The sequence below is a fragment of the Streptacidiphilus jeojiensis genome (assembly GCF_042510965.1).
GTDB classification, from domain to species: Bacteria; Actinomycetota; Actinomycetes; order Streptomycetales; family Streptomycetaceae; genus Streptacidiphilus; species Streptacidiphilus jeojiensis.
This window is the reverse complement of record NZ_JBEUKS010000011.1, coordinates 115,344-230,686: the sequence shown is the minus strand read 5'-3', so window position 1 is coordinate 230,686 and position 115,343 is coordinate 115,344. Positions and strand designations below refer to the sequence as shown.

The 115,343-nt window shown below is 71.3% G+C and carries 97 protein-coding genes and 2 pseudogenes (2 of these 99 cut by a window edge); 35 read left to right on the top strand and 64 right to left on the bottom strand.

What is annotated here, in order from left to right:
- The 7 genes from ABUW04_RS28490 to ABUW04_RS28460 form a co-directional block, all read left to right on the top strand.
- On the top strand, positions 1–361 hold the final stretch of the coding sequence (locus ABUW04_RS28490) for a LuxR C-terminal-related transcriptional regulator (protein ID WP_380567208.1). Its footprint begins 365 nt before the window's first position; 361 of the gene's 726 nt are visible here — the last part of the coding sequence; its start codon lies beyond the left edge, outside the window; the stop codon is at positions 359–361.
- Between the two features lie 119 nt (positions 362–480).
- Complete coding sequence (locus ABUW04_RS28485) at positions 481–1,815, top strand: ribonuclease D (protein ID WP_380567207.1); 1,335 nt, start codon at positions 481–483, stop codon at positions 1,813–1,815.
- A 224-nt stretch (positions 1,816–2,039) separates the two neighbouring features.
- Positions 2,040–3,260, top strand: a complete 1,221-nt coding sequence (locus ABUW04_RS28480) for a thiolase family protein (protein ID WP_380567206.1) — start codon at positions 2,040–2,042, stop codon at positions 3,258–3,260.
- Positions 3,260–5,404 (top strand): 3-hydroxyacyl-CoA dehydrogenase NAD-binding domain-containing protein, encoded by a 2,145-nt coding sequence (locus ABUW04_RS28475; protein WP_380567205.1) that lies wholly within the window; start codon positions 3,260–3,262, stop codon positions 5,402–5,404. Before ABUW04_RS28480 ends, ABUW04_RS28475 begins: the two co-directional genes overlap by 1 nt.
- Positions 5,405–5,557: 153 nt before the next feature.
- Positions 5,558–7,111, top strand: coding sequence for a phenylacetate--CoA ligase family protein (locus tag ABUW04_RS28470; protein WP_380567204.1), 1,554 nt, complete (start codon positions 5,558–5,560; stop codon positions 7,109–7,111).
- Positions 7,112–7,116: 5 nt separating this feature from the next.
- Positions 7,117–7,587 (top strand): DUF4188 domain-containing protein, encoded by a 471-nt coding sequence (locus ABUW04_RS28465; protein ID WP_380567203.1) that lies wholly within the window; start codon positions 7,117–7,119, stop codon positions 7,585–7,587.
- Positions 7,584–8,540 (top strand): hypothetical protein, encoded by a 957-nt coding sequence (locus ABUW04_RS28460; RefSeq protein ID WP_380567202.1) that lies wholly within the window; start codon positions 7,584–7,586, stop codon positions 8,538–8,540. Before ABUW04_RS28465 ends, ABUW04_RS28460 begins: the two co-directional genes overlap by 4 nt.
- On the opposite strand, the gene ABUW04_RS28455 is transcribed toward ABUW04_RS28460, so the two are convergent.
- The gene (locus ABUW04_RS28455) at positions 8,485–9,804 is read right to left on the bottom strand and encodes an alpha-amylase family glycosyl hydrolase (RefSeq protein ID WP_380567201.1); all 1,320 of its coding nucleotides are present in this window, start codon (positions 9,802–9,804) and stop codon (positions 8,485–8,487) included. The genes ABUW04_RS28460 and ABUW04_RS28455 overlap by 56 nt on opposite strands.
- A gap of 13 nt (positions 9,805–9,817) precedes the next feature.
- Positions 9,818–10,297 carry a MarR family winged helix-turn-helix transcriptional regulator gene (locus ABUW04_RS28450; protein ID WP_380567199.1) on the bottom strand — a complete coding sequence of 160 codons (480 nt, stop codon included), beginning with the start codon at positions 10,295–10,297 and terminating at the stop codon, positions 9,818–9,820.
- 88 nt (positions 10,298–10,385) lie between these two features.
- Here ABUW04_RS28450 and ABUW04_RS28445 point away from each other — a divergent pair, with 88 nt between their 5' ends.
- On the top strand, positions 10,386–11,840 hold the full coding sequence (locus tag ABUW04_RS28445) for an FUSC family protein (RefSeq protein WP_380567197.1): 1,455 nt from the start codon (positions 10,386–10,388) through the stop codon (positions 11,838–11,840).
- A gap of 46 nt (positions 11,841–11,886) precedes the next feature.
- Here the strand turns inward: ABUW04_RS28445 and ABUW04_RS28440 are convergent, their stop codons facing one another.
- From ABUW04_RS28440 to ABUW04_RS28400, 9 genes are all read right to left on the bottom strand, one after another.
- Positions 11,887–12,816: a thioredoxin domain-containing protein gene (locus tag ABUW04_RS28440; protein WP_051725880.1), complete on the bottom strand. Its 930-nt coding sequence runs from the start codon at positions 12,814–12,816 to the stop codon at positions 11,887–11,889.
- Positions 12,817–12,975: 159 nt separating this feature from the next.
- A complete protein-coding gene (locus ABUW04_RS28435) occupies positions 12,976–14,535 on the bottom strand; it encodes an ArnT family glycosyltransferase (RefSeq protein WP_380567194.1) in 1,560 nt (519 codons plus the stop codon).
- 63 nt (positions 14,536–14,598) lie between these two features.
- The gene (gene dxs / locus ABUW04_RS28430) at positions 14,599–16,503 is read right to left on the bottom strand and encodes a 1-deoxy-D-xylulose-5-phosphate synthase (RefSeq protein ID WP_380567192.1); all 1,905 of its coding nucleotides are present in this window, start codon (positions 16,501–16,503) and stop codon (positions 14,599–14,601) included.
- 289 nt (positions 16,504–16,792) lie between these two features.
- Entirely contained in the window at positions 16,793–18,058 is a 1,266-nt protein-coding gene (locus ABUW04_RS28425) for a sugar ABC transporter permease (RefSeq protein WP_380567190.1), read from the bottom strand.
- Positions 18,055–18,834: an ATP-binding cassette domain-containing protein gene (locus ABUW04_RS28420; RefSeq protein WP_380567188.1), complete on the bottom strand. Its 780-nt coding sequence runs from the start codon at positions 18,832–18,834 to the stop codon at positions 18,055–18,057. Before ABUW04_RS28420 ends, ABUW04_RS28425 begins: the two co-directional genes overlap by 4 nt.
- A 259-nt stretch (positions 18,835–19,093) precedes the next feature.
- Positions 19,094–20,215, bottom strand: a complete 1,122-nt coding sequence (locus ABUW04_RS28415) for a sugar ABC transporter substrate-binding protein (RefSeq protein WP_380567186.1) — start codon at positions 20,213–20,215, stop codon at positions 19,094–19,096.
- Between the two features lie 121 nt (positions 20,216–20,336).
- Complete coding sequence (locus ABUW04_RS28410) at positions 20,337–21,557, bottom strand: ROK family transcriptional regulator (protein WP_030258891.1); 1,221 nt, start codon at positions 21,555–21,557, stop codon at positions 20,337–20,339.
- A gap of 215 nt (positions 21,558–21,772) precedes the next feature.
- Positions 21,773–23,053 (bottom strand): MFS transporter, encoded by a 1,281-nt coding sequence (locus tag ABUW04_RS28405; protein WP_380567185.1) that lies wholly within the window; start codon positions 23,051–23,053, stop codon positions 21,773–21,775.
- A gap of 86 nt (positions 23,054–23,139) precedes the next feature.
- A complete protein-coding gene (locus ABUW04_RS28400; RefSeq protein WP_380567183.1) occupies positions 23,140–24,519 on the bottom strand; it encodes a GH1 family beta-glucosidase in 1,380 nt (459 codons plus the stop codon).
- Positions 24,520–24,626: 107 nt separating this feature from the next.
- Between ABUW04_RS28400 and ABUW04_RS28395 the strand changes: the two genes are divergently transcribed.
- Positions 24,627–25,244, top strand: a complete 618-nt coding sequence (locus ABUW04_RS28395; protein WP_380567181.1) for a TetR family transcriptional regulator — start codon at positions 24,627–24,629, stop codon at positions 25,242–25,244.
- A 66-nt stretch (positions 25,245–25,310) separates the two neighbouring features.
- Here ABUW04_RS28395 and ABUW04_RS28390 read toward each other — a convergent pair whose 3' ends face one another.
- Both ABUW04_RS28390 and acnA read right to left on the bottom strand, forming a co-directional pair.
- Positions 25,311–26,651, bottom strand: a complete 1,341-nt coding sequence (locus ABUW04_RS28390; protein ID WP_380567179.1) for a glycoside hydrolase family 18 protein — start codon at positions 26,649–26,651, stop codon at positions 25,311–25,313.
- Positions 26,652–26,803: 152 nt separating this feature from the next.
- The gene (acnA, locus tag ABUW04_RS28385) at positions 26,804–29,527 is read right to left on the bottom strand and encodes an aconitate hydratase AcnA (RefSeq protein ID WP_030258897.1); all 2,724 of its coding nucleotides are present in this window, start codon (positions 29,525–29,527) and stop codon (positions 26,804–26,806) included.
- 223 nt (positions 29,528–29,750) lie between these two features.
- Between acnA and ABUW04_RS28380 the strand changes: the two genes are divergently transcribed.
- Positions 29,751–29,921, top strand: coding sequence for a hypothetical protein (locus ABUW04_RS28380; RefSeq protein ID WP_157623912.1), 171 nt, complete (start codon positions 29,751–29,753; stop codon positions 29,919–29,921).
- 47 nt (positions 29,922–29,968) lie between these two features.
- On the opposite strand, the gene argF is transcribed toward ABUW04_RS28380, so the two are convergent.
- The 7 genes and pseudogenes from argF to ABUW04_RS28345 form a co-directional block, all read right to left on the bottom strand.
- A complete protein-coding gene (argF, locus tag ABUW04_RS28375; RefSeq protein ID WP_380567177.1) occupies positions 29,969–30,970 on the bottom strand; it encodes an ornithine carbamoyltransferase in 1,002 nt (333 codons plus the stop codon).
- A gap of 96 nt (positions 30,971–31,066) precedes the next feature.
- Complete coding sequence (locus tag ABUW04_RS28370; RefSeq protein ID WP_380567175.1) at positions 31,067–31,597, bottom strand: GNAT family N-acetyltransferase; 531 nt, start codon at positions 31,595–31,597, stop codon at positions 31,067–31,069.
- 38 nt (positions 31,598–31,635) lie between these two features.
- Complete coding sequence (locus tag ABUW04_RS28365; protein ID WP_380567173.1) at positions 31,636–34,209, bottom strand: polynucleotide kinase-phosphatase; 2,574 nt, start codon at positions 34,207–34,209, stop codon at positions 31,636–31,638.
- Positions 34,206–35,699, bottom strand: a complete 1,494-nt coding sequence (locus ABUW04_RS28360; RefSeq protein ID WP_380567172.1) for a 3' terminal RNA ribose 2'-O-methyltransferase Hen1 — start codon at positions 35,697–35,699, stop codon at positions 34,206–34,208. The genes ABUW04_RS28365 and ABUW04_RS28360 overlap by 4 nt, the downstream gene beginning before the upstream one ends.
- 336 nt (positions 35,700–36,035) lie before the next feature.
- Positions 36,036–37,016 (bottom strand): hypothetical protein, encoded by a 981-nt coding sequence (locus ABUW04_RS28355; RefSeq protein ID WP_380567170.1) that lies wholly within the window; start codon positions 37,014–37,016, stop codon positions 36,036–36,038.
- Positions 37,017–37,626: 610 nt separating this feature from the next.
- A pseudogene (locus ABUW04_RS28350) lies at positions 37,627–37,755 on the bottom strand (hypothetical protein); the annotation flags it as partial.
- Between the two features lie 92 nt (positions 37,756–37,847).
- The gene (locus ABUW04_RS28345) at positions 37,848–38,561 is read right to left on the bottom strand and encodes an NUDIX hydrolase (RefSeq protein WP_380567168.1); all 714 of its coding nucleotides are present in this window, start codon (positions 38,559–38,561) and stop codon (positions 37,848–37,850) included.
- An 85-nt stretch (positions 38,562–38,646) separates the two neighbouring features.
- Between ABUW04_RS28345 and ABUW04_RS28340 the strand changes: the two genes are divergently transcribed.
- From ABUW04_RS28340 to ABUW04_RS28330, 3 genes are read left to right on the top strand one after another with little or no spacing between them, the layout of a single operon-like run.
- Positions 38,647–40,398 carry a hypothetical protein gene (locus tag ABUW04_RS28340; protein ID WP_380567167.1) on the top strand — a complete coding sequence of 584 codons (1,752 nt, stop codon included), beginning with the start codon at positions 38,647–38,649 and terminating at the stop codon, positions 40,396–40,398.
- The gene (locus ABUW04_RS28335; RefSeq protein WP_380567165.1) at positions 40,395–41,309 is read left to right on the top strand and encodes a 5'-methylthioadenosine/S-adenosylhomocysteine nucleosidase family protein; all 915 of its coding nucleotides are present in this window, start codon (positions 40,395–40,397) and stop codon (positions 41,307–41,309) included. Before ABUW04_RS28340 ends, ABUW04_RS28335 begins: the two co-directional genes overlap by 4 nt.
- Positions 41,310–41,357: 48 nt before the next feature.
- Entirely contained in the window at positions 41,358–42,017 is a 660-nt protein-coding gene (locus ABUW04_RS28330) for a hypothetical protein (RefSeq protein WP_380567163.1), read from the top strand.
- A 20-nt stretch (positions 42,018–42,037) separates the two neighbouring features.
- Here the strand turns inward: ABUW04_RS28330 and ABUW04_RS28325 are convergent.
- Positions 42,038–42,160: pseudogene (locus ABUW04_RS28325) on the bottom strand (hypothetical protein); the annotation flags it as partial.
- 114 nt (positions 42,161–42,274) lie between these two features.
- Between ABUW04_RS28325 and ABUW04_RS28320 the strand changes: the two are divergent.
- Complete coding sequence (locus ABUW04_RS28320; protein ID WP_380567161.1) at positions 42,275–43,318, top strand: NAD(P)-dependent oxidoreductase; 1,044 nt, start codon at positions 42,275–42,277, stop codon at positions 43,316–43,318.
- A gap of 37 nt (positions 43,319–43,355) precedes the next feature.
- Here ABUW04_RS28320 and ABUW04_RS28315 read toward each other — a convergent pair whose 3' ends face one another.
- Together ABUW04_RS28315 and ABUW04_RS28310 are read right to left on the bottom strand one after the other, a co-directional pair.
- Positions 43,356–44,261, bottom strand: a complete 906-nt coding sequence (locus ABUW04_RS28315) for a GlxA family transcriptional regulator (RefSeq protein WP_030258907.1) — start codon at positions 44,259–44,261, stop codon at positions 43,356–43,358.
- A 6-nt stretch (positions 44,262–44,267) separates the two neighbouring features.
- Positions 44,268–44,828 (bottom strand): cysteine hydrolase family protein, encoded by a 561-nt coding sequence (locus ABUW04_RS28310; protein ID WP_030258909.1) that lies wholly within the window; start codon positions 44,826–44,828, stop codon positions 44,268–44,270.
- A 140-nt stretch (positions 44,829–44,968) separates the two neighbouring features.
- On the opposite strand from ABUW04_RS28310, the gene dapD reads away from it, so the two are divergent.
- Together dapD and ABUW04_RS28300 are read left to right on the top strand one after the other, a co-directional pair.
- Entirely contained in the window at positions 44,969–45,961 is a 993-nt protein-coding gene (gene dapD / locus ABUW04_RS28305) for a 2,3,4,5-tetrahydropyridine-2,6-dicarboxylate N-succinyltransferase (RefSeq protein ID WP_030258912.1), read from the top strand.
- Between the two features lie 295 nt (positions 45,962–46,256).
- Positions 46,257–46,442: a hypothetical protein gene (locus ABUW04_RS28300; RefSeq protein WP_037596459.1), complete on the top strand. Its 186-nt coding sequence runs from the start codon at positions 46,257–46,259 to the stop codon at positions 46,440–46,442.
- A gap of 26 nt (positions 46,443–46,468) precedes the next feature.
- Here the strand turns inward: ABUW04_RS28300 and ABUW04_RS28295 are convergent, their stop codons facing one another.
- The 8 genes from ABUW04_RS28295 to ABUW04_RS28260 form a co-directional block, all read right to left on the bottom strand.
- Positions 46,469–47,002: a DUF6099 family protein gene (locus tag ABUW04_RS28295; RefSeq protein ID WP_030258914.1), complete on the bottom strand. Its 534-nt coding sequence runs from the start codon at positions 47,000–47,002 to the stop codon at positions 46,469–46,471.
- 149 nt (positions 47,003–47,151) lie between these two features.
- The gene (locus tag ABUW04_RS28290) at positions 47,152–47,505 is read right to left on the bottom strand and encodes a nucleotide pyrophosphohydrolase (RefSeq protein ID WP_030258916.1); all 354 of its coding nucleotides are present in this window, start codon (positions 47,503–47,505) and stop codon (positions 47,152–47,154) included.
- A complete protein-coding gene (locus tag ABUW04_RS28285; RefSeq protein ID WP_380567159.1) occupies positions 47,498–48,778 on the bottom strand; it encodes an AAA family ATPase in 1,281 nt (426 codons plus the stop codon). Before ABUW04_RS28285 ends, ABUW04_RS28290 begins: the two co-directional genes overlap by 8 nt.
- Positions 48,779–48,785: 7 nt before the next feature.
- Positions 48,786–49,631, bottom strand: coding sequence for a putative RNA methyltransferase (locus tag ABUW04_RS28280; protein WP_380567157.1), 846 nt, complete (start codon positions 49,629–49,631; stop codon positions 48,786–48,788).
- A 65-nt stretch (positions 49,632–49,696) separates the two neighbouring features.
- Complete coding sequence (locus ABUW04_RS28275) at positions 49,697–50,128, bottom strand: hypothetical protein (RefSeq protein WP_030258924.1); 432 nt, start codon at positions 50,126–50,128, stop codon at positions 49,697–49,699.
- The gene (locus ABUW04_RS28270; protein WP_030258927.1) at positions 50,125–50,358 is read right to left on the bottom strand and encodes a toxin-antitoxin system HicB family antitoxin; all 234 of its coding nucleotides are present in this window, start codon (positions 50,356–50,358) and stop codon (positions 50,125–50,127) included. The genes ABUW04_RS28275 and ABUW04_RS28270 overlap by 4 nt, the downstream gene beginning before the upstream one ends.
- 97 nt (positions 50,359–50,455) lie before the next feature.
- The gene (locus ABUW04_RS28265) at positions 50,456–51,817 is read right to left on the bottom strand and encodes a class I SAM-dependent RNA methyltransferase (protein ID WP_380567155.1); all 1,362 of its coding nucleotides are present in this window, start codon (positions 51,815–51,817) and stop codon (positions 50,456–50,458) included.
- On the bottom strand, positions 51,814–53,907 hold the full coding sequence (locus ABUW04_RS28260) for an APC family permease (RefSeq protein ID WP_030258932.1): 2,094 nt from the start codon (positions 53,905–53,907) through the stop codon (positions 51,814–51,816). The genes ABUW04_RS28265 and ABUW04_RS28260 overlap by 4 nt, the downstream gene beginning before the upstream one ends.
- A 321-nt stretch (positions 53,908–54,228) precedes the next feature.
- On the opposite strand from ABUW04_RS28260, the gene ABUW04_RS28255 reads away from it, so the two are divergent.
- Both ABUW04_RS28255 and ABUW04_RS28250 read left to right on the top strand, forming a co-directional pair.
- Positions 54,229–54,891 (top strand): potassium channel family protein, encoded by a 663-nt coding sequence (locus ABUW04_RS28255; protein ID WP_030258935.1) that lies wholly within the window; start codon positions 54,229–54,231, stop codon positions 54,889–54,891.
- A complete protein-coding gene (locus ABUW04_RS28250) occupies positions 54,891–55,553 on the top strand; it encodes a potassium channel family protein (protein WP_030258937.1) in 663 nt (220 codons plus the stop codon). The genes ABUW04_RS28255 and ABUW04_RS28250 overlap by 1 nt, the downstream gene beginning before the upstream one ends.
- 86 nt (positions 55,554–55,639) lie before the next feature.
- On the opposite strand, the gene ABUW04_RS28245 is transcribed toward ABUW04_RS28250, so the two are convergent.
- The 4 genes from ABUW04_RS28245 to ABUW04_RS28230 are packed head-to-tail and all read right to left on the bottom strand — an operon-like array spanning position 55,640 to position 60,011.
- Positions 55,640–56,329: a DUF3159 domain-containing protein gene (locus ABUW04_RS28245; RefSeq protein ID WP_030258939.1), complete on the bottom strand. Its 690-nt coding sequence runs from the start codon at positions 56,327–56,329 to the stop codon at positions 55,640–55,642.
- Between the two features lie 6 nt (positions 56,330–56,335).
- The gene (locus tag ABUW04_RS28240) at positions 56,336–56,734 is read right to left on the bottom strand and encodes an OB-fold nucleic acid binding domain-containing protein (RefSeq protein WP_030258941.1); all 399 of its coding nucleotides are present in this window, start codon (positions 56,732–56,734) and stop codon (positions 56,336–56,338) included.
- A gap of 35 nt (positions 56,735–56,769) precedes the next feature.
- Positions 56,770–57,462, bottom strand: a complete 693-nt coding sequence (locus ABUW04_RS28235; protein WP_380567153.1) for a response regulator — start codon at positions 57,460–57,462, stop codon at positions 56,770–56,772.
- Complete coding sequence (locus tag ABUW04_RS28230; RefSeq protein WP_380567151.1) at positions 57,459–60,011, bottom strand: ATP-binding protein; 2,553 nt, start codon at positions 60,009–60,011, stop codon at positions 57,459–57,461. The genes ABUW04_RS28235 and ABUW04_RS28230 overlap by 4 nt, the downstream gene beginning before the upstream one ends.
- A 214-nt stretch (positions 60,012–60,225) precedes the next feature.
- Here ABUW04_RS28230 and ABUW04_RS28225 point away from each other — a divergent pair, with 214 nt between their 5' ends.
- The 7 genes from ABUW04_RS28225 to ABUW04_RS28195 all read left to right on the top strand — a co-directional run bounded on the left by ABUW04_RS28225 (position 60,226) and on the right by ABUW04_RS28195 (position 68,326).
- Entirely contained in the window at positions 60,226–61,644 is a 1,419-nt protein-coding gene (locus ABUW04_RS28225; protein ID WP_380567149.1) for an amidase, read from the top strand.
- 171 nt (positions 61,645–61,815) lie between these two features.
- Positions 61,816–63,012: an ROK family transcriptional regulator gene (locus ABUW04_RS28220; RefSeq protein WP_380567147.1), complete on the top strand. Its 1,197-nt coding sequence runs from the start codon at positions 61,816–61,818 to the stop codon at positions 63,010–63,012.
- Positions 63,013–63,314: 302 nt separating this feature from the next.
- Entirely contained in the window at positions 63,315–64,652 is a 1,338-nt protein-coding gene (locus ABUW04_RS28215; RefSeq protein ID WP_380567145.1) for an LLM class flavin-dependent oxidoreductase, read from the top strand.
- Between the two features lie 21 nt (positions 64,653–64,673).
- The gene (locus ABUW04_RS28210; RefSeq protein WP_380567143.1) at positions 64,674–65,702 is read left to right on the top strand and encodes an ABC transporter substrate-binding protein; all 1,029 of its coding nucleotides are present in this window, start codon (positions 64,674–64,676) and stop codon (positions 65,700–65,702) included.
- 31 nt (positions 65,703–65,733) lie between these two features.
- Positions 65,734–66,696, top strand: coding sequence for a TauD/TfdA dioxygenase family protein (locus tag ABUW04_RS28205; protein ID WP_380567142.1), 963 nt, complete (start codon positions 65,734–65,736; stop codon positions 66,694–66,696).
- A 68-nt stretch (positions 66,697–66,764) separates the two neighbouring features.
- A complete protein-coding gene (locus ABUW04_RS28200; RefSeq protein ID WP_380567140.1) occupies positions 66,765–67,628 on the top strand; it encodes an ABC transporter permease in 864 nt (287 codons plus the stop codon).
- A gap of 5 nt (positions 67,629–67,633) precedes the next feature.
- Complete coding sequence (locus ABUW04_RS28195; protein ID WP_380567138.1) at positions 67,634–68,326, top strand: ABC transporter ATP-binding protein; 693 nt, start codon at positions 67,634–67,636, stop codon at positions 68,324–68,326.
- Between the two features lie 54 nt (positions 68,327–68,380).
- On the opposite strand, the gene ABUW04_RS28190 is transcribed toward ABUW04_RS28195, so the two are convergent.
- From ABUW04_RS28190 to ABUW04_RS28160, 7 genes are all read right to left on the bottom strand, one after another.
- The gene (locus ABUW04_RS28190) at positions 68,381–69,109 is read right to left on the bottom strand and encodes an ABC transporter ATP-binding protein (RefSeq protein WP_030258962.1); all 729 of its coding nucleotides are present in this window, start codon (positions 69,107–69,109) and stop codon (positions 68,381–68,383) included.
- Positions 69,106–70,122, bottom strand: a complete 1,017-nt coding sequence (locus tag ABUW04_RS28185) for an ABC transporter ATP-binding protein (RefSeq protein ID WP_063757589.1) — start codon at positions 70,120–70,122, stop codon at positions 69,106–69,108. The genes ABUW04_RS28190 and ABUW04_RS28185 overlap by 4 nt, the downstream gene beginning before the upstream one ends.
- A gap of 46 nt (positions 70,123–70,168) precedes the next feature.
- Positions 70,169–73,069: a hypothetical protein gene (locus ABUW04_RS28180; RefSeq protein WP_380567136.1), complete on the bottom strand. Its 2,901-nt coding sequence runs from the start codon at positions 73,067–73,069 to the stop codon at positions 70,169–70,171.
- Positions 73,066–76,461, bottom strand: coding sequence for an ABC transporter permease (locus tag ABUW04_RS28175; RefSeq protein WP_380567134.1), 3,396 nt, complete (start codon positions 76,459–76,461; stop codon positions 73,066–73,068). The genes ABUW04_RS28180 and ABUW04_RS28175 overlap by 4 nt, the downstream gene beginning before the upstream one ends.
- 271 nt (positions 76,462–76,732) lie before the next feature.
- Entirely contained in the window at positions 76,733–77,518 is a 786-nt protein-coding gene (locus ABUW04_RS28170) for a DUF3710 domain-containing protein (RefSeq protein ID WP_084714883.1), read from the bottom strand.
- A gap of 2 nt (positions 77,519–77,520) precedes the next feature.
- Positions 77,521–78,033, bottom strand: coding sequence for a dUTP diphosphatase (gene dut / locus ABUW04_RS28165; protein ID WP_030258975.1), 513 nt, complete (start codon positions 78,031–78,033; stop codon positions 77,521–77,523).
- 2 nt (positions 78,034–78,035) lie between these two features.
- Complete coding sequence (locus ABUW04_RS28160; protein WP_030258978.1) at positions 78,036–78,626, bottom strand: PaaI family thioesterase; 591 nt, start codon at positions 78,624–78,626, stop codon at positions 78,036–78,038.
- 86 nt (positions 78,627–78,712) lie between these two features.
- Here ABUW04_RS28160 and ABUW04_RS28155 point away from each other — a divergent pair, with 86 nt between their 5' ends.
- Positions 78,713–79,168, top strand: a complete 456-nt coding sequence (locus ABUW04_RS28155) for a DUF3093 domain-containing protein (protein ID WP_030258980.1) — start codon at positions 78,713–78,715, stop codon at positions 79,166–79,168.
- Between the two features lie 7 nt (positions 79,169–79,175).
- Here the strand turns inward: ABUW04_RS28155 and ABUW04_RS28150 are convergent, their stop codons facing one another.
- From ABUW04_RS28150 to ABUW04_RS28130, 5 genes are all read right to left on the bottom strand, one after another.
- On the bottom strand, positions 79,176–80,093 hold the full coding sequence (locus ABUW04_RS28150; RefSeq protein ID WP_380567132.1) for a hypothetical protein: 918 nt from the start codon (positions 80,091–80,093) through the stop codon (positions 79,176–79,178).
- 25 nt (positions 80,094–80,118) lie between these two features.
- Entirely contained in the window at positions 80,119–80,418 is a 300-nt protein-coding gene (locus ABUW04_RS28145; RefSeq protein WP_030258984.1) for a DUF4193 domain-containing protein, read from the bottom strand.
- 421 nt (positions 80,419–80,839) lie between these two features.
- Positions 80,840–81,817, bottom strand: coding sequence for an acyl-ACP desaturase (locus tag ABUW04_RS28140; protein ID WP_030258986.1), 978 nt, complete (start codon positions 81,815–81,817; stop codon positions 80,840–80,842).
- A 182-nt stretch (positions 81,818–81,999) separates the two neighbouring features.
- Positions 82,000–83,298 (bottom strand): sensor histidine kinase, encoded by a 1,299-nt coding sequence (locus ABUW04_RS28135; RefSeq protein WP_380567130.1) that lies wholly within the window; start codon positions 83,296–83,298, stop codon positions 82,000–82,002.
- A 3-nt stretch (positions 83,299–83,301) separates the two neighbouring features.
- On the bottom strand, positions 83,302–83,955 hold the full coding sequence (locus ABUW04_RS28130; RefSeq protein ID WP_030258991.1) for a response regulator transcription factor: 654 nt from the start codon (positions 83,953–83,955) through the stop codon (positions 83,302–83,304).
- A 378-nt stretch (positions 83,956–84,333) separates the two neighbouring features.
- Here ABUW04_RS28130 and ABUW04_RS28125 point away from each other — a divergent pair, with 378 nt between their 5' ends.
- The gene (locus ABUW04_RS28125; protein WP_030258994.1) at positions 84,334–84,516 is read left to right on the top strand and encodes a hypothetical protein; all 183 of its coding nucleotides are present in this window, start codon (positions 84,334–84,336) and stop codon (positions 84,514–84,516) included.
- A 179-nt stretch (positions 84,517–84,695) separates the two neighbouring features.
- Here the strand turns inward: ABUW04_RS28125 and ABUW04_RS28120 are convergent, their stop codons facing one another.
- On the bottom strand, positions 84,696–85,505 hold the full coding sequence (locus ABUW04_RS28120; RefSeq protein ID WP_380567128.1) for an inositol monophosphatase family protein: 810 nt from the start codon (positions 85,503–85,505) through the stop codon (positions 84,696–84,698).
- A 7-nt stretch (positions 85,506–85,512) separates the two neighbouring features.
- Positions 85,513–86,658 carry a ferrochelatase gene (locus ABUW04_RS28115; protein ID WP_380567127.1) on the bottom strand — a complete coding sequence of 382 codons (1,146 nt, stop codon included), beginning with the start codon at positions 86,656–86,658 and terminating at the stop codon, positions 85,513–85,515.
- 111 nt (positions 86,659–86,769) lie between these two features.
- Here ABUW04_RS28115 and ABUW04_RS28110 point away from each other — a divergent pair, with 111 nt between their 5' ends.
- Entirely contained in the window at positions 86,770–88,005 is a 1,236-nt protein-coding gene (locus tag ABUW04_RS28110; RefSeq protein ID WP_380567125.1) for an MFS transporter, read from the top strand.
- Positions 87,968–89,323: a D-arabinono-1,4-lactone oxidase gene (locus ABUW04_RS28105; RefSeq protein WP_380567123.1), complete on the top strand. Its 1,356-nt coding sequence runs from the start codon at positions 87,968–87,970 to the stop codon at positions 89,321–89,323. Before ABUW04_RS28110 ends, ABUW04_RS28105 begins: the two co-directional genes overlap by 38 nt.
- Positions 89,324–89,345: 22 nt before the next feature.
- On the opposite strand, the gene ABUW04_RS28100 is transcribed toward ABUW04_RS28105, so the two are convergent.
- Positions 89,346–90,149 (bottom strand): hypothetical protein, encoded by an 804-nt coding sequence (locus tag ABUW04_RS28100; RefSeq protein ID WP_380567121.1) that lies wholly within the window; start codon positions 90,147–90,149, stop codon positions 89,346–89,348.
- Positions 90,150–90,658: 509 nt separating this feature from the next.
- On the opposite strand from ABUW04_RS28100, the gene sepH reads away from it, so the two are divergent.
- A complete protein-coding gene (gene sepH / locus ABUW04_RS28095; protein ID WP_380567119.1) occupies positions 90,659–91,726 on the top strand; it encodes a septation protein SepH in 1,068 nt (355 codons plus the stop codon).
- 104 nt (positions 91,727–91,830) lie between these two features.
- Here sepH and ABUW04_RS28090 read toward each other — a convergent pair whose 3' ends face one another.
- The 5 genes from ABUW04_RS28090 to ABUW04_RS28070 all read right to left on the bottom strand — a co-directional run bounded on the left by ABUW04_RS28090 (position 91,831) and on the right by ABUW04_RS28070 (position 98,173).
- Positions 91,831–92,682: a sulfurtransferase gene (locus ABUW04_RS28090; protein WP_380567117.1), complete on the bottom strand. Its 852-nt coding sequence runs from the start codon at positions 92,680–92,682 to the stop codon at positions 91,831–91,833.
- 90 nt (positions 92,683–92,772) lie between these two features.
- Positions 92,773–93,450 (bottom strand): thymidine kinase, encoded by a 678-nt coding sequence (locus tag ABUW04_RS28085; protein ID WP_030259013.1) that lies wholly within the window; start codon positions 93,448–93,450, stop codon positions 92,773–92,775.
- A gap of 46 nt (positions 93,451–93,496) precedes the next feature.
- The gene (locus ABUW04_RS28080) at positions 93,497–94,663 is read right to left on the bottom strand and encodes an alkaline phosphatase family protein (protein WP_380567115.1); all 1,167 of its coding nucleotides are present in this window, start codon (positions 94,661–94,663) and stop codon (positions 93,497–93,499) included.
- Positions 94,664–94,753: 90 nt separating this feature from the next.
- Positions 94,754–95,344 carry a DUF5998 family protein gene (locus ABUW04_RS28075; protein ID WP_030259018.1) on the bottom strand — a complete coding sequence of 197 codons (591 nt, stop codon included), beginning with the start codon at positions 95,342–95,344 and terminating at the stop codon, positions 94,754–94,756.
- Between the two features lie 78 nt (positions 95,345–95,422).
- The gene (locus ABUW04_RS28070; protein WP_380567113.1) at positions 95,423–98,173 is read right to left on the bottom strand and encodes a bifunctional acetate--CoA ligase family protein/GNAT family N-acetyltransferase; all 2,751 of its coding nucleotides are present in this window, start codon (positions 98,171–98,173) and stop codon (positions 95,423–95,425) included.
- A 225-nt stretch (positions 98,174–98,398) separates the two neighbouring features.
- Here ABUW04_RS28070 and ABUW04_RS28065 point away from each other — a divergent pair, with 225 nt between their 5' ends.
- The 4 genes from ABUW04_RS28065 (at position 98,399) to ABUW04_RS28050 (ending at position 103,060) form a co-directional block, all read left to right on the top strand.
- Positions 98,399–98,677 (top strand): HPr family phosphocarrier protein, encoded by a 279-nt coding sequence (locus ABUW04_RS28065; RefSeq protein WP_030259022.1) that lies wholly within the window; start codon positions 98,399–98,401, stop codon positions 98,675–98,677.
- Positions 98,678–98,860: 183 nt separating this feature from the next.
- Positions 98,861–100,645, top strand: a complete 1,785-nt coding sequence (locus ABUW04_RS28060) for an AMP-binding protein (RefSeq protein ID WP_380567112.1) — start codon at positions 98,861–98,863, stop codon at positions 100,643–100,645.
- 244 nt (positions 100,646–100,889) lie between these two features.
- Positions 100,890–102,041, top strand: a complete 1,152-nt coding sequence (locus ABUW04_RS28055; RefSeq protein ID WP_380567111.1) for an ATP-grasp domain-containing protein — start codon at positions 100,890–100,892, stop codon at positions 102,039–102,041.
- Positions 102,038–103,060 (top strand): phosphotransferase family protein, encoded by a 1,023-nt coding sequence (locus ABUW04_RS28050; RefSeq protein WP_380567110.1) that lies wholly within the window; start codon positions 102,038–102,040, stop codon positions 103,058–103,060. Before ABUW04_RS28055 ends, ABUW04_RS28050 begins: the two co-directional genes overlap by 4 nt.
- Before the next feature lie 40 nt (positions 103,061–103,100).
- Here ABUW04_RS28050 and ABUW04_RS28045 read toward each other — a convergent pair whose 3' ends face one another.
- On the bottom strand, positions 103,101–103,739 hold the full coding sequence (locus tag ABUW04_RS28045; protein WP_380567109.1) for an MBL fold metallo-hydrolase: 639 nt from the start codon (positions 103,737–103,739) through the stop codon (positions 103,101–103,103).
- A complete protein-coding gene (locus ABUW04_RS28040; protein WP_380567108.1) occupies positions 103,739–104,824 on the bottom strand; it encodes an S-(hydroxymethyl)mycothiol dehydrogenase in 1,086 nt (361 codons plus the stop codon). Before ABUW04_RS28040 ends, ABUW04_RS28045 begins: the two co-directional genes overlap by 1 nt.
- Before the next feature lie 188 nt (positions 104,825–105,012).
- On the opposite strand from ABUW04_RS28040, the gene ABUW04_RS28035 reads away from it, so the two are divergent.
- A complete protein-coding gene (locus ABUW04_RS28035) occupies positions 105,013–106,536 on the top strand; it encodes a M48 family metalloprotease (protein ID WP_380567106.1) in 1,524 nt (507 codons plus the stop codon).
- Between the two features lie 25 nt (positions 106,537–106,561).
- On the opposite strand, the gene ABUW04_RS28030 is transcribed toward ABUW04_RS28035, so the two are convergent.
- The 7 genes from ABUW04_RS28030 to ABUW04_RS28000 form a co-directional block, all read right to left on the bottom strand.
- Entirely contained in the window at positions 106,562–107,464 is a 903-nt protein-coding gene (locus tag ABUW04_RS28030; RefSeq protein ID WP_380567105.1) for a nucleotidyl transferase AbiEii/AbiGii toxin family protein, read from the bottom strand.
- Positions 107,464–108,051, bottom strand: a complete 588-nt coding sequence (locus tag ABUW04_RS28025; RefSeq protein ID WP_380567103.1) for a type IV toxin-antitoxin system AbiEi family antitoxin domain-containing protein — start codon at positions 108,049–108,051, stop codon at positions 107,464–107,466. Before ABUW04_RS28025 ends, ABUW04_RS28030 begins: the two co-directional genes overlap by 1 nt.
- A 135-nt stretch (positions 108,052–108,186) precedes the next feature.
- Positions 108,187–110,394 (bottom strand): hypothetical protein, encoded by a 2,208-nt coding sequence (locus tag ABUW04_RS28020; protein WP_380567101.1) that lies wholly within the window; start codon positions 110,392–110,394, stop codon positions 108,187–108,189.
- Between the two features lie 7 nt (positions 110,395–110,401).
- Complete coding sequence (locus tag ABUW04_RS28015; RefSeq protein ID WP_380567099.1) at positions 110,402–111,262, bottom strand: hypothetical protein; 861 nt, start codon at positions 111,260–111,262, stop codon at positions 110,402–110,404.
- Positions 111,263–111,288: 26 nt separating this feature from the next.
- Positions 111,289–112,128, bottom strand: a complete 840-nt coding sequence (locus ABUW04_RS28010) for a vWA domain-containing protein (protein ID WP_380567097.1) — start codon at positions 112,126–112,128, stop codon at positions 111,289–111,291.
- A gap of 223 nt (positions 112,129–112,351) precedes the next feature.
- Positions 112,352–113,545: an RtcB family protein gene (locus tag ABUW04_RS28005; RefSeq protein WP_380567095.1), complete on the bottom strand. Its 1,194-nt coding sequence runs from the start codon at positions 113,543–113,545 to the stop codon at positions 112,352–112,354.
- 334 nt (positions 113,546–113,879) lie between these two features.
- On the bottom strand, positions 113,880–115,343 hold the 3' portion of the coding sequence (locus tag ABUW04_RS28000; RefSeq protein ID WP_030259039.1) for an MFS transporter. It continues 63 nt past the right edge of the window; only the last 1,464 of its 1,527 coding nucleotides appear in the window; its start codon lies beyond the right edge, outside the window; the stop codon is at positions 113,880–113,882.

Below are 115,343 nucleotides of genomic sequence, written 5' to 3'. Positions count from 1 at the left end.
CAACACCGGCCTGCCGCAGCGCCCGGGGATGGCCGGCGCCCCCGGCATGGGCGGCCGTCCCGGCCTGCCCGGCCACCTGCGCCGTCCCGGAATGCCCGGCGGCGCTCCCGGCGGGACGCCCGGGGCCGCTCCCGGCACCCCCGGCACTCCCCCGCCGCCCGCCTACCGGGAGCTGTCCGGCCGCGAGGTGGAGGTGCTCCGGCTGGTCGCCGAGGGGCAGTCCAACAAGGCCATCGGCGTCGCCATGGGCCTGTCCGCACTCACCGTCAAGAGCCACCTCGCCCGGATCGCCCGCAAGCTCGGCACCGGCGACCGGGCCGGCATGGTCGCGGTCGCGCTGCGCACCGGAATCATCCACTAGTACGACCAGCGCCTCACCGTATGAGGGAACGTTCCTCCGCCCTCCTACGGTGAGGCGCAGCCGTGTGCGACTGTGTGCGCGCAGGCGGACGGGAAGGCGCACGGGCGTAGGCTTGGCGCGTGACCGACGCCCGCGAAGCCACCACCGACAGCACAGACGACGCCACAGGCAGCCAGGCTGCCGGCGACGGGGCCGACGCCCCGGAGGCCGGCGGTCCGGTTCCGCTGCTGGAGCCTCGTGAGGGCATCCCCCCGGTGGTCGCCGACGCGGCCGCGCTCGCCGAGGTCGTGGCCCGCTTCGCGGCCGGGACCGGGCCGGTCGCCATCGACGCCGAGCGGGCCTCGGGCTACCGCTACGGACAGCGCGCCTACCTGGTGCAACTGCGCCGCCAGGGCGCCGGCAGCACCCTGATCGACCCGGTCGGCTGTCCCGACCTCTCCTCGCTGGGCGCGGCCCTGGCGGACACCGAGTGGGTGCTGCACGCCGCCACCCAGGACCTGCCCTGCCTGGCCGAGCTGGGCATGCGGCCGACCTCGCTGTTCGACACCGAGCTGGCCGGCCGGATCGCCGGCTTCCCCCGGGTCGGCCTGGGGCCGATGGTGGAGAGCGTGCTGGGCTTCACCCTGGAGAAGGGCCACTCCGCCGTCGACTGGTCCACCCGGCCGCTCCCCGAGCCGTGGCTGCGCTACGCGGCACTGGACGTCGAGGTGCTGGTGGACCTGCGGGACGCGCTGGAGGCGGAGCTGGACGCCCAGGGGAAGCTGGACTGGGCCAAGGAGGAGTTCGCCGCGATCGCCGCCGCCGGTCCCCCCGCGCCCAGGGTGGACCCCTGGCGCCGGACCTCCGGCGTGCACAAGGTGCGCCGCCGCCGGCAGCTGGCCGCCGTCAAGGAGCTGTGGCAGACCAGGGACCGGGTGGCCCGGGACCGCGACATCTCGCCGGGCCGGATCCTCTCCGACGCCGCCATCGTCACCGCCGCGCTCGCCATGCCGGCCAACATCCACGCGCTGCAGGCCCTGCCCGGCTTCGGCCCTCGGGTGCACCGCCGGGCGCTGGAGCAGTGGTTCGCCGCCGTGGAGACGGCCCGGGCGATCCCCGAGGCCCAGCTCCCGCCGCCGTCGGCCCCGCACGAGGGCCCGCCGCCGCCCCGCTCCTGGGCCGAGAAGGACCCGCTGGCCGCCGCCCGGCTCGCGGGCGCGCGCAGCGCGGTGGGAACGCTCGCCGAGTCGCTGAACCTCCCGCAGGAGAACCTGGTCTCGCCGGACCTGGTGCGCCGGGTCTCCTGGACCCCGCCCTCCCCCGCCACCGCCGAGGCGGTGGCCACCGCTCTGCGCGGCCACGGCGCCCGCAGCTGGCAGTCGGAGCTGGTCGCGCCGGTGCTCGCCAAGGCGTTCGCGCAGGCCCGCACCCCTGCCCCGGTGCCCCCGGCGGCCTCCGCCAACGGTCAGGGCTGAGCCGGCCGCAGGGTCGCCGCACAGCGCGGGAGCGCTCCAAACGGGCTGCGGAAGGGCGGCCGGAGGACTGCTCCGGGTTCGGTATGGGAAACGAAGTTACTAGCAGGTAGCATCTCTTCCAGGGACGTCGTCGACCCGTCACGGGCGGCGGCTGCCCCGCACCGGTCCAGCTGGGCCGCTACGTCATTTGGGCCCCCACATGGGGACTTGGGAGGAGAGCCACCGTGCCTCGTACCGCGAGGGACGTCGTCTTCGTCGACGGCGTCCGCACCCCGTTCGGCAAGGCCGGACCGAAGGGCATCTACGCGGAGACCCGCGCCGACGATCTGGTGATCAAGGCCATCCGCGAGCTGCTGCGACGCAACCCGAGCCTGGACCCGGCCCGCGTGGACGAGGTGGCCATCGCCGCCACCACGCAGATCGGCGACCAGGGCCTCACCCTGGGCCGCAGCGCGGCGCTGCTGGCCGGCCTGCCGAAGACGGTGCCCGGCTACTCCATCGACCGCATGTGCGCCGGCGCGATGACCGCCGCCACCTCGGTCGCCGGCGGCATCGCCTTCGGCGCCTACGACATCGCCATCGCCGGCGGCGTCGAGCACATGGGCCGCCACCCCATGGGCGAGGGCGTGGACCCCAACCCCCGCTTCCTGTCCGAGAAGGTCGTCGACGAGTCGGCGCTGTTCATGGGCATGACCGCGGAGAACCTGCACGACCGGTTCCCGCACCTGACCAAGGAGCGCTGCGACGCCTACGCCGTCCGCAGCCAGGAGAAGGCCGCCAAGGCCTACGCCAACAACGTCATCCAGCCCGACCTGGTCCCGGTCGCGGTGCGCCGCACCAATGAGGCGGCCGGTGAGACCGGCTGGGGCCTGGCCACGGTCGACGAGCCGATGCGCCCGGGCACCACCCTGGAGATGCTGGCCGGCCTGAAGACCCCGTTCCGTCCGCACGGCCGGATCACCGCGGGCAACGCGGCCGGACTCAACGACGGCGCCACCGCCTCGCTGATCGCCGCCGAGGACGTGGCCCGCGAGCTGGGCCTGCCGGTCAAGATGCGGATGGTCTCCTACGCCTTCGTCGGCGTGGAGCCCGAGGTCATGGGCATCGGCCCGGTCCCGGCGACCGAGAAGGCGCTGCGCCAGGCCGGTCTGACCATCGCCGACATCGGCGCGTTCGAGATCAACGAGGCCTTCGCCATCCAGGTCCTCTCCATGCTGGACCACTTCGGCATCGCCGACGACGACGAGCGGGTCAACCCCTACGGCGGCGCGATCGCCTACGGCCACCCGCTGGCATCCTCCGGCGTCCGGCTGATGACCCAGCTGGCGCGCCGCTTCGAGGAGCGCCCCGACGTCCGCTACGGCCTGACCTCCATGTGCATCGGCATGGGCATGGGCGGAACGGTCATCTGGGAGAACCCGAACTTCACCGAGGGTGGCAAGTGATGAGCACTCCAATCATTAACGACACCACCGCGCTGCTCAAGCGCGCCCACGAGCTGTTCCCGGACGAGGTAGTCACCTCGGCCCACGTCCGCCACCTGGACCTGCCGCTCGGCGCGGGCAAGTTCGCGCTGATCACCCTGGACAACGGCTTCGACCACACCAAGCCGACCACCTTCGGCCCCGGCTCGCTGGCCAGGCTGAGCGAGGCGCTGGACCAGGTCGAGCGCGAGGCCGCGGCCGGCGAGATCGCCGCCGTCGGCGTCACCGGCAAGCCGTTCATCTTCGCGGTCGGCGCCGACCTCAAGGGCGTCGAGGTGCTCAAGGAGCACAGCGACGCGCTGGCCATCGGCAAGGGCGGCCACGACGTCTTCAAGCGGATCGCCGCGCTGCCCGTGCCGACCTTCGCCTTCTACAACGGCGCGGCGATGGGCGGCGGCGTCGAGGTCGGCCTGCACTGCGACTACCGCACCGTCAGCACCGGCGTCCCGGCGTTCTCGCTGCCGGAGTGCTTCCTCGGCCTGGTCCCCGGCTGGGGCGGCTGCACCCTGCTGCCCAACCTGATCGGCCCGGCCAAGGCGATCTCGGTCATCATCGAGAACTCGCTCTCGCAGAACCGCCAGCTCAAGGGCAAGCAGGTGTTCGACCTGGGCATCGCCGACGCGGTGTTCGCCCCGGCCGACTTCCTGGAGCAGTCACTGCTCTGGGCCGCCACCGTGCTCAAGGGCGAGACCGTCGTCGAGCGCCCGGAGATCGACCGCGGCGAGGCCTGGGACGCGGCGGTCGCGCACGGCCGCGCCATCGCCGACTCCAAGGTGCACGGCGCCGCGCCGGCCCCGTACCGGGCGCTGGACATCATCGCCGCGGCCAAGAACGGCGATCTGCAGCAGGGCTTCGACGCCGAGGACGCGGCGCTGGCCGACCTGATCATGGGCGGCGAGCTGCGCAGCGGCATCTACGCCTTCAACCTGGTGCAGAAGCGCGGCAAGCGCCCGTTCGGCGCGCCGGACAAGTCGCTGGCCCGCCCGGTCACCAAGGTCGGCGTGGTCGGCGCGGGCCTGATGGCCTCGCAGCTGGCGCTGCTGTTCGCCCGTCAGCTCAAGGTGCCGGTGGTGCTCACCGACATCGACCAGGAGCGGGTCGACAAGGGCGTGGGCTACGTCCACGGCGAGATCGACAAGCTGCAGGCCAAGGGCCGGCTCAACCAGGACGGCGCCAACCGGCTCAAGGGCCTGGTCACCGGCTCGCTGGACAAGGCCGCCGCCTTCGGCGACGCGGACTTCGTGATCGAGGCGGTGTTCGAGGAGCTGGGCGTCAAGCAGCAGGTGTTCGCGGACGTCGAGGCCGTGGTCTCGCCGACCTGCATCCTGGCGACCAACACCTCCTCGCTGTCGGTCACCGAGATGGCCGCCAAGCTGGAGCACCCGGAGCGCGTCGTCGGCTTCCACTTCTTCAACCCGGTCGCGGTGCTGCCGCTGCTGGAGATCGTCCGGGGCGAGAGCACCGACGACGCCTCGCTGGCCACCGCGTTCGGCGTGGCCAAGAAGCTGAAGAAGACCGGCGTGCTGGTCAAGGACGCCCCGGCGTTCGTGGTCAACCGCATCCTCACCCGCTTCATGGGCGAGATCCAGACGGTCATCGACGAGGGCACCCCGATCGACACGATCGAGAAGGGCGTGGAGCCGCTGGGGCTGCCGATGTCGCCGATCGTGCTGATCGAGCTGGTCGGCCCGGCCATCGCGCTGCACGTCTCGGAGACGCTGCACGGGGCGTTCCCGGAGCGGTTCACCGTCTCCGAGAACCTGCGCCGGGTGGTCGCGGCCGGCAAGCGCGGCTTCTACACCTGGGCCTCCGGGCAGCAGGAAATCGACCCCGAGGTCGCAGCGCTGCTGCAGGTCGGCGACGTGGTGCTGACGCCGGAGCAGGTGCTCGACCGGGCGCTCACCGCGGTGGCGCAGGAGATCGCGCTGATGCTGGACGAGGGCGTGGTGGCCGAGGCCCAGGACATCGACCTGTGCCTGATCACCGGCGCGGGCTGGCCCTTCCACCTCGGCGGGATCACTCCCTACCTGGACCGTTCGGGCGTCTCCGAGCGGGTCAACGGCAAGCCGTTCCTGGCTCCCGGGATCGCCAGCGTTCCCGCGTAGTTGCTTTTAGGGGCGCGGGGAACTGCGCGACCAGCCCTCTACGAAGGTGCATGGTTGGCAGCGCAGTTCCCCGCGCCCCTGGCTGTGGTTACTCAGGGCGGATTGAGTATCCGTACGCTTACCCGGGCGCTGATGGGTCGTCAACCTTGGTGCATGGGGACCTTTCTGCGCCAGTGGATGCTCCGCATCCTGAGTTTCGGGCTGACCGGGATGTACCGGGTGTACCGCTCGCACCCCGCGGTCTGGCGCGCGATGGCGCGCAACTACCGGCCGTGGATGGGCGACTTCGCCCGCCTGCACGCCTGGATGACCTGCCAGTTCGCCGCGTTGGACGTACCCGCCTACCAGGAGCACCTGGAGCGCGGGGGCTGGCGGTTCCGCTGGTTCTCGCTGGCCTCCTACCCGCCCACCGACAAGGTGGGGTACGTCAAGGCGTACCCGGAGGACGCCCGCTGCTGGAAGGGCCGGGTCGAGGTCGCGGGCAGCGTGGTGGACGAGTCCTCGGGGTCGTCCGGGACCCCGTACAACTGGGTGCGCAGTCGGCGTGAGCTGAACACGGTGCACCGCAATGTGGCCGGGTACACCTCGCTGGTGTTCCCCTCCCGGCGGCTGTTCGTGATCAACGCCTACTCGATGGGCGCCTGGGCCACCGGTACCAACACCGGGATCGCCATGGCGCGGATCGCCACCGTCAAGAACACCGGCCCCGACCTCGACAAGATCGTCGACACCCTGCGCCACTTCGGCCCGCGCTACGACTACCTGGTCACCGCCTACCCCCCGTTCCTGAAGCACCTGCGGGACCGGCTGGCCGGGGAGACCTGGTTCGCCGGCTACCGGATGGCGGCCATGGTCGGCGGCGAGGGGATGACCGAGGCGCTGCGCGACTACGTCGGCGACGTGTTCGCCAAGGTCCGCTCCGGGTACGGGGCCTCGGACCTGACGATCGGCATGGGCGGCGAGACCACCTTCAGCGTCTGGCTGCGCCGCCGGATCCGCGAGGACGCCGCGTTCCGCGAGGCCTTCCTCGGCGCGGACGAGCAGCGGCTGCCCATGGTGTTCCAGTACAACCCGCTGGAGACCTATCTGGAGACCACCGGCGAGGGCCGCACCGGGGAGATCCTCTGCACTATCAACTCCACCGCCGTGATGGCCCCCAAGCTGCGCTACAACATCGGCGACGAGGGCACCCTGCTGAGCTTCCCCGAGGTCTGGGAGCGGATCGCCGCGCTCGCGGTCGACCGCCCCGAGCTGCTGGCCGAGGCCACCCGCACCCATCTGCGCGAGAAGATGCAGCTACCACTGCTGTTCCTCTACGGGCGGGCCGACTCGACCGTCTCCTACATGGGCGCCAACATCTACCCGCAGGACGTCGAGTACGGCCTCTACGAGGGCAACCCGCTGGCCGGTGCCGTCGAGGGCTTCGCGCTGGGGCTGGAGGAGGGCGCCGACCTGGAGTCCCGTCCCGTGGTCCACGTCCAGCTGCGGCCGGGGACGGCGGAGACGGAGCCGGAGCGGGAGCAGCTGGCCGAGGCCTGCCGGGCCGGGGTGCTGCGCCATCTCGCCTCCTGCAGCCGGGACTTCGCCCAGTCGATGGCCGAGGACGCCTCGGCGGCCGAGATCGCGGTACGGATCCACCCGCACGGCACCGGGCCCTTCGCGGGCAGCACCGGTATCAAGAACAGCTACCTGGTCAAGGAGGGTTGAGCCGGATGCGCAGTGACGACTTCTCGCTCGCGCCGGCGCCCGCACAGGCCGGTGCGATGTTCGTCGGGGCGACCCGCTACTCCGGTCCCAGGGCGATCCTCGCCCTCGGCCCCGGCTGGCTGCGGATGGTCCGTGAGATGAAGCGGATGAAGGGCTATGTCTGGCACAAGGTCTACTGGCGCGCGCCCTTCACCCTGGGCACCATCGCCTTCTTCACCGACCGCGACGAACTGCTGAAGTTCGCCCGCAGCAACGCCCATGCCCGGCTGATGTGCTGGCTCACCGACGAGGGAACCGGACGGGCGACCGCCGGGTGGATCCGGATCTACACGGCTGACGCGCACGGCTACACCAACGGCGTCTGGCGCGCCGAGGACGGTGCGCTCGGCCATGTCGACACCTTCGCGCCGCTCAGCACCGAGACCGAACGCGGACTGCCCGCCCGACCGGTGAAGCACCTGTGGAAGCCGTCATGACCTGGAGCGAGGACCTCCCCGCGCTGGCCCCGCTGGCCGCCCGGGCGCCGAGCCCGCACAACGCCCAGCCCTGGACGGTCGGCTACGGCCAGGATGCGCTGACGATCGGCTGGGACCCGGCCCGCTCGCTGCCGATCGGCGACCCCACCCGCCGGGACCTGTACCTCTGCCTGGGCGGCTACCTGGAGACCTGGCTGATCGCCGCCACCGACGCCGGGCTGAACGCCCGCGCCGAGATCGAGGTCGACGAGACGGCCCGCACCGTGGCCCGACTGCTCCCCGCGGACTCCCCCCATGCCACCGACTTCACCGCCGCCGACATCACCGGACGTGCCTGCGCCCGGGGCGGGCACCGGGCCGGACGGCTCGACCCGGAGCAGATCGCCAGAGCAGGGCTCCAACTGACCACCACGGGGCTGACCGAGCTGCCCGCCCAGGAGCTGGCCGGGCTCGCGGTCCGGGCCGACCGCAGGCTCTGGTCCGCCCCCGGGGTCGCCGCCGAGCTGCGCGACTGGCTGCGGTTGACCCCACGTCACCCCCGTTACCACCAGGACGGGTTGACCTACCGGGCGCTGGCGATGTCGCGGGCCGAGGCGGCCGGCCTGCGCGCCGTCCTGGCCGCGCGGGCCAGCCGGCCGCTGGCGCCGCTGCTGGCGTCCACCCAGTCCGGGCTGCTGCGCGGCGAGGGCAGCGTGCTGGTCCTCAGCGGCAGCCCGGAGACCGCGGAGTCCATGGTCGGGGCCGGACGCGAGCTGCTGCGGGTCTGGTACGCGCTGGCGGCCCAGGGCATCTCGGTGCATCCGCTCAGCCAGCTGATCGACTGCCCGGAGACCGAGCGCGAGCTGCGCCGCCGTGTCGGCGCCCGGCCGCTCGCGGTGTTCCGGGCCGGGCACCCGGTCAGCCCGCCTCCGCGATCGGCCCGGCTGCCGTCGCCACCAGCCAGCCGGCCGTAGGCAGTTCGACCTCGCCCCGGTCGACGCTGCCGGGTCCGACGGCATGCCGCCAGTCGCCGTCGGGGAGCGGCAGCCGGACCGGGTCCTCCCCCAGGCTGAGCGCCACCGCGAGGCTCTGCCGCCCGTCGCTCAGGGTGTAGACCAGGGTGGTGTTGGTCAGCAGCCGGACCGTGCTGCGGGCCCGGGTCAGCCAGGGGTGGCGCCGGCGCAGGCCGATCAGCTGCTGGTGCAGCCGCTGGTGGGCGGCGCCGTACGGGGCCAACCCGCTCGGCAGCGGCGGGAAGGCCGGACGGACCGCGTCGTCCCCGCCCACCCGCTCCTCCTTGACCCCGCGGAACGCCTGCTCGTCGCCCGAGTAGACGGACGGGTGGCCGCCGAGGGTGAGCAGCACGGCGAGGGTCGGTGCCAGGTGCCGTTCGTCGTCCAGCCTGCTGGCGATCCGGGTCACGTCGTGGTTGCCGAGGAAGGTCATCGGGACGAAGGCGTCCAGCAGCGCGTTGTGCCGGTCCAGCGCCCAGGCCAGCTCGTAGAGGTTGCGGTCGTTGCAGGAGCTCCACAGCGCCTTCCAGAGCTCGTACTGGGTGACCGAGTCCAGGCCGCCCTTGTCCACGAAGGCCGCGTAGTCCCCGTGGATCACCTCGCCGACGAACCAGACGTCCGGGAAGCGGGCCCTGACCCGGTCGGTGACGGTGCGCCAGAACGCCTGCGGGACGGTGTAGGCGGCGTCCAGGCGCCAGCCGGCGATGCCGAGCTCCAGCCAGTGGCACATCACCTCCACCACGTGGTCGGCGACGGCGGGTTCCTCGTGGTTGAGCGCGACCAGCCGGTGGTGCCCCTCGAAGGTGCGGTAGTCGCCGGTGGCGGGGTCGACGGTGAACCAGGTGGCGTACCGGGAGTCCCGGCCGCGGGCGTCCACGTCGGCGAAGGCCGGGAAGCCCCGGCCGACGTGGTTGAACACGCCGTCGAGGACGATCCGCACCCCGCGTTCCGCTGCCTGGTCGACGAGGCCGCGCAAGTCCTCCTCGGTGCCCAGCCGGGAGTCGATCCGCAGATGGTCAACGGTGTCGTAGCCGTGCGTCTCCGAGGCGAAGACCGGCCCGAGCGCCAGGCCGTTGCAGCCGAGCCCGACCAGGTGGTCCAGCCAGTCGGCGATGTGGGAGAGGCGGTGCACCGGCGGCGCGTCGGGCGGCAGCGCCTGCGGTTCGGCCCCGGTGAAGCCCAGCGGATAGACCTGCCACCAGATGGCGTGCTCGGACCAGCGCATGGCGGGTTCCCCCTCAGTGGGTCGTGGTTCGGTGGGCGGCCTCGGTGGAGCCGGGACCGTCCTCGGCCAGACGGTCCATCAGTGATGCTGCCAGTCGAAGCACTTCACGCTCGGTAGGCGTGAGCCCGCCGAGCGCGGCGGCCAGCCAGCGGTCCCGCTCGGCCATGTCGCGCGCCAGCGCCTCGCGGCCCGCCCCGGTGAGGGCCAGCACGAACTGGCGGCGGTCGCGTTCGTCACGCGAACGGGTGATCAGCCCCGTCTGCTCCAGTTCCGCGAAGACCCGGGTCAGCGACTGGGGCTGCTGGTGCTCCGCCGCGGCGAGCTCGCCGGGCGTGGCGGGGCCGCTGCGACGCAGCCGCGCCAGGACGCTGAGCTTGTTGACGCTCAGCGCCTCGGGCGAGCGGCCGGCCCGCATCTGCCGGGCCAGCCCGGTCACCGCCTGCCGGATCTCCGCCGCTGCGGCGGCCAGCTCCGCTGGTTCTCCCGTTGCCATATTGCTACGCTATCACTTACTAACTGACTACCATCTACTCCCTGGATCGGCTCAATCGAGCGCAACTACCGGCAAGAGGTCCTACGTCATGCTGAGTAAATCCGCGCGTCATGAGCTCCGGGCGACCGCGGTGGCGATGGCCGCCGTGCTCGCGAGCTACGGCAGCACGCTGCTGCTGGAGCGCCTCGCGGAGCTGCGGATCGACGTCGTGGTGCTGTCGGTGGTGCTGTCGCTGACCCTGAGCAGGACGCAGCGCGGGGCGCCCGCCGCCGACCGGCTGCTGGGCCTGGTGCTGCTTCCGGTCGCGGCCTTCGCCGCCGAGGGGGTCGGCACCCTGGTCGCCCGGCATCCCGACGCCGGGGACGCCCTGTTCGTGCTCTGCGTCTGCGCCACCGTCTGGATCCGGCGCTTCGGGCCGCATGCGGCCAGGATCGGCACCGTGGCGGTGCTGCCGTTGGTCTCGATCCTGGTGCTCCAGGGGCCGGTGGGCGCGCCCACCGGGGTCGCGCATGCGGGCTGGGTCGCCCTGGTGGCCCTGATCGTGGCGGGCTGGGTGCTGGTGGTGCAGGTCGGGGCGTGGCGGATCGGCCTGGGCGAGCGGGCCTGGCCGGCTCGGCGGCCCGAGCCGGCCAGGCAGAGCGCCCCGCAGACCGCCCCGCAACCGGCGCCCGGGACTGCCGGAGCGCGCCGGCTGCGGCCCAGCACCCGGATGGCGCTGCAGATGGCCACCGCGCTCGGCGCGGCCTTCGTGGTGGGCCGGTACGCCTACACCGCGCACTGGACCTGGGTGGTGCTCACCGCGTTCATCGTCTGCAGCGGCGCCCGGGGGCGCGCCGACGTGGTGCACAAGGGCGTGCTGCGCGGTGCCGGCGCCGCCCTGGGCACCCTGGTGGCGACCTGGATCGCCGGGGACTTCGGGCCCGGCGACCGCACCCCGGTGGTGCTGATCTTCGTCGTCCTGGCACTGGCGACCTGGCTGCGGAAGACCAGTTACGCGTTCTGGGCGGCCGGGGTCACCTCGGTGCTGTCGCTGCTCTACGGCTACTTCGGGGAGAGCGCCCCGGCGCTGCTGCGGACCCGGCTGCTGGAGATCCTGATCGGCGCCGCCCTCGGGATCGCGGCCTCCTGGCTGGTGCTGCCGGTGCGCACCTCCCAGGTGCTGCGCCGGCGCACCGCGGACGCGCTGGCCGCGCTGTCGGAACTGCTGCGGACGCTGGCCGCCGAGGGGCCGCCGCAGCCGGGTCTGCTGGCCCGCCGGCAGGCGGGGTTCGAGCACAGCGTGGCCCAGCTGGACCAGCTCGCACCGGCGCTGGAGGCCAAGCGGTTCCTGGAGCGGCGCCTGCTCCCGGCGCCCTACCAGGCGGACGCCGTCGACGCGGTACGCCGATGCGTGGCACCGACCCGCGCCCTGGTCGCCTTCGCCGCGGCGGGCGACCCGGCGCAGCCCGCGCAGCTGGCCGCCGCCTTCGGGGAGATCGACGGGGAGCTGCGGCGCCTCTCCGCCTTCTTCGGCCCGGTTCCGGCCGCACCGGCCGGCCGGTAGCGGCCCGGCGCGGCCGGTAAGGGCCGGACTTACCCGATTCCTTCCGTCAGGGAGCGCTCGGCGAGGCCGACGCGGAGGCCGGGACCGAGGGCGCCGCGCCGGCGGACGGGTCGGCGGAGCCGGTACTGCTCGGGGCGGTCACCACTGCGGCTCCGCTGGGCAGCGGCGCGGCCTTGGCCGCGTTGATCACCGTGTCGATCAGCTGCTGCTGGGTGGCCTTGGCACCGTTGCCGATCAGCACCGTGGGAACGGCGGGCGAGGCCTCCCCGGAGGTGGTCATGGTCAGCACCGGGGCACCGCTGTACCCGGCGGCGGTGAAGTCCTTCTGCGAGTCCTCCACCCACACCTTGTGGTTGCCCTTGTCCACGCAGCTGCGGAACACGTCGGTGTCCAGCGCCTTGACCTTCCTGGCCAGCGAGATCAGCTTGGAGTTCGAGGCGTAGGCGTCGTCGGTCGGATCCGCCGGCTGGTTCTCCAGCAGCACCTTGCGGTACTTGCCGAAGTCGTCGACCGAGGTGTCGACGGCGCAGCCCAGCGCGTTGCCCGCCTGCAGCGAGCCGGTGCCGCCGTGGGCCGCGTCCGCCCCGGTGAGCTCCCGGTACTCGACGTTGGCCGCCCCGGAGCCGACCAGCTGGGCCAGCGTGGCGTCGTACTGCTGGGCGAAGGCCAGCGAGGCCGGGTCGCGCATGTCCTCGTAGACGGTCAGGGTGACCGCCGCGTGGCCCCAGACCGGCACCGCGAGGTTCTTCGTCCCGGTGGCCGTGGTCGGCGGGCTGAGCGTCTTGGCCTTGTGGTCACGGACCAGCGCGCCGACGAAGCCGGCGGCCACGAACACCGCGACCACGCCGATCCCGGCCACCACCCAGCGACCGGTCGAACTGCGCCGCACCGTGTCGCCGGTGCTGACCGCACCCACCTGGTCCTGCTTCGTCCCGTCGACCGGCGGGACCTTGCCCTTGCTTGCGGAGCGCTTCACTCAGCCCCTCCTCGGGGTGTCCAGGCGCGAAGGCTCAGTGGCCACGGTTTCACGTGGGGGTGCGGGGGGTCGCCCCCCGGAAGAATGCAGCACCGGATTTCTCTTTCCTCGCCGTCCAGCCGTGCACCCGACAGGATGCCATGGTTGTACGGGAGTACTTCACGCGGGGACGCGGCAGGTCTGGGCATCCTTGAGCCGGTAGATCACCGTGCTGCCGTCGGTGCCCACCCGCTGGTAGTGCGCCGCCAGCAGGGCCCGCATCGGGGCGATGTACTTGGGGGCGTACGGCGCGCCGGCGGAGTCGTCCACGACCACCTCGGGCAGCTGTTCGGACATCTCCGCGTCGAAGGTCTTCCAGGCGTTGGCCATGCCGTCGGCCACACCCACGCTCTCCGGGTCCCGGCCGCCGGCGTAGTTGGTGAGCAGGCCCGCGGTGAGGTAGCGGGTGGCCGGCTTGCGGTCCGCCAGCCAGTACATCTCCGGGTGCATGCCCCAGACCAGTACCGAGTCCTGCGGCTTGGTGTCCTTGGTGACCTCGGCGGCCACCGACTCGGCGTGCTGCAGCGGCTGGTGCGGCCACAGGAAGCCGAGGGCGACGAACGCGGCGCTGGCCGCGAGCGAGTACACCAGCACCGGCTTCCAGCGGGCCGCCCCACGGGCCACGGCGCCGACGCCGAGCAGCACCAGCGGCGGGATCAGCTGCAGGTAGTAGTGGCCGAAGAAGTGGAACCCGGTGATCACGCCGGCCACCGAGGATCCGAACCAGATCCACAGGTCGGCGTCCTCGCGCACCCGGCGCCAGCGCCGGGCCAGCGGGACCAGCAGCCCCAGCGCGGCGACGGCCAGGATCGCGGCGTTGCCGAAGGCCCGGCCGAGCATGTTCAGCCAGGCGCCGTCCAGGGAGGCGTACTCACTGCTGCCGGTGATCACCCAGAAGGCGAAGTTCTTGACCCCGGTGGAGAGCGCGATCACCGTCACCGGCAGCCCGAAGCCGAAGGCCAGCGCCGCCAGCGAGGTGCGCGGCCGGGAGCCGCCCGGCCTGCGGCTGTCCTGGCGCAGCAGCCACAGCACGGCGAACAGCACGGCCCCGCCGGTCTGCTTGGTCAGCGAGGCGGCCGCCACGGCGGCCCCGGCCGGGCCCCAGCGGCGGTTCTGGGCGAACCAGAAGGCCGCGGCGGTGGCCGGCAGCATGAAGACCTCGAAGGTCGCCGCCTGGCTGTCCTCCGGCGACAGCCCGATGGACACCAGCAGGTAGAGCGCCCCGGCCGCGGCGCCGGCCCGGTTGCCCCAGCGCTTGCGGGCGATGGCGGCCAGCAGCACCGCGGTGGCCAGGTGCGCGCCGATGGCGAGCACCCGCAGCGGCCACAGCGAGGTCGAGCCGAAGAGGGCGAAGGCGCCCTCGTAGAGCCAGGGCAGCAGCGGCGGCTTGCGGTCCACGACGGTGTCGTAGAGCACCCCGCCGCCGGCCAGCATCCTGGCCTGGGTGGCGAGGTAGCCCTCGTCCGGGCTCCAGACCGTGCGGGCGAAGGACGGCAGGTGGGTGAGCACGGCCAGGGCCCCGTACAGGGGCACCAGCCGGGCCCAGTAGCCCGTGCGGAGCGCTTCGCGCGCCTGCGCGGCCAGGGCGCCCGGCGAGAGGCGGCCCAGCGGCAGAGCGGCTGAGCCGCCGTTCATCCTCAGCTCGGACGAGCGGCGGCGGTCCGGCGGCTGATTCGACACAGGAGCCACGCTACCCGCTCGCTCCACGTTCACGCAGGCGGGTTTACCGGTCGCAGCCGGGGCTCACACCTCGACGGCTGCCGTGACCTTGGCGACCACGCCGGCGACCCGCTCGGCGATCGCGGGCCCGGTGAGCCCGATCTGCTCCAGGATCTCGTTGCGGGAGGCGTGGTCCAGGAACTCCTGCGGAATGCCGAAGTCGCGCAGCGGCACGTCCACCCCGGCGTCCCGCAGCGCCTGCGCGATGGTCGCGCCGACACCGCCGACCCGGCCGTTGTCCTCGACGGTGACCACCACGCGGTGCTCGGCGGCCAGCCCCGGCAGGGCCGGGTCGACCGGCTTGACCCAGCGCGGGTCGACCACGGTGCTGCTGATGCCCTGGGCGGCCAGCAGGTCGGCGGCCTCCAGGCAGGTCGCGGCCATCGCGCCGACCGAGACCAGCAGCACGTCGGCGCGGACCGGTCCGACCGGCTCGCCGCTGTCGCGCAGCACGTCCATGCCGCCGATCCGGCCCACCGCCGGGATCGCCGGGCCGACGGTGCCCTTGGAGTAGCGGACCACGGTGGGCGCGTCGGAGACCGCCACCGCCTCCCGCAGCTGGGCCCGGAGCTGGTCGGCGTCGCGCGGAGCGGCCAGCCGCAGGCCGGGGACGACCTGGAGGATCGACATGTCCCACATGCCGTTGTGGCTGGCGCCGTCGGTGCCGGTGACCCCGGCCCGGTCCAGCACGAAGGTGACCCCGCAGCGGTGCAGCGCCACGTCCATCAGCACCTGGTCGAAGCACCGGTTGAGGAAGGTCGCGTAGACCGCGACGACCGGGTGCAGCCCGCCGGTGGCCAGACCCGCGGCGCTGACCGCGGCGTGCTGCTCGGCGATGCCGACGTCGTAGGTCCGCTCCGGGAACTCCTTGGCGAACGGGGCCAGGCCGACCGGGTGCAGCATCGCCGCGGTGATCGCGACCAGGTCGCCGCGCTCGCGGCCGAGCGCCACCATCTCCTCGCCGAAGACCGAGGTCCAGTCCTGTCCGGCGGTCTTCACCGGGAGGCCGGTGTCGGGGTGGATCACCCCCACGGCGTGGAAGCGGTCTTCCTCGTTCTGCTCGGCGGCGCGGTAGCCGCGGCCCTTCTGGGTCAGGCAGTGCACGATGACCGGGCCGCCGAAGCCCTTGGCGCGCTTCAGCGCCGACTCCAGCGCCTGCTCGTCGTGGCCGTCGATCGGGCCGATGTACTTCAGGCCCAGGTCCTCGAACATGCCCTGCGGCGCGATGAAGTCCTTGAGGCCCTTCTTGGCGCCGTGCAGGGTCTCGAAGATCTGCTGGCCGACCACCGGGGTGCGCTGCAGCGCGTCCTTGCCCCAGGTGAGGAAGCGCTCGTAACCCTGGGTGGTGCGCAGGGTGGCCAGGTGGTTGGCCATGCCGCCGATGGTGGGCGAGTAGGAGCGCTCGTTGTCGTTGACCACGATGATCAGCGGACGGTCCTGCGCCTCGGCGATGTTGTTCAGCGCCTCCCAGGCCATCCCGCCGGTCAGCGCGCCGTCGCCGATCACCGCGACCACGCTGCGGTCCGTCAGCCCCTGCAGCTCGTTGGCCTTGGCCAGGCCGTCGGCGTAGCCGAGCACGGTGGAGGCGTGCGAGTTCTCGATCACGTCGTGCTCGGACTCGGCCCTGGACGGGTAGCCGGACAGGCCGCCCTTGACCCGCAGCCGGGAGAAGTCCTGACGGCCCGTGAGCAGCTTGTGGACGTAGCTCTGGTGACCGGTGTCAAAGAGGACCCGGTCCTTCGGGGAGTCGAACACCCGGTGCAGAGCCAGCGTCAGCTCGACCACGCCGAGGTTGGGGCCGAGGTGGCCGCCCGTCTTGGACACCTCCTCGACCAGGAAGCCCCGGATCTCCTCGGCCAGGACGCTGAGCTGCCCCGGGGTGAGTCGGTCCAGGTCGCGGGGTCCCCGAATGCGGGTCAGCAGGGCCACCCGTTCCTCCTTGCGTCGTCGACTCCGCCGTCGTTGGACAGCAGAGAGACATGAGTCTAGTAGGGACTGCTCCGAACGGGGGCACCTGAGGTGCCGGGTGCCGTAGCGGGGTCCCCGGGCCCGGACATGCGACTGCCCGGCACCGGAGCGGTACGGTGCCGGGCAGTCAGCGTGGCGCGGGGAGAGAGACCCCGCACCCGCGGCCACCGGCCCGGTCCGGAGCGGACCTCCCCCTCAGAGGTCCGTCCCGGAGCAGTGGGGCCGGTGGAGCAGTTGGAGCGGCGAAGCCTCAGGCGCGGCCGGAGGACTTCTGGGTGCGGCGCGACAGCGAGTCGACGACCACGGCGGCCAGCAGCACGCCACCGGTGATCATGTACTGCACCGACTGCGCCTCGCCGAGCATGAACAGGCCGGCGTTGATGGACTCGATGACCAGCATGCCGAGCAGGGCCGACCAGACCTTGCCGCGCCCGCCGAAGAGGCTGGTGCCGCCGATGACCGCGGCCGCGATGGCCATCATCAGGTTGTTGGGGTCGGAACCGCCCTGGTTGGCGGAGCTGATGGTGGCGGAGATCACCAGGCCGCCGAGGGCGGCGAAGAAACCGGAGATGGCGTAGACCGAGATCCGGATCGCGGCGACGTTGATACCGGCGCGGCGGCTGGCCTCGATGTTGCCACCGACCGCGAAGATCTTCCGGCCGTAGCTGGTGCGACGCAGCACGAAGTCGCAGATGATCAGCGCGGCGAGGAAGAACACCAGGTTGTTCGGGACACCCTTGTGCAGGTTCAGCACGTAGGCGGAGCCGAAGGCGGCGATCGCCAGCACGACCGTGCGCAGCACGATCTCACTGGTGGGGCGGAACGGGACCTTGGCGCTGCGGCGGCGGCCCTGCTCACCGAGGCTGCTGAAGAGCAGCGCGGCCACGCCGACACCGGCGAGGATGTAGGCGCCGGCGATGTCGCCGTTGAGGAAGAAGCTGTTGCCGCCGAAGAGGTGGATCAGACCGGTGTCCGGCAGGTTGATGGTGCCGGTGTCGCCCAGCAGCCACAGCATCAGGCCGTTCCAGCCCAGGAAGCCGGCCAGGGTGACCACGAAGGCCGGCACGCCGATCTTGGCGAAGACGAAGCCGTGGATCGCGCCGATGACGGCGCCGGTGGCCAGCGCCGCGATGGTGGCCAGCCAGAGGTTGACCCCGTGGGTGACCGAGAGCACCGCGAAGATGGCCGCGGACAGACCGCTCACCGAGCCGACCGACAGGTCGATCTCACCCAGCAGCAGCACGAACACCAGGCCGATGGAGAGCGTGCCGATGCCCACCATGTAGTAGGCGATGTACTCGAAGTTGGACGCCGAGAGGAAGTTGCCGTTGGACGCGGCGAAGGCGGCCCAGATCACGATCAGGCCGATGATCACGGGCAGCGAGCCGAGCTCACCACCGCGGATCTTGCGCTTGAACTCGTTGATGTAGCCGGAGAAGCCCTGCTCGCGGACGAGCAGTCGCGGGTCGATGGCCTGCTCCACCGCGGGGGCCGGGGCGTCGATGTTGTTGCTCACTTGGTGGCCTCCGCCGTGCGGCTCTGGCGTCGGGTCACCGCGTTGTCGGTGGCACCGGTGATCGCGGCGATGATGGTTTCCTGGGTGGTCCCGTGGACCGGGAACGTCCCGTTGTTCTTCCCGAGGCGCAGCACGGCGACCCGGTCCGCGACCGCGCGGACGTCGACCATGTTGTGGCTGATCAGGATGACGCCGAGGCCGCGCTCACGCAGCCGCTCGACCAGGTCGAGGACCTGGGCGGTCTGCTCGACGCCGAGGGCGGCGGTGGGCTCGTCCAGGATGACGACCTTGGGGTCGCCGATCAGCGAGCGGGCGATGGCCACCACCTGGCGCTGGCCGCCGGAGAGGCTGGCGACCGGGATGCGCACGCTGGGTATGCGGATGGACAGGGTGCTGAGCAGTTCCTGCGCCTTCTGCTCCATGGTGACCTCGTCCAGGGTCCCGCGGCGCTTCAACTCGCGGCCCAGGTAGAGGTTGTTGACGACGTCCAGGTTGTCGCAGAGCGCCAGGTCCTGGTAGACGGTGGCGACGCCGAGGTGCTGGGCGTCCTGCGGCCGGTTGATGTGGACCGACCTGCCCTCCCACTCGATGACGCCGTCGTCGATCGGGTGAACGCCCGCGATCGTCTTCACCAGGGTGGACTTACCGGCGCCGTTGTCACCGACCAGGGCGACCACCTCACCGGCGTGGACCTCCAGCTCGACGTCCGTCAGAACCTGGACGGCGCCGAAGCGCTTGGAGACCCCGCGCAACGCCAGTACGGGTGCGCTTGTCACGTAAACCAACTCCTTAACCACCCGGTGCCTCGGGTGGGTTGCCGCGCCGTCCCGGGCGCAGACGGGTATGCGAAACACGAACTTTCCGGGGCCCGGGACCCCGAAACCCCCGCGGACCGGATCCGGCAGCACGGGCTGATGGCCCGTCAACTGCCAATGGTCCCGCGCCGAGCCCCGCGCGGGAATCCTTCCGGCTGGTGGCCGGGGTCGGATGTCCCGCGCGGGGCGATCGGACTGGGTGCTGCTCGGCTACTGCTGCTTACTGGATGCCGGCGGCGGTGCAGGCGGCCTTGTAGGCCGCGGTGCAGATGTCGCTGGCGGACCACAGGCCGTCCTTGACCACGGTGGACTCGACGTTGGCCTTGGTGACCAGCTGCGGGGTCAGCAGGTCCGAGGGGACGCTGTCGCCGGAGCCGCTGGTCTTGGTGGTGGTGGCGACCGAGGTGATGCTGGTGCCGTTCAGCAGGTCGACCGCGAGGGTGGCGGCGGCGTCGGCCTCGGGCTTGTACGCCTTGTAGACGGTGTAGGCCTGGGTGCCGGAGATGATCCGCTGGATCGCGTCGAGCTGCGCGTCCTGGCCGCCGATCGGCAGGTTGCCGATGCCGGCGTTCTTCATCGAGGTGACGATACCGGCGGCCATGCCGTCGTTGGCCGAGTAGAAGCCGGCGATGTTCTTGGCGCCGACCTGGTTGATCGCGGCGGAGGCCTTCTGCGCGGCGACGTCAGCCTTCCACAGACCCGAGGCGTCGTAGGCGATGGTGAGCTTGCCCTTGACCGCGGCCTGGAAGCCGGACTTGAAGTCGGCGGCGTTGGGGTCGGCCGAGTCGCCGTCGATCTCGACGATCTTGGCGGACGGGGTGGCCTTGGAGCCGAGGGCGTCCAGCAGGCCCTGGCCCTGGAGGGTGCCGACGGCCACGTTGTCGAAGGAGACGTAGGCCGAGACCGGGCCCTGGGCGAGACGGTCGTACGCGATGACCTTGATGCCCTTGTCCACGGCCGCCTGGACCGAGGACTTGATCGCGGCCGAGTCCTGCGCGTCGACGATGAGGACCTTGACGCCGGCGTTGATCATGGTGGTGACCTGCTGCGCCTGGGTGGCGGCGCTGCCCGCGGCGTTGGCGTACTGCACCGTGGCGTTGGGAGCGAGCTCCTTGATCTTCTGCTCGATCAGCGGCTTGTCGAACTTCTCGTAGCGGGTGGTCTGGTTCTCCGGGAGAAGCAGACCGATGGTGCCGGTGCCGGCGGCGGAAGAGCCGCTGCTCGCGGCAGCCGAAGTGGTGGAGGAGCTGGAGCTGCTTCCGGCCTTGCCACAAGCAGCCATACCGAGCGCCATCGAGACTGCAGCAGTCGCGACGACAGTGCGGCGAAGAGAAGTGTTCATCGTGTGGGGTGCCTCCCTGACGCGGTCGCCACTTTGCGACCGAGGTGTGAGGGAGTCAACCTCCCTGGTGAGGCTGGCGTCAATAAGTAAATCCTCACCACCTGCAATCCGAACCTTTTCGTTATCTTCCTGAAGGCACGACCGCAACAGAACGGGCCGAATCCCTACCGTCGGTGGCCGGCAATGCCCCAGAGTCACCCATCTCCGACATGACCAGCGCCAATGCCCCGAGGACCTCGGCCCGGCCGCCCAACGTGCCCGGGACCACCGACAGCTGCCGCGCCGCGCTGGGGATGGCGTAGCGGGCCACGGACTCCCGGATCGGGTCCAGCACCAGGTCACCGGCCTCCGCCAGGTCGCCGCCGAGGATCACCCGACGCGGGTTCAGCAGGTTGCAGAGGTTGGCGACACCGGTGCCGATCTGCCGCCCCACGTCGGCCAGCACCCGGCGGCAGCCCAGGTCGCCGCGCTGGGCCAGCTGGACCACCTTGGAGAGGGTCAGATCGGTGCCGTGACTGCTGCTCAGCAGGTTCAGGACATGACGGGAGCCGACGAAGGTCTCCAGGCAGCCGCGGTTGCCGCAGCGGCACACCGGGCCGGACTCGTCCAGGGTGATGTGCCCGATCTCACCGGCCGTGCCGCCCGGTCCGCGGTAGATCTGACCCGAGATCACCAGGCCCGCGCCGACACCGCTGGCGACCTTGATGTAGGCCAGGTCGGACAGGCCCCGGCCGGCCCCCCAGACCAGCTCGCCGAGCGCGCCCAGGTTGGCGTCGTTGTCGACGTAGACGGGCATCCCCAGGCGGCTGGAGAGCTCGCGCCCGGGGGCGATCCCGGTCCAGCCCGGGAGGATCGCGGTGGAGCCCAGGGCCCCGGTCTCGCCGTCGATCGGCCCGGGCACGCCGAGGCCGACCCCGATCACCTTGTCGGGGCGGAAGCCGGTCTGCTCCAGCAGCCGGGCCACCAGTTGCTCGGCCCGGCCGAAACCCTGGTCCGCCGAGGCGTCGGTGTCCAGCGGCTCGCTCTCCTCGGCCAGCACCCGGTGGGCCAGGTTGCCCACCGCCACCCGGAGGTGCGAGTGGCCGAAGTCGACGCCCACCACGATCCCGGCGTCGGCGCTCAGCGAGACGCTGCGGGCCCGTCGGCCGCCGGAGGAGGTCGGGGTGACCACGACCGTGCCGACATCCTTCAGTTCCCGCACGATGTTGGACACAGTGGCGGCCGACAGGCCGGTGGTCCTGGCGATCTCGGCCTGGGTCAGTGAGCCGGCCATCCGGACCGCTCTCAGCACCCGTTCCAGATTGGCCCGATGCAGAGAGGACTGCGATCCTGGCGTGTCCACGGACATGTTCCACCCTCCCAGGACCTGGCGACCCGACCGTCCACCAGGGCCCGCCGCGACGTTGCGGCCAAGCTCAGTTACAACTTATGAAGCCTAAGCTCAGCCAATGGGGCGATGTCACGTCAAGACTGAAGGCCGATCGTTGCGAAACCTATGCCGCGATGGGGTGGGATTGGGATGGTTTGCCCAGCCGGATTCTTTGCTCTCGCTCAGGGTCAGTCGACCGAGCGGACGTTCCGCACCAGCACCCCGCCCAGCACCGTGACCACCGCCGTGGCCAGATAGAGCGCGGTGTAGCCGCCGAGCCAGGCCACGATCGGAGCGGCCAGGGCCGGCGCGAGCACCTGCGGCCCCGAGTTGGCGACATTGATCACACCCAGGTCCTTGGCCCGGTCCAGGGCGGCCGGCAGCACCTGGGTCACCAGCGCCTGGTCCACCGCGAGGTAGACGCCGAATCCCGCGCCCAGGACCGCGGCGGCCGCCATCGCCGCCGTCCAGGTGTGGACGAAGGCGAGCAGCACCGCCGCCACCGCCATCACCGCGCAGCTGATCAGGACGAAGGGCTTGCGCCGTCCGCGCCGGTCGGAGATCCGGCCGACCGGGACCGCGGTCAGTCCGGCGAACAGCGTGTAGATCACGGTGAGGATCAGCACGCCGGTGCCGGGGTCGCCGTAGTGCACCGAGTCGGTCAGGTAGAAGAGCAGGTAGAGCGTCCCCAGGGCGTTCCCGAGGTTGATCAGGAAGCGGGTCAGCCAGGCCCAGGCGAAGTCCGGGTGGGCCCGGGGGCTGATCCACAGCCCGGCCAGGATCCCGCGCAGGTCCAGGGCGGGCCGCAGCGCGCGCGGCAGCACCGGCTCGGGGAAGCGCAGCACGAAGGGCAGCGCCAGCGCCACCGTGAGCAGCGCCAGGCAGCCGTAGCCGGACCAGACCCCGGTGAACAGCAGTGTGGTCAGCAGGGCCCCGAGGACCAGCCCGAAGGACTGCATGATCCCGGTCCAGCCGGAGACCTCGGCCCGCTGCTCCACCGGGACGGTGTCGGCGACCGGGGTGGTGACCCCGGCCAGCATCCCGTTCAGCCCCGCCTGCGCGAGGCACCAGCCGAGGGCCACGCCCAGTACCGAGTGCTGGGCGGCGGTGACGGCGAGCCCGGCCGCCCCGGCCAGGGCCCCGCCCACGATCCAGGGGCGGCGCCGTCCCCAGCGGCTCAGGGTGCGGTCCGACAGGGCACCGGCGAGCGGGTTGGCGACGACGGCGACCAGCGCCCCGGCCCCGGTGACCCAGGCCAGCGCCGTCGACTTGTGCGCCGGGTCGATGTGTTCGAGCTGCAGCGGCAGCAGGATCTGGATCGGCGTCATGAAGGCCATGAACACCGCCAGGGTGGACAGGCTCAGCGCGGCGGTCCAGGCCGGCCGGACCCGGACGACGGGTTCGCCGAGGCCGGCGGGGCCTGGGGCACCGGACCCGTCGAGCGGCGCGTCCACACTGAGCTCGGGCATCTGCACTCCCACCCACCGCGCATGGAACGTGAGTCGATCTCACATTTGTGCGGAGTGTAGTGGCGGGCCGGAGCGCTGGGAAGGTTTCAGCCGCTGCGGTGTCGGGAGATGCGGTGTTCGGCGATGCGGTCGCGGTACCAGGCGTAGGACGCCTTGGGCGTCCGCACCAGCGTCTCGAAGTCCACGTGGACCAGCCCGAAGCGCTGGTGGTAGCCCTCGGCCCATTCGAAGTTGTCCAGCAGCGACCAGGTGAAGTAGCCGCGGACGTCCACGCCCCGGGCGACGGCCTCGGCCACCGCGTCGATGTGGTCGCGCAGGTAGTCGATCCTGGCCCGGTCGTCGACCGCGCCGTCCAGCAGCTCGTCCGGCTGCGAGCAGCCGTTCTCGGTGATCCACAGCGGCGGCAGCGCGTCGCCGTAGCGCTCCGCGGTGCCCACCAGCAGCTCGGTCAGCCCGTCCGGCACCACCGGCCAGCCGAAGGCGGTGCGCCGGTACGGTCCGGCGGGCGCCGCCGGCTCCACCGGCTCCGCCAGGTCGAAGGGCAGCAGGGCGTCCGGGGTCTCCGGCGCCTTGACCCAGGTCGGGTTGTAGTAGTTGAGGCCCAGGCCGTCGATCGGTGCGGCGATGGCCTCCAGGTCGCCCTCCCTGATCAGGCCGCCCCAAGCAGGGTCGGTCAGACCGTAGCCGGACAGGTCGGGATAGCGGCCGAGCAGCAGCGGGTCGTTGAACAGCCGGTTGTGCAGGTTGTCGTAGGCCTCGGCGGCGGCGCGGTCCGCCTCGGTGTCGCCGGCCACCCGGACCGGTGTGCAGTTGTTGGCGATCAGCACCTCCTCGGCGCCGTGCCGGCGCAGCTCGGCGGCGGCCAGTCCGTGGCCCAGCAACTGGTGGTGCGCCACCGGGAGGGCGTCCAGCATCAGCGCGCGGCCCGGGGCGTGGATGCCGAAGGCGTAGCCGTAGACCATGTGCACAAAGGGCTCATTGAGGGTGATCCAGCGCCTGACCCGGTCGGCGAGGCGTTCGGCGACGACCGCCGCGTACTCGGCGAACCGGTATGCGGTGTCGCGGTTCAGCCAGCCGTTCTGCTGCTCCAGCGCCTGCGGCAGGTCCCAGTGGAACAGCGTGGGGGTGGGCGCGATCCCGGCCGCGAGCAGCTCGTCCACCAGCCGGTCGTAGAAGTCGAGGCCGGCCTGGTTGACGGCGCCGGAACCGGTCGGCAGGATCCGCGGCCAGGAGACCGAGAAGCGGTAGGCGTCCAGACCGAGGCCCTTCATCAGCGCCACGTCCTCGGGGAACCGGTGGTAGTGGTCGCAGGCGGTGTCGCCGGTGTGGCCGTCGCGCACCGCGTCCGGGCGCCGGGTGAAGGCGTCCCAGACCGAATCGCCCTTGCCGTCCTCATGGGCGGCGCCCTCGATCTGGTAGGCGGCGGTGGAGGCACCCCAGGTGAACGAGGCGGGAAGCTGCGGCATGGGCGGTCCACTCCTTGCGGGGGGCGGTGGCTGGCGACGGTACGAACATGAGCTTCACTCGCATTTCATGCTCGCCAACGCTACACCCGATCCGGCAGAGTGGGGGCATGCAGACCGCAGTACGCCGCCGCCCCGTCCAGCGCCGCAGCCTGGAGCGCTTCGAGCGGATCCTGGACTCCTGCGCCGAACTCCTGGACGAGGTCGGCTACACCGGCCTGACCACCAAGGAGGTGGCGCGCCGCGCGCAGGTGCCGATCGGCACCCTGTACCAGTTCTTCCCCGGCGTCGAGGGTCTGCTCGGCGCGCTGGCCGAGCGCAATCTCGAGCACTTCACCGACCGGCTCTCCCGCCGGGTGGAGGCCGAGCAGCCCGCGCACGCGGGCACGCTGGTCGACCTCGCGGTGGAGGAGTACGTGGCCATGCACCGCGCCGTACCCGGCTTCGGCGTGGTGGACTTCGGCGCCATCGGCATCACCGAGGACGAGCAGAACCTGCATCTGCTGGACGACGTGCTCGACAACAACTCGGCCGTGGCCGACCGGCTCTGGAGCTTCGCCGCCGACCTGCTGGGCACCGGCGCCGACCGTCCCGACCCGCGGCTCTCCCTCCGGGTCGCGCTGGAATGCGCGGACGCCGTGCTCCGACTGGCTTTCCGCACCGACCCCGAGGGCGACCCGGCCCTGATCGCCGAGTGCAAGCGCCTGCTCCGCGGCTACCTCTCCTGACGCGGTGACAGACGGTGCCCGCCGCACGGACCTCCGCACGGCGGGCACCCTTCAGTTGTTCAACCGTCAGAAGCCGGTGTTCAGCCCCTTGTTGAGGGCGGACATCAGGTCACCGGTGGCGGTGTCGTTGTCCAGCGACCAGGCCATCACTCCGCCGAGGCCGAGCCAGCGGGAGTAGGCGGCCTTGGACTCCAGCACCTGCGGGGTGTCGTAGCTGTAGAAGGACTGGGTGGCCGCGTCGTACTTGGTGCTGGCGCCGGTGACCCAGTTGTAGTGCAGCGTGCCCGGGGTGTTCACCAGGGTGTTGTACGGGATGCTGCCGAGGGTGCCGGTGGCCGGCTGGTACAGGCCGTTGTTCTTGGCGCCGACCCCGCTCCAGCCGTAGCCGTAGAAGGGCGTGCCGAGCACGATCTTCCTCGCCGGGACGCCGTGGCTGAGGTAGTCGCCCAGCACGCCGTCGATGCTGTAGTTGAGGTCGCCGGCCTTGGCCGGGTCATTGGGGGCCTGGTGCAGGTTGGCGGCGTCGTTGGTCGGCCCGGTCGCCTCCCAGCTCCCGTGGAAGTCGTAGGCCATCAGGTTGAACCAGTCCACCGCCTTGGCGGCCTGGGGCAGTTCGAGCTGGGCGATCTTGGGACGGCCGGCCGCGGTGTCGGCGGTCAGCAGGTAGTGCTTGCCGGTCTGCTTGCCCAGCGCGTCCAGCTGCTTGCGGAACTCCTGCAGCAGCAGGGTGAAGTTGTGGCCGTCCTGCGGGCTGGCCTGGTTGCCGTCGTTGCCGCCGCCGCCCGGGTACTCCCAGTCGATGTCGATGCCGTCGAAGATGTTCGCCGCCGCGCCCTGACCGCCGTTGACACCGTCCAGCACCGGCAGGTCGCCCTTGATGAACTGGTCGATGCAGGAGGAGACCAGCTTGGCCCGGGACTCCGGGGTGGCCGCCGCGCTGGAGAAGTAGGCCGACCAGGTCCAGCCGCCCAGGGTGATCATCGGGTGCAGCTGCGGGTACTTGGCCTTGAGCTCGCGGAGCTGGTTGAAGTTGCCCTTCAGCGGCTGGTCGGCGGTGTCGGCGACGCCGTCGACCGCCTCGTCGGCGCCGACCGGGCGCTGGTAGTCGGCCCAGGCGTCGCCCTGGCCGGCCTGGTTGGCCTCGAAGCAGGTGCCGTCCGAACCGACGTTGCCGAAGGCGTAGTTGAGGGTGGTGAGCTTCGCGGCCTGGCCGCTGGTGTCGACCTTCTTGGCCGAGAAGCCGCTGTAGATGGACCACTGGGTGAAGAAGCCGACCCGCTGGCCCACCAGGGCCGGTGACGAGGAATGGGCGGAGGCGCTGGGGCCGGCAGCGAGAACGGTGCCGGTGGCCAGCGCGAGAACGGTGAGCAGCCCGGTGGCCTTGTGGCCGGAGACGGACAGACGCATGAGCGACCCTCTCAGGGGGTGAGCAGCGCAAAATTGGTCTGGACCAAGTGAAGAATAGGTATAGGCCAATCAACAGGCTCTGCACAAGGGGTGAGAGGAAACAGCAACGCCCCCACCGGAAGTCCGGTGGGGGCGCCGTCGGGCTGGTTCGGCTACTTGGCGATCAGCGACCGCAGCACGTACTGCAGGATGCCGCCGTTGCGGTAGTAGTCGGCCTCACCGGGGGTGTCGATGCGGACCTTGGCGTCGAACTCCACGTCGCCGGCCTTGACCTTGACGGTCTCCGGGATGCCGCCGTCGTTCAGCGCGGTCACGCCGGTGATGGAGAAGGTCTCCTCGCCGGTCAGGCCCAGGCTGTCGGCGTTGGCGCCCTCGGGGAACTGCAGCGGCAGCACGCCCATGCCGATCAGGTTGGAGCGGTGGATGCGCTCGTAGGACTCGGCGACGACGGCCTTGACGCCCAGCAGCGCGGTGCCCTTGGCGGCCCAGTCGCGGGACGAGCCCGAGCCGTACTCCTTGCCCGCCAGGATCACCAGCGGGACGCCGGCGGCCTGGTAGTTCTGCGCGGCGTCGTAGATGAACGACACCGGCGCACCCCCGTCACCTTCAGTGGACTGGGTGAAGTCGCGGGTGTAGCCGCCCTCGGTGCCGGGCGCGATCTGGTTGCGCAGCCGGATGTTGGCGAAGGTGCCGCGGATCATCACCTCGTGGTTGCCGCGGCGCGAACCGTAGGAGTTGAAGTCGCGCTTCTCCACGCCGTGCTCGGTGAGGTACTGCGCGGCCGGGGTGCCCGGCTTGATGTTGCCGGCCGGGGAGATGTGGTCGGTGGTGACCGAGTCGCCCAGCTTGGCCAGCACCCGGGCGCCGGCGATGTCGGTGACCGGGCTGGGCTCGTGCGCCATGCCCTCGAAGTAGGGGGGCTTGCGGACGTAGGTGGACTCGCTGTCCCACTCGAAGGTGTTGCCGGTCGGGATGGGCAGCGACTGCCAGCGCTGGTCGCCCGCGAAGACGTCCGCGTAGTCCTTGGTGAACATGGCCTGGTCGATCGACGAGGCCACGACCTCGGCGATCTCCTTCTCCGACGGCCAGATGTCGGCGAGGTAGACCGGCTTGCCGTCGGCGTCGGTGCCCAGCGCGTCCCGGGTGATGTCGACGTTCATGTTGCCGGCGATGGCGTAGGCGACCACCAGCGGCGGCGAGGCCAGGTAGTTCATCTTGACGTCGGGGTTGATCCGGCCCTCGAAGTTGCGGTTGCCGGAGAGAACCGAGACGGCGGCCAGGTCGTGCTCGTTGACGGCGGCCGAGACCTCGTCGGGCAGCGGGCCGGAGTTGCCGATGCAGGTGACGCAGCCGTAGCCGACCAGGTTGAAGCCCAGCTTCTCCATGTAGGGGAGCAGGCCGGCCTTCTCGTAGTAGTCCATGACGACCTTGGACCCGGGGGCCAGCGTGGTCTTCACCCAGGGCTTGGCGTGCAGGCCCTTCTCCACGGCCTTCTTGGCGAGCAGGGCGGCGCCCAGCATCACCGAGGGGTTGGAGGTGTTGGTGCAGGAGGTGATCGAGGCGATCACCACCGCGCCGTTGTCGATCTCGTAGCTGGTGCCGTCGGGGGCGGTGACCAGGGTGGGCTTGTGGATGCCGTTGGTGACCGCCGGGGAGTCGGAGGCCGGGAAGGACTCCTTGCCCGACTCGTCGTCCACCGCGATGTAGTCGCGCACCGCGTGGCGGAACCGCTCGGCCGCCTCGGCGAGGATGACCCGGTCCTGCGGCCGCTTCGGGCCGGCGATGGAGGGGACCACGGTCGCCAGGTCCAGCTCCAGGTACTCGGAGTAGACCGGCTCGACCGAGGGGTCGTGCCACAGGCCCTGGGCCTTGGCGTAGGCCTCGACCAGGGCGAGCTGCTGCTCGCTGCGGCCGGTGAGCTTGAGGTAGGAGATGGTCTCGGCGTCGATCGGGAAGATGGCGCAGGTGGAGCCGAACTCCGGCGACATGTTGCCGATGGTGGCGCGGTTGGCGAGCGGGATGGAGCCGACGCCCTCGCCGTAGAACTCGACGAACTTGCCGACCACACCGTGCTTGCGCAGCATCTCGGTGATGGTGAGCACCAGGTCGGTGGCGGTGGCACCGGCCGGGAGCGCGCCGTTGAGCTTGAAGCCGACCACGCGCGGGATCAGCATGGAGACCGGCTGGCCCAGCATCGCGGCCTCGGCCTCGATGCCGCCGACGCCCCAGCCCAGCACGCCCAGGCCGTTGACCATGGTGGTGTGCGAGTCGGTGCCGACGCAGGTGTCGGGGTAGGCCTGGCCGTTGCGGACCATGATGGTGCGGGCCAGGTGCTCGATGTTGACCTGGTGCACGATGCCGGTGCCCGGCGGGACGACCTTGAACTCGTCGAACGCGGTCTGGCCCCAGCGCAGGAACTGGTAGCGCTCCTTGTTGCGGCCGTACTCGATCTCGACGTTCTGCGCGAAGGAGTCCTTGGTGCCGAACTTGTCGGCGATCACGGAGTGGTCGATGACCAGCTCGGCCGGGGCCAGCGGGTTGATCTTCGCCGGGTCGCCGCCGAGCTCCTTGACGGCCTCACGCATGGTCGCCAGGTCGACGACGCAGGGCACGCCGGTGAAGTCCTGCATGATCACGCGGGCGGGCGTGAACTGGATCTCCTGGCTGGGCTGCGCGGTGGCGTCCCAGTCGCCCAGCGCGCGGATGTGGTCGGCGGTGATGTTCGCGCCGTCCTCCGTGCGGAGCAGGTTCTCCAGGAGCACCTTCAGGCTGTAGGGAAGGCGCTCGGAGCCCTCGACCTTGTCCAGCTTGAAGATCTCGTACGACTCGTCGCCCACCTGCAGCGAGCTGCGGGCGTCGAAGCTGTTGGCGGACACGACTGTCTCCCTGGTGTCTCTGGTACTGGCTGTCTCTGCCTGCTGGCGTCAGCGCGGTCACGCTGAGGATATCTTGATGTCGAGATAACCATAGTGCATCCACACCGACGCGGCGAAGTAAGGACACCCTCACTCCAGGGCCCCTGAGCTGAGCGGAAGACCGGGGCGTAACGTGACAACCGAGTGGTCCGGACGCACCGTGACGAGATCGTGAGGGACAGCCATGAGCAGTGTGTGGAACGGCATCGGCGACGCGCTGGGCACCATCATGAACGTGACCAGTGATGTGGCCCTGACCGGGTTCCTGATCGTGCTCGGGCTGCTCGTGGTCGCGGCGCCGCTGTACATGGTCTACGCCGTGCTGAGCAGCCTGCGGCCGGCGGCGCGGAAGTAACCTCCGCGCCCCGTTCCGGGCCACGGACCACGGACCACGGGCCGGGCTCAGTCGCCCAGGGTGGCGACCAGGACGGCCTTGATGGTGTGCAGCCGGTTCTCGGCCTGGTCGAAGACCACCGAGTGCTCGGACTCGAACAACTCGTCGGTGACCTCCAGCTCGGTCATACCGGTGCTGGCGTGCAGCTGCCGGGCGACCTCGGTCTCCAGGTCGTGGAAGGCCGGCAGGCAGTGCAGGAACTTCACCGCCGGATTGCCGGTGGCCCGGACGGTGTCCATGGAGACCTGGTACGGGGTCAGCAGTTCGATCCGCTCGGCCCAGACCTCCTTGGGCTCGCCCATGGAGACCCAGACGTCGGTGTAGAGGAAGTCCACGCCGCGGACCCCCTCGGCCACGTCCGCGGTGAGGGTGATCCGCGCGCCGGTCCGCTCGGCCAGCGCCGCCGCCTCGGCCCGGACCTCGGCAGTCGGCCAGAGCTGCTCGGGGGCGACGATGCGGATGTCCATGCCGAGCAGCGCCCCGGTGACCAGCAGCGAGTTGCCCATGTTGTTGCGGGCGTCACCCAGGTAGGCCAGCGCGACCTCGGGCAGCGGCTTGGTGCTGTGCTCCTGCACGGTCAGGACGTCGGCGAGCATCTGGGTGGGGTGCCACTCGTCGGTCAGCCCGTTCCAGACCGGGACACCGGCGTGGGCGGCCAGCTCCTCGACGACCTGCTGGCCGTGGCCCCGGTACTGGATCCCGTCGAACATCCGGCCGAGGACCCTGGCGGTGTCCTTGACCGACTCCTTGCTCCCCAGGTGGGAGCCGCTGGGGTCGAGGTAGGTGGTGTGCGCGCCCTGGTCGGCGGCGGCGACCTCGAAGGCGCAGCGGGTCCGGGTGGAGCCCTTCTCAAAGACCAGCGCGATGTTCCTGCCGCGCAGCCGGGGCTGCTCGGTGCCCGCGTACTTGGCCGCCTTCAGCTGGGCCGACAGATCGAGCAGGAAGCGGAACTCCTGGGGGGTGAAGTCCAGCTCCTTGAGGAAGTGCCGGTGCCGGAGATTGAAGGCCATCGCAGGCTCCTGGGTGACGGGGGCGGGGATCGATTCAGCAATTCTATACGCAAGTAGGCATGAATATGCGATCGACCCCGGTTCAGTCCAGGAGTGTCAGTCGAGGAGCAGTTCCATCTCCAGCTCCCGGGTCGAGGGGTCCAGCGGATAGGGGACAGTCACTCCGGTGCGGACAAAGCCGCGGCGCTCGTAGTAGGCGATCGCGCGGGCGTTGTCCTCGTGCACCTCCAGCAGCAGGCGCGGCACCCCGGCCTGCCGGCGGACCTGCCCGCGGGCCCAGGCGATCACGGTGTCCAGCAGGGCGTCGGTCACGCCCAGCTTGCCGCCGCGGTGCTCCGGGTGCACCCAGACACCGACCAGCCAGGCGGTGTCCGGGGTGTCCTCGGGGACGTAGGCGTTCATCCCGCCGACCCAGTCGCCGGAGGCCTGATCCACGGCGGCGTAGGAGGTGCTGCCGGGGCGGGTGCCGCGGCCGGCGCGCTGGACCCACTCCTCGGGCGTGCGGTCCAGCGCCTGCTCGTAGGTCTCCAGGTACGCCATCGGGGCGTCCTGGAGCATGGCCAGCCGCATGGTCCGGACCCGGTCGGCGTCCTCGGGCCGGACCAGGTGGATGCGGTACTCGGACATGGCGCTCCTTGTGCTTCTTGTGCTTCTTGCGGATGGGCTCAGAGCCGGGGGTCGACCGGCTCCGACTCCAGGGCCAGGACGGCGAAGACGGCCTCGTGGACCCGCCACAGCGGCTCGCTCGCGGCGAGGCGGTCCAGCGCCTCCAGGCCGAGCGCGTACTCGCGCAGGGCGAGCGAGCGCTTGTGGCCGAGGGCGCGTGAGCGCAGCCGGTCCAGATGGGCCGGCAGCGTGTAGTCGGGACCGTAGATGATCCGCAGGTACTCGCGGCCCCTGACCTTGACCCCCGGCTGCGCCAGCCGTCCGCCCTCGGGGCGCACCAGCGAGGCCAGCGGCTTGACCACCATGCCCTCTCCCCCGGCCGCGGTCAGCTCCTCCCACCAGCGCACGGCTTCGGCCACCGACTGCTCGTCGGCGGTGTCGACCGCCAGCCGACCGGTGCGCCTGAGCAGACCGGAGTCGTCGGCGTCGACCAGGGCGTCGATCCAGGCGAGGTGCTGGTCATGCGGACGGGTCGCCAGGTTGGCGCCCTCGGCGGCGAGGATCTGGAACGGGGCCAGCTTGATCCCGTCCAGGCCCTGCACCGGCCAGCAGTACTGCCGGTACGCGTCGGTGAAGGCGGCCGCGGCGGCCCGGCGGGCCGACTGGCGGGCCGTCAGCTCGTCGGTGGCCACGCCCCCGACGCCGCGGGTCCGGGCGGCCTCCAGTGCGGCGAGGGCCGCCGGCAGGGCCGCCCCGGCCGCCGCGCCCACCGCCGCGTACTGGCGCTTGAGCAGGCCGAGCGCCTTGAGCGACCAGGGCATCAGCTCGGCGTCCAGCAGCAGCCAGTCGCTGTCGAGCTGTTCGAACAGTCCGGACCTGACCGCGGCCGAGCGCAGTCGGTCCAGGACTGCCGAGGTCAGCGCCTCATCGTCGAGGAAGGCCCGCCCGGTGCGGGTCCAGACCGCCCCGCCGGTGGCGACGCCGAAGCGCTTCTCCAGCGCGGTGCCCTCCGCGTCGCGGCCCAGCAGCACCACGGCCCGCGAGCCCATGTGCTTCTCCTCGCAGACCACCTGGCGCACCCCGTCGGCGAGGAAGCCGGCGAAGGCGTCCTCGGGGTGCTCCAGGTAGCCGTCGCGGCGGGAGGTCGCGACCGGGGCCATGGTCGGCGGCAGGTAGGCGAGCAGCCTGGGGTCCAGCGCGAAGCGGCTCATCACCTCCAGCGCCGCGGCGGCGTTCTCCTCCTTGACGGCGACCCGGCCGTGGTGCGCCGTCTCCACGATCCGGCGGCCCTGGACGTCGGTGAGCGCCAGCGGACGGCCCTCCCTGCTGCCGGGGGCGTCGGTGGTCAGCGGGCGGACCGGCTCGTACCAGACCTGCTCGGCCTCGACCTCGACCAGCTCGCGCTCGGGGTAGCGCAGCGCGGTCATGCTGCCGCCGAAGACGGCGCCGGTGTCCAGGCAGATGGTGTTGTTGACGAAGCTCGCGGTGGGGGTGGGGGTGTGACCGTAGACGACCAGGGCGCGGCCCCGGTACTCCTCGGCCCAGGGGTAGCGCACCGGCAGTCCGTACTCGTCGGTCTCGCCGGTGGTGTCCCCGTAGAGGGCGTGCGAGCGCACCCGGCCCGAGGTGCGGCCGTGGTACCGCTCCGGCAGCCCAGCGTGGCAGACCACCAGCCTGCCGTCGTCCAGCAGGTAGTGGCTGACCAGACCGTCGATGAAGGAGCGGACCTCGGCGACGAACCCGGCCGGCTCGGCGGCCAACTGCTCCAGCGACTCCTTCAGGCCGTGACTGACCCTCACCTTGCGTCCGGCCAGCGCCCGGCCGAGCTTGTTCTCGTGGTTCCCCGGCACGCACAGCGCGTGGCCGGCCGCGGCCATGCCCATCACCAGGCGCAGCACCCCGGGGGTGTCCGGGCCGCGGTCGACCAGGTCGCCGACGAACACCGCGGTACGGCCCTGCGGATGCACGGCGTCCACGGCGCGGCCCTCGGCGTCACGGGCGACCTGGTAGCCCAGCCGGCCGAGCAGGGTGACCAGCTCGGAACGGCAGCCGTGGATGTCGCCGACGATGTCGAACGGCCCGCTGAGGTGCCGCAGGTCGTTGTAGCGCTTCTCCAGGACGATCTCGGCGGCCTCCACCTCGGCCACCCCGCGCAGCAGGTGGACCTTGCGGAAGCCCTCGCGCTCCAGGAACTTCAGCGAGCGCCGCAGCTCCCGCTGCTGACGGGGGATCACATGCTGGCTGAAGGCGGCGCGGTCCGGGCGCAGCGCGTTGCGCTCGGCGCAGACGCTCTCGGGGACGTCCAGCACGATGGCGACCGGCAGCACGTCGTACTCGCGGGCCAGGTTCACCAGGTGGCGCCGGGACTCGGGCTGCACGCTGGTGGCGTCCACCACCGTGAGCCGGCCTGCGGCCAGCCGCTTCCCGGCGATGTAGTGCAGCACGTCGAAGGCGTCCTTGGTGGCCGACTGGTCGTTGTCGTCGTCGGAGACCAGTCCGCGGCAGCTGTCCGAGGAAAGCACCTCGGTGGGCCGGAAGTGCCGGGCGGCGAAGCTGGACTTGCCGGAACCGGTGCTGCCGACCAGGACCACCAGGGAGAGGTCGGGGACGGGGAGCTGACGCTTGTCGCTCATCGGTTCGCTGCTTCCTGCGGGTGGTCGGCGGGGGTGCGGGTGAAGGTGGCGAGCTGGGTCGGCGGACCGACCTCGGGGTCGTCGGGGCCCACCGGCGCGAAGGCGACGCCGTAGCCGTAGCTGTCGGCGACCTGCCGGGCCCAGGCCCGGAACTGGGCCCGGTCCCACTCGAAGCGGTGGTCCGGGTGGCGGACGTGACCGGCCGGGAGCGACTCCCAGCGGACGTTGTACTCGGCGTTCGGAGTGGTCACCACGACCGTGCCGGGACGTGCGGCGCCGAACACCGCGTACGCCAGCGCGGGCAGCCGCGGCGGATCGACGTGCTCGACCACCTCGGACAGGACGGCGGCGTCATAGCCGGTCAGCCTGGCGTCGGTGTAGGTCAGAGCGCCCTGGACCAGGCGGACCCGGGCGGCCTGGCGCTCGGACATCTGGTCCAGATGCAGCCGGCGCGCGGCGATGCCGAGGGCGCGCGAGGACACGTCCACGCCCAGTACCTCGGTGATCCGTGGCTCCTTGAGCAGAGCGCCGACCAGGCTTCCCTCGCCGCAGCCCAGGTCCACCACCCGGGTAGCCCCGGCGGTGCGCAGCGCCTCGAGGATGGCGGCGCGGCGCTGGACCGCGAGCGGGGTCGGCTTCTCCTCGGTCTGCTGGTCCTCGGCCTCCTGCTCGGGGACGGCGTTGTCGATCTCCTCCAGCTCGCGGTCGTCCGCCTCGGCGAGACGGGCCAGCTCCAGCCGCTCCATCGCGCTGCGCGCCAGCGACCAGCGGCGGGAGAAGTACCGACGGGTGATCAGGGACAGCTCGGGGTGGGTCCCCAGCCAGCCCTCCCCGACCCGGAGCAGCTTGTCGACCTCGTCCGGGGAGACCCAGTAGTGCTTGGAGTCGTCCAGCACCGGCAGCAGCACGTAGAGCTGGTTGAGGGCGTCGGCGAGCCGCCGGGTGCCGGTCAGCTCCAGGCTCACGTAGTGGGAGTCGCCCCAGTCGGGGAAGGCCGGGTCGAGCGGAATCGGCTCGGCCTGCACCTGCCAGCCCAGCGGCTCGAACAGCCGGCGCACCAGCTCGGGTCCGCCGTCCTTGCCGGCTTTGGCGGGCAGCACCGGCACGGTGACGGTCAGCGGCAGCTCGGCGGCCGCCAGCTCCGGGCGCTGGTCGCAGCGGCCCTGCCGAGCGCTCTTGAACACCGTGCCGAGTGCCACCGCGAGCAGCGACGAGGCCGCGTAGGGCCGGTCGTTGACGTACTGCGCCAGCGCGAAATCGGGGGAACCGCCCCGCCCCTTGCCGCGGCCGCGCCGGACCAGACCCACCGGGTCGACCTCCAGCAGCAGCGCGGCGGTGCAGCGCTCGGCCCCGGCCTCGGGGTAGAAGACGTGCGCGAGGCCGTGCGAGGTGGGGAACGACTGGGCCTTGTCCGGGTGCTTGTGCAGCAGGAAGCCCAGGTCGGAGGCGGGTCGTTCGGGGGTGCCGGTGGTACTGATCGTCAGGAACACACGATCGAGTATCGCCGGACGGGGCGGCGCGGCCCACTGACTTTCGTCATGCCCGTGCCGCGACCGGGGGGCACTCCGATCCCTTGCCCCACGCCCGCCGACCAGGGAACGGCCGCAGCGCATAACCGGAGGAGCCAGCCAGCACCAAATTCTTCAGGTCATCCACTTCATCACGGCCGCCGGCCGCAGGGACCCGACCGACCCGTCTAACCGACCTGGACAGCAGTCCGCAAAAGCCATCCGCGCTGCGAACCTCACCGAGTTCCACCGTCGAGTCCTGACAGTGGTCCGGGCCCGCAGTAGCTGTCGGGACCGCCGAAGTGGTGCCCTGCCCGACTATGCGGCACCGGTGTTCGCTGATCCGTTCTCGACGTCGTCGGGATGAATGATCATGTCCGCGATCCCCAATGCCTGCATAAGAGATCTGACGGATACCACGCGACTGCGGCCCATCCACAGCGTCCTCAACTCCCCATCCCGGGACGCTTTCGTGGCCTGCGCCTGTGAGATGCCCAAGGCCTTGGCTGCCGCCTCAATATTAACGTGCTTCGGCAGCAGGTCGGAGATCCAGTAGTAGTGGTTTCCTCCGTCTATCCAGATACGCGTCGCTCGATGCTGGTCGGGAGTCGGTGCGGGACACCTCCGGTCGCCTGCGCGGATCTGTGCGTGAAGCTGCCTTGCATAATCCATGAGGCCCAAGCGCTGCAAGAGCGCGCCGAAGAGCTCTCCTTGAATCTTCTCTGCGGTTCCCGGATCGCGGATCTTACCTGCATCCACGATCCGCAGGGGCCCTTCCTGGGCGTACTCGTCGGAGCCTCGTGCGGGGGCGAAGTCTTCCACGTGCTGTTTGGAGCTTTCCTTCGAGCCGATCTCTACCAGTCTGCGAGCGTTGTCGAATGCCCCTTTGAGCAGTGCGCCACGTACTGCTGTGGGCCGCAACCCGGTCTGCGTCGCATGCCAGGCGGTGAGCAGGCCCTCGACCATGGCGGAGCGGACGTCATCCACATCGATGTGCCACTCTCGTGACAGCCTGCGCGACCAATTCCTCATGCGTGGGAGCAGGCATGCCAGGACGATCATCCGCCATGCCTCGCCATCGGCCTGATCGTCTTCACGTGCGAGCGCAACCATGGACTCCCAGAGGCGCTGGTTCACTGTCGACCCGTAGGAGGCGGGCTGCGCCTTGTCCCGCAACTCCGGATAGGTCGGATGGTATTTGACGGTGCACTCCTGGATATCGCCTACATGAGCACACACAGGTTCACTGCCCCACACCGCTTGGACGTGCCGTTCGATGTGCTCGAAGATGTTAGACATGTCTGCCTCCTCCAGATTTCCTGCCCTGGCACTAAGGCTTGCGCACATGGACGGCCAGCTCTTTGGATCGACCTCTCATTGACACGTTCGAGCGAAACGATGTTTAACGAACGAGCGAGGCTCCGGTCGCACCTGTGCATGCGCCGTTCCTCTCCGTTCCTCGATCTGCGTGTCGGAGATGCACGGCTACTGACCTTTCGGTTATGCCGGGGCGTGCTTGGTGATCGCGAATCCGGCCTCGGCGAGGCAGTCGTCGAACAGGTGGACCTGCACTGGATGCAGGCGAAACGGTGGCGGAGAGTCCGCATGAGGCGGCGGCGAGCAGGGCACAGGTGATTCCAGGAGAAGCCCTTGCGGTCGTCTTCGCGCCGGTCGCTGGTATGACGGAAGATCAGACGCGGCCGTAGATCAGGCCCTTAGCAGCACGGGCGGCTGCCAACAGATGGCGTCTGCTGCCGCCGTTGACTCCGATGACAAGATGAGTCCCCGACGAAATCATGTCCAGGATCGCCCACGCGGACATCATCCGCCTGCCTCAACGTTGCCGCAGCCGTTAGCAGTTGCCGACGTCGCCCGCGCCGTGGTCGACACCGCCGTGATCGCCATGCTGCACGACATGCGCGAGCCCGTAGTTCGACAAGTTGAAACTCTGGGACCTGCCAGGATGCTTGTACAGCAGGAAGCCCAGGTCTGTCGCGGGGCGCTCGGGGGCACCGGTGGTGCTGATCGTCAGGAACACACGGTCGAGTATCGCCGCACGGGGCGGCGCGGCCCACCAGGTTTTCTGCTGACGGCCGAGCTGTCGGGTGACTCCATCGCGGACCGCGCGGCCTACCCAACACCGCGCAACAAGGGCGGGCTGAGCAACCATGTGCTCCCTCGCCGATAGAGGGCGGCCGGACGCCCGGTAGGAGGCAGCCGCTGCTCCCCCGTGGACTGCACGAACCCCGAGGTGCTGAGCACCTTTCGCCGAAAGTTGCTCGGATCCAGCCGTTGCCCCCAGATCGCTTCGTAGACCTTTCGCAGCTCGCTCAAGGTGAACGACTCCCCGCAGAAGGCCGTGGCGACAGCGGTGTACTCAAACTTCCTGCGGATCTCCTCCAGAGCATCCGCAAGGATGACCGCGTGGTCAAAAGCCAGCCCCTCTGCCACCTCCGTCAGTTCCGCCACAGGGGTCCAGAAGGCACGCGCAGCGTCGGTACCGCCGACAGGGACTGGGAGGTCCGGCCCAAGTGCGAGATAGGCAATGGTGACCACCCTGCCCCTCGGGTCACGGTCCGGATCTCCGTAGGCACCGAGCTGCTCCAGGTGCAGTTGTCGGCCGTTGATCCCGGCCTCCTCCCAGAGCTCACGCAATGCCCCTTCCCGCAAGGTTTCGTCCTTTTGGACATAGCCGCCAGGCAGGGCAGACCGGCCGAGGAAGGGCTCCAGCCCGCGCTCGACGAGGAGCACCATCAACTGATCTGCTCTGACGGTGAAGATCGCCAGGTCCACAGTGATCCACGATGGCTTTACCTCATCGGAGTCTTTCAGCCAGTCATCCACCGGATCCCCTAAAGGTCGTATTGACTTAAACGCGTGACGCACTTATGGTCCCATAGACCTTAACTCGACTAGGCAGGGGCGGGGCATGATCACTCCCCAGGCGCCACCAGCCATGGAATCAACCGACGAACCTACTGACGCCACCCGCCACTTATGCGCCGGCGTGTACGTGGATGAGCGTTTCCGCGACCTTGTGATCGACAAGGTGTGCACCGCCCCGCACCGAAGGGTCGCCCCGTCCTACGGGTTCGACATCGTCCCTGTCATGCACCATGCGTGGCGGGCTGCGGCGCTGACGGCAATCCTCCGCGTGACCTTGGTGGGGGCAATGGTCACGCCGGCCTTCGTTGGTGCCCTGCCCACGACTGTCCTCATCACCTGCGCTATAGCTCTCTTCAGGCTGCTCCGCTTCGCCATTCTGTTACGGGACGTCGACCGGGGGTCGAGATCGAAACGAGAATTCAAACGACGCGGTTTGGGGCCGATACAAAGCCAGGGCTACCTCTTCAGGCTGCTCCTCCCCCGCAGGTACTCCGCGATGGCTCCCGCCTTCAAACGTATCCGCGTCGCCGCACTGTCCCTGGTACTGACTGGCCTGACCGTCGCGTTGACAGAGCCGGGTAACGCCGTGACTGCCGCCGACGTAGCAGTTGGAATGACGCTGATGTGCCTTGTCGTCGGAGCCGCACGTCAGTTGATACTCAACCGAATCCTCCGCGCGCCGACGCTTCGCCCCGCACACCTGTCCGGCCGCCAACGGGTGGCTGACATACAGCAGCGACATACCTGCGCCGTATACCGTCGCCCCCGTCACAGAGACGACGAGGAGGAGGATCAGGACGATCTCACCGTTTTCACGCTCTTCGGGGAAGAGTCACCCTTCATCGGGGCAGGTGAACTCGTCTACCAATGGAACCCGCCGATGAGTATCCAATTGCTGCGGCCTGGCGACGACGACGCGCCATTACATGAGCGCGAGCACCTCGTACCACCCTTTCAGGCACACGAACTGGTCGACTACCTGCGCGAGGCAGTTCAACTGCTTGACACCGACAGCCGGGATGTCCGGCTCCCGGTGCAGGTCCGCGACCGCGTCTACGTGGCCGAAACAGATGTAGCGGCGGACCACTCCCTCATCCCCCAAGCATTCGACGAAGCCGACCTGCGTGCCCTCATTAACACGCCAGGCTCTAAGCAGCACCACTTCCTCGAATTCACTGCGCCGACAGAGGGGTCGGAGTATATGGCGACGGTCCTCTTACACGTCAGCTTGCAGGGACGGACGCTGAGTCTGTCCACGGCGGCATGCGCCCTCGCCCACACGCCGCGGTCCTTCCAGCGGACCGAGGAATTTGGTCACCACGGGGCCACAGCAGTCGTTTGGGCGGCCTTCCGTGAGCTGGCCGCATTGCCTATGGAGATTCAGAAATCATGGCGGGCCACCCGCTACCTCTATGCCCTGGGCAAGGCCACCGTCTTCCCCCATGACCTCACCGCCACGCCGATCCGCAACATCCTGATCGGTAGTCAAGTCAGCATACGGGAGGAATCAAGCCAGGACTGGTCAAAAATCCAATTGCAGAAGAGTGACATCTTGGGTCAGATGAAGACGATCGAACGGAGGCTGCTTCTAGCTGCCAGCGACTTCCTTTACTCCAGGGATGTGGATATATCTGAGTTCACTGACCGCGCGCTCAACATTATCAACAGCGGCATCTTCAACTTCGGTGACAACAACAACTTCAGCCACAACGCGGTGGGCGACGCAGCTCAGGTTTCCGCCCCTGCAACCCAGCCAACAAGCTCCAGCAATTCCAGTAGCGGAGGAAGCAAGTGACCACCAACCGAGGCATCAGCAACCGTGGTGACAACAACAACTTCAGCGGCAACGCCATCGGAGACCATGCCCAAGTCTCCATGACCACCCTCTCCCGGGCGGGCACCCCTGCCGACAGCGAGGCCGGCAACCAACGGGGGACTGCGTGGGACATCGGGGTGGTCACCATCCTCAGCGAGGAACTGCGTGCCGTCATCCGCGAGTTGAACCTGGAACGCCACAAGGAACCTGGCGGGCTCTACTTCTACCGGGGCAGCTACACCACGCCGGAATCAACCATCCGGATCGTGGCCACCCAGAGCCAGTCCCAGGGACAACGGTCCACGATGGCTGCTCTGGAAAACCTAAGGCGCCACTACGCGCCGCAACTGTGGGCCCTGGTCGGCGTAGGCGGCGGAATCCACGACGAACACGCCCGCATCGGCAACGTCATCGTCTCCACAGACATCGTTTACTACGAGAATCGAAAAATTAACCCTCTCGGGGATGTTCGTCGCCGCGGAGAACATCGTCAGGCTCCAGCACCGATCGTCCATGCGGTGAATGCATTTTTCGCAGATCACGGAACTCCAGCACGCATAAAAGGCCAGCCATCCGACCATGCGTCAACGAGGTTCGAGGTCTACCCAGGGGTGATTGGTTCAGGCGAAGCCGTCATCGCCGATCGCGATAGCGAAATACGAAGCTACCTCACGAACTATCACGAAAAGGTCTTGGCGGTGGACATGGAGGCCGGAGGGCTGAGCCAGTATTGGCAGGAGAACTCCGTCCACGGCGAAGTCAACCCGGGCTGGATCGTCATCCGGGGCGTTTCCGACAACGCCGACGAGGAAAAGGGCCACGGGCACCACGAACTCGCTGCCCAAAATGCTGCAACAATCCTGCGCCGACTCCTCCCTTATCTCTGCTGACCGCGAGCCAAACAATCGAGTTAGGCCCAGCACAGGGAAATGGCTTACATGACAGCTTTTCTGTTTGGGATACTCAGTTCTCTAGCAGCCAGTGTGATTGCACTAACCCTAGGCCTCCTGCGCGGCTCGCGCCCACTGTGGTGGCTGGTAACCGTGTGCTCCTGGTGCACTGGCACCGGCCTCAGGCGCGTGTACCGTCACCAATCGTTCGCCGAACAGGACATCGCACGCGATCTCAGCCGAGCCCGCTGGATCAAGGTTCTGGCAGGACGCGGAAACGTACTCACCCGCGAGGTCTTTTCCCCTCTGTGGTCAGGGGCGTCGTCAGTGGATTCCATCCAGGTCCTGCTGCCCGCTCCGCACCCTCAGGGTGACTCCTGGCTCGACCAGCGCTCGAACGACCTCCATCGATTCGATCCCGGCTACAGTCCGGAACTGCTCAGGGACCAGGTCCGGGCGAACATAGACTATCTCACCCATGCGACCCGCACTCGAAGCAATTTTGAGCTTCACGAATTCAATCTACCCAACATCTGCCGTGTGATTGCAACGGATCAGGTTGCCTATCTCACCTTCTACAGCAGCTCCACTCACGGCAGGAATTCTCCGTGCATGTATGTCCGGGCTCCAGGGATCCTGTACTCCATTGCCCTGCAGCAGTTCGATCTAGCCTGGACAAATAGTTCACCCACGCTGCCAGCATCTTGACCAAGGACCCTATTTCCTGCGATCTGCGCGAGGCCGTGCGAGGTGGGGAACGACTGGGCCTTGTCCGGGTGCTTGTGCAGCAGGAATCCCAGGTCGGAGGCGGGTCGTTCGGGGGTGCCGGTGGTACTGATCGTCAGGAACACACGATCGAGTATCGCCGTAACCCCATGATCGCCCCACTGGGTTTTCGGTGCGCGGGTCCAGCAGAATGAGCCGCGCACAGCCTGCCCGGCCCCCGACGAGTCAGGATCACCACCATGCCCAGCAGCGACGCCGCCAAGCCCGTCGTCATCCTCCAGGCATCCCCGCACCCGGTCTCACGGATCTTCACCCCGGAGGCGCTGCACGCCCTGCACGAGCGCTACACCGTGGTCGACCTGGAGGGCGCCGGGCCCGGAACCGCCGACGAGGTCCTGGACCAGGCCCTGCCGGAGGCCTTCGCGGTCGTCGGCCAGCCCGACCTGCCCGCTGAACGCCTGGCCCGCGCACCGAAGTTGCGGGCGGTGCTGAACATCGAGGGCAACTTCTACCCCAATGTCGACTACCAGGCCTGCTTCGACCGGGGCATCCACGTCCTGGGCTGCGGTCCGGCCTACGCGCAGGCCGTCGCCGAGCACGCGCTGGGCCTCGCCCTCGACCTGGCCCGGGGCATCAGCCGGGAGGACCGGGCCTTCCGCGAGGGACGCGAGAACTACGTCGCCACCGGCAACGCCGACGCCGTGCTGCTGCGCAACGCCGATGTGGGCTTCCTCGGCTTCGGCAACCTGGGCCGGGCGCTGCGCACCGTGCTGACCGGATTCGCGCCCACCATCAGGGTGTACGACCCCTGGCTGCCGGCCGCGGTGCTGCGCGAGCACGGGGTGCTGCCGACCGGGCTGGCGGAGACCGTCGCCAGGAGCACCTTCCTGTTCGTCCTCGCCACCGTGACCGAGGAAAGCCGGCATCTGCTGGACGCCGAGCTGCTGGCGACCGTCCCGCAGGGTGCCCGGTTGGTGCTGGTCAGCCGGGCGCCCGTGGTGGACTACGACGCGCTGCTGGCCGGCGTCGCCGCCGGGCGGTTCCTGGCCGGGATCGACGTTTGGCCGGAGGAGCCGGTTCCGGCGGACCACAGCGTCCGTGCGCTGGAGGGCACGGTGCTCTCCGCGCACCGCGCGGGCGGTATCCCGGCCGCCTTCCTCAGCATCGGCGACATGGTGCTGGACGACCTCGACCTGATCGCCCGCGGCCTGCCGCCGGTCCGGATGCAGGCCGCAGCGCGCGAACTGGTCGGCCGCTACCGCAACCGTCCGGTCACCGGCTGAGCACGGGTCGTCGGGGCCGATCGTTCGGGCCGGTCGTTCAGGGCCTGGCGCGGAGGCGACGGAGCATCCTGGGGTCCTCGAAGCCGACGGTGCGGGCGGCGTGGTCCACGGTGGAGCCGTGCGAGATGAGGTGCTCGGCCCGCTCCAGGCGCAGCGTCTGCTGGTAGCGCAGCGGGGTGAGGCCGGTGGCCCGGGTGAAGAGACGGGTGAGGGTGCGGTCGCTGACACCGACCGCGGCCGCCAGGTCCGCCAGCGGGAGCCGGGAGTCGTAGCGGCTGTCGATGACGTCCTGGGCGCGGTGCACCGTGTCGTCCAGGTGCGAGCGGTGCCGCAGCATCGCGCTGTCCTGCTGCTCATGGCCGTTGCGGCGGGCGTAGACGACCATGTCCCTGGCGATCTGGCCTGCCGCGGCCGGGCCGTGGCGCTGAGCGACCAGATGGAGCGCCAGGTCGATACCGCTGGCGATGCCGGCCGAGGTCACCACCCGGTCGTCCACGGTGAACAGGACGTCGCGGACCACCGTCGCCCGGCGGTAGCGGGCGGCCAGCTGCTCCTGGAGGTCGTGGTGGGTGGTGCAGCGGCGGCCGTCCAGCAGTCCGGCCCGGCCCAGGGCGTCCGCCCCGGCGCAGACGCTGGCTACGGTGCCGCCGGCGGCATGGTGCTCGCGCAGCCGTCGCAGTGTGTCCGGGCCGAGCGGGGAGTCCGGCCCCAGGGAGGGCGACCGCCAGCCCGGGACCAGCAGCAGGTCCTCCGGTCCCAGCTCCGGCCAGTCGGTGTCGGCCTGCAGCGGGACGCCCTGGGCGCTGGTCACCACCGGCTGCTCGGCGACGTACCCGAGGGTGTAGTCGTGGCCGAAGTCGGCGGCGGTGGAGAAGACCTGGGCGGGCCCGGCGAGATCGAGCAGGTGCACGCCGGGCACCAGCAGGAAGACGATGCGGCTCATACCGCATCATCCCAGGTCGGCGGCCCGGGCCTCCAGCTCGTCGACAGTGGCGATGTCGGCGAAGCGGTCCGCCAGGACGAACACGGTGCGCTGGACCAGTTCCTCGGTGCTGAGGGTGACCCCGTCGCGGGTGATCGGGCTGGTGGAGGTGGCGTCCGGGACGAAGGTGACCCGGTAGCCCAGGTCACTGGCGACCCTGGTGGTGGTCTCCACGCACTGCTCGGTCCGGATGCCGCAGGTCACCAGCTCGGTGACACCGCGCTCCATCAGCTGCTGCTGCAGGTTGGTGGTGGTGAACGCATTGTGGGAGGTCTTGGTGACCGTCAGGTCGCCGTCCCGGTGGTCCAGCTCCTCCAGCAGCCGGACCTGGCCGAGGGCCGGGTCGAACACGGTGTCCGTGCCGGGTTCGGAGTGCAGCACCCAGACCACGGTGTCCCCGGCGGACCTGGCCAGCGAGACCAGCCGGTTGACCGGCTCGGCGATCTTCGGGTTGTGGCTCGCGGCCCACTCCTCGGCCCGGGCGCGGAAGGATTCCTGGACGTCGATGACAAGCAGTGCTCGGCTCATGGACTCCAGTCTGTCCTGGTCAGACGGGTGCGACCAGACCCGATCGGGTCCCGGGGCGGACCGATCCGGTCATGCCGGAGGCGCTGTCCGCACAGCGGTACGGTTGGGCGGCCAGGGGGGCGATTCGTTACCGTGACGGGGTGACGAACGAATCCGCTTCCCCCTCCCCCCGTGGTGCCGTGGCCGCAGGCCTGGCCACCGTCGCCGACGACGGCACGGTCCTGGACACCTGGTTCCCCGCCCCCTCGCTGACCGCGGACCCCGGGCCGGCCGGCACCGTGCTGCTGTCCGCCGCCGAGGCCACCGCCGAACTCGGTGCGGGCGTGGCCGGCGCCCTGCGCAAGGACCCGCGCCGCGGCGTGGAGGTCGTCGCGGTTCGCACCGTGATCGCCTCCCTGGACGAGAAGCCGCTGGACACCCACGACGCCTACCTGCGCCTGCACCTGCTCAGCCACCGCCTGGTGCGGCCGCACGGGCAGAGCCTGGACGGGCTGTTCGCCCTGCTCCCCAACGTCGCCTGGACCAGCATCGGCCCGGTGCCGGTGGACCGGGTCGAGTCCACCCGGCTCGCGGTCCGCGCCGAGGGCGGCCAGCTCGCCGTCTACGGCATCGACAAGTTCCCCAGGATGACGGACTATGTGGCACCCAGCGGGGTGCGTATCGCCCACGCCGACCGGGTCCGACTGGGCGCCCACCTCGCGGTCGGCACCACCGTGATGCACGAGGGCTTCGTCAACTTCAACGCCGGCACCCTGGGCACCTCCATGGTGGAGGGACGGATCTCGGCCGGCGTGGTGGTCGGCGACCACAGCGACATCGGCGGCGGCTCGTCGATCATGGGCACCCTCTCCGGCGGCGGCAAGCAGGTCGTGTCGGTCGGCGAGCGCTGCCTGCTGGGCGCCAACGCCGGGATCGGGATCTCGCTGGGCAACGACTGCGTGGTCGAGGCCGGCCTGTATGTCACCGCGGGGACCAGGGTCACCCTGCCGGACGGCAAGGTCGCCAAGGCGGTGGAGCTGTCCGGGCAGGACAACCTGCTGTTCCGCCGCAACTCGCAGAGCGGCACGGTCGAGGTCATCGCCCGCTCCGGCTCCTGGGGCGGCCTCAACGCCGAGCTGCACGCGCACAACTGACGCTCTGACGGACGCGCCGAGGGGGACGACGACCCCTCGAACCCCTGCTCGACGGGGTCGGTCAGGTCCGGCCCGGCGCTGGCCCCGCATCCCCCGTGGGTGTGACGGTCAGTGACCGGGCCACCGCGCGGCTCGTTTGCCCGCTCGGGAACGGCAACTGCCCGCCGTCCTGTCCGCCGCACCCAGGAGGGGCACGTCCACTCGGCCTCAACCGGCGGGTTCCGTCTCGGCGACGTTGACCACCTGCGGGTTGCGTGGGGGTTCGGGGGGTCGCTCCCCGAAGGATTGGAGCACCATGTCCGAGGCATCCGTCGTACCGGAGGGCCAGAGCGCCTCCTCCCCCACCGCTGCCCCCGCCGCTCCGCAGAGCCTGCTCGCGCAGATGGAGCAGCTGCTCGCCGCGCTCAACGCCGACCTGGTCCGCCTGGACGCCGACCTCCAGTCGCCACCCCCGCACGACGCACACAGCTACGAGCCCTAGCAGGGCCGACGCCCCCACCGCCGCCGTCATGACGCGCCGCCCTCCCCCGACTGCCAGTCGCCCACCGGCAGCAGCTCCCGGCAGGCCGGGTCGACGGCGCGCAGCAACTGCGCGGCCAGGTCCTGGCATTCCGCGACGGCGTCCACCGAGTCGATGCAGCGCCAGTACAGCTCCTGCTCGCCGGCCCCGCAGGCGAGCACGATCAGTGCCTCGGCGGTCTCCTGGACCAGCCGGCACAGCTCGCGGAGGGCCACTGCGGTATCGGTGAGCACGGTCAGCCGCTCCGCCCTGCCGGGGCCGCCCCCGTCGTCCGGGGGCCGCCCCACGCAGGTGGCCGCATGGCCCGCCGCCTCGGCCACGGCCCGGGCGATCCCGGACGCACCACCGCCCCCGCAACCGGCGCCGTCCAGCAGCTCACGCTCCATCAGTTCGAGCGCCAGCACCCGGGTCACGGCCTCGACCAGGGCGCAGGCCTGCCAGCACTCCGCCAGCACCTGCGGCACACTGCGGGCCTCGGTCAGACCGTGCCTGGTGGACTTGATCAGCCTCAGCGCGTCCATGGCCGCGACCCCCTGTTGCTCCTGACTGCTCCGACGGACTCTCCGTCAGGGCACCAGCCTGGAGCAGAAGGGGGACGACCCGACGCCGACGATCACCGGCTGTGGACAACTCGGGGGGTGTGCAGAACTCCGTCACCCCCGAGGGTGGGTCAGGAACCGTCCAGCGGCGGGGTGGCCCCGGCCGGGAAGCGCTGCTCGTTGCGCTCGATCTTCGCCGCCAGCGCCGCCAGCGGATCGACTCCCAGCGCCGAGCAGAACTGCAGCAGGTAGGCCAGCACATCGGCCACCTCGTCCTCGACCCTGTGCGCCCGTACCGGGTCCTCCATCACCGCGGCGGCCTGCTCCGGGGTCAGCCACTGGAAGATCTCCAGCAGTTCGGACGCCTCCACGCTGAGCGCGGCCACCAGGTTCTTCGGCGTGTGGTACGGCCCCCAGTCGCGCGCCGCGGCGAACTCGCGCAGCCGCTGCTGGAGCAGGGGGACGTCCGGGTGTCGATCAGTCATGCGCCCATTCTCCCCGCCCGCCGGCCCCCGCCTGCGCCCCTGCCCGCACGCCCGCCTGCGCCGCCGCCGGCACCCCCACCCGCGCCGGGGCCGGGGCCGGGGCGGGCGACGGCTCCAGCACGCTGTAGCCGGTCTGCGGATCGCGGCGGCAGTGCAGCACCAGCGCCTCCGGGGCCGCGCCCGCCGCCCCGTCCCGCAGCGTCGCCAGCAGCCGGGCGTGGCCGTGCCGGACCACCTCCCCGGCGAGCCGCAGCAGCTCCGCCACCTGCCCCTCGGCCAGCCCGGCGTCCAGGTCCTCGGCGAGCACCGTGAGCAGCCGGTCCACCTGGGGGACGTCGGCCGAGCTCATCTGCAGCACCCCGGGGCCGGTCAGCAGCACCGTCGCGAAGGCCAGGTAGCGCAGCAGGCCGCTGCTCATCGACTCGGCCCCGGTGACCGCGGTCTCCCCCTCCCACAGCGCCGCCCGCACCCGTGCGTCGTCGCTGCGCAGCACCCCCAGCTCGCGGACCGGGTAGGGGCTGCCGGTCCGGACGCTGCGCAGCAGCTTGCCGTACCTGATCCGGCACTCGGACTGGATCCGCGCCAGCACCGCGGACAGGTTCGCCGCCGTGCTCCGCAGCCTGGCGTCGTCCCCGGCCGGGACCCAGCCCCGCATCAGCGCGGGCACCGGGTCCACCGGGAAGACCTCACGCAGCGCCGTGAGCAGGTCCTCCACCGCCGTGAGCACCCGCTGCTCGCCCGGGGTGGCCCCGGCGATCCGCAGCGGCAGCTGGGCCGCCAGCAGGCTGCCCGCCGCCAGCGGGGCGCGGATGTCGCCCTGCCGCCCGTCGCTGTGCCAGATCGCGTTGATCCGGCCCCGCGCGCGGTCCTCCTCCCCGGTGGCCAGCAGCACCCGGGCCGGTGTCCCCGGCAGCGCCCCGGTGATCCGCTCGGCGACGATCCTGGGCTCGCCGTCGGTGCGCACCGCCACCTCCAGCGAGACGGTGCCGCTCCGCGCGGTCTCCACGCTGCAGCCGAGCCGGAACCCCTGCCGACCGTGCGGCACGCAGCCGCGCAGCCCGCCCCGGACCGGCGCCAGCGCCTCGGCCAGATCCGCGCCGCCGGCCAGTCCGGACAGGGCCGCCAACCCGTCCAGCAGGTTGGACTTCCCGCTGCCCGAAGCACCCTGCACCAGGGTGACCGGGGCCAGCGGCAGCACGGTGCCGACATGGGACTTGAACGCCACCAGGCGCAGTTCGCCGATGGTGGCCCGGCGCGGGGAAGGCTCGCTCACACCGGGGTCAACGAGCGAGCGGCACTTTGGTGAACCTGCTCAGGGTGACCGACGCCGTCACCGGCACCGGTTCGGGCAGCGCCGCGATCCGTTCGGCCAGCGCGGCCGGGTCGGTGTGCCAGGCACTCGGGCCCATGCCGACCACGGTGCGCACCGCCTCGTGGTCCAGCAGCAGGGTGAAGTCGTGCTCGCTGCTGCCGGCGGACTCCAGGTACGGTCCCAGCGTCGCCGCCAGCCGCTCCTCCTTCCGCCCGTCCACTCCGAGCAGGCCCAACTCGCGCACCAGTTCCGCCAGGTGACGAGGCGTCGGAGTGATCGTCAGCAGCGTTCCGCCGAGCCGGAGCACCCGGCGCAGCTCCGGTCCGTTGCGCGGGGCGAAGACATTGATCACCAGGTCGGCGGCGTCGTCCCGGATCGGCAGCGGACGCCAGGCGTCGCAGACCACGGCGCCGGCCCGGGGGTGCGAGCGGGCGGCCCGGCGCAGCGCGAACTTGGAGATGTCCAGGGCGATCCCGTGCGCCTCGGGCAGCGCGTCGAGCACGGCGGCGAGGTAGTGGCCGGTGCCCGCGCCCAGGTCGACCACGCAGCGGGCGTCAGCGGGTGCGGCCGCTGCCAGCGCTTCGGCGACCGGGGCGTAGTGCCCGGCACTGAGGAAGGCGTCGCGGGCGGCGACCATGGCGGCGGTGTCACCGGTGCCGGTGTGCGCGTCGCCGGGCAGCAGGCTGACATAGCCCTGCCTGGCGACGTCGAAGGTGTGCCGCTGCGGGCAGCGCAGCGCGCCGCCGCCGGGACCGGCCGCGAGACCCTGCCCGCAGTGCGGGCAGACCAGGTACTCCACAACGTCCTGCAGCACGCGTCCGTCTCCCTGCGGTTCCTGCCGTGTTCTTCCTGCAATGTCAACTGAAGCCGCAGGTCAGACTAGTCGTTCTGGTCGCCCTCGGGCTCCCCGTCGGACTCCCCCTCGGCATCCGGCAACTGGTCGACGACCCAGCCCGCCAGCCGCTGGGACGCCCCGTCGACGCCGATCCGGCCCTCCCGCACACCGCGGGCCAGGCTGCGCATCTCCCGGGTCGTGGTGGCCACGTTGGCGCCACCGGAGACCAGATAGGCGAAGGCCACGGCGGTGCCGAAGAGCTCGTTGTTGCGTTCCAGCGCGGGCACCCGGATGAGCTGGTGCATCAGCGCCGCGGCCCGGTCCTCGGGCTCGGGGTAGACCAGTACGTCGAAGATCTCCGCCTGGTGCCGGGTCACCGCGGCGACGAGCGAGCCGTAGTCGGTGACCCGGGGGTCGCCCGGGGTGTACTGCTCGGCGACCATGAGCAGCCAGGACAGGTCGATCTCGACGTTCAACGGCGCTGACCCGTCCCTTCGTGCTCGCCGAACTCGGCGAGGAAGGCGGCCTCGTACTCCTTCATGAACTGCGCGGCGGCGTCCACGAAGGACCTGCCGGTCTCTCCCATGTCCTGCTGGACCAGCTTCTCGATGTACTGGTTCATGCTGATCCCCTCCTGTTCCGCCCTGGAGCGGGCGATCTCGGCCGTGGTGGCGTCCACCCGGACATTGAGCTGCTTCTTTGTCATACTTCCAAGCTAGCGCGATTCCGCTAGCACGCAAGGGTCATAAGAAGAGCACTACCCACAGGACGAACCTGCCAAGAGCGGAACAGGTCACGGGAAATCAACCCGAAACGGGCTCCAGGATCGCCACGCACTCGAAGTGCTGGGTCATCGGGAACAGGTCGAAGGCCCGCAGGCTGACCGGACGGTAGCCGACGGCGGCGAAGAAGCCCAGGTCACGGGCGAGGGCGGCCGGGTCGCAGGCGACATAGGCGATCCGGCGGGGCGTGAGCCCGGCCAGGTGGCGCACGGTGTCGCGGCCCGCGCCGGAGCGCGGCGGGTCGAGCACCACCAGGTCCGTCTCGGTGATGCCGGTGCGCGGCAGCAGCCGCTCCACCTTGTCGCACTCGATCCGCACCCGGCCCTCACCGATCAGGTCGCCGAGGTTGTGCCGGGCGTCGATCACGGACTGCTTGGACGACTCGATGCCGAGCACCGCGCCGGTCTCCCCCAGCTGGTCGGCCAGGGCACCGGCGAACAGGCCCACGCCGCAGTACAGGTCCAGGGCGTTCTCGCCCTCCTGCGGGTCCAGGCCCTCCAGCACGGCCGAGACCAGCAGGTCCGGGGCCTCCGGGTGGATCTGCCAGAAGCCGCCCTCGCTGACCCGCCAGGTCCGGCCCGCCGCCCGCTCCCGCACGAACGACCGCCCGTGCACCCGGTGCAGCCCGCCGTGGTCGTCGATCCGCATCACCGACACCGGCCGGTCCAGCTCCACGATCGGCAGCCGGGCCCCGGCCCGCGGGGTCAGGATCACCTGGCGGTCGGACGACCCGGTCGCGGCGATCGCCTCGACCGTGGCCATGCCCTCCCAGTCGCGCGCCTCCACGCCCAGCTCGGTCACCCCGGCGGCGGCGATCAGGCAGCGGTCGACCGGCTGCACCCGGTGCGAGCGGTGCCGCCGCAGACCGGCCTCGCCGGTGTCCGGGTCGACCGCGTACTGGACCCGGGTGCGCCACTGCGGCACCGTGCCGGCCGGGAGCTTGCCGCCGACCGGCTCGATGCTGCCGTCCCAGCCGGCCCCGGCCGGGTCGAGCTTGGCCAGCTGGCGCAGCTGCTCGGTGAGCACCTGCACCTTGAGCTTGCGCTGCGCGCCCGGGGTCGCGTGCTGCCAGTCGCAGCCGCCGCACTTCCCGGGACCGGCGAACGGGCAGGGCGGCTCGACCCGGTCCTTGGAGGCCTGCAGCACCTCGACCGCGTCGGCGCGCAGGAAGCGCGAGGACTCCGTGCCGTCGGTGACCTCGGCCACCACCCGCTCGCCCGGCAGCGCGTGCCGGACGAACAGCACCCGGCCCTCGTGCCGGGCCACGCAGTGGCCGCCGTGGGCGACCGGGCCCACCTCGACCTCGTACCGCTGACCGACCAGGGACGGCGCCTCGGCTTCGGCGGCGGCGGTCTCGGATCGGGTCCTGCCAGGGGGTGTCACGCGCTGCTGTCCTTGCTGTCGGTCGTCCCAGCGCCGCCCGGGCCCGGCTCGGTGTCCGCGGCGGCGCCCGCGCGCTTCTGCACGCGGAGGAGGTCTCCACGACGGATCTGCCCGGGGGCGTTCCACTCCACCGGCTTGCGACGGCGCTCGGAGGACTCCAGCTGCCAGGGTACCGAGGTCACCATGACACCCGGCGTGAACAGCAGCCGGCCCTTGAGCCGCAGCGCGCTCTGGTTGTGCAGCAGCTGCTCGTACCAGTGGCCGACCACGTACTCCGGGATGTAGACGGTGACCACGGCGCGCGGGCTGTCCTTGCGCAGCTGCCGGACGTAGTCCACGACCGGACGGGTGACCTCGCGGTACGGCGAGTGCAGCACCTTCAGCGGGATCTCGATTCCGCGCCGCTCCCAGTCCGCCTTCAGCGCCGCGGTGTCCGCCGGGTCCACGTCCACGGTCACCGCCTCCAGCGTGGAGGTGTGCGCCGAGCGCGACAGCTGCGCGTACGCCAGCGCCCGCAGGGTGGGCTTGTGCAGCTTGGACACCAGCACCACCGAGTGCACCTTGGACGGCAGCACCGTCTCGTCCGGGCGCTCCTCGGCCGCGACCAGCTCGGCGGAGACCCGGTCGTAGTGCTTCCTGATCGCCTTCATCATCACGAAGAAGACCACCATCAGCAGGCAGGACATCCAGGCGCCGGACAGGAACTTGGTGCCCAGGACGACCACCAGCACGCAGGCGGTGCAGGCCAGGCCGATGCTGTTGATCACCCGGCTGCGCATCATCCGGCGGCGCACGGCCGGGTCCGTCTCGGTCTTCAGCAGCCTGGTCCAGTGCCGGATCATGCCGGTCTGGCTCATGTTGAAGGAGACGAAGACACCGATGATGTAGAGCTGGATCAGCCGGTTGGGGTCGGCGCCGTAGCCGATGATGAAGACGATCGCGACGCCGGCCAGCATGATGATGCCGTTGGAGAACGCCAGCCGGTCCCCGCGGGTGTGCAACTGGCGCGGCAGGTACCGGTCCTGGGCCAGGATCGAGCCGAGCACCGGGAAGCCGTTGAACGCGGTGTTGGCGGCCAGCACCAGGATCAGCCCGGTGACGGCGGCGATGTAGTAGAAGCCCGGCGAGAAGTTGCTGAACACGGCCTGGCTGATCTGCGCCAGCGCGGTCTTCTGGTGGTAGTCGGACGGGGCGCCGATCAACTGGGCGGTGTTCTCGGACATCTTCAGGCCGGTCAGGTTGCCCATCCAGATGATGCCGATCAGCATCACCACGGCGATGACCGCCATCATCAGCAGGGTGGTCGCGGCGTTCTTGCTCTTGGGCTTCTGGAAGGCCGGCACGCCGTTGCTGATGGCCTCCACACCGGTCAGCGCGGCGCAGCCGGAGGAGAAGGTCTTCAGCAGCAGGAAGACCATCGCGAGTCCGGCCACGTTCTCGTGTCCATGGGCCGGAACCAGGTCGAACTTGTAGCTGGCGGCGTGCATCGAGTCGCTGAGGAAGAAGTGCCGGACGGCCGCGTAGGCCATCAGGCCCAGGATGCCGACCATGAACCCGTAGGTCGGGATGGCGAAGGCCGTCCCCGACTCGCGCACCCCGCGCAGGTTCATCCCCATCAGCACCACGACCAGGGTGACCGAGATCGCCACCTCGTGGCCGTGCAGCGAGGGCACCGCGGAGACCACGTTGGCGACGCCGGAGGTGGTCGACACCGCGACGGTGAGCACGTAGTCCACCATCAGCGCCGCGGCCACGGTCAGCCCCGCGTTGGCGCCCAGGTTCACCGTGGCGACCTCGTAGTCGCCGCCGCCGCTGGGGTAGGCGTGCACGTTCTGCCGGTACGAGGCGACGACGACCAGCATCACCAGCGCCACCACGCCGCCCACCCACCAGGAGAAGTGGATGGTGGTGATACCGGCGACGGCCAGCGCGAGGAAGATCTGCTCGGGGGCGTAGGCCACCGAGGACAGTGCGTCGGACGCGAAGACCGGCAGCGCGATCCGCTTCGGCAACAGCGTCTCACCCAGCTTGTCGCTCTGGAGGGCGCGGCCGATCAGGATCCGCTTGGGTACGTCGGTGAGTTTGGACACGACGAGGATCGTAGAGCCTGTCCTTGACGCGCCCTTAACGCCCCTCCGGAAATCAGCAGAGCGTCACTCGCCGCTCACCGGAATGTTGCGGATCGGTATCGGGAAGGTGTGAGTTCCCTCGCCCCCCTTGCCCGGCGTCGACACCTGCCCGCCAGCCGCTTCCCAGCGGACTCCTAGATCCGGACCCCTTCCGGGGTGTAACGACCCGGGTTGCGCGGGTACTGCGGTTGTGTCATCGGCGCGCGAGGGTGCGACCCTGGTGCGGGCACCGGTTAAGAAGGTGCCAGGATCGAGCCGGGACATCACTCCGGAAGGACGGGCGTGCACATCGTCATCATGGGCTGCGGTCGCGTGGGTTCTGCCCTCGCGCGCACCCTCGAGAAGCAGGGGCACTCGGTCGCTGTCGTCGACCAGGACCCCACGGCGTTCCGCCGTCTCGGTTCCGGGTTCACCGGCCAGCGGGTGACCGGGGTCGGCTTCGACCAGGACACGCTCCGGGAAGCCGGGATCGAGCAGGCCGGTGCCTTCGCGGCGGTCAGCAGCGGCGACAACTCCAACATCATCGCCGCGCGGGTGGCCCGGGAGAACTTCGGCGTGGAGAACGTCGCGGCCCGGATCTACGACCCGCGCCGCGCCGAGGTCTACCAGCGCCTCGGCATCTCCACCGTGGCCACGGTCCGCTGGACCGCCGACCAGATGCTGCGCCGGCTGCTGCCCAGCGGCTCCGAGCCCAACTGGCAGGACCCCAGCGGCGCCGTGCAGCTCGCCGAGGTCCCGGTGGCGTCCGGCTGGATCGGCCACCGCCTCAGCAAGCTGGAGCAGGCCGCGGCGGTGCGGGTGGCGTTCGTCAGCCGACTGGGCGTGGGCACGCTGCCGACGCCCGAGATGGTGCTGCAGGAGGGCGACCTCGTGCACATGATGATGCGCATCGCAGATCTCGAGGCCGTCGAGGCCGTGTTCGCGAAGGGCCCGGAGGAGCACTGATGCGGGTAGCCATTGCCGGGGCCGGTGCGGTGGGACGATCCATCGCGGGCGAGCTGCTGGAGAACGGCCACGAGGTCCTCCTCGTGGACAAGAACCCCAAGTCCATCTCGGTGGAGCGGGTACCGCAGGCCGAGTGGCTGCTCGCGGACGCCTGCGAGATCACCGCGCTGGACGAGGCGGCGCTGCAGCGCTGCAACGTGGTCATCGCCGCGACCGGGGACGACAAGGTCAACCTGGTCGTCTCGCTGCTGGCGAAGACCGAGTACGGCGTGCCGCGGGTGGTCGCGCGGGTGAACAACCCCAAGAACGAGTGGCTGTTCAACGAGGCCTGGGGGGTGGACGTGGCCGTCTCGACCCCGCGACTGATGTCGGCGCTGGTCGAGGAGGCGGTGAGCGTCGGCGACCTGGTCCGGCTGATGCGGTTCAGCCAGGGCGACGCCAACCTGGTGGAGATCACGCTCTCGGGGACGGCCACCGCGGTCGGACTGCGGGTCAGTGATGTGGAGTGGCCGCAGGACACTGCGCTGGTCACCATCATCCGCGAGGGCCGGGTTCTGGTTCCCAGCGGCAGCGACAGTCTTGAGGGTGGGGACGAGCTGCTGTTCGTGGCTACGGCGGAGCGGGAGCGGGAGTTGGAAGAGCTGCTCTCCAAGGAGAGCTGAGTCCACCACTGGGGCGCGAGGTTGCTGCGAGGTCGGCGTGCACGTGTGTGCGTGGTCGGCCGCGCAGTTCCTCGCGCCCCTGGCGGTTACACGCGTTCGTGGTCGGGTTCTTCTTCTTTTTCTTCCTCTTCGGAGGCGACCTTGATGGGGGGCGGGGCCTTGGAGAGGATCAGCCAGGAGAGGTAGATGGCGACCAGCCAGGGCGGGACGCCCAGGCCGATCTTGGCGACGCCGAGCCAGGTGACGTTGCCGGCCCAGTAGAGCGGGAACAGGATCGCCGCGCGGATAGCGAAGAGCGCGACCCAGACCCAGGTGGCCTTGGTGTAGGCGGCGAGGCGGCCCGGGTTCTGGGTGCGCCAGGTCATGTTCTCGCCCAGGATCGGGCCGAGCATCACTCCGAGCAGCGGCCAGCGCACCAGGGCCGAGACGGCGTAGAGCACGCCCAGCAGCACGCCGTAGATCATGGACGGCAGGTAGAAGTCCTGGGCCTTGCCGGACTTCATGGCGATGAACGCGCCGATGGCCACGCCCAGCACCCCGCCGAAGGCGTGCTTCAGGGTCTCCCTGCGGACCAGCCGGACCACGGCGAGCAGTACCGTCACGCCGACCGCCGACCAGGCGGAGACGCCCAGCTGCTTGGTGATCGTGTACAGCAGCACGAAGACGAAGCCGGGGACGGTCATGTCGACCATGCCGCGGACCCCGCCGAAGGCGTCGATCAGCGAGGTGTCGACCTCGGTGGAATCCTTGCTGGCCAGCTTGTGACTGGGGCTCACGCGGTGCTACTCCGATCCGACAGGGCGCAGCTCGTACCGCGGGTTGAAGAGCACCCGGCGGCCTCGCGCATGACTGATCCGGCCGTGGGCCACCAGGCGGCGGCCGGGCTCTATCCCCGCGATGGAGCGGCGGCCCAGCCAGACCACGTCCAGCGCGTCGGTGCCGTCGAAGAGCTCCGCCTCCAGGGCGGGGACGCCGGCCCTGGGGCGCAGGGTCACCGCGCGCAGCGTGCCCGTCACCGTGACCTGCTGGCGGTCCTGGCAGGAGGCGATGGGCATGCAGCCGGCCTCCTCGGCGTCCTGGCGCAGCTCCTCGGCCTGGAGCTCCTCGCTGCTCGCGGCCAGCCGGTTGAGCATCCGGCGCAGACGCCCCTGCTGCCGGTCGGTTCGGATGTCACCACTCATAGCCGAAGAGTACCGCTCCGTACCACCGCGCAGGCCTACTGCTCGAAGCGGTAGCCCATGCCCGGCTCGGTGATGAAGTGCCGCGGGTGCGCCGGATCGACCTCCAGCTTGCGGCGGAGCTGCGCCATGTAGACGCGGAGGTAGTTGGTCTCGGTGCCGTACGCCGGTCCCCAGACCTCCTGCAGCAGCTGCTTCTGGCTGACCAGCCGGCCTGCGTTGCGCACCAGCACCTCCAGCAGGTGCCATTCGGTCGGGGTGAGCCGGACGTCGGCGCCCTCGCGCTGGACCCGCTTGGCGATCAGGTCGACCGTGAAGGACTCGGTGCTGACCACCGCCTCGTCGGGGTCGGTGCCGACCGGGGCGGCCCGGCGGACCGCGGCGCGCAGCCGGGCCAGCAGTTCGTCCATGCCGAAGGGCTTGGTGACGTAGTCGTCGGCGCCGGCGTCCAGGGCCTCGACCTTCTCGTCGGAGGCGTGCCGGGCCGAGAGGACGATCACCGGGATCTTGGTCCAGCCGCGCAGCCCGCGGATGACCGTGGTGCCGTCCATGTCCGGCAGCCCGAGGTCGAGCAGCACCACGTCGGGGTGGCGGGCCGCCGCCAGCTCCAGCGCTGAGGCTCCGTCGTGGGCGGCGTCGACCTCGTAGCCGCGCGCCCTGAGGTTGATCACCAGCGCGCGGACGATCTGCGGCTCGTCGTCGACCACCAGGACCCTGGTCGCACCTGTCATTCCGGGCTGCCTTTCCCCTGCTGCTGCGTCGAGTACTGCTGAGCGGTGTGGTCGGACTGTTCGGTACGGAGGGTGAACACCATGGTGAGGCCGCCGCCCGGGGTGTCCTCGGCGGTGAGGCTGCCGCCCATGGACTCGACGAAGCCCCGGGCCACGGCGAGCCCCAGGCCGACCCCGGCGCCCCTGGGGGCGTCACCGTAGCGCTGGAAGGGCTCGAAGACCTTGTCCTTGGCCTCGTCGGGGATGCCGGGACCGTGGTCGGCGACCCGCACCTCCAGCCGGTCGGGCTCCCCGGCCAGCCGCAGCACGCTGCCGGAGACGAGGACCCGGCCCTCGCCCTGGTACTTCACGGCGTTCTCGACCACGTTCGCCAGCGCCCGCTCCAGCAGTCCGGGGTCGCCCTCCACCATCGGCAGGTCCTCGGGGACGTCCAGCCGCACCGTGCCGTCCGGGACGCCGCGCAGCGCCATCGGCACCACCTCGTCCAGGTCGAACTCGCGGACCAGCGGGACCACGCTGCCGGTCTGCAGCCGGCTCATGTCCAGCAGGTTGCCGATCAGGTGGTCCAGCCGGTCGGCGCCCTCCTCGATGCCGGCCAGCAGCTCCGCCTCGTCCTCGGCGCTCCACTGCAGGTCCTCGGTGCGCAGTGAGGAGACCGAGGCCTTGATGCCGGCCAGCGGCGTGCGCAGGTCGTGCGAGACGGCGGCCAGCAGCGCGGTGCGGATCCGGTTGCCCTCGGCCAGCCGGCGGGCTTCGGCGGCCTGCTCGCTCAGCCGGCGGCGCTCCAGCACCTCGGCCGCCTGGGCGGCGAAGGCGCCCAGCACCCGGCGGTCCCCGGCCGGGAGCACCCGTCCGGACAGCGCCAGCGCCAGCCGCTCGCCGACCGGGACGTCCACGTCGGCGTCCTCGGGGCGGTTCACCGGCGCGGGCCCGACCGAGCCGGCGCAGGTCCACGGGCCGAAGTCGTCCGCGCGTTCCAGCAGCGCCACCGACTCCATCTGGAAGGTCTCCTTGACCCGCTCCAGCAGCGCCGGCAGCGCCTTCTCGCCGCTGAGCACGCTGCCGGCGAGGAAGCTCAGGGTCTCCGCCTCGGCCCGGCTGCGGGCCGCCTCGGCGGTGCGGGAGGCGGCCAGGTCCACCACATAGGCCACCGACAGGGCCACCGCCAGGAAGACCGCGATGGCGACGATGTTCTGCGGGTCGGCCACAGTCAGGGTGTGCAGCGGCGGAGTGAAGTACCAGTTGATCAGCAGCGAGCCGACCACCGCCGAGGCCAGCGCCGGGAACAGTCCGCCGGTGAGTGCGGCGGCCACGGTGAGGCCCAGGTACAGCAGCATGTCGGTGCTGCCGGAGCGGGTGCCGCCGAGGATCCAGGTGAGCAGCAGCGGCCCGCCGACGCCCAGCACCCAGCCCACCGCGGTGCGGGCCGGGCCCAGCCGGGCGATCCGGCGGATCGGGCGCACTCGGCCGCGGGCCACGTGCTCGTGAGTGACGATGTGCACGTCCACGTCGCCGGCCTCGCGGGCGACGGTGGCGCCGACCCCCGGCCCCAGCACCCACTGCCAGGTCTTGCGCCGGCTGCTGCCCAGCACGATCTGGGTGGCGTTGACGCCCCGGGCGAAGTCCAGCAGCGCCTCGGCGGCGTTGTCACCCAGTACCGAGTGGAAGCTGCCGCCGAGGTCCTCGACCAGGGCCCGCTGCACCGTCAGCTCCTGCGGCGAGGCACCGGTCAGCCCGTCGCTCTTGGCGACGTACACGGCCAGGATCTCGCTGCCTGAGCCCTTGGCCGCGATCCGGGCGGCCCGGCGGATCAGGGTCCGCCCCTCGGGGCCGCCGGTGAGGCCGACCACGATCCGCTCCCGGGCCTGCCAGGTGTCGCTGATCCGGTTCTCGGCCCGGTAGCGCTGCAGGTACTCGTCGACCCGGTCGGCGGTCCACAGCAGTGCCAGTTCCCGAAGCGCCGTCAGATTGCCCGGTCTGAAGTAGTTGGAGAGCGCCGCGTCGACCTTCTCCGGGGCGTAGACGTTGCCGTGCGCCAGCCGGCGCCGCAGCGCCTCGGGGGCCATGTCGACCAGCTCGATCTGCTCGGCCCGGCGCACCACCTCGTCCGGCACCGTCTCCTGCTGGCGCACGCCGGTGATGCCCGCGACGACGTCCGCGAGCGACTCCAGGTGCTGGATGTTGACGGTGGAGATGACGTCGATGCCGGCGGCCAGCAGCTCCTGGACGTCCTGCCAGCGCTTGGCGTTGCGGCAGCCGGGGACGTTGGTGTGGGCCAGCTCGTCCACCAGGGCGACGGCGGGACGGCGGGCCAGCACCGCGTCCACGTCCATCTCGGAGAAGGACGCCCCCCGGTACTCCATGGAGCGGCGCGGCACCACCTCCAGACCGGCGACCAGCTCGGCGGTGTGGGCGCGGCCGTGGTCCTCGACGAAGCCGACCACCACGTCGGTGCCGCGGTCCCGGCGCCGGTGCGCCTCACCCAGCATGGCGCAGGTCTTGCCCACTCCGGGGGCAGCCCCCAGATAGATCCGCAGCCTGCCGCGCATACCTGTCCTCTGACGTCGTGCTTCCCCGTTGAGCGTACGCGAGTCGCGAGGCTGTTCCCCTGCTCAGCGCCGTCCGAAAGCTGCTTTAGCGACATCTTGACGAGTCCACCGGGGGCTGTTCGGGGTCACCCGCCGGTGCGAGGATCGGCAGGCAGAGGCCGCGCCACGACCGGACGCGGCACCCGTCCGAGGCACCCGTCCGAGGGGAACCGCAATGACGCAGCTCCACGACCTGACAGCGCTGGAACAGGGCGAGTTGATCGCGACCGGGAAGCTCTCCCCGGTCGAGCTCACCGACCACTACCTGGAGCGGATCGACCGGCTGAACGCTTCCCTCGGCGCCTACATCACGGTCACCCCGGAGCTGGCCCGCGGCCAGGCGGCCGAGGCCGAGGCGGCGGTCCGGGACCGGGACGGCGCACCGCTCTCCCCGCTGCACGGGGTCCCGGTCCCGGTGAAGGACCTCAACTTCGTCGCCGGGGTCCGGGCCACCCAGGGCTCCGCCGCCAGCGCGGAGCAGATCGCGGTGGTCGACGACCACATCGTCACCAAGCTGCGCCGGGCCGGCACGGTGCTGCTCGGCAAGACCAACACCCCCGAGTTCGGACTGCCCTGCTACACCGAGAACCAGGTCGCCCCGCCCGCGCGCACCCCCTGGGACCTGGAGTACTCGGCCGGCGGCTCCAGCGGCGGCGCCGCGGCGGCGGTGGCGGCCGGTCTCGCCCCGCTGGCCCAGGGCAGCGACGGCGGCGGCTCGATACGCATCCCGGCCTCGGTCTGCGGCCTCTTCGGGATCAAGCCCAGCCGGGGCCGGGTCAGCAGCGGCCCGACCCTCTACGACATCAGCGGCCTCAGCACCAACGGCCCGATCGCCCGGACCGTCGCGGACGCCGCCGCACTGCTGGACGTCCTCGCCGGACCGATGCCCGGCGACTGCTACACCGCCCCGGCCCTCGGCCCCGGCGAGACCTTCGCCTCCTTTGCCCAACGCGAGCCCGCGAGCCTGCGGGTGGCCGTGCTCACCGCCCCGCCGGTCCCGGGGCTGACCGTCCATCAGGACTGCATCGACGCCACCGAGAGCGCCGCGGAACTGCTGGCCTCGCTGGGCCACCGCACCGAACCGCTGGAACTGCCCGCCGACGACACCCTGCGCCGGGTGTTCGAGCAGGTCTGGGCGGTGATGGCGACCCAGCAGCCGGTCGCGGACGAGTCGCTGCTGATGCCGCTGACCCGCTACCTGCGCGAGGAGGGCCGCCAGGTCTCCGGCCCGGACTTCGCCACCGCGCTCTACACCTTCCGCGCCGTCGGCGCGCTGGTCGCCGGCCTGCAGGAGGAGTACGACGTCATCCTCACGCCGACGCTGGCCCAGCCCCCGGCCCTGATCGGCGCCCTGCGCGACGACGAGGACCCGTCGCAGGAGTTCGACAACCTCTCCGCGTTCACCCCCTTCACCCCTCTCTACAACGCCACCGGCCAGCCGTCGGTCAGCCTCCCGCTGCACTGGAACGAGGCCGGCCTCCCGATCGGCGTCATGCTCGGCGGCCGCTACGGCGACGAGGCGACCCTGATCTCGCTCTCCGCGCAGCTGGAGCGGATGCGCCCGTGGGCCCACCGCAAGCCGGCACTCTGGTAGGCCCGCCCGCCGGATCGGCCCGGGCGGGCCGGTGTCGCAGAAATGCCACACGGCTGCAACATGCGTCCATTGACCCTCCCGAACGGCGTTGCGACGATGCGCCTATGACCTCCTCGACCTGTCCCGGCGGCCGCTAGCCGATCCGTACCCCGCCGACCGAGGACTCCGCCGATGCCGCTCGCGCTGATCGCCACACCCGCGCCGCCGCCCGTGCCCGACCGACCCGACGGAGCGGCCGCCGTGCTCCGCGCCGCCCTGCGCCGCGGGCCGCTGGCCCGCACCACGATCAGCAGGGAGACCGGACTGAGCCCGGCGGCCGTCTCCCGGCACGCCGCCGAACTGATGGCGCTCGGCCTGGTCTACGAGCCCCGGGAGCCGCCCTCGGCGCCGCGCCCGGGGCGGCCCCGGATCCCGCTGGACGTCGACACCGGGCGCCATCTCGCCGCCGGGGTGCACATCGCGATCCCGCAGCTGACCTTCTCGCTCACCGATCTGCGCGGCCGGGTCGTCGCCCAGGAGCGCGCCCCGCGCCGGGCCACCCCGGCCGCGGTGCTGCAGGACATCGCCGCGCTGCTGCCCGGCTTCCTGCGCCGGCACGCCGGCGGACGCTCGGTGCTGGGGCTCGGCGTGGTCACCGGCGGCTGGGTGGACCCGGAGTCCGGGGTCCTGGTCGAGAACTCCGCGCTGGGCTGGCGGGACGTACCGCTGCGGCAGACCCTGCTGTCCGCCACCCGGCTGCCGATCCACGTGGAGAGCCACGCCCGCGCGCTGGCCCAGGCCGAACTGCTCTTCGGCGCGGGACAGCAGGGAGACCTGGTGCACCTGTTCGTCGGCAATGTGGTGGACGCGGCCATCGCCGCCGGCGGGGTGCTGCTGCGGGGGCGGCGCAACGGCGCGGGCGGGATCGCCCATCTGCCGGTACCCGGCTCCTCGACGCCCTGCCCCTGCGGCGGGACCGGATGCCTGCAGGCCACCGTCTCCGACCGGACCATGGCCGAACGCGCGGTCGCCGAGGGGATCGTGCCGCGGCCCGAACTGACCCTGCTGCTGGCCGCGGCGGAGGCCGGGGACGCCCGCGCCCTGGACCTGTGCCGGGCCAGGCTGCGGCAGATCGCCCCGGCGGTGGCGCTGCTGCTGGACATGATCAGCCCGGACCTGCTGGTGCTCACCGAAGCGGTCACCCTCTACCTGCCGGAACTGCTCGGCGTGCTGCACCAGGAGGTGGCGGCGCGGACCCGGCAGCCGGTGGAGCAGTTGGTCCGCCCCAGCTCCTTCGGTCCCGGCGCGCTCGCGGTGGCCGCCGGGACACCGGTGCTGGCCGCCGTGCACCAGGACCCGATGGCACTGCGAACGGCCAGGTCGGCATGAGGCCCCGGGTTATTTCCAGCGCGTCAGAAACCGTTGCCGCCGCACCGGCCAGGCCGCAGACTCGGGGCATGGACGCACAGCGCAGGGCGACGATCCGGGAGGCCGCAGGCCGGCACCCGGTGAACGCCTTCCGCCTGCACCACTTCGCCGGACTCGGCTGTTAGTACAGCGCTCCGCCGCTCACCGTCCCGTCCTCCCCGTGACCGTTCCGGGGTCTGACGGCACGTCACCTTCGCACACCCATCCGAACCGAGCACCGTGCACACCGCTGCGCGCTGCCCTACGTCCCGGAGTGCTTCAGCATGCCTTCCGACCGCAGGCAACTGCACCTCAACCTCTTCCTGATGGGCGTCGGCCACCACGAGGCCGCCTGGCGCCATCCCCGCACCGACCCGGCCGGGCTGTCCTCGCTGGCGCACTACCAGCGGCTCGCGGCCACCGCCGAGGCCGCCGCCTTCGACTCGGTCTTCCTGGCCGACGGGGTCGAAGGGCCGGACCCGGCCCGGGCCAACGCCTGGATCAGCCACTTCGAGCCGTTCACGCTGCTCTCCGCGCTCGCGGTGAGCACCGAGCGGATCGGCCTGATCGGCACGGTCTCCACCGGCTTCACCGAGCCCTACAACCTGGCCCGGCAGTTCGCCAGCCTGGACCACCTCAGCCAGGGCCGGGCCGGCTGGAACATCGTCACCTCGGCCGGGGACCGGGCCGCCCGCAACTTCAACCGCACCGCCAACCAGGAGCACGCGGTCCGCTACCAGCGGGCGGACGAGTACCTGGAGGTGGTGCGGGCGCTCTGGGACAGCTGGGAGGACGACGCCCTGCTGCTGGACCGGGAGAACGGGCTGGTCACCGACTCGGCCAAGCTGCACGAGATCAACCACAGCGGAGAGCACTTCCAGGTGCTGGGGCCGCTGAACATCCCGCGCGGACCGCAGGGTCATCCGCTGCTGGTCCAGGCGGGCAGTTCGGAGGACGGACGCGGCTTCGCGGCCCGGCACGCCGAAGCGGTGTTCACCGCGCAGCAGACCCTCGCCGAGGGCCAGGGCTTCTACGCCGACCTCAAGGCCCGCGCCGCCGCCCTGGGCCGTGATCCGGCCGGCATCGTGGTGCTGCCCGGCATCGTGCCGGTGCTCGGCTCCACCGAGGCCGAGGCCAAGGCGCTGGACCAGGAACTGGACGACCTGATCGATCCGACCCGGGCCATCGGCACGCTGTCCACCCTGCTCGGGGTGGACCTGAGCGACCACCCGCTGGACGCCCCGCTGCCGCCGCTGCCCCCGGTCGCCGCCATCAACGGCGCCAAGAGCCGCTTCGAACTGGTCCGCGACCTGGCCGAGCGGGACGGGCTGACCCTGCGTCAACTCGTGGGCCGGCTGGGCGGCGGACGCGGGCACCAGGTGCTGGCGGGCACGCCGGAGCAGGTCGCCGACCACATCGAGCTGTGGTTCGGGCAGGGCGCGGCGGACGGCTTCAACATCATGCCGCCGATCCTGCCCGACGGCCTGGACCTCTTCGCCGAGCACGTCGTACCGCTGCTGCGCGAGCGCGGGCTGTTCCGCACCGAGTACACCGGCCGGACCCTGCGCGAGCACTACGGGCTGCCGAGGCCCGCCAACCAGTACACCTCCGTCGCCGTCTGACCCTCACCCCAAGGACCTCCCATGCGCAAGAGAACCGCCCTCGTCCTGCCCGCCCTCGCGGCTCTGCTGCTCCCGCTGGCCACCGCGTGCGGCGGGGCGGCCTCGGCCAGCACCGACACCGCGGGCAAGTCCGGCTCCGGCCAGGTCACCCTGCGCTTCGGCGACCAGGGCAAGACCCTGCTCACCCTGCTGCAGACCTCCGGCGAGCTGAACGGACTGCCCGGCTACAAGGTGCAGTTCGACCAGTTCAACAGCGGACCGCTGGTCAACCAGGCGCTGTCGGCCGGTGTCGTCGACGTCGGCATCATGGGCGACACCCCGGCGATCTTCGCCGCGGCGGCCAAGCTGCCGGTGGACGTGGTGGCCGCCAGCCACACCGTCGGCCCCGGCTACACCCTGCTCGCCCGGGCCGGTTCCGGTATCAAGACCCTGGCCGACCTCAAGGGCCGCAAGGTCGCCTACTCCAAGGGCACCGCCAACCAGGGCTTCCTGATCCAGGCGCTGGCCACGGTGAACCTCAAGCAGCAGGACATCACCGCGGTCGACGTGCCGCTGCAGAACGTCGGCAATCTGCTGCAGTCGGGCACCGTCGACGCCGCCACCGTCGCCGCCCAGGACCTGGTCAACTACACCAGCACCCATCCGGACGCGGTGAAGCTGATCAACGGTCAGCAGGTGTCCTCCGGCTACGCCTTCTACCTGGCCACCCAGAAGGCCCTGGCCGACCCGGCCGAGCGCGCCGCGGTCAAGGACCTGGTGGGCCGGATCATCAAGGCCTACAGCTGGGCCAGGACCCACCCCGACCAGTGGATCGACGCCTACTACGTCAAGGTCAACAAGCAAACCCCGGCGATCGGGAAGCTGGTCTGGCAGAACTCGGGCGAGACGAAGTTCGCCGTGCTGGACCAGACCGTCATCAGCGCCCAGCAGCGGCAGGCGGACCTCTTCCTGGCCAACCAGCAGGTCCCCGGGAAGGTCGACGTGACCAGCGAGTTCCCGGCGGACGTGGAGCAGGAGTTCAGCACCGTCGTCGCCCCCAACCAGCAGTAGCAGCCACGCCTTTCACCTGGAGGGAACCACCATGACCGTGTCCGTCCGCACGCTCACCGTCCGCCCCGTCGCGGGGCACATCGGCGCCGACATCGACGGCGTCGACCTGGCCCTGCCGCTCTCCGAGGAGGAGGTGCAGCAGGTCAGGGTGGCGCTGCAGCGCCACAAGGTGGTGTTCTTCCGCGGCCAGGAGCTGGACCACGCCGCGCAGATCGCCTTCGCCCGGCAGTTCGGCGAGCTGACCTACGCCCACCCGCACGACGACACCCCGCCCGAGGACCACCCGGAGATCTTCACCATCGACCCGACCCGGTTCGAGGAGCGCTACGGCAAGGGCTTCCGCGAGGAGTACCGCAAGCGCCAGTACAGCTACTTCGACGGCTGGCACACCGACGTCACCGCCGCGGTGAACCCGCCGGCCGGGTCGATCCTGCGGGCCGAGCGGGTCCCGGAGTTCGGCGGCGACACCACCTGGACCAACCTGGTCGCCGCCTACCAGGGGCTGTCCGCCCCGCTGCGCGCCTTCGTCGACACCCTGCGCGCCGAGCACCGCTACGGCGGCAGCAGCAAGGTCGCCGGGGACAGCGAGTACGCCAAGCGGATCAACGAGAACCTGCTGGTCGCGGTGCACCCGGTGGTCCGGGTGCACCCGGAGACCGGGGAGCGGGCGCTGTTCGTCAACCCCGGCTTCACCAGCCACATCGTGGACGTCACCCCCGGCGAGAGCAAGCAGATCCTGGACCTGCTCTACGGCGAGATCACCCGGCCCGAGTACACCGTCCGCTTCCGCTGGGAGCCCGGCCACGTCGCCTTCTGGGACAACCGGGCCACCGCGCACCTCGCACCGCGCGACCTGGAGCACCTGGAGGTGGAGCGGCGGCTGCACCGGGTGACGCTGATCGGCGACGTCCCGGTCGGCCCGGACGGGCGCAGCTCCGAGCTGGTCTCCGGGCGGCCGTTCACCGCCGACCACCGCGTGGTCACCGCCGCCTGACCGAGCACCACCCGTTCCTGCCGCCCCACGAGAAACGCCGCCCGAAGTCCTAGGAGAGGGACCAGACCATGGCGACCACCGTCACCGCACCACCCGTACCGGAGAGCCCGCCGGACTCGCCGGTGCTGATCGACGCCGCGACGCTGAGCCGTCCGAACCGCACCTGGGTGCCGCTGCCGCGCTGGCTGCGGCGGCTGGCCGGTCCCGCCCTGGTGGTCGCCGTCTGGCAGTTGCTGGGGGCGACCGGCAACATCAACCCGAGGGTGCTGGCGACGCCGGCCCAGGTCGCCCAGGCGGCCTGGGAGCTGGCCAAGGACGGCGAGCTGGCGAGCAATCTGCTGGCCTCGCTGCAACGGGTCGGCAGCGGGCTGCTGATCGGGGTCGGCCTGGGGGTGCTGCTGGCGGTGCTGGCCGGGCTGTTCCGGCTGGGCGAGGAGCTGATCGACTCCACCATGCAGGTGGTCCGGGCGCTGCCGGTGCTGGGGCTGCTGCCGCTGGTGATCATCTGGTTCGGCGTCGGCGAGGAGCCCAAGATCGCCCTGGTGGCCTTCGCCGCGGCCTGCCCGGTCTACATCAACACCTACGCCGGCATCCGGGGTGTGGACAACCGGCTGGTGGAGTCCGGGCGGGTGGTCGGCCTCAACCGGCTGGGGCTGATCCGGCACGTCATCCTGCCCGGGGCGGTGCCCGGCTTCCTGGTCGGCCTGCGGTTCGCGCTCACCAGCGCCTGGCTGGTGATCATCGTCGCCGAGCAGCTCAACGCGACCAGCGGCATCGGCTACCTGATGAACCAGGCCCAGGCCTGGTACCGCACCGACATCATCGTCCTCGGACTGCTGATCTACGGCGTGCTCGGCCTGCTCGCCGACTCGCTCGTCCGCCTGCTGGAGCGCCGCCTGCTGGTCTGGCGCCGCGGATTCAACGGAGCCTGACCACCATGACGACAGCAACCACCACCGAGGCCGCACTGGCCGTCCGGGCGACCGGGGTGCACCGCTCCTTCGACGGACGCGAGGTACTGTCCGGGATCGACCTGACGCTGCACCAGGGCGAGTTCCTGGCACTGCTGGGCCGCAGCGGCTCGGGCAAGAGCACGCTGCTCCGGGCGATGGCCGGGCTCGACCCGGACTTCACCGGCGAGCTGCTGGTGCCCGAGCGGAGGTCGGTGGTCTTCCAGGACCACCGGCTGCAGCCGTGGAAGCGGGTGCTCGACAATGTCGTGCTCGGACTGCCGCGGACCGGCGCGAGGGAGGCCGGCCTCAATGCACTGGCCGAGGTCGGCCTGACCGAGCGGGCCCGGGACTGGCCGATCACGCTCTCCGGCGGGGAGGCCCAGCGGGCGGCGCTGGCACGGGCCCTGGTCCGGGACCCGGCTCTGCTGCTGCTGGACGAGCCGTTCGGGGCGTTGGACGCGCTGACCCGGCTGAAGATGCACGCGCTGCTGCGGGAGCTGTGCCGGAAGCACCGGCCCGCGGTGCTGCTCGTCACCCATGACGTGGACGAGGCGATTGCGCTGGCGGATCGGGTGATCGTGCTCACCGACGGGCGGCTCGGTCCTTCGCACAAGGTGGGGGTTGGGGAGCTGCGAGGGGTGCTGCTCAAGGAGTTGGGGGTGGTGGAGGCCGGATGAAAGGGTGCGGGGGCTGCGTGGCTGGGCGCGCAGTTCCCCGCGCCCCTGTTGGGCCTACTCGTCGTTGGTTATCTGACCGTCTCTCAGGTCCAGTACTCGGTCGGCGAGTTCCATCAGTTGGGGGTCGTGGGTGGCCACCAGGGCGGTGACGCCCTCGCTGCGGACCACGGCGCGGAGGAGTTGCATGATGGCGCGGCCGGTGTCGGAGTCCAGTTGGCCGGTGGGCTCGTCGGCGATGATCAGGGCCGGCTGGTTGGCCAGGGCGCGGGCGATGGCGACGCGCTGCTGCTGCCCGCCGGAGAGCTCTCCCGGGCGCTGGTTGACGTGGTCGCCGAGGCCGACCAGGGCCAGCAGCTCCTGCACCCGCTCCTCGCGCTCCCGGGGCGGGGTGCGCCGCAGCCGCATGGGAACGCCGACGTTCTCCGACGCGGTCAGGATGGGGATCAGGCCGAAGGACTGGAAGACGAAGCCGATCCGGTCCCGCCGCAGGGTCAGCAGCCCGTCCTCGCCCAGCTCGGCCAGGTCGTGGCCGTCCACCAGGATCCGGCCCGAGCTGGGCCGGTCCAGGCCGCCGACCAGGTTCAGCAGGGTGGTCTTGCCGGAGCCCGAGCGCCCCTTGAGGGCGGTCAGCTCGCCGCGCCGCGCGGTGAAGGAGACCCCGCGCAGGGCGTGGACCGCGGTGGCGCCGCTGCCGAAGGACTTGTGCAGGTCATGGACCTCCACCATCGGCGCTCCGGGCTCCGCCACGGCGGTGGCGCCCTCGGGCTCGGTGCTGCTGGTCATGCGTCGTCCCCCTCTGTCTCGGCCTGGACCTCGTCGGCGTCGGCCTTCGCCCGCTGCGCGGCCGCGTCGGGCCATACTCCGATGTGATCGGTCTCCAGCGCCAGTCTCACCCGCTTGCGCATGTGCAGGCGCTCGGTGAACTCGCTCGGCAGCTGCAGCCGCCCGTTGCGGTCCAGGACCGCGTACTCCTCGGCGGTCAGCTCCTGCGCGCCGTCGTCGTCGGTGGTGATCCGGCGCAGCACCTCGGTGGAGGTGCGGCCGTTGCGGATCCGCACGGTGCGCTGGACCTGCTCGGACACCAGGGCGTCATGGGTGACCACGACCACCGTCACGCCCAGCTCCTCGTTGGCCTGCCGGAGCGCGGCGAAGATCTCCTCGCTGGTCGCGGTGTCCAGTTCGCCGGTGGGCTCGTCGGCGAACAGCACCCGGGGCCGGTTGGCGTTGGCGACCGCGATGGCGACCCGCTGCTGCTCGCCGCCGGACAGTTCGCCGGGGCCGCGGTCGGCGCAGTAGCCGACCCCCATCAGGTCCAGCAGCTCGCCGGCCCGGTTGCGGCGCTCGGACCGCTTCACCCCGGCGTAGGTCATCGGCAGCATGACGTTCTCGGCCGCGGTCAGGTAGGGCAGCAGATTGCGGGAGGTCTGCTGCCAGACGAAGCCGACCGTGCCGCGCCGGTAGGCGAGCCGGTCCCGGCGCTTCATGGTGAGCAGATCGTGCCCGGCGACCTCGGCCGATCCCGCGGTGGGGACGTCCTGGCCGGAGAGGATGCCCAGCAGGGTGGACTTGCCGGAGCCGGAGGCGCCGATCACCGCGACCATCTCGCCGCGCGCCACGGCCAGGTCCAAACCCTGCAGCGCCTGCACCTCGACACCCTCGGTCTGGTAGATCCGGACCAGGTTCTCGCAGACGATCAGGCCCTCCTCCCGCTCCGGGCGGGCGGCCTCGGCCGCGCGGCGGCGCAGTTCCCCGAGGTCCGGGGCCCCGGCCCGGTCGGCCGCATGGTTGACGCTCACTCTGCTCCCCCTGTCGATCGGCGTACGGTCATGATTACGGTCATGATCAGGCCTCCCCGAGCCTCAGCACCCCGCCCAGGCGCCGCATGCGCAACACCGTACTCTCGACCACGGCGGCGCAGACGACCAGAGCCGCGAGGCCGGCCCCGAGCAGCGCGGTGAGCAGGTAGTCGGTGTGCAGGGCCGGCGCCGCCGGCCCCCCGGTGAACTGACTGATACTCAGAGCCGGTCCCAGCAGCCGCGGTTCGAGCACCCCGACGAGGACGCCCCCGGCCGCGGCGGCCACCGCCAGCGGCACCAGCTGCAGCACCTGCAGCACCGCGGCCTGCCGTCCGGCCAGCCCCAGCGTGCGCAGGTAGGAGCTGGTGCGGCCGCGTTCGCGGGCGGTGAGGACAAGTTCCAGCGCCACCGCGAGCAGCCCGAACACCACGGCCAGCAGGGAGCAGACGGTGTAGACGTCGTCGACGATGCGCACCAGGCCGTCCCCGCGCAGGGTGTCCAGCACCTCCGCCCGGACCCGGACCTGCGCCTGCGGTCCGAGCGCGTCGGCGGCCGCGGCCACCACGGCGGCCGGTGCCGCACCGGGGCGGGCGAACAGCAGCAGCGCGGTGCCGCCGGTCTGCTGGGCCGGCAGCAGCGGCTCCAGGGCGGTGGTGCCGACAATGACCGGTGTGTCCGCCGGGAGCCCGGCGACCAGCGGGCCGAGGACCGGGTCCTGCCGCAGCGCCGGGGTCAGCGCGCCGACCGGCTTCAGGTGCAGCGCGGTCCTGCTGCTGCCCAGCGCCGAGTCCACCACGGCGCGGAGGCTCTCGCCGTTCTCCGCGACGATCAGCCCCGGATCGGCCAGCACCGGCGCGGTGGCGCTCGCGGTGCCGGTGGCGACCGGCTTCCCGCCGTGCAGCACGCCCAGGGCGCGGGCCAGCGGTCCGTCCGGGTCGGCGGCGGCCAGCTGCGCCGGGTCGACGGTGATCAGGGCCGTCTGCGGCAGGTTGGCGCCGTCCTCGTCCCCGGTGAGCAGCACCGTGCGCAGGTACTCGGCCACCGTGGCGCGGACCGGCGAGGAGCCGCCGGCGGCCACCGGGGTCGGGGCGACGTCGCCCTGCTGGACCAGCGAGACGTCGGCCCCGGCGGTCCAGGCGGCGCCGACCGCGGCTCCGTCGTACACCGAGCGGGAGACCATGCCGCCGAAGACCGCGGTGCCCAGGGTGATCACCAGGACGAACAGCGCCAGGCTGGTGCCGCCGGCGTCACGGGCCGCTCCGCGCAGTCCGAGGAAGGCCACCACGCCGCCGCCGCGCCGGGAACGGCCCGCCAGCAGGCCCAGCACCAGCGGGTACAGCCGCACCAGAAGCAGCACGGCGACCAGCGCCACCAGCACCGGCACCAGGCTGAGCTGCACGTCGATCCCGGCCCCGCCGCCGCTGCCGCGCACCCGCAGAGCGACCACGCCGCCGACGCAGAGCACCAGCGCGGTGGCCTCCAGCACCAGCCGCCGGGTCCGCCGCGAGGCACGCCGGCGGACCTCCCTGGCCCGTCCCGGCTCCCTGACCGCGTACCAGGTCAGCAGCGGCACCAGCAGCAGCGCCGCCGCCGTCCCCAGCAGCGCCGCGACCGGCTGCGGGGATCCCGAGGTGCCGGTCGGGGCCGGCAGCAGGCCGAGCCGCCAGCCCAGCTCGCCGGCCAGCAGCAGCACCGGGGCGGTGACCAGGCTGCGCTGCAGCACCAGCCCGGTCGCGGAGGCGCCGCGCGAGCGCTGCAGCCGCAGGTGCACGGCGCGCCGACGCAGCAGCAGCCGGACCGACACCAGCACGGTGGCCAGTCCGACCGCCGCCAGTGAGGCCACCGCGAACCCGGCCAGCGCCCTGGTCTGGGCGTCCGCGCCGGTGAAGGCGGTGAGCACCGGGGTGAGCCCGTCGTCGACGACGTACGACCCGGAGGGATGGGCGCCGATCGAGCAGGGGCTGTCACCCGCGGCCGGCGAGTCGGTGCACAGCAGGTCGTTGAGGTCGATCGCCAGGTTCCTGGTGTCGGCGGCGAGGGCGGGGAGCTGCTTCACGGCGGCGTCGCCGAGCGCGACGCGGTACTCCCAGCCGACCGTGGGCAGCGGTATCCCCTGCTTCGCCAGCAGCTCCGGCGCGTCGGCGCCGACCAGGCCCTGGACGGCGATGTTCAGCGTCCCGGCCAGCTGCCCCGGGTACTCGAGCGGCTTGTCGAGCCCGGGCAACTGCCGCCAGAACTCGCTCTGCTCCTGCTCCGGCCGGTAGATCCCGACCAGCCGGACCAGCACCTCGTACCTGGGGCTGGACCGGGTGGCCTGGAACCAGAGCTCGACCTGCTGCCCCAGCCCCAGTCCGAGCAGCTTCGCCTCGCCGGTCGACAGCGCGATCCCCGGCAGCTCCCCGGCTGGGGTGCTGTCGGCCGGGGCCGCGCCCTGGACGTAGTGCAGATAGGCCGGGGCGTCGCTGATGTGATGCAGCGTCACGGACTCCTGGGTGACCCGGGGGTCCACCGGCAGCGGCGAGTCGATCCCCAGCAGCTGGTAGTCCACCGTGGTCCGCACCGGACGCAGCGCCGCCCCCAGGGTGCGGCCCGCGGTGGAGACCACCGACTGTCCGCCCGACTCCAGCTGGGTGCGCAGCGCCGGGGGGTTCGGTGCTCCCAGGCCCGGCTGGGGCAGCTCCACCGGTGCGGACACGGTGAGCACCGCGCCGGCGTCGGCAGCGGCGGCCAGCCGCTGGCGCAGCGCCTGGTCCTCCTTGCCGCCCAGCTCCACCGGGCCGAGCGCGCACAGCCCGGTGAACACCGCGACCAGCACGGCCAGGCAGGCCAGCAGCGGGGCGTCCCCGCGCGCCTCGCGGCGCAGCAGCCGCAGCGAGGCGGGGCGGGCCGGACCGCGCCGGGGCGTGCCGTCCCCGGGCCCCTCGCGGCGCAGGCGCACGGCTCTCATGAGTCCTCCCCGGCTCGCAGCGTACGGACCAGGTCGACCCGGGCGAGCAGCCGGGACAGACCCATCACCACCAGGCAGATCACCACGGCCGTCGCCAGCGCGGTCAGCAGCACCGCTCCCCAGGGGACGGCCAGCCGCAGCGCCGGGAACGGTGCGTCCCCGTAGTCGTCCAGGGTCACCAGCGGCATGATCACGGCGGCCAGGCCCACCCCCAGCAGTGCTCCGGGCACGACCGCGAACAGGGTGACGCTGATCTGCTCGGCCCACAGCAGCACGGCCAGCCGGCGGCTGCGGATGCCCATGGCCCGCAGCAGCGCGAACTCCCGCCTCCGCTCCCGGGTGGTGATCACCACATGGACGGTGAAACCGATCACCGCGAAGGCCGGTGCCAGCAGCCGGCACAGTTCCAGCACCGCGCGCATGCCCGAGCGGAACGGGTCGGCGCGCTGCAGCGCCGCCTCCTGGACGGTGGTCCGCGCGGTGCCGAGCCGCGGGTCGGCGGCCACCGCAGCGGCCGTGGCCGTGCTGTCGGTGCTGGACAGCAGCCAGCTGTCGGGCGGCTCGGGGTCCACCCCGATGGCGAGTTCGACGGCCGTCACCGCGCGGTTGTCGGCCAGCAGGGCCGGCTGCAGGTGGTCCTGTCCCGGGATCGCCGGGATCCTGCCGACGACCACCGCTTTCAGGGTCGGCGGGTTCTCCAGTTCCCCGCCCAGGTCGAGGGTCAGCTGCTGCCCGACCGCGAGTCCCCGGCCCGCGACCACGGCGTCGTCGGCCAGCACCGGGATCGGCTCGATCCGCTTCGGGTCGATCGGGTCCACCTCCAGCACCGCCGGCGAGGTCGACGCGGTCAGCTCGCCCGGGGCCGCGGTGCTGATGACGGTGCGCAGCAGCGGACCGCCGGCGCTCGGCGCCGAGAGCGAGCACACCGCGGGGCTGAACGGATCCGGGCTGACGCTGCCGCCGGGCGCCGCGGGCGGCTGCGATCCGCAGTTCCCGGCGCTGCGGCCGGCCCCGGCCTCGGTCTCGTCCTGCCAGCTGCCGGCGGCCGGCAGCGAGTCGACCCAGGTGCCGCCGAGCCCCAGCCGGTCGACGGTGAGCGTGACCGACGCGGCCCGCTGCTGACCGGCCGGCCGGACCGACAGGCCGACGAGACGCAGCGGGAAGGCGGTGCGGCTGCCGGCGGGGAGCGCCAGGGCCAGGGTGTGCCTGCTCCCGTCGGTCCCGGTCAGCGCGGCGGAGGTGCGGACCGGCTGTCCGTCCGCGTCCACCAGCAGCACCCCGAGCGTGGGCGGCGTCCAGACGGCGGGCCGCGCACCGCCGACCTGGACCTGGACGTCCAGGTCCAGGTGGTCGCCGCGGCCGGACAGCAGCAGTCCGTAGTGCGGAACGCCCTTGGCCAGTGCGGCGATCCGGGCGGCGTAGTCGGCTCCGGCCAGATCCTGACGGAGTGTCGGCAGCGGCGCGGCGCCCTGCCCGGGCAGGGCCGCGGCGTCGATGCCGACCAGGCTCAGCGCGGACGAGTCGCCGACGAAGCCGGTGGAGGTGACGGTCACCGGGTTAACCCCGGTGACCCCGGGGAGCTGCCGGTAGCGGCTGTGCAGCTGACCGGCCGGGTACCCGACCAGACCGTTGGTGGTGCCGACCGAGACGTCGGCCCCCACCGCGAACCGGGCCTGGTCCAGCGCCAGACCGCTCAGGCAGGCCAGCGCGGTGGTGGCGAGCGCGCCCACGGTCACCGCCATGCTCATCAGCACCACCGGACCCGCGTTGCGGTTGGAGCGCCGGCTCAACTGCCAGCCGGCCAGCGGCAGCACCAGCCCCCTCCGCAGCCGCCCGAACCGGTCCAGCGCACGCGAGGTCAGCGGCAGCAGCCGGAGCAGCAGTACCGAGGCGGCGACCACGGCGACCACCGGGACCAGCACCAGCACCGGGTCCACCGTCCCGGCGACGGTCACCGTGGAGTGGTAGTGCACCAGTTGCAGGTAGCCCAGCACCGCGACCGCCAGCAGCGCCAGGTCGGCCCCGATCCGCTGCGCCGCCGCGGCCCGGTCGCTGCGGGCCCGGGCCCGGAGGGCGATGCCGCGCCCGGAGACCGTGCGCAGCACCGGCAGCAGCGCCGCCGCCGCGTGCACCAGCACGGTGAGCGCCACGGCGCCCCAGGCCGCCGCGCCGACGGTGCTCAGCGGTACCGCCCCGTCGACCAGACCCGCCCGGTGCATCCCGGAGAGCAGCGCGCCGGCCAGGAACGGCGCGGCCACCGCGGCGGGCAGCACCAGGGCGGCCCATTCGGCCGCGGCGCCGCCGAGCAGCCGCCCGGTACCGGCGCCGCGGGTCTGCTGCAGCACCAGCTCCGCGGTGCGGTGCGCGGCCAGCTGGCGGGCCGTCAGCGCCATGGTGGTGACCGCCAGCACCGCCAGCAGCGCGGTGGGCAGGTAGAGCGCCGAGCGGGCGACCACGGCGGGCCCGGCCAGGTTGCGGATGACGGTCGGCAGGTCGGTGCTGACCGTGGTGCGCTGCAGCGCCGGCGTCGCCCCGTGGTAGACCGACAGGGCGGCGTCGCTGCCGCTGAAGGTGTCCATCCGCTCGGCGAGGCCGGAGAGGGCGTCCATGGAGACCCCGATCCTGGGGCCGATGGCCGGGACCGAGTCCCAGTGCGCGGTGACCGCCAGGTTGAACGCGCCCTGCTCGACGATCGCGGCCGGCGGGACCAGCACCAGGCTCTGGGACAGGCCGTTGCTGTCGGTGGGGTCCCCGGCGATGGCGGGCCAGAAGCCGGGGCTGGACGGCAGGGCCTGGTAGACGCCGGTGATCAGGATGTTCACCCGGACCAGCTGGGAGCTCTGCAGGGCCAGCGTCGTACCGACGCGCAGGTGCATGGCCGAGGCCATCGCCTGGTTCACCGCGGCCGGCACCGTCGCCGGGACGCCCGGGGCGGTGCGGCCGGGAGTCACCGCCGGCAGGCCGGTGAAGTCGGCCGTCGCGGCGTCGCCCGCGCCCTGCGGCCAACTCCCCTGCACCAGCCGGGCGTGCGCCGCCGCGCCCTCGGTGGCGACGAAGCGCAGCCCCACCGGGGTCGCCGCGCCGCCGCTGGGCGCGAGCGGCTGGACCGCGGCCAGGGACAGGCTGGTCGTGTGCGGCACCCCGGCGTAGGCGCGGTCCACGGCGGCACGCACCGCCCGGTCTCCGGCCGCCATGCCGGCCGCCGAGAAGTCCGCGTCGACCTGCACCTGCGCGTTGGGCTGCGCGGCCAGCCTGACCGCCACCCCGGACTCCACCGCGAAGCCGGCCAGGGACGCCAGCGCCGCCAGTACCGTCCCCGCGAGCAGGACCGTCAGCGCGGCCGCGACCAGCACCAGGCCGTGCCGGGTCGACCGGCGTACCGGCGCAGGCATCCTGTGCCTCGGTCCCACGGTTCTGACAGCAACGGACACGCTGAGCCCCCGACGGCGCACGTCGTCTCGGGACGGCCGGACGGCAGGCCCCGCACACCCCCGGCCCGGCTTGGTCTAGACCAGAAGGATCTGCACAGCATGCAGCGCCCCCCGTGCGGAGATCAAGGGATCACTGGGAACCCGCAGGGATCCTTCCGCTTGCGGGCAGCAGAAAGCCGACAGGCCCCCGCAAAGGGGGCCTGTCGGCGTGCCGTGCTCAGCGGACCTCGGGTCAGCGGACCTCGGTGATCTCCGGGCCGCGCTCGAAGGGGTTCATCGGGTCGCCGCTGAAGCGGTTGGCCGGGGCCGACTGCTGCTGCGGCATCCCGTCCGCCACCATCTGGGCGTCCTCGGGGAGTTTGAGCACGATCGGGTCGCGCGGGGCCATCGGGGTCTCCCCGCGGACCACCACGGTCTCCCGGAACACCTGCTCCAGCACCCCGGCCGACTCCGGCTGGACCGCCGCCTGGCCCGAGATCACACCGCGCAGGAACCAGCGCGGGCCGTCGCAGCCGACGAAGCGGACCACCTGCACCCCCTGGGTGCCGTCCGGGAGCTGCACCGGGACCTGGGCCCGCAGGCCCCAGCCCAGCGGGCCCTCCTCCTCGTCCACGACGCCGCCCTGCTGGGTGATGCCGGACGCGATCTCCTGGCGGACCTCGCCCCAGATCCCCTCGGACCTCGGCGCGGCGAAGGCCTGCAACTGGATGGCGCTGCTGCCGAGGACCAGGGTCGCCGCGACGATGGAGTCGCCGGCCACCTCCACCCTCAGCTCCATGCCATCGACCCCGGGCACCAGCAGGCCGCCCAGATCGACACGGCCCTCGGCCGCGTCCTCCACCTCGGTGGAGTCCCAGGGGCCGTCGGGGCGCGGCGCGGGCGGCAGGCCCACCCGGGCATCCTCGGCGTCGTCCTCCTCCACGGAGTCCACACCTGCGACGTCCTCGCTGTCCCCGAGGGCCTCTTCGCCCTCGATCTGGTCGACAGCGTCCTCGCTCTTGGCGCGACGACGGAACACGGTCACTGTCCTTCCCGGTCGGGTACCGAAGAGATTTCCTGCCCGGCCGCGGGAATGCTAACCGCGGCATGGCCGCCCGTCGACCCGAAGCCACCGATGGCACGTGCCGATCCCGGCAGTTCCTCCACCTCGTGGAAACGGACCTTCTCGACCCGCTGGACGACCAGCTGGGCGATCCGGTCCCCGCGGCGGAAGACCACCCGCTCGCGCGGGTCGAGATTGACGACGATCACCTTGATCTCACCACGGTACCCGGCATCGACTGTTCCCGGGGCATTCACCAGCGCCAGACCGCAGCGGGCCGCCAGGCCCGAACGCGGATGCACGAAGGCCGCATATCCGTCCGGCAGCGCGATGGCCACCCCGGTGGGCAGCACCGCCCGTTCCCCGGGGGCCAGCTCGGCGTCGACCGTGGTCCGCAGATCGGCCCCGGCGTCGCCCGGATGGGCGTACGCGGGAGCGGGCAGCTCGGGGTCCAGCAGGCGCAGCAGGACGTCTACAGGGGGGTGGGTCATGACTACGGATTCACCTCGAAGGCACGGGCGCGCTTGAAGACATCGGGGTTGTCCATGACCGCCTTGATGTCCTCAGGACGGCCATGGGTGACGAAGTGGTCCAGCTGGACCTGGACGAACAGGGCCCGCGCGGATATCGCGAGCGGCCCGTCGGGGCCGTCCAGCCGTCCCTCACCCCGGCAGTAGATCTTGCGCCCGACCACCGCGTCGACCCAGACGTGGATGGACAGGGTGGCGCCCACCGGTACCGGGCGGACGAAGTCGGTCTCCAGCCTGGCGGTCACCGAGGCGGTGTGCAGCAGCCAGTTCAGCGTGCCCAGCGCCTCGTCCATCGCGGTCACCAGCACCCCGCCGTGGGCCAGCCCGGGGCCGCCCTGGTGCGCCGGGGCAACGGTGAACTCGGCCAGCACCTCGACCCCCTCCCCGGCCCTGGCGGCCAGGCGCAGCCCGGACGGCTGCTGCGGGCCGCAGCCGAAGCAGTGCTCGTAGTGCGGGTCGATCAGGACGCCGGGCGCGGGCGCCTCGGGGTGCCTGACCGGCGGCGCGGCACCGGGCGGCGGCGTCAGGGAGGGACGGGAGGTGTGCTGGCTCACGCCCGCGACCCTACAGAACAACCCCGGCGGAACGGGAACCGAGGCCCTCTGCAAGATCGCCTGCGGTCGCGGCCCACAATGGAGCCATGTACGACGAACGCCTCACGGCTCCGCTCTCCATGTGGTTGTTCCCCGCGGGCAGCGGCATCTCCTTCGGGCTGGTCTTCTACCTCTTCGGCATCGTGCCCGGACTGCTCGGCCTGGTCGCCGGGACGGCCGCGGCCGCGGTGCTGCTGAGCTCCTACGGCTCGGCCCGGATCCGGGTGGTGCAGGGCCTGCTGGTGGCCGGCGACGCGCGGATCCCGGTGGAGGCCCTGGGCACGGCCCATCCGCTGGACCGCGACGAGGCGCTGGCCTGGCGCACCCGCAAGGCCAACGCCCGCGCGTTCATGCTGCTGCGCTCCTACATCCCGACGGCGCTGCGGGTCGAGGTCACCGACCCGAACGACCCGACCCCCTACCTCTACCTGTCGACCCGCGACCCGGAAGGGCTGGCCGCCGCTCTGGACGCGGCCAAGCAGGAGGTCCTGAAGGCGGCCTGACGGAGGTTCAGTCCTTCGACAGCCGCGGCCGGGAGAGCGCCGCCTCCCAGTAGCCGCTCTCGGCCGGCGGCCGCCCGCGCAGGTCCTTGCGGATCTCCAGGGCGAGCTTGGCGGTGTCCCTGCGGTTCAGCGTCGCCCCCGCCAGCGCGCCCACCATCAGCGGCGCCACCGACGGCAGCTTGCGCAGCCCGGTGCGGGTGAGCCGCTTGCGCAGCTGCCGGCGCAGCTCGGCGCCGGTGCCCAGGACCACCAGACTGCCCGGCTTGGACAGGTCGAGTCCGCGCCGCTGCGACCAGACGGCCAGATAGGCGCCGGCGCGCTGGGAGGCGTTGCCGCCCGGCGGCTGCCCGTAGACCTGGTAGAGCTCGGCGATCATCTTGACCTCGACGGCGGCCACGGCCAGCAGCTCGGTGGCGATCTCCACCGCCATCGCGGGCGGCACCGGGAGCATGGCCACGGCGCCGACGCCGGCACCCACGGAGGCGGACGCCTTCACGGCTCCGGAGGTGATGCTGTCGGCGAGGTCCTCGGCGTTCCGCGCGCCCGGGTGCTGGGCGCGCAGCGTGGCGAGGTCACGCACGGGAATGCGGGGCGCGGCGTCCACCAGCCGGTCCACCAGGTGCAGCGCACCGCTCTTGGTCCCGGAACCCACCAGTGAGCTGCCCCTGGTCCAACCGGCCGTCAGGGTGCCCTTGAGGGAGTCCGCGAGCGAGGCCATGCGTCGGCCCCGCTCGCCCTGGGGGACGGCCTCCGCCGGAGCGGATCCGTCCCACATCTCCAGCTCGGCGGCGATCCGGGCGAGCTCGTCCTCGCTCCCGTCGTCGCCACCGCCGACCGCCGGGGCTACCGCATCCCCGGCGGTTCGATCGGTACTGCTGCCGTCACTGCTCGGCTTGCTGCTGTTTCGCTGTCGGAACGGCCTCATGAAGACCTCCCTACCCCAAAACGCGTCAGGCCGCGCAGTCCCGGCAGATGGGGTTGCCGTTCTTCTCGCTCGCCAGCTGGCTGCGGTGGTGCACCAGGAAGCAGCTCATGCAGGTGAACTCGTCGGCCTGACGGGGCAGCACCCGGACGGAGAGCTCCTCGTTGCTGAGGTCCGCGCCGGGCAGCTCGAGACCTTCGGCCGCTTCGAACTCGTCGACGTCGACCGAGCTGGTCGACTTCTCGTTCCTGCGGGCCTTCAGTTCCTCGATGCTGTCCTCGTTGAGGTCGTCATCGGTCTTGCGTGGGGTGTCGTAGTCAGTTGCCATGGTGTCGCGGGCCCCCTTTGGGTGTCTGCGGGTATCTCCAGCGCAGGTAACGCGCGGGAAGCCGGACTTGTGCCCGACCCGAGGGCGAGATTTTGCCTTACTTCAAGGCCCGTTACTCAATCGACACCCGACTCGCCCCCCAAAGAGGTGATCCGAGGGCTGTTCGAGCACCTGGGACGGCCGGGCCGGAATACCGTCCCCTTGAGCACTTACCGTGATCATGACCAGCGGAAACCTTGCCGGAGCTGTGGACCTCCGGGCACGCTGCGTCACCGGTGCGGAAATCGTGACGGAGAGCGATCGTCCGGAACCCGCCGCCGAATGGCTTGAATTGTGATGTTCATCACAGTTCTGAAAAGTCCGGACTTACCCGTACAACCTCACCGCCCCGGGGGACCTTTTCCGGCCCCCTCGGCGCCGCTCAGCCGCGCTTCTCGGCAGCGGCCGCACGGCGGGCCAGCAGGGCCGCACGGCGCTCGTCGAAGCGGCTGGCCATGCCGTCCAGGCCGTCCAGGTAGATGCCGAGCTCCTGCTGGGCCGCCAGGCCCTCCGGGCCCAGTCCGGAGACCTCCATGACCTTGAGGTGGCGCAGCACCGGCTGCAGCACGTCGTCGTGGTGGATCCGCAGGTTGTAGATCCCGCCGATGGCCATCTGCGCCGCCGCCCGCTCGAAGCCGGGCATCCCGTGGCCGGGCATCCGGAAGCCGGTCACCACGTCGGCGACGGCCCGCATGGCCTGGTCCGGGGCGATCTCCAGGGCGGCCTTGAGCAGGTTGCGGTAGAAGACCATGTGCAGGTTCTCGTCGGTGGCGATCCGGGCCAGCATCCGGTCGCAGACCGGGTCGCCGGAGTTGTGCCCGGTGTTGCGGTGCGAGATCCGGGTGGCCAGCTCCTGGAAGGCGACGTAGGCCACCGAGTGCAGCATCGAGTGGTTGTTGTCGGACTCGAAGCCCTCGGCCATGTGCGTCATCCGGGCCCGCTCCAGCGCCACCGGGTCGACCGCGCGGGTGGTGAGCAGGTAGTCGCGCATCACGATGGCGTGCCGGCCCTCCTCGGCCGTCCACTGGTGCACCCAGGTGCCCCAGGCGCCGTCGCGCCCGAACATGGTGGCGATCTCGTGGTGGTAGCTGGGCAGGTTGTCCTCGGTGAGCAGGTTGACCACCAGCGAGATCCGGCCGATCTCGGTGACCGGGGACTGGTCCACGGCCCAGGCCTCGCCGCCCATGATCCCGTCAAAGTCGCGCCCCAGGCTCCACGGCACGTACTCGTGCGGCATCCACTCCTTGGCGACGCCGAGGTGGCGGTTGAGCTCGCGCTCGACCACCTCCTCCAGGGCGTGGAGCAGCTGGGCGTCGCTCCACGTGGCGGAACCGGCAGGGCGGGAGGGGGCGATGGTCACGGATTCCAACTCTCGGTACGGCGTACACCTACGCCTCCGTAGGTTACGCCACCGTAGGTTGAGTCGCCATCCGATGGCAAGGGGGGTCGGCGAGGTGTGAACTGCATAAGGAAAAGCCCCGCCGACCTGGAGAAAGATCGGCGGGACCGGGTGTACGGCCCGCTGCGGCCCTGGCGGCGCGGTCAGCTCCCGGGGATGCGGACCCGCATCAGCAGGCCGCCGTCGGGGCGCGGAGACGCCTCGATGGTGCCTCCGTGCGCCCGGACCACCGAGCGGACGATGCTGAGCCCCAGACCCACGCCCTTGTCGCTGCGGGTCCGCTCCTTGCTCTTCACCCGCCGGAACGGTTCGAAGATGTGCTCCAGCTCATATCCGGGGACGACCGGACCGGTGTTGGCGACCACGATCTCGCCGGCCCCGTCGGCGGTGCCGACCGACACCTCGACCCAGCCGTTCTCCGGCCGGTTGTAGCGCACCGCGTTCTGGATCAGGTTCAGCACGATCCGCTCCAGCAGCACCCCGTTGCCCGGCACCACCACCGGTTCGACGATGCTGGTCAGCCGCACGCCGCGGGTGTTGGCCTCGGCCCTGGTCTGCTCCAGCGCCTGCCGGGCCACCTCGGCCAGGTCCACCGGGCGGCGCTCGATCAGCTCGTTGTCGCTGCGGGCCAGCAGCAGCAGACCCTCCACCAGCTGCTCGCTGCGCTCGTTGGTGGCCAGCAGGGTCTTGCCGAGCTGCTGCAGGTCCGGTGAGGCCTGCGGGTCGGAGAGCTGCACCTCCAGCAGGGTGCGGTTGATCGCCAGCGGGGTGCGCAGCTCGTGCGAGGCGTTGGCGACGAACTTCCGCTGGGACTCGAACGAGCGGTCGAGCCGCTCCAGCATCTCGTCGAAGGTGTCCGCGAGCTCCTTGAGCTCGTCGTCCGGGCCGTCCAGCTCGATCCTGCGGTGCATGTCCGAACTGGCGACCTGGCGGGCGGTCCGGGTGATCCGGCCCAGCGGGCGCAGCACCCGTCCGGCCATGGCGTAGCCGAACACGACGGCCAGGATCAGCAGCGCGATCAGGGCGCTTATCGACTTGAGGATCAGCGTGTGCAGGGCGGTGCTGGTGTGCTGGTGCTGGAGCGAGGCTATGTAGCCGCTCAGGTCGGACCCGCTTATCGGGTTGCCGTTCAGCGTCACCGTGACGTCGCCGCTGGTCTTGATGGTCGGCACCTGGGTGGCCAGATTGAACGCCTGGTCCACGAACAGGTACATCACCAGCACCAGGATCAGCCCGGCCAGCAGGAACATCCCGCCGTAGAACATGGTCAGCCGGATCCGCAGGGTGGGGCGGAACGGCAGCAGCGAGGGCTCCGGCTCCAGGACGGGCCAGCCGGCGGGGGCCTTCGGCGGCTGCGGGGCCGGCTTGGGGGACGCGGGGGCGGAGGTGGACGCCGAGGCGGACGCGGAGGTGGTGGCCGGGTCGGGGGCGGGCTCGTTCATCGCTCAGACCCGGTAGCCGGAGCCGGGCACGGTGATGATCACCGCGGGCTCGCCGAGCTTGCGACGCAGCGTCATCACGGTCACCCGGACCACGTTGGTGAACGGGTCGGTGTGCTCGTCCCAGGCCTTCTCCAGCAGCTGCTCGGCCGAGACGACGGCTCCGTTGGCCCGCATCAGCACCTCCAGCACCGCGAACTCCTTGGGCGCCAGGGCCACCGGCTTGCCGTCCCTGAGCACCTCGCGGCGGCCCGGGTCCAGCGAGATCCCCTCCCGCTCCAGGACCGGCGGCAGCGGCGTGGTGGCGCGCCGGCCGAGGGCGCGCACCCGGGCCACCAGTTCGCTGAAGGCGAACGGCTTGGGGAGGTAGTCGTCCGCGCCCAGTTCCAGGCCCTCGACCCGGTCGCTGATGTCGCCGGCCGCGGTCAGCATCAGCACTCGGGTCGGCTGGCCCTCCTCGACGATCTTCCTGAGCACGTCGTCGCCGTGCACCAGCGGCAGGTCGCGGTCCAGCACGACCACGTCGTAGTCGTTCACCGCCACCCGGTCCAGGGCCGCCTGGCCGTCGTAGACCACGTCCACGGCCATGGCTTCCCGCCGGAGGCCGGTGGCGACGGCATCGGCGAGCAACTGCTCGTCCTCGACCACAAGAACCCGCAACGCAGTGGTCCCTTCAAAGAGCACAACCGTGCGACGCCCCAGCCGGGACACCGCTCACACCGTTCCATCCTGCCTGGTACGGCGGTAAAGCAGCAGTAAGCGGGCCCCGAACGGGTCGGCCGACCCTCTCGTGGAGGAATCCACCGGAATCGGAGCCACCCGCTCCAGGGGTGGCAGACGGGCCGGAAAGATCACGGAAAACGGCCCGTAATTCCCAGGATCGGCGAGGTTTCCGGGAGTTCGGGCGTGGGGAGGACGGTCTGTACACCCGCGATCACGCTTGCGCCGCAACGCGAGCTCGCACCCGCCCGTCCGTGCGACCTTCCGCACCGGGCTCCGCCCGGGGTCGCCCGAACAAGAGCAAGGGGGTCTTGCCTCATGGACGCCTTCACCGCCGGCATCCTTCAGCGCATAAGGAACGCCGAGATGGACCTGCACCGTGCCCAGGAGTCGGGGGACGACTTCCTGGCCGAGGTCGAGCAGTCCGAGCTCGACGACCTGCACCGGCTCGCCGCGGAACACGGCATCTCGGTGGCCCAGCCCGAAGCGCACGCCGCCTGACGCTGCGCTTTCCCCTCACACCCCACCCACCACCCACCCTCGCCCACAGACCTCAGCGATGCCCCGGACAGCAGGACCCGTCCGGGGCGTTTTGGTGTCCGGCTGCGGCGTGTGCATGGCTTGGCCCACTGCGAGCAAGCTGCACCTACCCAGGGGCGCGGGGAACTGCGCGGCCAGCCCTAGTCGTGCCAGGCGCCGAGTTCCTCCAGAAGTTGCTGCAACGGCTCGAAGAGGCCGGACGGGGCCGCCACGGTGAGTTCGGTGGAGGCGGGGTCCCCCGGACGCCCCCCGGTCAGCGCCCCCGCCTCGGTGGCGATCAGGACCCCGGCCGCGTGGTCCCACGGGTTGAGCCCGCGCTCGAAGTAGCCGTCGAGCCGCCCCGCGGCGACGTCGCACAGGTCGATCGCGGCCGAGCCGGCCCGCCGGATGTCCCGCAGCCTGGGCACCAGCTCGCGGACCACCTCGGCCTGCCGGACCCGGCGCTCGCGCAGGTACCCGAAGCCGGTGCCGACCAGTGCCTGACCCATCTCCGGGGCTTCCCCGCAGCGCAGTTGACGGCCGTTCAGGAAGGCCCCGCCGCCCCGCACCGCCTGCACGGTCTCACCGCGCGGCGGCACCTCGACCACGCCGACCAGGGTCCGCCCGTCCAGTTCGGCGGCGATGCTGACCGACCAGGCGGGGAGGCCGTAGAGGTAGTTCACCGTCCCGTCCAGCGGGTCGATCACCCAGCGGACGCCGGTGCTGCCGGCGCGGGAGGCGCCCTCCTCGCCGAGCAGGCCGTCCTCGGGGCGGCGGTCCATGATCAGCTCGGTGATCAGCTTCTCGGCGGCGAGGTCCATCTCGGTGACCACGTCGACCGAGCTGGACTTGGTCGCGGCGACGCCCAGGTCGTCCGGGCGGCCGTCGCGCAGCAGCGCCCCGGCCCGGCTCGCGGCCTCCAGGGCCAGGTCGAGGAGTTCGGCCTTCAGCTCGTCCATCAGGTCGTCCATGGTCAGGTCAGTCCTTCCAGTCGGCACCGGCCGCGGCCGGAAGGGGATTGCGGAACGCCGGGCAGCAGTCCGCAGGGCATACGTCGTGGCTCGGGCCCAGCGCGCCCAGCGCACAGCGCGCCGGGCGCTCACCGCGTGCGCTCGCGGCGCGTTCCAGTACGAGGTCGCGCACGGCCGCGGCGAAGCGCGGGTCCGCGCCGACGGTGCGGGCCCGGGAGACCGGCAGTCCGAGCTCGGCGGCCTTCTCTGCGGCCTGGGTGTCGAGGTCGTAGACGACCTCCATGTGGTCCGAGACGAAGCCGATCGGCACCATCACCACCGCCGGGGCGCCCGCGGCTGCCAGTGACTCCAGGTGGTCGCAGATGTCGGGCTCCAGCCAGGGCGTCTGCGGGGAGCCGCTGCGGCTCTGGTAGACCAGCTCCCACTCCCGCCCGGCCACCCCGGTCTCCTTGGCCACCGCCTCGGCGACCAGCCGCGCCGTCTCCAGGTGCTGCGCCACGTAGGCTCCGCCCGGCATCCCCCGCGCCGGATCGTCGGGGGCGCCCGAGGTGTCCGCCAGCGCATTGGGGATGGAGTGGGTGGTGAAGGCCAGCCGCGCGCCGTCGCGCACGCCCTCCGGGAGCTCCGTCAGTGCGGCCAGGGTGTTGTCGATCATCGGTTCGACGAAGCCCGGGTGGTTGTAGAAGTTGCGCAGCTTGTCCAGCCGCAGCTCGGCCGCGCCCGGCGCGCCCTCCTCCCGCAGCCGGGTCAGCGCCGCAGCCAGGTTCTCCCGGTACTGGCGGCATCCCGAGTAGTTGGCGTAGGCGCTGGTGGCCAGCACCAGCACCCGGCGCCGACCGTCGGCCGCCAGCTCGCGCAGGGTGTCCACCAGGTAGGGGGCCCAGTTCCGGTTGCCCCAGTAGACCGGCAGGTCGAGCCCCTGGCCGGCCAGGTCGGCGCGGAGCGCCGCCAGCAGTTCGCGGTTCTGCGCGTTGATCGGGCTGACCCCGCCGAAGAGGAAGTAGTGCTGCCCGACCTCGGCCAGCCGTTCGCGCGGGATGCCGCGGCCCCGGGTCACGTTCTCCAGGAACGGCACCACGTCCTCCGGTCCCTCCGGACCGCCGAAGGAGAGCAGCAGCAGGGCGTCATAGGGACTGGTACGTGCATCGGACATGGGTCCGATCCTGCCACTAGCGGCCCGGTGGTTATTCGATTGACCACCCCCGTAAGCTGTGTAAGTTCCTCATAACCCTTACGGGTCTTTCGCACAGTCAGTTGGAGCACCGTGCTGTCCACCTACCGCCGGATCTTCGACGCCCCCGGGAGCCTGGCCTTCTCCGCCGCCGGCTTCGTCTCCCGCATGCCGTTGTCGATGACCGGCATCGGCGTCGTCACCATGCTCTCGACCCTGCGCGGCGACTACGGCCTGGCCGGGGCGGTCTCGGCGACGCTGGCGCTGTCCGCCGCCGCCCTGGGGCCGCAGGTCTCGCGCCAGGTGGACCGGTACGGGCAGGCCCGGGTGATCCTCCCGGCCACCGGGATCACCGTGGCCGCCATGGGCGTGCTGCTGCTCTGCGCCCGGTTCGACGCGCCGGCCTGGACCCTGTTCGCGGCGGCCGTCCCGGCCGGCTGCATGCCCAGCATGGGGTCGCTGGTCCGGGCCCGCTGGGCGCTGATCTACCGGGGTTCGCCGAACCTGCACACCGCCTACGCCTTCGAGTCGGTGGTGGACGAGATCGTCTTCATCATCGGCCCGATCCTCTCGGTCGGGCTGTGCACCGCGGTCTTCCCCGAGGCCGGGCCGCTGGTCGCGACGGTGCTGCTGCTGACCGGGGTACTGCTGTTCGCGGCCCAGCGCGGCACCGAGCCGCCGCTGCACCCGGTCTCGGTGCAGCGCTCCGGATCGGCGCTGCGCACCCCCGGGATGTGGGTGCTGGTGCTGACCTTCGTCGGTGTGGGGACCATCTTCGGCTCGGTGGACGTGGTCACCGTGGCCTTCGCCGACCACCTGCACCACAAGGCGCTCTCCAGCGTCGTGCTGGCGGTCTACGCGCTCGGCTCCTGCGTCGCCGGCATCGTCTTCGGCGCGCTGAAACTGCACGGCCCCTTGTCCAGGAGGTTCCTGCTGGGGATCCTCACCATGGCGGTGAGTATGCTGCCCCTCCTATTCGTGAAGAACCTCGTGGCCCTGGCAGCGGCACTGTTCGTCGCCGGGCTGTCCATCTCCCCCACCATGGTCACCACCATGGGGCTGGTGGAACGGATCGTCCCCGCCTCCAAGCTCACCGAGGGGATGACCTGGACCACCACGGGCCTCGCCGTCGGCGTCGCCCTCGGCTCCTCGGCGGCCGGTTGGGTGGTGGACGGGGCGGGCGCGGCAGCCGGTTACTGGGTGACCGTGACGGCCGGCGGCTTCGCCGCAGCCACGGCGTTCCTCGGGTCACGCCGACTCAGGTCGGCACCGGAACAGCAGGAGCGTGCACATGTCGACGACGACCAGCGGCAGCCCCAACCCGGCTAGCCGGGCCGCCAGCAGCGCTGCCCCGGGCGCCTGGAGCAACTGGGCCGGCAACCAGACCGCCCGGCCCCGCCGCACGGTCTCCCCCGCCTCCGTCGAGGAACTGGCCGCCGCCGTGCGCGCCGCGGCCGAGGACGGGCTGCCGGTCAAGGCCGTCGGCAGCGGACACTCCTTCACCGCCATCGCCGCCACCGACGGCGTCCTGGTGAGCCCGGAGCGGCTGACCAAGGTCAGGGAGATCGACCACAAGGGCGGCACCGTCACCGTCGAGTCGGGCCTGCCGCTGGAGAAGCTCAACGTGCTGCTGGAGCACGCCGGCCTGGCCCTGACCAACATGGGCGACATCATGGTGCAGACCGTCGCCGGCGCGACCAGCACCGGCACCCACGGCACCGGACGCGCCTCGGGCTCGCTGGCGGCCCAGATCAAGGCCCTGGAGATAGTCCTGGCCGACGGCACGGTGACCCGCTGCTCCCCGACCGAGAACGCGGATCTGTTCGCCGGAGCCCGGCTCGGTCTGGGCGCGCTGGGCGTGGTCAGCGCGATCACCTTCGGGGTGGAGCCGGCCTTCCGGCTCACCGCCTTCGAGCAGCCGATGTCCTTCAGCGAGGTGACCGGCCGCTTCGACGAGCTGGTGACCGACAACGAGCACTTCGAGTTCTACTGGTTCCCGCACACCGAGGGCTGCTCCACCAAGCGCAACAACCGCAGCGAGGGCCCCGCGGCTCCGCTGACCCCGTTCCGGAAGTGGCTGGACGACGAGTTCATCTCCAACACCGTCTGGGAGGGCGCCTGCCGGGTCGGCCGCCGCTTCCCCGGCACCATCCCGGGCATCGCGAAGATCGCCAGCAAGGCCTGGTCCGAGCGCACCTACACGGACGTCTCCTACAAGGTGTTCACCAGCCCGCGCCGGGTGCGCTTCGTGGAGATGGAGTACGCGGTGCCGCGCGAGGCCGCGACGACCGTGCTGCGCGAGCTGAAGGCACTGGTGGACCGCTCCGGCTGGAGGATCAGCTTCCCGGTCGAGGTCCGCGTCGCCCCCGCCGACGACCTGTGGATGTCGACCGCGAGCGAGCGCGACACCGCGTACATCGCGGTGCACCTCTACCGGGGGACGACCGACCCCGGCTACTTCACCGAGGTGGAGAAGATCATGACGGCGCACCAGGGCCGCCCGCACTGGGGCAAGCTGCACACCCGGGACGCCGAGTACCTGGCCGGGCTGTACCCGCACTTCGCCGAGTTCACCGCGCTGCGCGACAAGGTCGACCCGGAGCGCCGCTTCGGCAACGACTACCTGCGCAGGGTGCTCGGCGCCTGACGCCGGGGCCCGGAGTCCGGGGCTACGGCGTCGCGGCCGAGGACGCCGTGGCGCCGGCGCCGGCAGCCGGGTCGGCGGTGCCACTGGCAGCGGTCGACGGCGTGGACGAAGCCGAGGCCGAGGCGGAGGGGGCGGTGCTGGCGCTCGCCGAGGCGGACGGGGTCGGCGTACTCGCGGCGGCCGAACTGCTGGGAGTGGCGGACGGATCGGTGCCGGAGCCGGTACCGGTGCTGCCGCCGGACGGCGTCGCCGCTGCCGAGCCGCCCTGGCCGGGGGTCTGTGAGGGGCTCGCGCCGACGCCGTCGGACGACCCGGAACCGCCGGTGCCGCCCCACACGGTGGTGCCCACGGTCTGCCCGGTGGCGAACTCGGTGATCGCGATCGGGGTCATCGCCAGTACGAACACCAGGCCGCTGACCAGGGCGTAGAACTTCCAGGTCCGCTTCCTCGCGGGCTTCCCGCCCTTGTAGACGGTGACCGACTCGTTCTCCGCCGGCGGGGCGACCTGCGCCATCATCCGGGTGTGCTCGCCGCCGGGGTCGAACGGATCGAACTGCGCGGTCGCGGCGGGCCCGTCCTTGTCGAACGCCACCACGGCATCCGCCCTGCGGGCCGCCGCCCACTCCTCCGGCGTCTGCGCCGCCTCGACCACGGCCGGCACCCGGCTGCGGATCTCCTCGCCGGTCCGGCGGAAGACGTGCTGGAAGACCGCGCTGCCGCAGGTGGCGCCGATGCTGACCACGGCAGCGCCGATGATCGTCCCGGCCACGCCCAGGCTGGACGCAAGGATCGCGGCGCCCACGGCGGCCAGCGCACTGGCCGCCACCTGTATGAGACTCAGATCGAGGGACTTTCGTCCCTTGCTTGCCTGCCTTTGGTCCTGCTCCTGCATTACGCCCCTTTTATGCGCCTTTCTCCAACTTGTACAAGGTACGACCGTTCGAAGGCACGAACAGGTTCCAGCCAGTGCGAAGGTGTGAAGATGATCACCGTCCGCCGGTCGGTCGACCGCCATCGGAGTGGCGACCCTTGAGAATCCCGTGATTCAGGGGAGACTTGGGCAGCGAGCCGCGACACCCGGGACTCACGAATGGAGTAGTGTTCGTGACACCCGACTGCGGGTCACCTCGGCGTGCCGTTCTTGGAATCGATCCCCTCGGGATCAACTCCGGGGGCGGAGGCGGCTTCCGGAGACATTCAGGAGCCAGAGGCTGAGAAAGATTACCGTGCCATACCGGTGAGTCGCGGATAGGGGCCGACGCACCGGGTAACTCTGCAATGTTGTGGTCGGCCGCCCGTCGGCAGGTCACACTCGTTACGGGAGCAGCGACGCAGGTGACGTCGGCAGGCACCACCCGGGAGGTAACCGTGCCCGAACTGCGTGTCGTAGCCGTCAGCAATGACGGCTCACGACTGGTGCTCAAGGCCGCCGACTCGACGGAATACTTCCTTCCGATTGACGAACGGCTGCGCGCCGCCGTGCGCGGCGACCGCCCGCGGCTGGGCCAGATCGACGTCGAGAGCCACCTCCGTCCGCGCGACATCCAGGCCCGGATAAGGGCCGGGGCCAGTGCCGAGGAGGTCGCCCAGCTCGCCGGGATCTCGGTGGAGCGGGTCCGTCGCTTCGAGGGTCCGGTGCTGGCCGAGCGCGCCTTCATGGCCGAGCGCGCCCGCAAGACCTCGGTGCGCCGCCAGGGCGAGAGCACCGGTCCCCAGCTCGGTGACGCGGTCGCCGAGCGGCTGCTGCTGCGCGGCGCCGAGAAGGACAGCGACAGCTGGGACTCCTGGCGCCGCGAGGACAACACCTGGGAGATCGCCCTGGTCTTCCGGGTCGGCGGCCAGCCGCAGCAGGCCCGCTGGACCTACGACCCGCCGCGGCGGCTGGTGCAGCCGCTGGACGACGAGGCGCGCTCGCTGATCGGCGAGAGCCCGCAGCGGGTCGAGGAGGAGCCGACCTTCCCGTTCAAGCCCAGGATCGCCCGGCTCCCCGGAGCCGACCGCGGTATGGGCATGCGCCCGATGGCACCCGAGCGCCCGCCGATGCGGGCGCCGGAACGTCCGGAGCGGCCTCCGGTGGAGGCACCGCAGGCCCCGGCACCGGCCGTGGCGGAGGCCCGGGACTCGCTGACCAGCCTGCTGGACGTGGCCGCACCGCAGCCGGCGCCGCTGGCGGCCGAACCGGTCGAGCCTGCGGCGGAGGCGGCGGAACCCGCCGCGGCTGCGGGCGCGGGGGCCGCGTACGCGGACATCCTGATGCCCCGTGCGGCGGCGCCGCACCGTGATCGGCTGATCGGCAGCACGGACCGTCAGGCCGAGGCGGACGGCGTCCGCCCGGGCCGCAGGGCGGCTGTGCCGAGCTGGGACGAGATCGTCTTCGGCACCCGCCGCAAGAAGCAGGACTGATCAGGCGTCAACCAGGCACTAGATAGGGGCGCGGGGAACTGCGCTGCCAACCATGCACCTCCGTAGAGGGCTGGCAGCGCAGTTCCCCGCGCCCCTTCAGGTAGTCAGTTGCTGGTCTCGACGGGACGGTTGGGGTCTGAGGACCATTCGCTCCAGGAGCCCGGGTAGAGCGCCGCGTCGATTCCGGCGAGGCTGAGGGCCAGGATTTCGTGGGCCGCGGTGACGCCGGAGCCGCAGTAGACGGCGATCCCGGCGCCGGGCTCGACCCCCAGCGCGGCGAAGCGCTCGGTGAGCTCGGCCGCAGGCCGGAAGCGGCCGTCCGCAAGGAGGTTGTCCGTGGTCGGTGCGCTGATCGCGCCGGGGATGTGGCCCGCCCGCGGGTCGATCGGCTCGGTCTCGCCCCGGTAGCGCTCGCCCGCGCGGGCGTCGAGCAGCCGTCCGGTCCCGGCCAGCACCGCCGCCGCGTCCGCGTCCACGGTGGGCAGCGTGCCCGGCGCGGGGATGAAGTCACCCTTCTCGGCGGGCGGAGCCTCCTGCTGCAGCGGCAGGCCCGCGGCCGTCCACGCGGCCAGGCCGCCGTCCAGTACCCGGACCCTGCTGTGCCCGGCCCAGCGCAGCAGCCACCAGGCCCGGGCCGCCGAGGCCGAGGTCGCGGCGTCGTAGACGACCACCTCGCGGTCGGCGCTCACTCCGGCCGACCGCATGGCCGCACCCAGCACCCCGGGGTCCGGCAGCGGGTGGCGTCCGCCCGGGCCGGCCGGGGCGGCCAGCTCCGAGTCCAGTGCGATGAAGTGCGCCCCTGGAATGTGGCCGGCGGCGTAGTCCTCGGCGCCGGGCGGCGGGGTGCCGGGCTCCCAGCGGCCGAGCTGCCAGCGGACGTCGAGCAGCGCGGGCGGGTGCTCACCGGCGAGCGCGGCGGAGAGTTCGTCGGCGGTGATCAGTGTGGTGGACTCCATGGGGATCATTGTGTCCCGTGGGAGGGGCTGGAGTCGGCCAAAGGTCCGCAGTGTTCAGGACACCGTAAGGACGGTCCGGGGGTGGCGCATTCACGCCCCCGCATTCGAACAGACTGTGTCGGTGTTGCCGAAGGGCAGGACGTCCGGCGACAGCGTTCCGGCGCCCGAGGTCGCCGCGGTCACCCGGCGGATGTGGTGCCGTCGACACAGCACCTCGTACCCGACCTCGTCGTCATTGGTGGTGACGTCCCCGACCACCACCTGGGCACCCTCTATCACCATCACCCCGCCCACCGTGCGGGCGTTGTGGGTGGCCCGGGAGCCGCACCAGCAGAGGGCCTCGACTTGGAGCACCTCGACCCGGTCGGCGAGTTCGATGAGGCGCTGCGAGCCGGGGAAGAGCCTGGTGCGGAAGTCGGTGGTGATGCCGAAGGTGAAGACGTCCACGCCCAGGTCGTCGACGACCCGGGCCAGCTGGTCCACCTGATCGGTGGTGAAGAACTGTGCCTCGTCGCAGATCAGGTAGTCGCAGCGGCCGCCCGCCGACAGTTCGGCGACCACATGGGCGTGGAAGTCCAGGCCGTCGCCGACCTCCACCGCCTGGGTGGCCAGCCCGAGCCGGCTCGACAACGTCGCTGCGCCCGCGCGGTCGTTGCGGGTGAAGATCAGGCCCTGACGGCCGCGCGCACCGTGGTTGTGGTCCATCTGCAGAGCGAGGGTCGACTTCCCGCAGTCCATCGTTCCGGAGAAGAAGACCAGCTCAGCCATGGGGTGGGAGAAACCTTTCAGTGATTCGGTACGGGGAGGGGGCGGTTCAGCGCCGGACTTCGAGCAGTGGGACCAGCTGTTCGGCCGGGGTCATCGAGCCGTGCAGACCGACCATCGCGGACTCCCCCGGCTCGCGGCGGGTGGCGATCACCGCGATGTCGGCACTGGCGGCGGCGACCACGTCGCCGATCCGCCCGTACACCCGCTCGTCGACCACCGGGCCGAACCAACCGGCGGCGATGGCCTGGTCGCGTCCGGCGATCCACATCCGGTCGCCGAGGCGCTCGCGCCACACGGCGAGCAGGTCGGCCTCGGCGCCGGGGTGCGCGTAGAGGTGCCGGGCCCGGCCCTCGCCGCCGAGCAGCAGCAGGCCCGAGCGCAGGTCGGGCTCCTCGTCCACGTCGACGCGGTCGGCCGGGGCGACGTCGAGCATGCCGTGGTCCGCGGTGACGTAGAGCGCCGAGCGCGGCGGCAGCTGTTCGGCGAGCCGCTGGGCCAGCCGGTCCACGGCCATCAGCTGGCCGCGCCAGGCGTCGGAGTCCACGCCGTAGCGGTGGCCCATGGCGTCGAGCTCGCTGTAGTACGTGTAGACCAGGGTCCGGTCGGCGCTGCCCAGGCACTGGGCGGCCAGGTCCATCCGCTCCTCGCCGGGGAGCATGCCGTGGAAGGCGCCACCGGACAGGGCGACCTCGGTGAGCGGGGTGAACTCGAACTTCGGCGAGGACACCTGGAAGGTCGCCACACCGGCCCGCTCGGCCAGCCGGAACACCGGGGGGTGCGGCTGCCAGGTGCGCGGGCTGACGTGCGGCTGCCAGCGCAGTTGGTTCATCAGCCGGCGCTCGCCGGGGATGCGCACCATGTATCCGGCCAGGCCGTGGCGGCCCGGGGGCAGCCCGGTGCCGACCGAGGCCAGGCTGGTGGCGGTGGTGGCCGGGAAGCCGGTGGTCATCGGACGGCCGCTGCCGCCCAGGGAGCTGCCGAGCAGCGAGTTGAGGAACGGGGCCTCGGCGGGGTGGGCCCGCAGCTGCTCCCAGCCGAGTCCGTCCACCAGGAACACGCAGACCCGGTCGGCCGGGGCCAGCACCAGGCCGGTGTCCGGGGCGTCCGGGATGCCGAGGCCCTTGGCCAGGGCGGGCAGCAGGTCGCTGAGGGCGCCGCTGCCGTAGGCGGGGACGGGCGCGTCGGCGGGATCGAGTATCGCGGTGGAGGTCATCGGGTCTTTGCTGGGAGGCGGCGGCTGGACGGTGGTGCGCAAGGCGGGGTCTCAGGGCGGGGCCCGCGGGGCGGGCGCCGGAACGGCGGGTCAGCCGCCGGCGGCCACCGTGGCCTCGGAAAGGGCGTGCGCGAAGGTGAGCGCCTGGGAGACCGTCTCCGGACCGTCGCCCGCCTCGCTGACCCGCAGTGACAGGTCGTCGGCGGTCGAGGAGCCGGTGTAGCCGTGGTCGGCCTCGCAGTTGGGGTCGCCGCAGGCGGCGGGCTCCAGGTCGATCCGGGAGACGGCGCCCCAACCGATCGTCAGCACCACCTCGCGGGGCAGCTGGCCCCGGGTGTAGGTCTCCGGGTTGGCGACCACGCGGCTGACCACCACGGAGGAGATCCGGTCGATCCGGACGCTCTCGGTGGAGGTGGTCGCGTACGGCACCGGCGAGCTGTCGTCGGCGCCCTGCTCGTCGGTGTGGCTGACGATGAATCGGCTGTCGGTGAGGACCAGCACGGTGACGTGGCGACGGACCTCGTTGGCGTCGAAGGTCGTCTCCTGGTGCACCAGGAAGGCGGTGACGGGCTCGGCTCCGACCGCGGACTCGACGGCCTCGATGACGAGGGTCGGGTAGTAGCCGCTGCGCTCGATCGCGGAGCGCAGCCCCTGGGTGGTGGTCATACCGGTCTTCGCCATGCCTCCATCCTGGCACGTACTGCTGACACTGTGCGCCACCGCGCCCGGTCTGTCGGTGCCCGCCGTACGAGCGGGCCGCTACTGGCCGAGGGCCCGCGGGCCGAGGTCGGTGCGGGCCGGGAGGTGGGCCAGCCGGACCGAGGCGCCGAGGACGGCGAGACCGTGCGGGGCGACCACCACCGGCTCCAGGGTCAGCGCGGCGACCTCGGGCAGGTCGTCGACCAGCTGGGACACCCGCAGCAGCAACTCCTCCAGGGCGTCGGTGTCGACAGGTTCGGCACCGCGCCAGCCGAACAGCAGCGGTGCCGCCTTGATCTCCCGGACCAGCCCGGCGACATCGCGGTCGGTGGCGGGGACGAGCCGGTGCGCCAGGTCGCCGAGGAGTTCGGAGGCGGCCCCGGCCAGGCCGAAGGAGAGGATGGCGCCGACGGCGGGGTCCACGGTGGCGGAGACGGTGGTGTCCACCCCGCGCGCGGCCATCGGCTGCACCACCAGCCGGGCGTCCGGGCCCAGCAGCGCGGTGGTCTCCCGGTGGGCCCGGCGCAGCTCGGTCTCGTTGGCCAGGTCCAGCCGGACGCTGCCCAGGTCGGGGCGGTGCCGCAGACCGGGGGCGGTGGCCTTGAGGGCGACCGGGTAGCCGAGTTCGGCGGCTGCCGTCACAGCTGACTGCTCGTCGGCGGCCGGGCGGGCGCAGAGCACCCGGATGCCGTAGTGCGCCAGCAGCTCGGCCGAGGCCGTCTCGTCCAGCCGCACCTCGGAGGCGCTGCTCAACGCGGTGGCGACCTGGCGTCGGGCCGGCGCCTCGGCGACTCCGTCCAGTTCGGGGATGCGGCCGGTGTCGGTGTTGGCCCGGCGCCAGGCGGAGTGCCGGACGGCGTGGGCCAGCGCGCGGACCGCGCGTTCGGGGCGGGGGTAGGCGGGAAGGCCGGGCCGCCCCAGCTCGGGCAGCGCCAGGTGGATCAGCAGCATCGGCTTGCCGGCGGCGGCGGCCCTGGTCGCGGCGGTGGCGAGGGCCTCGGCGACGCGGTCCAGGCCTGGCCCGCCCGCTCCTGGCCGGTCCGCCTCCAGCAGGCCCGAGCCGGGGAACCGGGGCAACTCGGCAACGCCGATCGGCGGGATGACCACGGCGACCACGACGTCGCTGTCGGTCCGGTCAACGGCGGCGGTCAGCCCCGCGGTGAAGTCCTCGGGGGTGGCGCTGGTGGTGAGGTCGACCGGCGGCAGCGGTCGCAGCCCGGCGCTGAGCGCCGCGTCATGCGTGAGCAGTCCGAGCGAGTCGGAGTTGCCGACGATCGCGATCCGGTCGCCGGCCGGCAGCGGCTGGTGGGCCAGCAGGTCGGCGGTGTCGTAGAGCTCGGTGATGGTGTCCACCCGGACCACCCCGGCCTGCTGGAACAGGGTGTCCACGGTGCTGTCGTCGATCCGGGTGACGGCGGCCGCATGGCCGGCCGGGACGCTTCCGGTGTGGCGGCCGCCCTTGATCACCACGATCGGCTTGTCGGCGGCGATCCGGCGGGCGATCCGGCTGAACTTGCGGGGGTTGCCGAAGGACTCCAGGTAGAGCAGGACGACCCGGGTGGCCTCGTCCTCCTCCCAGTACTGCAGCAGGTCGTTGCCGGAGACGTCGGCGCGGTTGCCTGCGGAGGCGAAAGAGGACAGGCCGAGGCCGCGCCGTTGCGCGGCCTCCAGCAGGGCGGCGCCGATGGCGCCGGACTGGCTGAAGACGCCGAGCGGGCCCCGGGCCGGGAGCTGCGGCGAGAGGGAGGCGTTGAGCCGGACCGCGGGGTCGGTGTTGAGCAGCCCGAAGGCGTTGGGGCCGATCACCCGCATCCCGGCGGCCCGGGCCTGGCGGACCAGGTCGCGCTGCCGGGCCCGTCCGGTGACGCCGGTCTCGGCGTAGCCAGCGGTCACCACGACCAGGCCCAGCACCCCGTGCGCCCCGCACTCGGCGACCACGGCCGGGACCTGGTCGGCGGGGACCGCGATCACCGCGAGGTCCACCGGGTCCGGCAGTTCGGCGAGGCTGCGGCGGAGCGGGACGCCGTCCAGCTCGTCGGAGTCGGCGTTGCGGTTGACGGCCTGGACCCGTCCGGTGAAACCACTGCCGAGCAGGTTGCGCAGGACGCTGCGGCCGACGCCGCCCGGGCCCCGGCCCGCGCCGATGACCGCGACCGAGCCGGGGGCCAGCAGCCGCTGGACGGACTGGGCCTCGGCGCGGTGCTCGCGGGAGCGCATCACCGCGAGGGACTGCTCGGTGGGCTCCAGGTCCAGTTCGAAGTGCATCACCCCGTCGGCGAAGCTGCGGTGCTGGGTGTAGCCGGCGTCGGTGAAGACCTTGCCCATCTTGCGGTTGTCCGGCAGCACCTCGGCGATGAAGCGGCGGATGCCGCGCTCCCTGGCGACCGCGGCGATGTGCTCCAGCAGCGCGGAGGCGACGCCGCGGCCCTGGTGGGCGTCCTGGACCAGGAAGGCTACCTCGGCGTCGGTTCCGTTCTCGGCCGGGCGGCCGGTCCCGTCGATGCGGTCGAAGCGGACCGTGGCGATGATCTCGTCGCGGACCAGCACCGCCAGGCCGACCCGGTTGACGTAGTCGTGGTGGGTGAATCGGCGCACGTCGCGGTCGGAGAGCCGGGGGTAGGGCGCGAAGAAGCGGAAGTACTTGGAGCGGTCCGAGACCTCGGTGTAGAAGGCGACCAGCCGGCCCGCGTCGTCCGGGGTGAGCGGGCGGATCCGGGCGGTCCCGCCGTCGCGCAGCACGATGTCCGCCTCCCAGTGGGCGGGGTAGGAGGGCGGCGCGTCCCCGGCGGGCGGGTCCTGCGTACTGGTCACGGGGTCAGGTTACGGGCTCCCCGGGCCGCCGGCCGCAGGATGCGCGGCGGGATGCGCGACGGCGGACCAGGCGGCAGGGTGGGGAGCAGCGGGGCCGTCCCGCCCGACCGGCGCAGGACCTTCGGCAGGGCCGGGACCTGCCGGGTTCATGCGAGAATGGTCTAGACAACTTGGACCACGAGATCCGGTTCGACCCGAGACTTGCCACCCGAAAGGCAGCGCATCATGGCTGAGCGCCACGTCACCATTGGCTGGGCCGAGGGCCTGCACGCCCGTCCCGCCTCCGTCTTCGTCCGTGCGGCCGGTGCCGTCGGCGTTCCGGTCACCATCTCCAAGGTCGGCGGCACCCCCGTCAACGCCGCCTCGATGCTGGCCCTGCTGGGCCTGGGCGCGCAGGGCGGCGAGGAGGTCGTGCTCGCCTCGGACGCCGAGGGCGCCGACGCCGCGCTGGACCGGATGGCCAAGCTCGTCAGCGAGGGCCTGGACGAGCTGCCCCCCGCCTGAACCGCTCCCGCCCCGGCCGGTCACGCGCCAGCGCCCGCTACGACCGGGGCCGGCGACCGGAAAGCCGCCTCCCCTCGCCCGGGGGCGGCTTTCCCGCGTGGTGCCCTTGACCCCCGGGGTGCGCTGCTGCGAACGTGCCGCCGAGGGACCGCAGTGCGGCGGGCCCCGGGGAGGGAGTGCACCGTGGCGGACAGCGCCGACCAGGAGTTCGCCTACCAGGAGTTCGCGTACCAGGAGTTCAAGGCCGCGCGGGACCATCTGCTGCGGCACCGCGGCGACCTCGACGGAGCCCGGGACTTCCCCCGTCCCCGCGCGGAGCACTTCAACTGGGCCCTGGACTGGTTCGACCGCGAGGCTGCCGGGAACGACGCCGTCGCCCTCCGGGTGGTCGACCTGGACGCCGACGGCGGCGTGCTGCGCGAGACCGCGCTGGGCTTCGCCGAGCTGAGCCGCCGTTCGGACCAGGTGGCCGGCTGGCTCGCCGCCCAGGGCGTCGGCCGCGGCGACCGGGTCCTGCTGCTGCTCGGCAACCGGGTCGCGCTGTGGGAGACCATGCTCGCCGCGATCAAACTCGGCGCCGTGGTCATCCCGGCGAGCACCCTGCTCTCCCCCGAGGACCTCGCCGACCGGGTGGCCCGCGGCGCGGTGCGCTTCGTCGTCGCCGAGGCGGCGCTGGTCGGCGGATTCGCCGCGGTCGACGGCCTGGGCACCGACTGGACCGGGATCACGGTCGACGGACCGGCCGAGCACTGGCTCCGCTACGAGGACGCCTACGCCCACGAGGGCGAGTTCCGGCCGTCCGGGACCACCCGGGCGGACGACCCGCTGCTGCTCTACTTCACCTCCGGCACCACCAGCAGTCCCAAGCTGGTGCAGCACACCCACCGCTCGTATCCGGTGGGTCACCTCTCCACGATGTACTGGATCGGGCTGCGCCCCGGCGACGTCCACCTCAATGTCTCCTCCCCCGGCTGGGCCAAGCACGCCTGGAGCAACTTCTTCGCGCCGTGGAACGCCGGGGCCGAGATCCTGATCGTCAATCAGCCGCGCTTCGCCGCGCGCCCCCTGCTGGACGCCATGGCACGGCTCGGGGTCACCTCCTTCTGCGCGCCGCCCACGGTGTGGCGGATGCTGGTGCTGGAGGACCTGACGCGGTGGAAGGTGCCGCTGCGCGAGCTGGTCGGGGCCGGCGAGCCGCTGAACCCGGAGATCATCGAACGGGTCCGGGACGCCTGGGGCGTGCTGCTGCGGGACGGCTTCGGCCAGACCGAGACCACCGCACAGGTGGGCAACCCGCCCGGGATCGAGGTCCGCCCCGGCTCGATGGGACTGCCGCTGCCCGGCTACGAGATCGCCCTGGTCGACCCGCTGACCGGCGCGGTCGTCACCGAACCCGGCGCCGAGGGCGAGATCTGCCTGCCGCTGGCGAGCGAGCCGCTCGGCCTGATGACGGGCTACCAGGACGACCCGGAGCGGCAGGCCGAGGCCACCGCCGGCGGTTTCTACCACACCGGGGACGTGGCCTTCCGCGAAGCCGACGGCTACGTCACCTACGTCGGTCGAACTGATGACGTGTTCAAGTCGAGCGATTACCGGATCTCGCCGTTCGAGCTGGAGAGCGTGCTGATCGAGCACCCCGCGGTGGCCGAGGCCGCCGTGGTCCCCTCGCCCGACCCGGTGCGGCTGTCGGTGCCCAAGGCCTACCTGGTGACCGCCCCCGGCCACGAACCGGACGCGGAGACCGCGCGCTCCGTCCTGGAGTTCGCCAGGGCCCGGCTGGCTCCCTACAAGCGGGTCCGACGGCTGGAGTTCGCGGCGCTGCCGAAGACGGTCTCCGGCAAGATCCGCAGGGTCGAACTGCGCGGGCGCGAGCACGATCTGCACGGCGGTCCGGAGGCCCCGGCGCGCGGTCCCGGCCGCGGCACGACCGAGTTCTGGGAGGAGGATTTCCCCCGGGAACAGCCCTGACCTCCGCCCTGTTGTGTTAACAACCGGTGACACAGCGGACGATGACGAATCTGCCACTCGCGCAACCACCCCCCGGCATGGTCTGATACGCCCACGACCCACGCGGCACAGACATTCCATGCCCCTGATGCACGTTCGGTCGCACCCGACCACGGCCATGGCCCCCGCCCTCACGGGCGCTGTGAACCTGTGTCACCACGAAGCCCTTCCACGTCCTGCCGGCCTTCGTCCTGGAGACACCGATTTGAACCACCCGCTGCGCATCTGGCTGAACCGGACCTACGCCGAGAACGCTTTCTTCATCGGCCTGTTGAGAGAGAACCGCGACGACGTCGAGCTGGAGATCCATGCCAGCCACGTCGACGCGGACTCGCCGGTGCTGAGGGCCGCCGACATCTCCTCACTGGAACCGGAACGGCTGTCACCCGCGGCGTACGTGGAGTTCGCCCTGGACTACTGCACCCGGCACGGCATCCAGCTGTTCCTGCCCCGGCTGCACCAGCACGCCGTCGCGACCCGGCGCGAGGACTTCGCCGCCGTGGGCACCACCGTGCTGAGCCCGCCGAGCGAGGCCATCGAGCTGTTCGACGACAAGGCGACGGCGTACGGCAAGCTGGCGGCGGCCGGTCTGCCGGTGCCGCCCTGGTGGCGGGTGCACGACGCGGACGAGCTGATGGCGGCCGTGGAGGAGATCGAGGCCGACGGCGGAAAGCCCTGCCTCAAGCCGGTGAGCGGCGCCGGCGGCGAGGGCTTCCGGGTGCTGTCGCGCAACCCCTTCTCGCTGGACCGGCTCGCCGGCGCGCCCAGCTGGTACGTGCCGCTGGAGCTGGTGGTCAAGGCGCTGGACGACGCGCCGCAGGAACGCCCGGTGGACTGGCTGGTGATGCCGCACCTGGCCGGACCCGAGGTGTCGGTGGACTGCCTGGCCGACCGGGACGGCCGGCTGCGCAGCGCGGTCGGCCGCAGCAAGGAGGGCCGCCGGCGCGGGTTCACCCTGGACCCGGCGTACCTGGAACCCACCGAACTGCTGGTGGAGACCTTCGGGCTGGCCTATCTGACCAATGTTCAGTTCCGGCACCACAACGGCGTCCCAATGCTGCTGGACATCAACACCCGGCCCTCCGGCGGCCTGCACCAGCTGTCCCGGTGCGGGGTGAACTTCCCCTGGGCGGCGATGCAGCTGGCGCTGGGCCAGGAGCCGACCAACATCGCCATCGGGCCGTCCTCGCTGGGCGAGGACTACACCCTGATATCGACGCCCTACCCGGCGCTGGCCCGGCAGCTGCCGATCCCGGCCCCGCGGCTCCCCTACGCCGAGGAGGCCACCGGTCAGGGACCGCGGCCGGCCCAGGGCCCGGTCACCCAGGTCACCGGGATCATCGCGGAATCGGTGTGAGCAGCCCCACCCAACGCCGGCTGACACCGGAGCAGGCGGCGGACCTGGTGCGGCGCTCGCTCGGTCCGGACCGCCGGGTGACCGGGGCGTCCCCGCTGAGCGGCGGCGGCTTCGCCGCGGTCTGGCGGGTCGACCTGGACGACGGCAGCGCCGTGGTGCTCAAGACCGCACCGCCGACCGGTGCGGTGCTGCTCCGCTACGAACAGGGGCTGCTGGCCGCGGAGGCGGAGTACTTCCGGCTGGTGCGGCACCAACTGGCCGGTGCCCCGGTCCCGGAGGTGCTGCACCTGGGCACCGACCGGGACCACTGCGACGGCGACTGGCTGGTGATGTCGCTGCTGCCGGGCACACCGCTCAGCGTGCTCCGCGACGGACCGGTCGCCGACGGCGCCGTCCGCTACGAACTGGGCCGGGTCCTGGCCCGGTTGCACACTCTGGACGGCCCCTTCTTCGGCTACCCCGGCGAGGGCCGCCGCTCCGCACCGACCTGGCGAGCCGCGTTCCTCGGGATCATCGACGACCTGCTCGACGACGCGGACCGGCTGGGCTCCGAACTCCCGGTGCCGGCGGCCGAGATCCGACGGACCATCAGCGCTGCCTCCGGCGTCCTGGACGAGGTGAAGCGGCCCACCCCGGTCCACTTCGACCTCTGGGACGGCAATGTGCTCGCCGAACCACGCCTGGACGGCGCCGGCCTGCGGCTTTCCGGGCTGGTGGACGGGGAGCGCTGGCTCTACGGCGACCCGCTGGTGGACTTCGTCTCACCGGTGCTCTTCGGCGCCATCGAGGAGGAGGACGGCCACCCGCTGCTGCGCGGCTACGCCTCGGTCGCCTCGGAACAGGGCGACTGGACCTGGGAGCCGGGGGCCGTGGCCCGGGTCCGGCTCTACCGGGCCTGGCTCTACCTGGTGATGAACGTGGAGATACCGACCCGCGGGCCGATGGCGGCCGAACACCGCACCGGCCTGGCCGGGCTGCTGAAGAAGGCGCTGGACGCGGTCGCCGAATCCTCGGGCTGACACCGCGTCCAGCGGCACGTTCTCCGGCGTTGCGGCGCCGTCAGTGTCCTCGGGCGATCCACTCCCCCAGCGACGGGGCCTCGGCGCCGATGGTGGTGCTGTCACCGTGGCCGGTGCGGACCACCGTCTGCGGCGGCAGCGTCAGCAGCCGGTCGCGGATCGAGTCGATGATGGTCGGGAAGTGCGAGTAGGAGCGTCCGGTGGCCCCCGGGCCGCCGTGGAACAGGGTGTCCCCGGAGAACAGCGCGCCCAGCTCCTCGCCGTACAGGCAGACCGCGCCGGGACTGTGGCCGGGGGTGTGCAGCACGGTGAGGGCGGTGCCGGCCACCTCGATCCGCTGTCCGTCCGTCAGGGTGCCGTCCGGAGCACGGTCCGGATGCGTCTGCTTCCACAGCGGGAGGTCGTCCGGGTGCAGCAGGATCGGCGCACCGGTACGCGCCGCCAGGGCCGGAGCGGCGTCGACGTGGTCGTTGTGGGCATGGCTGCAGACGATCGCCAGCAGCCGCCGCTGCCCCAGTGCCGCGGCGATGGCCTCGGCGTCGTGCGCCGCGTCGATCACCACCGCCTCGCGGTCGTCGCCGACGATCCAGACGTTGTTGTCGACCTCCCAGCTGCCGCCGTCGAGGTCGAAGGTGCCGGAGGTGACCAGGTGTTCGATCCGGGCGGAGGTGCCGGCCATCAGAAGACCACCACCGAGCGCAGCACCTCGCCCTTCTGCATCCGGGCGAACGCCTCCTCCACGCCGTCCAGCGGGATCGTCTCGGAGACGAAGGCGTCCAGGTCCAGCCGTCCCTGCAGATACAGGTCGATCAGCATCGGGAAGTCCCGGCTGGGAAGGCAGTCGCCGTACCAGGAGGATTTCAGCGAGCCGCCGCGGCCGAAGACGTCCAGCAGCGGCAGCTCCAGCGTCATCTCCGGGGTGGGCACACCGACCAGGACCACCGTGCCGGCCAGGTCGCGGGCGTAGAAGGCCTGCTTGTAGGTCTCCGGACGGCCGACCGCCTCGATGACCACATCGGCGCCGTTGCCGCCGGTCAGCTCGCGGACCGCCTCCACCGGGTCCGTGCTGCGGGAGTTGACGGAGTGGGTGGCGCCCAGACGCAGCGCCGTGGCCAGCTTGTTGTCGTCGATGTCCACCGCGATGATCCGCGCCGCCCCCGCCAGCCGGGCGCCCATCACCGCCGCGTTGCCGACCCCGCCGCAGCCGATGACCGCGACGGTGTCCCCGCGCGACACGTTCCCGGTGTTCATCGCCGCGCCCAGACCCGCCATCACCCCGCAGCCCAGCAGCCCGGCCGCGGCCGGCGAGGCGGCCGGATCCACCTTGGTGCACTGGCCGGCCGCGACCAGGGTCTTCTCCACGAAGGCCCCGATCCCCAGGGCCGGGGACAGCTCCGTGCCGTCCTCCAGCGTCATCCTCTGCCCGGCGTTGTGCGTGTTGAAGCAGTACTGCGGCCGCCCGCGCCGACAGGCACGGCACTGGCCGCAGACCGCACGCCAGTTGAGGATCACGAAATCCCCGGGCGCCACCTCGGTGACGCCCGCGCCCACGGTCTCCACGATCCCGGCGGCCTCGTGCCCCAGCAGGAACGGGAAGTCGTCGTTGATGCCCCCCTCGCGGTAGTGCAGATCGGTGTGGCACACACCGCAGGCCTGCACCCGCACCACGGCCTCGCCCGGCCCGGGGTCGGGCACGACCACGGTCTCGATCCGGACCGGCGCGCCCTTGCCCGGGGCGATCACTCCGCGTACACGCTGGGGCATGGTGCTGACTCCCTCTGTCGTCTTCGGCAGTACCGCTGCAGGGTGCGGCCGGAAGAACCCGCCAGGATGGGTCCTCCCGGCCGCACCCCCACCCTGCCCGATACACCAGTCAACGCACCATCGCTGCGGCTCGTTACAATGCCCCGCGCCGTTCCTGGTGACGGCGCCCGACCGAAAGGGGCCGCAGCGTGCGCGCATCGCTACCCGCCGTCAGGGCGCTCGCGCTGCTCCTCGGCTTCTACCTGATCACCGTCGGCGCACTGGCCGCGATCGTGGGCCTGGACATCGGACTGACCGCCGCGTCGAACCACCAGGGCGGCCCGGCCCTGGTGGAGACCTGGGGAGTCAGCCTGGTACTGGCGTATCCGCTGGTCCGCGGCCTGCTCGTGGGACTCTCCGGCAGTCGCACGCGCCGGTCCGGAGTACGGGTCCGACCCGGGGACCAGCCACGGCTCTGGCAGCGGGTCGAACGGACGGCGCAGGCGATGGGCGTCCGACCGCCCGCCGAGATCTGGCTGGTCGACCACCCCCAGGCCGCGGTGTCACAGGACTCCCGGCTGCTGGGCCTCGTCCCGGGACGGCGGCGGATGGTCCTCGGCCTGCCCCTGCTGCACGGTCTGACCGCCTCCGAACTCGACGCGGTGGTCGCCCACGAGCTGGGCCACTTCGCCCACGGCGACACCCGGCTGAGCGCGCTGACCACCCGCAACCGCGCGGGCCTGCAGCAGGTGCTCAGCCGATACAGCAGCGAGGACGGCGGCCCGGGCCAGTGGCTCAACGGGGTCTTCGCCGGCTACGCCCGCTTCTGCCTGCGCAGCAGCCAGGCCACCGCCCGCCGGCAGGAACTCGCCGCCGACGCCGCGGCCGCACGGTTCGCGGGCCCGGACGCCCTGATCGGCGCGCTGCGGGCGACGGTGACCATGCCCCGGGCGCACCACGGCTACCTGATCGGATTCCGGGACATCGGCAGGGAGCTGGGACTGGCTCCGCAGGCGGACCAGGTCTACCCGGGATTCCAGGCCTTTCTGCAGACCGACTCCTGGCGGCAGGAGCGGGACCGGCTGACGGACGATCCGCCCCGGGAACGGCAGTCGCCCTACGACTCCCACCCGCCCATGGCCGAACGCATCGAGCGGCTGCGGCAGCTGCCCGCGCGCGATGCGTCCGCTGCGGACCCCACCCCCGCCCACACCCTGCTGGACCGCCCCACCGAGACCTGCGCCATGGTCGTCGCCTCCCGTCCCGGCGCGGCCGACCAGCGCGAGGTGGACTGGGACACCCTGGCGGCCGCCGCCGGCCGCGCCGAGCTGGACCGGGAGACCGCGGGCCTCCGCGACGCCGCCAGAGCCATCCTGCGACGCCGACCGGACCAGCTGCCGGCGCTCCTCGACGCCGTCGACGAGGGACGCTGGAAGGAGATCGCCGACTGGATGCCCCGCGAGGGCATGTCCCGCACCGTCAGCTCCGACGCCGGCCGCTCGATGACCGAGTCCGCCGCAGCCGACGCTCTCTACTCCTGGGCCCTGACCACACTGGTCGACCAGGACCGGGGCCGCTGGCTGCTCAACTGGGACCAGGGCCACCACCTCGACCTCGACCCCGGCCTCGACGCAACCCTCGGCCCCGCCCTGGACACCGCCCTCGATCCCGGAGCCCGGGACACCACACCCCTCCGCCGGCTCCTCCGTCTCGACCAGCAGGTCAGCCCTTGACGCAGACGACCTGCTTGAGCTCGCTCTATGGGCGCCAACGCCGAGCTACGGCATCCCACCGGCTCAGGTCAGCAGCACTGTCCAGAAGCGGATCGGCGAAGGAGACCACGGTCGTACAGACATCGTTGAACAGCAGTGGATAGGCGTCCCGATCGGCCTCCTGCTTGCGCCGCCAGGCCGCGTACGAGATCTGACGGCGCGCCGCCAGATCACGGATGACTCCGGACAGGGGCCTCAGTTCGATGCCCCGGTGCGCCGCGGTGCGCTCGACCGCGTCGCGGACCGTGGCACGCTCGAAGTCGTGCAGGCAGACCAGCCGGTACAGGTCCGCGTAGTCGCGGTCCCGGGTGTTGGTCGCACCGAGATCAATGGCAGTGGTGAGCTTCTCGGCAATCACCGTCTCCAGGGGGTAGCCAAGAATCTGGAACGGCTCCGCGTCGAACTGCTGTGGGTAGTCGATGCGTTGGGCCCGCGGCGTGATCGGGTCCCCGAAGCTGATGTCGAGCTGGAGCTTCAACTGCGCCCGACCGATCGCAGCGGGCATCGTCAGTCGTAGTCCGGCGTACTCCTCGTCCGTCCGGATCGCAGCGGTTTTGGTGCCGGCTGGGTCGAAGAGCACTCCATCGTCAAAGTGAAGTCCGGCCACCGCATTGATGCGCCGGATCACCTCGACCTCGTCACTGTCGAAGCATCGACCAAGCAGATCGATGTCCTGGGTGGCACGGCGCGCACCGAACTGGGCCAGCAGCAGGCCACCCTTGAGGACGAAGTGTTCACCGCCCTCGGAAGATTGGCTGAGGCGGAACAGGAAGCGTTCCAGGGTGTAGGCGAGCATCAGGCTCTGCGTGGAGCGTCCGTCTCGGCGCGCGAGGTTGCGCAGGTCGTTGAACACCCGGCCGGCCGTGCTGTCTCGGGTCGGGTTCGGCATCAGGCAAGCACCGCCTCGGCAGCGGAGCGCACGGCAGTCTCAACGCCGAGCGCGCGAGCGAGATCCAGGAGCGCGGGGATCTCCCGCCGCTCTGACCTGCGGACATATCGGCCAAGGGCATGCAGGGCCAGGGACTCACCGAACTGATGCCGCAACCGCATCACGTCCACCACCGATCGCGCCGCGCTGTATACGGGAACGAACTCGCCTGGGGCGGCCTCGAATTGCTCCATACCCAGCGCGAACGTAGCCGGATCGAAGCGGGCAACAACCGTGGGAGGGAACAGTATGGACGGCGTATGGGTCCCACGGGGCACCGCCAGCGTCACCGCCAACGGAACGTCGTCGATCAACTCATGCAGCGCCAAAGCCGACTCAGTGCAGATCACAGCGGCGGGAGCACGCAACGACACCGCCAAGAGGTCCAGATGAACCGACTCCGGCGCATCGGCGTCGCGATAGACGCCCCGGGACAGCTCCATGACCGCACCGGAGTCCCGCCAGGCGTAGAGATCCCGGGGCGCGATCCCGGCGGCCTTGGCCTGCGCGGTGGTGAAGGTAGGCCCCAAGCCAGCTACAGCTTTCATGTATCAAATCCTAGCCACCTCCGACCAACCTGGCAAGGAATCGAACGATGGTTCCCGAATGGCTGATGACAACTGTCCGCGGCCTGGGGGAGGACAGGCCCCGCCCCGCCCACTACCTGGAATGCCGGTCGTGGTCTACCGGCCGAGGTAGAGGAAGCGCAGGTAGCGCCCCGAGGACAGGGCCTTGCCTCGTAGCCGGAGCGTGTCGCGTGCAGCAGTGAGCAAACCGAGGTCCGCAGCGGCTGAGCGGATCTCCGCAACCCTACGGTCGAACTCGAGTTGTTGGGCACGAGCAGCACCGAGCGCCTGCTGGCTCTCATCGGCCAGTCGCGTACGGTCGCTCGCCACCCGCTCGGCCTCACCCTGTCGCTTCTTCTGCGCTTCGGCTTCGAGTACCTGGCGCCGGGATTTCAGAACCTGCTCCTTGAACGCGAAGTCACCGTTGATCCGGTTCTGCTGGTCGAACGGCAGAACGATGCGGCATGAGGCCTTCGCAGACGCCTCACAGTGCCTGCGCCAGCCATCGAGGGTGCTCGCCTTCTGCGGCCCGACCCCGGTGATCTTGAGCGCGCTGCCGTTTGCGGTGAGGAGCAGGGCGTTGGAGGAATTTGCGAAGGCGTTGCTACTCACGATTCGGATGCCGGTGAAGTCCGCAGCGGTGCGAATTCCGCGGGTTGCGAGATCGCGGATGGTCTTCGGCCCGATGCCAGGCAGTTGAGCACTGCTGATGGCGCACCGGCGGAGTTGTTGTTCGATGTAGGACAGTTGGAGAGGCACCAGCGCGCGCTCGATCGCCTGCTGTCGCTGAAGGGCCAAACCGGCGAGCTCCCGGTCGAGCTTCGCCACGGCCGCGTTCTTGTCGGACTCGATCCTGGCATGGCTCGTGTTCAGCTGATGGGTCAACTCGCGCTGCTGATCCGTGAGTCTCTGCAGCCGGGTGTTCTCGGCCTGCTCGTGTCGTGTCCGCTCGTGGTCAAGGCGGGCGTAGGAGGCGGCGGGGTTCTCGGCGAGAGCCAGCAGTTGGTTCAGGCTGCGCTGTTCGTTGCGCAGCGCGCGGCTCTCACGTCGTGTCCGGCGCCCGGTCACTGCACCCGCAGCGGCGAGGCCGGCCGTCCCCGCCAGCAGATCGATTTCCGGCCCGAGCCCCAGTAGGCCGACCGCAGCGAGTATCCAGGGCAGTAGAAGACCCAGAGGCATCAACATCGCCAGCAGGACATCGGCCGACCGGCGGCAGCGGTATCCGTCCCCGGCGAAGGCTTCCTGGGCCGTTGATGTTGTGGACTCGGCCGGTAGGTGTCCGTCCATCCACCGGGGCCGAGCCGAGGGTGCTGAACTGGTGCCCGGCCGGGTTCCGGTATGTGCCGTGGTCGGCTGCTGTGCACTGCTGGTCCGGGCGAGGAGCGTGTCCAGATCGGGCAGAACGTGCAGGGGCTGGGCGGCCAGAGTGCGAACCAGGTCGGCGAGGTTGCGTACGGAGGGGTCGGTGTGGCGTAGCAGGGCGGGAAAGCGTGATGACCCGGCCGGGTCCTTGAAGTCGTCCTCGGCCAGAATGAGGTACTCGCTGTCGGGTTCGTGGAGTTGGGCCCACAGTCCGGGGTCGGCCGCGAGCGCGACCAGGGACAGATAGATCACCCAGGAGGAGAAACGGTCCATGGCCGGACCGAAGTCGTCGGCGCCGCGCATGGGGGACTGGTAGTTGCGGTGACCCATCTCGGTACCCGGCAGGCCCGCCAGTGAGGGCACGTAGAGCCCGTCGTAATCGACCAGGCGCAGGGTGCTGTCGGGTGCTACCAGGAGGTTGCCGTGCTGCAGGTCCCCGTGGGCCATGCCCGCGCGGTGCAGGTCTACTGTGAGCGCGGCGAAGTGGTCGGCGAGCCCCGCGACGGTTCCGCGGCTCCGGTGGTTGGCCTCCAGCCACCTGGAGAGGCTGATGCCCTCGACCCACTCCATCTTGAGCAGCGGATACCACTGGCCCTCGACCAGGATGCCCTCGGGCAGGTAGTCGAATCCCATCTTCCAGGGCTGGGAGAGCGAGGCGACGGGCATGGTGGACAGGTGCTTGCTGATCTCGTGGTAACGGGTTTCCTGGTCCTTGACCTGTCGGGTGAAGCACTTCACCGCGTAGCGCCGACCGGAGGTGCTGGTGACGGAGAAGACGGAGGCGAAGTTTCCCGAGATGGGCCTGGGCAGACCAATCCTGTCCAGTGTCGGGGCGGCCCCCTTGAGATCGGGATGCCGGAAGCACAGCGCGGTGTTCTGCAGCGCGGCCGAGTACTGGCTCCCGTTGGGGAAAGCCCGTGGCGCAGTGGGCACGGGCTGCTGCTGCATGGGCTTGGTCGCCATCCCCGCGCTACTCCAGAATGTCGATGTGCACGAAGGTGACGTCGTCGTTGTGCAGGGTGCCGTCCGCACGCATCCGTGAGACCCAGTCCCGGAAGCCGTCCTGGTTGTTGGTCCTGCTGAGCTCGATCAGGGTCCACAGTGCGCTTTGGAGTTCATGCTTCGGGCCGTCGGCGAGAGCGAGGAACCACGCTGCCAGGGCATCGGTCATCAGGAAGAAGTCATCGTCGCGCCGGAAGTCGCCGCTGGTGAATCGCGTGCGCTCGGCGACCAGGGCAGTGTCGCGGTTCCTACTGCCCAGCAGGTCGGGGGTGGTCCCGAAAGCCTGCGCCGACTCAACCGGGAAACGCGTCACAACCTCGTGATCGCGTACCTGGAACAGGCAGGAGTCTCCCAGGGCCGCAGCGCGCCAACCCCACGGGGCCCGCGGTGGCCCATATGTGTCCGGCATTTCATCGGCCGATGCATGGTCGCCCTGAGGAGGCAAGTCGATACGAAAGGCCAGCAGTGTGGCGAACGCCCCGGATTCCAGTTTGGCCTGCTCGTACCACCGCAGCGGCCGGCCTGCCTCGGCACGCTGCTTGGTGTATTCCGCGAGCCATGGTTCCCATGAGTCGACCAGTTCAGTGACGAACCGGCTGTAGCTTCCGGTCGGACCGCCGAGGAGGTCGCGGTCGGCGAAGGCTTCTTGTGCGACTCGGTCTGCCAGCATCCGAGACCAGTCCTTGGCGAGCATGCTCTCCGAGGCACCGTCAGAGACCGCTGCCACCAATGGGATACCGGACACGATCGCCTGTGGGTCTGTGGGCGGCATGACGGCCTGGGCGTCTTCACACTCGGCGCTGCTGCTGCCCTGCTTGGGCAGCAGCATGGTGGTCACGCTCGCGCGAACCGGCTTCACCGCAACTCGGTGGCACGTGTGCCGATGTCGAGGAACTGCACGACTGAGCTGATGTCGGCGTTGTAGACGAACCCGCGGGTGGTCTCACCAACTCGATGCCCCTGAGAGGCCGCGTATGAGCGCATGTGGCTGGGGAGCACGCTCGACATGGCGAACAACAACCGTGAGTAAGTGTCCGGCAGCGCGGCATCAGACTCAGGGAAAGTGACGGCCTGGCCACCCGCGCCCGAGACATGCAGATTGAACAGCAGTGCCGCACCATCGGCGGTCGCCTGGGCACCGATCCCCGAGGCAGCGGCGACCGGGTCGCCGTCAGTGGACTCTCCGTCAGTAAGGTTGAGCACGATAGGCGGAAAGCCGCCCGGGTACTGCTGAACCCATCCGGCGACCAGGTTCTCGGCGTACCGCAGAGCCCGGTTCATGGGCGTACCGCCGTTGGCCACCGGTTCCATCCAGAGTGGGAAACTGACCGTGGTCTCCACGAGCCCGCCCGCCCCGTCCGGGACCTTCTTGGTCCGCTGGTCCACCCGCGCCGGATTGTCCGCGACCTGCGAGAGCGGCACCAGGTCCCGCCCGGAAAGTTCGCCGCTGAAGGCGGAACCCACGGTGGTGTGCCCATAACCGATCACCGCCACGTGGAAGTAGTCCCGCACCCCTTCTTCTTTCGCGCACTTGATGGACAGCTCGGTCAGCAGGCGATTGATCGCGTCGGCGACCACATCAGCCTTGCTTTGCGGCACCTCGCCACCGATCGAGTCGGACATCGAGGCGGACTGGTCCACCAGAAAGATGATGCATGTGGGGTTGGTGCGGCTGATCTCGGCTGTATACGCCATGCGATGGACTCCTGGGCTCACGAGAGGGTCAGCGGGGGTCCATGTCCCATCACCGCAGCCCGGCCCCCAGCGGGAGTATAAGTGCACTCAACTCCCCCTTGTATCACAGAGGTTGGCTGCTGTGCTGCATTGCTCTTTGCTCAACCCACATGGTCTCGTAAGTGCAGAGCCGTCGCGCTGGGCACCTCTCTCCTGGAGCGGTGCCCAGCTCGGCCACGCATTGTCAGCCCTTGACGCAGACGACCTGCTTGAGCTGGGCGACCACCTCGACCAGGTCGGTCTGCTGGGCCATCACCTTCTCGATCGGCTTGTAAGCGCCCGGGATCTCGTCCACGACGCCGGAGTCCTTGCGGCACTCCACGCCCCGGGTCTGCTCCTCCAGGTCCCGCACGCCGAACTTCCGCTTGGCCGCCGACCGGCTCATCTTCCGGCCTGCGCCGTGCGAGGCCGAGTTGAAGGCGCTGTCGTTGCCCAGGCCCTTGACGATGTAGGACCCCGTTCCCATCGAGCCCGGGATGATGCCGAAGTCCCCCGAGCCGGCCCGGATCGCTCCCTTACGGGTGACCAGCAGGTCCTGGCCGTCGTACCGCTCCTCGCTGACGTAGTTGTGGTGGCAGCTGATCACCTGGTCGAAGGCGACCTTCGCCTTGGGGAACTCCTTGCGGACGACGTCCTGGAACAGCGCCATCATCACCGCACGGTTGTGCTTGGCGTACTCCTGCGCCCAGAACAGGTCCTCGCGGTAGGCCCGCATCTGCGGTGTGTCCGCGATGAAGACCGCGAGGTCGCGGTCGACCAGGCCCTGGTTGTGGGCCAGGCCGTGGGCGATGCCCATGTGGTGCTCCGCCAGTTCCTTGCCGATGTTGCGCGAGCCGGAGTGCAGCATCAGCCAGACCGCGCCGGACTTGTCCGTGCAGACCTCGATGAAGTGGTTGCCCGACCCGAGCGTGCCCATCTGCTGCATCGCCCGCTCGCGACGCCACTTGACCGCGTCCGCGACGCCGTCGAAGCGGGTCCAGAAGTCGTCCCAGCCGCTGGTCGGGAAGGCGTGCAGCTTGCGCGGGTCGACCGGGTCGGAGTGCAGGCCGCGGCCGACCGGGATGGTCCGCTCGATGGCCGAACGCAGCCGGCCGAGGTTGTCGGGCAGGTCGCGGGCGGTGAGCGAGGTCTTGACCGCGCTCATCCCGCAGCCGATGTCGACGCCGACCGCGGCCGGGCAGACCGCGCCCTTCATGGCGATGACGGAGCCCACGGTGGCGCCCTTGCCGAGGTGCACGTCCGGCATCACGGCGAGGCCGGCGATCCAGGGCAGCGAGGAGATGTTCCGCAGCTGCTGCATGGCCTGGCCCTCGACGGTGGCCGGGTCCGTCCACATCCGGATCGGGACCCGGACGCCGGGTACTTCGGTGTACGACATGCTTGATCGACCTCCGCGGTCGGGGAGAGTTGAGACTACGTCAGAAGTGCGTCCTGACACGGACGCAGAGATGTACCGGCTAGCGCCTGGTACAGGCAGTGGAGGGGCGTCGCCCGGGGGAGGAGCAGGCGCTGAAACGCCCGCGGATCGACTCGACCCACATGGTGACCGCCTCCTCTCCACTGCCCACGGACCGGCGGTGGTGCCGGTCGCATGCACCATCTAGCCATGGCCGACCGCGGCGGCGCAAAGGGATATCGGGGCAGGCGGGAACGCAGCGGCCCCCGCCTCGAAGGAACGAGGCGGGGGCCGCTGCGTGGTTACTGAGTGTGCGTCAGTGCGCGATCACCGGGATGGAGGCCTCGCCGATCTCCTCGCCCGCGCCACCGGCCGGCGGGGCGACGGCGTCGCGCCCGGCGGTCACCAGGGTGGCGACGATGGCGGCCGAGACGAGCAGGATGCCGACGGCGAACCAGATCGCCATCACGTAGCCGTGCACCTGCGCCTGGGCGATCAGCCCCGGGGTGGTCGCGTGGTGCGACTTCCCCCAGCTGGTGGTGGCGTTGACGGCGATGGTGCTCAGCAGCGCCGTACCGATGGAGCCGCCGATCTGCTGCGAGGTGTTGATCATCGCCGAGGCGACGCCGGCGTCGCGCGGGGCGATCCGGTAGGTGGCCAGGCTCATGGCGGGCATGAACGCGGTACCCATGCCCAGACCCAGCAGCAGGAAGCCGGGGAGCAGCGTCCCGGCGTAGGAGCTGTTGACCGAGAGCTGGGTCAGGATCAGCATGCCGATCGCCGCGACCACGAAGCCGGGGCCCATCAGCAGCCGGGCCGGGACCCGGTTCATCAGGCGGGCGCCGATCTGGGTCGACCCGATGATCATGCCCGCGATCATCGGCAGGAACGCCACGCCGGTCATGACCGGCGAGTAGTTCTTGACCAGCTGCAGGTAGTACGTGAGGAAGAGGAACAGGCCGAACATGCCGATCACGGCCAGGCCCAGCGAGAGGTAGACGCCACCGCGGTTGCGGTCGGTGATGACCCGGAGCGGCAGCAGCGGTGCCTTGACCTTGCCCTCGACCACGACAAAGGCGGCGAGCAGCACGGCGGAGGCGATGAACATGCCGATGGTGATCGGGGCGCCCCAGCCGTCGCCGGGGGTGGAGGCCTTGGTGAAGCCGTACACCAGGGCGACCAGACCGGTGGTGGCGAGCAGCACGCCGGGGATGTCGAGGCGGTCGCGGTTGCGGCCCTCCTCGCGCTCGTGGATGTACAGGGCCGCGCCGACTGCCGCGACGATCGCGAAGGCGATGTTCACGAACAGGGCCCAGCGCCAGTTGACGTACTGGGTGAGCACACCGCCGAGGATCAGACCGACGGCGCCACCGGCGCCGGCGATGGCACCGAAGATGCCGAACGCCTGTGCGCGCTCCTTGGCCTCGGTGAAGGTGACGGCCAGCAGCGACAGGGCCGCGGGGGCCAGCAGTGCGCCGAAGACGCCCTGCAGGGCGCGGGCGCCGAGCAGCATGCCCTCGTTGACGGCGGCGCCGCCCAGGGCCGAGGCGGCGGCGAAGCCGATCAGGCCGAGGATGAAGGCGCGCTTGCGGCCCCAGAGGTCCGAGATGCGTCCGCCGAAGAGCAGCAGGCCACCGAAGGCGAGACTGTAGGCGGTGATCACCCACTGGCGGTTGGCGTCCGAGATGTGCAGGGAGGCCTGGGCGTGCGGCAGGGCGATGTTCACGACGGTGGCGTCGAGCACCACCATCAGCTGGGCGATGGCTATGAAGGCGAGCGC

Excerpts from the sequence above, each read along its gene's own strand:
- ABUW04_RS28155 (WP_030258980.1), top strand. The coding sequence starts at position 78,713 with ATGTACGACGAACGCCTCACGGCTCCGCTCTCCATGTGGTTGTTCCCC.
- ABUW04_RS28105 (WP_380567123.1), top strand. The coding sequence starts at position 87,968 with ATGTCGACGACGACCAGCGGCAGCCCCAACCCGGCTAGCCGGGCCGCC.
- ABUW04_RS28460 (WP_380567202.1), top strand. The coding sequence starts at position 7,584 with ATGACCTGGAGCGAGGACCTCCCCGCGCTGGCCCCGCTGGCCGCCCGG.
- ABUW04_RS28025 (WP_380567103.1), bottom strand. The coding sequence starts at position 108,051 with ATGAAAGCTGTAGCTGGCTTGGGGCCTACCTTCACCACCGCGCAGGCC.
- ABUW04_RS28005 (WP_380567095.1), bottom strand. The coding sequence starts at position 113,545 with ATGTCGTACACCGAAGTACCCGGCGTCCGGGTCCCGATCCGGATGTGG.
- ABUW04_RS28415 (WP_380567186.1), bottom strand. The coding sequence starts at position 20,215 with ATGAACACTTCTCTTCGCCGCACTGTCGTCGCGACTGCTGCAGTCTCG.
- ABUW04_RS28040 (WP_380567108.1), bottom strand. The coding sequence starts at position 104,824 with ATGCCCCAGCGTGTACGCGGAGTGATCGCCCCGGGCAAGGGCGCGCCG.
- ABUW04_RS28235 (WP_380567153.1), bottom strand. The coding sequence starts at position 57,462 with ATGACAGGTGCGACCAGGGTCCTGGTGGTCGACGACGAGCCGCAGATC.
- ABUW04_RS28300 (WP_037596459.1), top strand. The coding sequence starts at position 46,257 with ATGTCCGAGGCATCCGTCGTACCGGAGGGCCAGAGCGCCTCCTCCCCC.
- ABUW04_RS28475 (WP_380567205.1), top strand. The coding sequence starts at position 3,260 with ATGAGCACTCCAATCATTAACGACACCACCGCGCTGCTCAAGCGCGCC.
- ABUW04_RS28080 (WP_380567115.1), bottom strand. The coding sequence starts at position 94,663 with ATGACCTCCACCGCGATACTCGATCCCGCCGACGCGCCCGTCCCCGCC.
- ABUW04_RS28210 (WP_380567143.1), top strand. The coding sequence starts at position 64,674 with ATGCGCAAGAGAACCGCCCTCGTCCTGCCCGCCCTCGCGGCTCTGCTG.
- ABUW04_RS28250 (WP_030258937.1), top strand. The coding sequence starts at position 54,891 with ATGCGGGTAGCCATTGCCGGGGCCGGTGCGGTGGGACGATCCATCGCG.
- ABUW04_RS28215 (WP_380567145.1), top strand. The coding sequence starts at position 63,315 with ATGCCTTCCGACCGCAGGCAACTGCACCTCAACCTCTTCCTGATGGGC.
- ABUW04_RS28290 (WP_030258916.1), bottom strand. The coding sequence starts at position 47,505 with ATGACTGATCGACACCCGGACGTCCCCCTGCTCCAGCAGCGGCTGCGC.
- ABUW04_RS28180 (WP_380567136.1), bottom strand. The coding sequence starts at position 73,069 with ATGAGAGCCGTGCGCCTGCGCCGCGAGGGGCCCGGGGACGGCACGCCC.
- ABUW04_RS28135 (WP_380567130.1), bottom strand. The coding sequence starts at position 83,298 with ATGAACGAGCCCGCCCCCGACCCGGCCACCACCTCCGCGTCCGCCTCG.
- ABUW04_RS28270 (WP_030258927.1), bottom strand. The coding sequence starts at position 50,358 with ATGACAAAGAAGCAGCTCAATGTCCGGGTGGACGCCACCACGGCCGAG.
- ABUW04_RS28390 (WP_380567179.1), bottom strand. The coding sequence starts at position 26,651 with ATGCGTCTGTCCGTCTCCGGCCACAAGGCCACCGGGCTGCTCACCGTT.
- ABUW04_RS28365 (WP_380567173.1), bottom strand. The coding sequence starts at position 34,209 with ATGAGCGACAAGCGTCAGCTCCCCGTCCCCGACCTCTCCCTGGTGGTC.
- ABUW04_RS28405 (WP_380567185.1), bottom strand. The coding sequence starts at position 23,053 with ATGCCCGAGCTCAGTGTGGACGCGCCGCTCGACGGGTCCGGTGCCCCA.
- argF (WP_380567177.1), bottom strand. The coding sequence starts at position 30,970 with ATGGCCTTCAATCTCCGGCACCGGCACTTCCTCAAGGAGCTGGACTTC.
- ABUW04_RS28450 (WP_380567199.1), bottom strand. The coding sequence starts at position 10,297 with ATGGCAACGGGAGAACCAGCGGAGCTGGCCGCCGCAGCGGCGGAGATC.
- ABUW04_RS28120 (WP_380567128.1), bottom strand. The coding sequence starts at position 85,505 with ATGGACGACCTGATGGACGAGCTGAAGGCCGAACTCCTCGACCTGGCC.
- ABUW04_RS28445 (WP_380567197.1), top strand. The coding sequence starts at position 10,386 with ATGCTGAGTAAATCCGCGCGTCATGAGCTCCGGGCGACCGCGGTGGCG.
- ABUW04_RS28190 (WP_030258962.1), bottom strand. The coding sequence starts at position 69,109 with ATGACCAGCAGCACCGAGCCCGAGGGCGCCACCGCCGTGGCGGAGCCC.
- ABUW04_RS28455 (WP_380567201.1), bottom strand. The coding sequence starts at position 9,804 with ATGCGCTGGTCCGAGCACGCCATCTGGTGGCAGGTCTATCCGCTGGGC.
- ABUW04_RS28030 (WP_380567105.1), bottom strand. The coding sequence starts at position 107,464 with ATGCCGAACCCGACCCGAGACAGCACGGCCGGCCGGGTGTTCAACGAC.
- ABUW04_RS28125 (WP_030258994.1), top strand. The coding sequence starts at position 84,334 with ATGGACGCCTTCACCGCCGGCATCCTTCAGCGCATAAGGAACGCCGAG.
- ABUW04_RS28020 (WP_380567101.1), bottom strand. The coding sequence starts at position 110,394 with ATGGCGACCAAGCCCATGCAGCAGCAGCCCGTGCCCACTGCGCCACGG.
- ABUW04_RS28075 (WP_030259018.1), bottom strand. The coding sequence starts at position 95,344 with ATGGCGAAGACCGGTATGACCACCACCCAGGGGCTGCGCTCCGCGATC.
- ABUW04_RS28240 (WP_030258941.1), bottom strand. The coding sequence starts at position 56,734 with ATGAGTGGTGACATCCGAACCGACCGGCAGCAGGGGCGTCTGCGCCGG.
- ABUW04_RS28295 (WP_030258914.1), bottom strand. The coding sequence starts at position 47,002 with ATGGACGCGCTGAGGCTGATCAAGTCCACCAGGCACGGTCTGACCGAG.
- ABUW04_RS28225 (WP_380567149.1), top strand. The coding sequence starts at position 60,226 with ATGACGCAGCTCCACGACCTGACAGCGCTGGAACAGGGCGAGTTGATC.
- ABUW04_RS28465 (WP_380567203.1), top strand. The coding sequence starts at position 7,117 with ATGCGCAGTGACGACTTCTCGCTCGCGCCGGCGCCCGCACAGGCCGGT.
- ABUW04_RS28090 (WP_380567117.1), bottom strand. The coding sequence starts at position 92,682 with ATGGAGTCCACCACACTGATCACCGCCGACGAACTCTCCGCCGCGCTC.
- ABUW04_RS28330 (WP_380567163.1), top strand. The coding sequence starts at position 41,358 with ATGACAGCTTTTCTGTTTGGGATACTCAGTTCTCTAGCAGCCAGTGTG.
- ABUW04_RS28195 (WP_380567138.1), top strand. The coding sequence starts at position 67,634 with ATGACGACAGCAACCACCACCGAGGCCGCACTGGCCGTCCGGGCGACC.
- ABUW04_RS28340 (WP_380567167.1), top strand. The coding sequence starts at position 38,647 with ATGATCACTCCCCAGGCGCCACCAGCCATGGAATCAACCGACGAACCT.
- ABUW04_RS28370 (WP_380567175.1), bottom strand. The coding sequence starts at position 31,597 with ATGTCCGAGTACCGCATCCACCTGGTCCGGCCCGAGGACGCCGACCGG.
- ABUW04_RS28010 (WP_380567097.1), bottom strand. The coding sequence starts at position 112,128 with ATGGCGTATACAGCCGAGATCAGCCGCACCAACCCCACATGCATCATC.
- ABUW04_RS28015 (WP_380567099.1), bottom strand. The coding sequence starts at position 111,262 with ATGCTGCTGCCCAAGCAGGGCAGCAGCAGCGCCGAGTGTGAAGACGCC.
- ABUW04_RS28045 (WP_380567109.1), bottom strand. The coding sequence starts at position 103,739 with ATGGCCGGCACCTCCGCCCGGATCGAACACCTGGTCACCTCCGGCACC.
- ABUW04_RS28320 (WP_380567161.1), top strand. The coding sequence starts at position 42,275 with ATGCCCAGCAGCGACGCCGCCAAGCCCGTCGTCATCCTCCAGGCATCC.
- ABUW04_RS28380 (WP_157623912.1), top strand. The coding sequence starts at position 29,751 with ATGAGCAGTGTGTGGAACGGCATCGGCGACGCGCTGGGCACCATCATG.
- ABUW04_RS28220 (WP_380567147.1), top strand. The coding sequence starts at position 61,816 with ATGCCGCTCGCGCTGATCGCCACACCCGCGCCGCCGCCCGTGCCCGAC.
- ABUW04_RS28175 (WP_380567134.1), bottom strand. The coding sequence starts at position 76,461 with ATGCCTGCGCCGGTACGCCGGTCGACCCGGCACGGCCTGGTGCTGGTC.
- ABUW04_RS28205 (WP_380567142.1), top strand. The coding sequence starts at position 65,734 with ATGACCGTGTCCGTCCGCACGCTCACCGTCCGCCCCGTCGCGGGGCAC.
- ABUW04_RS28400 (WP_380567183.1), bottom strand. The coding sequence starts at position 24,519 with ATGCCGCAGCTTCCCGCCTCGTTCACCTGGGGTGCCTCCACCGCCGCC.
- ABUW04_RS28065 (WP_030259022.1), top strand. The coding sequence starts at position 98,399 with ATGGCTGAGCGCCACGTCACCATTGGCTGGGCCGAGGGCCTGCACGCC.
- ABUW04_RS28200 (WP_380567140.1), top strand. The coding sequence starts at position 66,765 with ATGGCGACCACCGTCACCGCACCACCCGTACCGGAGAGCCCGCCGGAC.
- ABUW04_RS28150 (WP_380567132.1), bottom strand. The coding sequence starts at position 80,093 with ATGAGGCCGTTCCGACAGCGAAACAGCAGCAAGCCGAGCAGTGACGGC.
- ABUW04_RS28085 (WP_030259013.1), bottom strand. The coding sequence starts at position 93,450 with ATGGCTGAGCTGGTCTTCTTCTCCGGAACGATGGACTGCGGGAAGTCG.
- ABUW04_RS28395 (WP_380567181.1), top strand. The coding sequence starts at position 24,627 with ATGCAGACCGCAGTACGCCGCCGCCCCGTCCAGCGCCGCAGCCTGGAG.
- ABUW04_RS28470 (WP_380567204.1), top strand. The coding sequence starts at position 5,558 with ATGGGGACCTTTCTGCGCCAGTGGATGCTCCGCATCCTGAGTTTCGGG.
- ABUW04_RS28115 (WP_380567127.1), bottom strand. The coding sequence starts at position 86,658 with ATGTCCGATGCACGTACCAGTCCCTATGACGCCCTGCTGCTGCTCTCC.
- ABUW04_RS28145 (WP_030258984.1), bottom strand. The coding sequence starts at position 80,418 with ATGGCAACTGACTACGACACCCCACGCAAGACCGATGACGACCTCAAC.
- ABUW04_RS28355 (WP_380567170.1), bottom strand. The coding sequence starts at position 37,016 with ATGTCTAACATCTTCGAGCACATCGAACGGCACGTCCAAGCGGTGTGG.
- ABUW04_RS28230 (WP_380567151.1), bottom strand. The coding sequence starts at position 60,011 with ATGCGCGGCAGGCTGCGGATCTATCTGGGGGCTGCCCCCGGAGTGGGC.
- ABUW04_RS28315 (WP_030258907.1), bottom strand. The coding sequence starts at position 44,261 with ATGAGCCGCATCGTCTTCCTGCTGGTGCCCGGCGTGCACCTGCTCGAT.
- dut (WP_030258975.1), bottom strand. The coding sequence starts at position 78,033 with ATGACCCACCCCCCTGTAGACGTCCTGCTGCGCCTGCTGGACCCCGAG.
- ABUW04_RS28310 (WP_030258909.1), bottom strand. The coding sequence starts at position 44,828 with ATGAGCCGAGCACTGCTTGTCATCGACGTCCAGGAATCCTTCCGCGCC.